This is a genomic window from Tardiphaga sp. 285_C5_N1_2, from assembly GCF_052076065.1.
Taxonomy (GTDB): domain Bacteria; phylum Pseudomonadota; class Alphaproteobacteria; order Rhizobiales; family Xanthobacteraceae; genus Tardiphaga; species Tardiphaga robiniae.
In genome coordinates, this window is the sequence record NZ_CP197241.1 from 2,550,811 (window position 1) to 2,666,153 (window position 115,343).

Here is a 115,343-nt window from a genome sequence, read left to right on the forward strand (position 1 = left end):
ATCGCGGCGAAGGCGGACGCGTGCTCCAGACGGTAGGTTCAAGTTGTTCCGGAAGCCCGCTGCCATCCCTATTCCGACGAGCCAACGACCGTCGCGGGTCTGTCCCGGCACCGGATTCCGCTTGTCCCAACCGAAGCGCGCTGCTCCATCGACCATGCAGCGTACGAGATTGCGCTGTGAGAATGGTCGGTCCGGTTTCTCAGGATCGACCTGTGTGTCGTTGCGGACGCGCAATTCGATCGGATCCATACCGAGGGTCTCGGCGAGTTCGTCCACTGCGATCTCCAGAGCCATTAGACCAGGAGCCTCGCCTGGAGCACGCATGGCGTTGCCCTCGGGGAGATCCAGTACTGCGAGCCGCATCGACATCAGACGGTTTGCGCCAGCGTAAAGCAGCCTCGTCTGATTGACGGCCGTCTCCGGGCCGCCGCCCGCCAGGTCGCCAGAGCCGCTCTCATGCGCGATTGCAACGATCGCCCCGTCCTTCATTGCTCCGATCCGGACACGCTGCCGCGTGGCAGGCCGGTGCGTGGTGTTGTTGGCGATGAAGGGACGGGGCAGGGCGACCTTGACGGGGCGCTTCGCAAACCTGGCGGCGAGCGCGGCCATCAAGGCGTCGGTCCTCAGGAAGAGCTTGCCGCCGAAGCCGCCGCCTACATAGGGCGACACCATGCGGACATTCTCCTTCTTAATCCCGAGCGTTGTCGCCAGATCTGTACGACCCCAGTCGATCATCTGGTTCGAGGTCCAGACGGTGAGTTTTTCCCCCTCCCAGGCTGCAATGGTTGCATGAGGCTCCATCGCGGAATGGCTCTGGTCGGGCGTCGTATACGACTTGTCCAGCTTCACTTCCGCACTAGCGAACGCTTGCTCGAAGTTGCCGACGCGGTCTTCAAGGGGGCCGTCCTTCGCGCCGTTCGGATCTTTCACAAGCTTTCCGGACTTCAATGCCGTATCGAGATCGAAGTTTCCGGGGGACGAGGTAGAGTAATCCACGCGCACCAGCGCGGCTGCGGAGCGGGCCTGCTCGAAGGTCTCGGCGACGACCACGGCGATTGCCTGGTGATAATGATCGACGTTGGGGCCGCCCAAAAGCTTGGCGGTATTGAACTTGCCCTTGCCAAGTTTTCCAGCCTCGGCCGCAGTCACGATCGTAATGACGCCCGGGGCACGACGGGCATCGGTGAGATGAATCCGTTCGATACGCCCCTTGGCGATCGACGCCCCGACGATATGGCCGTAGGCAGGATTGGTGACGACGTCATGTTCATAGGCGTAGGTAGCACGACCGGTCGTCTTCAGTGCGCCGTCGATGCGGGGCAGCGGTTGACCAACGACCAGCATGCGGTCGATCGGATTTGTTCCTGCGGGTTTCTCGAATTTCATTTCTGCCTCGCTTCGTTCATCACTGCTGCCATGGTTCTCTCGACGAGCGGGATTTTGAATGCGTTGTCGCCAGACGGTTTGGCGTCTGCGAGCAGACGGTCCGAGAAAGCCTTGGGGCCGCGCGGCAACTCGGCGTCAGCATCCTTCAGGCGCCACGGCTTCGGTGCCACGCCGCCGACGGCGACCTGTCCCGTGCCGTCAGGCTGAAGCACGGCAGCTACCGAGACGAGAGCGAAAGCATAGGAGGCCCGGTCGCGCACTTTCCGATAAATGTGTTTGCCTCCGATTGGCGGCGGCAGCGTCACCGCCGTGATCACTTCTCCCGGAGCCAGTGTCGTGTCGAGATGCGGGGTGTCCCCCGGTAGGCGATGGAAATTCGCAATGGGAATGCTTCTCGTCCGTCCGTCCGCATCCACGGTGGCGATCTTCGCGTCGAGCGCGCGCATGGCGACCGCCATGTCGGACGGATGGGTGGCGATACAGGCCTCGCTTACACCCACGAGGCCGAGCTGGCGGCTATATCCCCCGATCGCCGAACAACCGGAGCCAGGCGTCCGCTTATTGCAGGGCTGATTGGTGTCGTAAAAATACGGACAGCGGGTTCGCTGCAACAGATTGCCCGCAGTGGTCGCTTTGTTGCGGAGCTGCCCGGATGCGCCGGCGAGGAGAGCGCGGCTCAACACCCCGTAGTCCTTCCGGATTCGGATGTCCGCGGCGAGCGTCGTATTTCTGACAAGCGCACCGATCTGCACGCCACCGTCGGCAGTATTCTCAATTTTGTCGAGACCGACACCGTTTACGTCGATCAAATGTCGCGGGGCCTCGATCTCCAGTTTCATGAGGTCGAGTAGATTCGTGCCACCTGCGATAAATCTGGCTCCTGGGGTCTTTATCGCCTTGGCTGCGGCATCCTTCGCGGAGGTGGCGCGTTCATAGGTGAAAGCCTTCATGCCTTGATCCCTCCGACTTCGGACATTGCTTCGACTATGTTGGAATAGGCGCCGCAGCGGCAGATGTTGCCACTCATCCGCTCGCGGATCTCATCGACCGTGGCTTGCGGATCGGCCGAGATGTCACCGCTGATGTGGCTCGGAATGCCAGCTTTGATTTCGGCCAGAACTGCCACCGCCGAGCAAATTTGTCCGGGAGTGCAATAGCCGCATTGGAACGCATCGTGCTTGATAAAGGCCGCCTGCATGGGATGGAGGTCGGCGGGGGTGCCCAGTCCTTCGACGGTGGTGATGCGGTCTCCTTCGTGCATCACGGCGAGCGTGAGGCAGGAGTTGATGCGCACGCCGTCAACCATCACCGTACAGGCGCCGCACTGGCCGTGATCGCAGCCCTTTTTGGTACCGGTCAGATGGAGATGCTCGCGTAGCGCGTCTAACAGAGTGGTACGGGCATCAAGATCGAGATGTACGGTCTTACCGTTCACGTCGAAAGCAACGGGCATGGGTGCCGGTGCCGGACCTGAACCAGTTGTCTGCGCATTTGCGCCGGGGGTGATCGCCATCACCGCCGTCGCAGCGCTGCCAGCGAGGATTTCCCGCCGCGAAAGGTCGAATTGGGGGTTCTGCATATCATCTCCACCGTTCCTCGAATGCTTCTAAGTTAAGCCGCGAGATCGGTTTTGGTTACGTGTGGTTCGTTTAACGCCTTAGTGAATGCTGCTCATCCACCAACCGCTGTCAGGCCCCTTGGGGCCGAGCCGCCGCATCGCGAACTCCGACGAAAGCGACAATGGCAGCAATGACCAGCACGAAGCCGCTTCCGACAAAATCGACCACGGGACCTCTCGCGTCGAACACGATGCCACCCACCGCGGCGCCAATCGTGATCGCCAATTGGATTGTGCCGACCATGAGGCCGCCGCCGATTTCAGCGTCCTGCGGCAGTGTTCGCGACAACCAGGTGGACCAGACGACGGGAGCTGCCGTGCTGACGAGTCCCCATACGGCGAGCAGGAGTGCGGTCACTATGGAAGACTTGCCGAATACGCCGAGTGCGATCGCGGTTGCGGCCATGATGAGCGGGATGACGGCAAGAAGAGCACGAAGCCGATTGCCGATGACGCGGCCAATGAAGGAGGTTCCGATGAATCCCGCGATGCCCACGACGAGCAGCATTGCTGAGAGCATCGAGACAGTCGCACCCGTCACCTGCTCAAGGAATGGACGGAGATAGGTGAAGAGCGAGAATTGCCCAAGGAAGAGCATGGCAACGGCGAATAGGCCGAGCACGACGTTCCGGTCGCCGAGCACACGCAACGTGCCGCCGGTATCGACGCGATCAACGGCGGGCATCTTCGGGAGCGTGATGGCCTGCCAGACGACGGCGATGACCGCGAGTGGCACCACACTCAGGAATGTGAAGCGCCAACCGATGATGCCTCCCAGAAGGCTGCCAAGGGGAGCGGAAACCGCGGCTGCCAAAGCATTACCGCCATAAACAATAGCAAGACCGCGTGGTAGGGACGCCGTGGGGACAAGCCGCATGATCGTCGCGGTCGACATCGACCAGAAGCCGCCGATCGCGATGCCGAGCAGGGCGCGCCCGGCCATCAGAATTGCAAAGGTTGGAGCTGAGGCAACCATCACGCCGGAGACGATCAGAAGCGATGACAGCGCGAGCAAAACCCATTTGCGGTCGAACTTTCCGGCGATGGAAGCGATCGAGAAGCTGGTGATCACGGCGAGCACGCCGGAGATCGCGATGGCCTGACCGGCCTGACCTTCGGTCAATCCGAGATCGGCGGCAATCGGGCTCAACAAGCTCACTGGCATGAATTCAGAGGCAATCAGCACAGCGACGCAAACTGCCATCGCGTAAATGCCGCTCCAGGACGGATGTACCACCTGATCGGCCTCGGTAGAAAGCGGAACTGCCGTCAAGGATGCCATCTGTTCACTCTGTTGCTGTGGAACCGTGCGGAAGACCGCGACCGACCAGCAACTAAGAGGAAGAGGGGACTTCAACAATCGGCACCGAGTTGATGCCGCGATGAACTGAGCTCATCCACTATTCAGATTTTACCGAATAGCGTAGCCAAACGTTGCCGCCTTCCTTCAGCGTGCAACTCTGCAGCGTGATGGACCGGATCGGCGTAGGCGTCTCTTCCAATGCATCGGGTCCATCGAAAAGCGCCGGAACTCCCGAAGCGCCGTCGATTGCCGGGACCAGGATAAGACTGATTTCGTCAATCAATCCAGCGCGCAGAAATGCCCCGTTGATGTTTCCGCCACCTTCAAGAAGCAACCGCTCGATGCCGAGTTCGCTGTTCAAGACCTCAAGCGCAGTGGAAAGGTCGAGCTTCTCATTACCCGCGAAGACGTAGGAGATTCCCTCGCTCCGCAGACCGGCGAGATGGGCGTCCGGAACTGCTTCGCAGAGTACGACGACGATGTGGTCTCCGCCGATGTCGGAGCGGCCCCAAGTGATCTTGCCGCGCTCGTCCAGAACAACGGCATAGGCGTCCACATCGCGCGTCGCAATCCACGGCTCGCGGGGATAGCTGTTCGATGTTGTTGAGGGATAGCCGCCCTTACGCTTTGCGAATTCCTGGCCGGTGACCCGTCCGACGATCCACGCATCGCAATCGATCTCGGTATGCAGGCGGTCATAGAGATCGCCGATTTGGGCGTCCGTGGGGCGCCAGCGACTCGGAATGGTGCGGCCGTCGAGCGACGTTCCCATGTGGCAGATAACGTGGGGCTTCATGGAGGCTCTCAAGGTTGATCGTCCGGGCAAATTAGGGTGGCGGACATTTCGTCGCAACACCACGACGGCCCGAACAGGCGGAAACTACGATGAGCGGAGCTCATTGCGACGTCAAACGTCGGCTGACTCCACGACCTGATTCAAGGTCCGTATGTTCCACGATGAGGATTCGTGAGCGGTGTCCGAGGTCGTCGTCGGCCTCAGATCCGCCAGCCACGGTGCCCCGTCGCCGCAGGCTCCAAGTTCAAGTTCATCACGCGTAGATCCGCTTTTAAGACGGTCGCGCGCCGCAGCCGCAAAGTAACGATATGACCCACCATCCGCTCGCAGCCCCGGGGCGCGTCGCGTTAGTGTTTCTGGCCGCTCTGTCGCTCGCAGCTTGCGACGCCGGTGCGAAGAAGGTCGAGGATGCCAAGCCAAATGCACTGCGCGTCGTTGCTGCGAAGCCTACCATCAAAGCGGTCACCGAGTGGGACGAGTACACTGGCCGCTTCACTGCGGTCGAGAGCGTCCAGATTCGGGCGAGAGTGAGCGGATATCTGACTGCCATCCATTTTCAGGACGGTCAGATGGTAAAGCAGGGAGACCTTCTCTTTACGATCGATCGCCGCCCGTTTGCGATGGCCGCGGCGTCGGCTGAGGCTGACGCGAAGGTGGCGGATTCGACACTGGGCTTCGCACGCCAGGAATTGGCGCGCGCCGAAGTCCTTCGCAAATCCGATACAGTTCCGGAGCGCACGTTCGACGAGCGCACCACGACGGTACGTCAGGGGGAAGCACGCCTTGCAGCGGCAAATGCCGCGTTGGACCGCGCGAAATTGAACCTCGAATTCACGGAAGTGCGCGCGCCTGTTTCCGGACGGATCGACACGCACACCGTCAGCGTGGGGAATCTGATCAGCGGCGGCGATACCAATGCGACCCTTCTGACCAATATTGTGTCGCTTGATCCTATACGGCTGACCTTCGACGTCGATCAGGACGCCTATCTCAAATACGTACGCTCAATGCAGGACGGTTCCCGGCCAAGCCTGCGCGAAGGCATCAACACTGTTAGAATTGCGCTACCGGGTGATAAGGGATTTCCAAGGTCTGGCAAGCTGGACTTCGTCTCCAACCAGATCGATCGCGGCAGTGGCACGGTTCGCATGCGGTCCATCGTGGGTAACAAGGATCTTTCCTTGGCGCCGGGCCTGTTTGCCAAAGTTCAACTCGCTGGTACGGCCGCGCATGACGCCGTCATGATTCCGGACCAAGCGGTTTCTACCGATCAAGGGGCCCGCGTCGTCTTCGTCGTTGAGGACGGCAAGGCACGCCTCCGTAACGTCACGCTGGGGCCGCTCATCGACGGTCTGCGTCTGGTACGCGACGGGGTCGGCGCTGGCGACGTGGTGATATCGTCAGGATCTCAGAACATCCGGGCCGGGGAGGCCGTTGCGGTCGTGGACGGCCCGTCCGGCGCCCAGCGAAATGCTGACGCGCAAACCGGAGGCGTTATCCGATGAACATTGGTCGCTTCTTCATCGACAGACCTGTCTTCGCCATCGCCATGTCGATTGCCATGCTCATCATCGGCGTCGTCGCCGCAAGTCGCCTGCCGGTCTCCCAGTATCCGGAAGTGGTGCCGCCGACCGTGACGGTTCTTGCTCAGTATCCTGGCGCGAGCGCGCAGACCATTGCTGACACCGTAGCGACGCCGATCGAGCAAGAGGTGAACGGCGTGGACGACATGCTGTACATGCAGTCGCAAGCGACCCAAGACGGCCGTCTCAACCTCACCGTCACCTTCAAGATCGGAACCGATCTCGACAAGGCTCAGGTCCTCGTTCAGAACCGGGTGGCCTTGGCCGAGCCGCGGCTTCCCGAGGTCGTCCGGCGAGTCGGTGTGAATGTCCGGAAGAACTCGCCCGACTTTCTCCTCGTCGTGCAGTTGATCTCGCCGGACTCCAGTCGCAGCCAACTCTACATGTCGAACTATGCGGCCCAGCAGATCGTGCCGGTCCTCGAGCGCTTGCCCGGCGTCGGTGACGCCCAGATTATCGCGGAGCGCGAATACGCGATGCGCATCTGGCTCGATCCGGACAAGGTTTCGGAGATGGGTCTTTCCGCGGCCGACGTGGTGTCGGCTCTGAGCGCCCAGAACGTGCAAGTTGCGGGTGGCAATCTCGGCCGACCGCCCATCTCGGCGAAGCGTGCATTCCAGGAGCCTATCTCGGTGCAAGGGCGCTTCGTCGATCCCGCCCAGTTCGAGCAGATCATCGTCAAGCGGGGAGACGACGGGCGCATCGTTCGCCTGAAGGACGTCGGTCGGGCGGAGCTCGGTGCGCGTGACTACGGGACGAATGCGTACATCAACGACACGGCAGCCGTTGCGATCCTTGTCTTCCAGCGCCCCGGGACAAACGCGTTGCAGACCTCCGAAGACGTCCAGAACGTCATGAAGGGTTTCAAGCCGAAGTTGCCTTCGGGCGTCGATTATCTGATGACCTACAACCCAACCGAATTCTTCGTTCGAACGTCGATCGACGCGCTGCAGCACACGATCTACGAAGCGATCGGTCTTGTCGTTCTCGTCGTTGTCGTGTTCCTGCAAAGCTTCCGGACGACGATCATTCCGTTGCTCGCCATCCCGGTCTCGCTTGTGGGCACCTTCGCGGCGATGGCCGCGTTTGGCTACAGCATCAATACCCTGACATTGTTCGCCTTGGTGCTCGCGGTGGGCATCGTGGTGGACGATGCCATCGTCGTGGTGGAGAACGTCGAGCGGTATCTCCATGAAGGCCTGTCTGCGAAGGACGCTGCTCGCAAAACCATGGACGAAGTCGGCGGAGCGCTCGTCTCGATCGCATTGGTGCTGGTCGCGGTTTTCGTTCCGACCATGTTTCTCGATGGCATTACCGGACAGTTTTTCCGCCAGTTCGCCGTCGTGATTGCCGTGGCGACTGTCATCTCGGCGTTCAATTCTCTGACGCTCAGTCCCGCGCTCGCTGGCCTGTTGCTGAAACCTCACAACGCTGAACGCATTCGGAAGCGAAACATCATCTCGCGAGCGGCGAAGGTTCTGATCAACGGTTTCAACCGGCTTTTCGACGCATTGTCGGAAGCCTACGGCAAGCTGACTCGCAAGGTAGTCGGGGGCGCAGCCGGAATGTTGATCGTCTACGCGGTTCTCGTAGGCATGGCGCTCTGGATATTTTCGATAGTTCCGCGGGGTTTCGTTCCCGCCGCTGATCAAGGCTATCTCATAGCTACCGCCGAGCTGCCTCAGGGGTCCTCGCTTGAGAGAACCGACGCCGTGGTACAGGAGATGGGCAAGCGGGCTCGGCAGGTTCCGGGAGTTGAATGGTCGCACATTTTCGCGGGACAAAACTTCTCGACCGGAACGCTGAGCTCGAATACGGGCGTTGTCTTTACCCAATTGGAGCCCTTTGACGAACGGCACGATAAGTCTAAGTCGGTCGCCGCGATCCAGGCCGAATTGCAAAAGCGTTTCTCGGATATCACCGACGCCAGGATCGCCATCCTGACGCCGCCGACGATGCGGGGTATCGGTGCATCGGGCGGGTTCTCACTGCGTATCCAGGACATCAACAATCGCGGTTCCGCCCAGTTGGATGCGGTCACGCGCAAACTGCTCGATGCACTCAGGGCCGATCCGCGCATATCGTTTGTTTTCTCGCCGTTCAGCGCGACTTCCCCTGGTTACTTCCTCGATATCGATCGAACCAAGGCCGAGATGCTGGGCGTTCCCACGCAGCGTGTCCACGAAACGCTCGAAGCCTACCTCGGAAGCTCGTACGTGAACGACTTCAACCTTTCGGGGCGCACCTATCAGGTGATTGTCCAAGCGGAAGGTGTGAGCAGGCTCGACGTCGAGCAGATCGCGAAACTCAAGACGCGTAGTGATTCAGGCGACATGGTCCCGCTGGGTTCGCTCGCGACGTTCCGGACGATCAGCGCCCCGGACCGGGTGCCGCGGTATAACCTTTATCCAAGCGCGGAGGTCATCGGAAACTCGATCTCGACCGTAAGCTCCGGCGAGACCTTGACAATCGTAGAGGAGATCGCGGCCAACACATTGCCCGACGGGTATGCGACCGAATGGACTGAGCTTTCCTACCAGGAGAAGCTCGCAGCCGGGGGCGGGGCTTTGTTTGCGCTCAGCGTCGTCTTCGTGTTCCTCGTTCTGGCAGCACAGTATGAAAGCTGGTTCCTTCCGCTTTCCGTGATCCTGATCGTGCCGATGTGTCTTCTTTCGGCGATCGCCGGCGTCATGTGGATGGGGCAGGACAACAACATCCTGACGCAAATCGGGCTTGTCGTCCTCGTCGGCCTTGCTGCTAAGAACGCGATCTTGATCGTCGAATTTGCGCGTGATCTCGAAGCGCAAGGTGAGACCATCGTCGATGCTGTTGTACATGCCTGCCGGTTGCGGTTGCGGCCGATCCTGATGACGTCACTCGCCTTCATCCTCGGCGTAGTGCCCCTGATGATCGCCAAGGGGGCTGGCGCCGAGCTGCGGCACGCGATTGGCACGACGGTATTCTTCGGCATGCTCGGTGTGACGGTATTCGGATTGATCTTCACGCCAGTCTTCTACGTCGTCATCCGTCGGTTCGCGCAGCTCCTGCAGCGTCGGAATACGAACGATCACGTCTCGGGCGGGGACACAGCCGACGGTTATTCCAAACCATCCGAGCAGCATCCTTGACTTCACCGCGGAGTTAAAAATGAAGCGTCGCCGTCTGATCATCGCCTCTTTGATCGTTGCCAGCATGCTGGGGCTGAGCGTTATGAAGGCTGACAAGCAAGCACTTAATTCGTTGGATTTAGTCGTTCTTAGCTTTACGACCGCGTGAGCGCGGTTTAGCTGGTACGCTACTTCCATATGTGAGCCACCAAGCCGTTAGCGCCTCCATCGTCGGTCCAAGTCCGCGGGCCTTTAACGTGATCTCATAGTCGACTCGCAGAGGCACTTCCGCGAACACTGTGCGCGACACCAGACCGTCCGCTTCCAACTCGCGCAGTTGTGCCGTCAGCATGTGCTGGGTGATGCCGGGGATTGCCTTCCGCAGCTCCCCGAACCTGTAGACCCGCTCATTGAGCAGCCACATGATCTCCAGCTTCCATTTGCCGGAGAGCAGTGCAAATGCACGCCGCATTTCCTCGTGCATGTTGATCTCTTCGTCAGCCATAGTCTGGTTTTCCATACTTGCCGCAAGTATTTCATCCTACTTGATCGTATCGATCATAGTCGACATTTTCGATGAGTGCAGCAGACGCGCAAATAAAAGCGCCTCCAGTCCTACCAACAACATCGATGAAACGGACGTTGCGATAGCAACCGTGATCAGGAAGACCTTATGGCTGAAACTTATATCTATTGGATCAGCACGGCGCTCTTGTCGGCGCTGTATCTCTCGTCCGGAGTTCTATACCTGACAAAGAAGGACTTCGTCCGAAAGGCACAAGGCGATCTGGGCTATCACGCCGCCCACCTGGTGCCACTGATGATCGTGGTGAAGATCCTTGGACCGGCTGCAGTCCTGACGCGCGTCAGCGTGCCGCTTAGCGATCTCGCCTACGCAGGCATCTTCTATCACCTAATGCTGTCCGGCTTAGCGCATATCGGCGTCCGAAAGCCCGTGGGTGCGCTACCCGCGGTGATCGGTCTAGTGCTGCTGATCGTCTCTTTCATGACGCAGAACGCCGCGCGCGAAATCCCGTCGCCCTACGCGCGGGCCGCGGCTGAACACCAACTAAGTCTTAGCGAATGGAGATGAGCATGGGTCGACTCAAAGATAAAGTTGCCATCGTAACGGGCGGTGGTCGCGGCATCGGCCGTGCCACTGCGAAACTATTCGCGGCGGAGGGCGCGAAGGTGGCTGTTCTTTCGCTCACACCCGCCAATGTGGACGCCGTCGTCGCCGACATCGAGGCCGCCGGAGGCACAGCGCTCGGTATCGTCTGTGACATCAGCGATGCTAATCAAATCAAGGCCGCGGTTCACAAAGTGGTCGCCGCCTATGGCGGGATCGATATCCTCGTAAACAACGCTTTCGATCCCTCCGCGGTGTTCTCCTCGGTCATCGAGCTTTCGGTCGAAAAATTGCAACGCAATTTCGAGATGGGCCCAATCGGCTATCTGCGAACAATGCAAGCATGCTATCCGCACCTCAAAGCGAGCGGAGAGGGGCGCATCATTAACTTCGCCTCCCTGGCCGGTGTTCTCGGCATGGTCGAGTACGCCCCTTATGACATGGCGAAGGAAGCCGTTCGCGCCCTAACCCGTGTCGCCGCACGCGAATGGGGCGCCGACAAGATTACTGTAAATAACCTCCTCCCGATCGCAAACACCTGGGGTGCGGACGCTCCTCCGGCAGTCAACGCGCTTGGGCGGCACGGATCACCAGAGGAAGACATCGCGCCGGTGGTCCTGTTTCTCGCCAGCAAGGACGCACAGTTTATGACGGGGTATAGCCTCACCCCGGATGGGGGCATGATCATCGACAGCGCGCGCTGAGCGCGGCGACCAGACCTCGCGTACAGCGAGCGAGACGCTGTACTCACGGGGATTCCTTGGATAATAGCTGCGGCACAGCACCCGGATGGATCGCCTGCGTTCTGCGTCGATTCAGAACCCTACGCACCCGCGTCAGGTGTTCTGGATCTCCTTCTTAACAAGGTTTGCGAGGGTAGCTCGCCATACGCAGTACGATATGCGCGTGCAAAATGTCCCATACTTTGAAAACCACAGCGAATTGCAATCATCATGACTGTGTCGGATTCTTCAGCTGCCTCCAACATGCTGCGCGCTCTTTCTAATCTGAACTGTCGCATGAATTCATTGGGAGTCATGCCCCGAAGTGATTTGAAATAGCGAAAGATACTTCGGACGCTCATCCCGAACTCGTCGGCTATATCCTTAATGTCGATGTCCTTCTGCCAGTTTGCAGCAAGATAGCTCTCAACCCGACGCAACTGGTTCAACGAAGGTGATGATACGTGGCCTTTAAGTCTCGGACTAAATTGTATTGAGCAGCTCATTAGCAATCGGACGAGAAGCGCCTGGCCAAAAATCTCAGCGGCAAACGAATCGCCTTCCATCACGGAGTCCAGATCAGAAATAAATTGGGCGGCGGCGGCTCTCATGCTGTTTCCGAAACGATCGTTTGTCCACGGCTCGGCATTAAGTTGCTCGGCCGGAATATCCTCTCCGAGCATCGCGCTCACAACGGTCTTCAGTGCAGCAATCTCGATTCTCAGGGCGATAACTCCGTGCTCGCCTGACGCGATTCCCCGAAACGAAGAGCCCGCGGGAATTACGACTGAGGCATTCGACGCCGAAAGCTCATCCGATCGAGCTCTGTGGTTGAACGTTACGTGTGTTTTGGGATGGGCTTGCAGAAATTGCCGGACCACCGGCGCTGCATCATACGTTATGTCAGTTGACGTGCTGCAAAATGCACTCGTGATCCGGACATACTTGGTATCAACCCAATTTGCTTTGGCGACAAATGGTCTTTCTCGAAATTGACAGTCAAAATGAGTAACGTTGAAGTTGGCAAAAAGTATTTCTCGATTCACCTCCGGATTCTTCGTATGGAAGCCGGGAAAACGCTCAAGCATGGGTGTCATCCAAATGTTGCAATTTCTGCGCCCGTTCCCGTTCGTGTACGAATTTTTCTATCGTAGGGCGATACGGGACTCTACGCTTTTCGATATCCAAATGCTGCGATGCTATGCGGATCTCGCCTGTTGTTGATCGTCTGCACTATGAAAAGTTAAGGCCGCTGATGGCGATCAGTTTGCGATGTTGGTTCTCTGATGAGGCCAAGCCAGAGGAATTCTCGCGAATATAGGTCTACGTCCTGCAAGCGGACTAATCTTTCGCTGATAGTAATGCGATGGATTACAATGATACCCACTGGACCAGCACAGCAGAAATTGGCATGTCACTCCGAGAACTCGCCAGGCATTGTAGGGACTAACCGAATCGTAAACGCGTCTCTTTATACCTAGTCACGTATTTAAGTAGTCGGGTTCAGAGGAGCCCATGCGCCCGCGCCGCAATCATAAACTGGGTGCGACCGCAATGGACTCTAAAATTCAAGCCTGTGAAGCGCGAGTACATTTTCTTTGAATGCGATTGCAAGAATCGCTGGCGCGCGCCCGCAGTTCAAATTGAACGCGCTGCATTGCGAATAAGGGACTGCATAGAATGACGTTCTGGCGACAACATTCCAAATCCGATAGTGCAGCTGCCCAGTTGGCGGCAATCAACAGATCGCAAGCGGTCATCGAATTCGATATGAGCGGTGGGGTGATCACAGCCAATCAGAATTTCCTGACCGTGAGCGGATTTACGCTTACCGAAATCCAGGGCAAGCATCACAGCATGTTCGTCGAGCCGGAAATGCGCGATAGCTCGGCATACCGAGCGTTCTGGGCGAGCCTCAACCGCGGCGAGTTTCAGTCCGCCGAATACAAGCGGGTCGGCAAGGGTGGCAAGGAGATCTGGATTGAGGCGTCCTACAACCCGATCATGGATCGTGGTGGCAGGCCGATCAAGGTCATCAAGTTCGCGACCGACATCACCGCGAAGAAAATCCAGAGTATGGAAGAAACCAGCAAGATCGCGGCCATCGGGCGAGCGCAAGCCGTGATCGAATTCGATCTGGACGGAACGATCGTCACCGCGAATGAAAATTTTCTCGACGCGCTTGGCTATGAGTTGGCTGAAATCCAGGGCAAGCATCACAGCATGTTCGTCGAACCGGCGATGCGCAACAGCGAAGAATATCGAGAATTCTGGGCGCGATTGAACCGCGGCGAATACCAGGCCGCCGAGTACAAGCGGATTGGCAAGGGCGGCAAAGAGGTGTGGATTCTTGCCTCCTACAATCCGGTCCTCGACGAAAAAGGCAAGCCGTTCAAGGTGGTAAAATTCGCCACCAACGTTACCGAGCAAAAGCTCCAAACTGTGGACCTTGCCGGACAGATCGCTGCGATTGGAAAATCACAGGCTGTGATCGAATTCGGTATGGATGGCATCGTCTTGACGGCGAACGAGAACTTCCTGCAAGCGCTGGGATATTCGCTGGGAGAAATCAAGGGCAGGCATCACAGCGTCTTCGTCGATCCTTCGGAGCGTGATGGAGCTGCCTATCGCGAGTTCTGGGCAAGTCTGAACCGTGGTGAATACCAGGCCGCCGAGTATAAGCGGATCGGAAAGGGCGGCAAGGAAGTCTGGATTCAGGCGTCCTACAATCCCATCCTGGATCTTAACGGTAGGCCGTTTAAAGTCGTCAAATACGCTGCTGATACGACGGCTCAGGTAATTGCCCGCATGAAGAGCGAGCGGGTTCGTTCGATGATGGAGTCGGTCGCGGCAGGCGCCGAAGAACTAAACGCGTCAGTGCGCGAAATTTCCGAAGCGATGGTCAAGTCGAAGAATACTGCGATGTCGGCGGTGGGCAAAGTTGAATCCGCCGATGGACAGGCGCAACGCCTCAGTGCGGCAGCGCAGGCCATGAGCGGTATCGTCGAACTGATTGGAAACATTACAGGGCAGATCAATCTTCTTGCCCTGAATGCCACGATTGAATCCGCCCGCGCTGGCGAGGCAGGACGCGGCTTTGCAGTCGTCGCGTCCGAAGTTAAAAATCTTGCAAATCAGGCTAAGCAGGCCACTGACAAGATTACTCGCGAGATCGACAGTTTGAACGGCATATCGAGTGAAGTTGTCACCGCGCTTGAAGCAATTAAGCAGGAAATTCAGAATGTCAGCGAGTATGTTACCGCTACCGCGGCTGCGGTTGAAGAGCAAAGCACAGTGACCGGCGAAATGTCATCAAGCATGCAACGCGCGGCAGCGGAAGCTGCCAGTATCGGGCGCTGACTATGGTCTGGGTCGCAGTGTGATCCGTGTTAGCTCCGGCGGGCGTCCGAGCCGTAGCGCGAATCCCGGCCAAAGCCCGGTGCCGTTGTTCACGTAAAGCGTCATTCCGCCGACCTGGTAGCGGCCGGAGACATAGCCCGCGTTGGCGCGCGCGGCCAGCCTATCCAGCCCGACGATCAATCCACCATGCGTATGTCCGGAAAGCTGAAGCTTCACGCCGAGCGCTGCGGCGCGCTGAGCTTCGCTCGGCTGATGATCGAGTAGGATGACTGGAGCGCCGTCGGGGGAACCATCGACGGCGGCCTCGATGTCCGGTGCGGTGAAGCCGCCGCCGCGCGATGCGCGATCGGTGACGCCAGCGAGGACGAGCCGCCCGCCGCCACGATCGAGAACGACGTGCCTGTTCTCAAGTGTGACCATTCCCATCGAAGCGTAGTGCTGCATCCAGGCAGCGTAGCCGAAGTAGTATTCGTGGTTGCCGGGGATCACGTAAACGCCGTCGATCGCGCGCAGGTCCCGAAGCGGCTCGACGTCCGCGCGTCGGACGGCGAGCGTGCCGTCGATCAGATCTCCCGTGATCGCGATCAGATCCACATTAAGGATGTTCGAGCGCTCGATGACGGCACGCGCCCATGCGGCGGGAAACAGGCGGCTAATGTGAAGATCTGTCAGTTGCAGGATCGTGTAACCGTCGAATTGCCGCGGAAGCCCTTGGATGCGTACTTCTATGTCTTTCAGAGGCGGAATTCGTGTGGCTTGCATCACGCCGATCGCAGCCAGACAGGCGGCCAGACCCGCCATCGCGTACCGGAAGCCGTCGGGCACGCTGAAGCTACCACCAGGGATCAGCGCACCGACGAGCGTTGCTCCGTCCAGCAGCATTTGCAGTAGCGCGAGAAGAATGATGCCGCCGAAGGCCCAGTTGAAAAGGACGACGACCGGGCGTGGAAATTCGGGACAGAGCACCGAACCCGAAGAGAGCTTGCTCCAAAAATGGAATTGCGATGCCACCAGCAGAAGCAGCGCGACCGCAAATTTTGCAGCAAGTGGAAGATGAAGGGGCCAGAGGAAGCGGGTGACGACGAGCAGCCAGGGGAGGCCAAAAATGAGATGGAAAATCGGGCTTCTCCGGAATGGATCGACACGGTGAGCAGCACTTATGTATCCCGGTGCGATACCGCAATCGCGGGCGGCGAAGGCCGCGCGCTTATTTGACGTGAGCTAGATCGGAAGGAGCTGGCGGTGCGGTTGCCGCCGGGGCCAGGGGCGTCCAACTGCAGAATGCCAATGGCGTGGTCCTGCAGCTCAGCGGCCCAAAGGTCGGCGCTGAATTGTCGGCTGCAGTGGGAGGCGTAACGGTCCGTTTGAAATAGGTGTGATGCGATCAGGCTGCGCTGCGCGGCCTGATCTGCTCGGTCCAGTCGGGTAACGCAGTTATCCCGCTGTTGCGCTGAAGGTACTCGGTATTGAGCCGACCTTCGTGGGCGAGCCGGACTTTCTACAATGAGTATATCTGCACCTTACCAATAGTGGCCCAGCCACACGCAATCACGAAATGCGGGGATGACTTTCGGCAATCTGGATTTCGTCGCCTACGCGCATTCCTACGGTGCCCAGGGTCATCGCGTGGCCGAGGCGGGCGGGCCTGGCACCGAGACGGGAGAAGGCCTTCACGGCCGGTGGCCTCCACCTCGTGGTGGTACCGGTCGATGCAGCACTAAGGCGCTTTGCTCTTGGCGCTGCCCCATCATCTCCTAAAGCGTGGCTTGATAAATGCCGTCGGTCTGCGATGGTCCTGTGCAACAGTTATTTGTAACCTACCATCGAGTGTGGAAAGCCAGGGAGCAATCGTATGAAGTCTCCGGTAGCCAAGAGGTCCATTGTCATTGGCGGTCATAAGACGAGCGTCAGTTTGGAAGAAGCGTTTTGGAGCGGCATGAAGGAAATCGCCGGTGAGCGCAGTCTCACGTTGTCGGATCTAGTAAGCGAGATCGACCGCAATAGGGATCAGGGAAATCTGTCGTCGGCCATTCGGCTTCAGGTTCTCGCGCATTATCGCGATCAGACGACGCCGCCTAATCTGCCCGGTAGCCTTCCGGACGAATTCAGACAGTAACCTAAGACTTCATCGACGGAACGTCACGCGACGACTTGAGCGATCCTACGAGGGCGGGTGTGCCAGATAGAAGCGAGCTCTAGATAAAACGCGCATTCGCCGTTAGCGCTGTATCGCTTGCAGTTGCCCTGCCGAACCAATCAAGGTTGTGGGGCATTCGGGTTATCCACCATCTTCAGGTCGGCGACCTCTGACTGCGAGCGCTTCCACCGGGATGGAGCTTCTAGAAGCGCTGGTGTTGCGGACCACGGACCTGATCGTCAACGGCCCCGAGAAGCAGATCATCGTGGGCGGCAAGGACTCTTTCGATGCCCGTCCGATCGTCATCACCGAGAGCCTGGCCCACGTGCTCTACGAGTACGTGGTGTACTCGCGCCGCACCTATTCCGATGCCAAGCGCTCGCCGTACGTCTTCCTGGTCGACGGCGGCTCCCCGTTGGAGAAAGAGGCAGTTCTCGGGATGGCGGCCGACATCGGTCGCGTGATCGGGATACCGGATTTTTCCGTGGAGATGCTCAGCCTCGCCTGGGAGGAGCGGCTGTCCGCCGGCATGGACGAGACGGCGTTCCGGAGGCAGAGAGGGCTGCGCTGAGGCGCTACGCCCGCGGCTGGCGGCCTTGACGGAGATCATCAAGGAAAAGGTGGTCGAGGACGCCAAAATCAAGGCGATCCGGGAGAACACCAATGTCTCCCGGGTGACCGAGGAACTGCTGCTGGGGTGGCTTTCCGGCGACTATGAATTGAAGAAGTAACCATCGCCGTCCGAGCCTGATCAGCGCTCTTTCGTGTTACCGTCCGGCTGTTTATATTTCTAAGCGGGCCTAAACGAACGCTCGTATTGCCGAGAGTGAGGCGATCCCCGCCATGGGCGACGGACTGAACGAGGGCGTAGTAGGCGACACCGCGAAGCTGATGATGCATCGGCTGATCGCGCGGATGCTTCGTCACGACCCGTCGTTGGTGGAGAAGGCCAAGGTGGCGCATGAGCGCCAGGCGAGCCAGTTCGCCGACTGGCCCTTCGTGCGCGAATGGCAGGAGCTGCTTGCGCTACCGCCGAAGGAACTGGCTTCGAAGCTCATCAGTCGAGATCGCGAGATGGTTAGGCTGCGCAACACCTCGCCGTTTTATCTCGCCGAGGGCGTCGACTTTGGCGACTACCATGCCCGCGTCCGGCTGAGAAAGGCCGCGAGGAGGGTGGTCAAGCGCGGTTTGGATGCGCAACCCGAACTTTCCGTTCCTAGAGGCCCCTGATGGCCGAGGACCGCCGGCTGCGCACGCTGGAAGACCTACTCAGGGTCGTCCGGGCCTTGGCCTACGAATTCAGCGGAGCAGGGCCTGGGCAAGCTGCGCAGCGGCGGCCCGTCGAGGAGGACCAACCGCCTGCCGAACTATTGGGCCAGGACGTTGCTGATCGGCATGCTGCGCCGGAAGGCGGCGCTGGCCGGCATCAAGGTGGTCGAGGCCTGGGGTGGATACTCCACCACGATCGGCAATTTATGGTTCGACCTGCCCGACGCCTGCGCGTCGGCAGCCGAGATTGCGCGCCGCGGGCTTGCGACGCGCGCCAAGATCAAGGACCTTTTCCCGGTCTACGACGAAGGGTGGTGCGCACGCCGTTGGAAGGATGTGCCGCTGCCCGCCGAAGTCGTTGGCTTGATCGAGGTTCACCGGGGACTCAAAGCGGCGAAGACGTTTGGCTACCGCCGTCCGCATCCGCAGATGCTCTCTGTGGATCCCGGAGGCCGCGCGCCGTGCGGTCTGGCGGTTCGTCCCCGCGAATCTTTTCGAATCACTGCAGCTGAAGCGGATATTGGTTATTCGGTCTGATCCGCTGAACGATGGACATCGGCATTTCCTGGCTGAACACCGCAGGCTGATTTTTCGAGGCGACTAGGGCTCGCGCAGGCTGGGATTACGGCTGCATCGGTTTGGCGTAGGGCACGTCGAACCGCGCCATGGACTGCTCCACGTGCTCGTCGATCTTGGCGAACACGTCGCCCGGAATGAGCTCCGCTGCGGGTGAACGTTTCCATTCATCCCAAGTGCGGGTGGACGTCTCCTCGACGGCGGTCCAGACGGCTTCCGCGGGCAGCCTCGCTTTGTCGGCGAAACGCTTGGACCTTTCCCGGTCGACCGGGAAGAAGTCCTTCGAGCCGCCGAAATTCAGCGCGAGCTTGTCGCTCGGGATGTACGGAATCGTCGACAGGTAATCGTAGGCTGGCGCGAGTTTCGGGGTCTTGCCGTCGGGATAGACGAGGGACCAGTTCTTGAGGTGCATGTCGCCGTTGCCGATGATGGCGTTGAAGATCTGCCTGCGAACGAACTCCAGGCCGGCGTCGAAGCCCATCTGATCCGTGATCACGGCCGCGATGTTGGAGAAGTTGCGGTTCTTGTACTTCTGCTCCGGATACTGGTTGAATATCTGGGCGAAATCCTCCTGATGGACGCGGGCACCGTCGGACGGGCGGTCGTAGCGTCTCACGGCCAATGCCTTCCCCTTCAGCTGTCCGACGTCCTCCGGAAGGCCCTGGATCTCCGACGGATCCAGCAGCCTGCGGTCCGGCGTCTCGATGCCCAGCGCGGCGGCGATGCCGAGCATGACGAATTCGTTTTCGGAGACGCCTTCGTGGGTCATGGACGGCAGCTTCAGTATCCAGTCGCCGCCCAGGCCGTTCACCGGGACGGTCATGCCGCCCGTCGCCGAAGCCAAAGCCGAGAACTTCAGCTGCACGCCGGCCAAGGAGAACTTGAGCGGGGAGGTCTCGGCGCGCCGCACGTCCGCATCCTTGGCTTCGTCCTGCTGGGACATTCCCAACGCGCGGACCTTGATGGCGCCGGGGAGGTCCTTTCCCAGGGCCCACAGGAGCAGGAATTCCCGCTGAGGATGGATGTCCGCGGCCTCGGCCACGTAGTCGCGCAGCTTGCCTTCGGGGAGCAGGTTGGAGAAGTAGGGCGGCAGCCTGGCGTTCGTCGTAGGGACGTCGTCCACAAGACCTCCCGTGTCGGCAAGGAAGCCGAGGCTGAGGGTCGGCCGTTCGTCGTTGGCGCGGTATGCCGGATCGAACGCGAAGCTGTTCTTGTCGCCGGGCACGTTCGTGATCGTGCCCACGAGGGTGTCGTTCAGCGAAATCTCGAGGGTATGGGGTCTCTCGGGCATGGACGATGTCCTCTCAGGGGCGCGGCGCGGGTTCGTCTTCTTCGTCCTCGTCCATCTCGGTCGATCCGTAGAGCGGCTGCGACGGGCGTGCCGTGTTCGGCTCCGGCTTTGCCATCTCCTTCTTCAGGAACTGGACCGCCGGTACGACCTCTCTGGGCAGCAGAAGAAGTTCAAGGCCCAGAGCCCTCGTCCAGGCGATGAGCGTGGAGGCGCGCACGTCGACAGTTCCCGCCTCCATCGCTGAGACGTGGGTCTGCGGGATCCTCAGGCGATTGCCCAGGGCTTCCTGGGTCAGACCCTGCTTGCGTCGCGCGTCTCGAAGCGTCTGCGCCAAGGGAAAATCGGACATTTATACACTTCTACATATGTGAGGTGATGCCATATATGCCATGGCATGTGAGAAATGTCAAGCCATCATACGTCAAAGCATATAAAACAGGGTGCGCATATGCCAAAGCATATATTGCCTCTCATGCAGTTCCGACACCGCGCAACCTGCGCGCGCCGCTGCGCGCATGGCGCGCACAGGTCCCTCGCGGAGCGCGCTAACTTCACGGCAGCAACAACGGCGCGCGCGCAGTGCGCCGCTGCGCGCACTCAACGGCTGGTCATAAGGCTAGACGCCACGTCAGATGGCGCTTCTGTTGTCGTCATGACCTGACCGACGAGCCGACGCGCGGATCGACGAAGCCGCTCGCGATACCTCCGAGATGAACTGGCGGCACGGGGGATTGCCGCTCATGGATACTCAGACCGAAGAGAAACACTCCTCGCCGGTCTCGATGCCCTGCTTCTTCGTCGTTGCGGGTGCGAAGGCCTGTCCGTCGCTGGGCATCGATGCCGTGGTGGACGACGATTTGCGATCAATCTGGTACCGCAGCGCGGTTCCCTCGCAATTCTCTCGGGGACCGGTCCTCGGCCGACCAGCTGGAGCGCATCCAGTGGAGTGCTTTCATGCGGGGTCTGATGGTATTGGACGGCGCGCGCTGGATGAACCATCCGCCGACACATACAAGGCCGAGACGAAGCCTTACCAGCTGCTGATCGCGTACAGGTGCGGTTTCCTCGTGCCCGAGACGTTTTTGGCAACGACGTCGCCGCCGTGAAGGGAGGTTTTACGGATCAATTGGCACTCAAGTCAGTCGATACGGTCTATCTCCGCGAGGAAATGACGCTCTAGGCGTCCACGTCGTTCTCATGGTGCTCTCCGATTGCTCGTTGTAGCGCTCTCGATAATTCACGCGTTCTTCGAAGCCTTCCGGCGTCTCCATCGTTAGATCCTGTTCGTGCTATCTAGCTGTTTGCGGCGCATCGATACTAACAGATTGGCAAGCGGGAGGCCTTCCGAACACTTGCCGCTGCGGTACCGCACGATGTGCGCTTATTCCATTAGTCTCATATCGATGCGGATGGGACCTGGATATTTCGCACGATCCAGAAGGTCGTGTGCGAGCTGCTGACGCCTCACCTGATGTCGGCTGAGCTCGCCGAGAAATTCGGAAAGTCGCTGTTAAAGTTGTTCGTCCTAGCGTGCCATCCGATGGATCAGCAATTTCGCACCTTGTAACCTATCTGCAGCGCGATGAGGCCAAATGGCCGGAACGGGAGGAACTGGATCAGTAGTTCTGCAAGTTGGCCAGAATGCGCGAGAAGGCGGCAGCCCAGCTAATTGGTTTTGGTGGCCACGAGCTGCCGGGAGGAAGTCTTCTCGAGTCGAGGGAGGTTCACGTTACACCTCACGCAGTGTGCGATAACTCTGTAGAACAGTTAGCTTCCCAACGGAGCAGTTCTGGCTCGGTGGCCAAGTAGCAAAGTCACCCGCGTGACTCCAATACTGATGATCTTCTTTGCCGATGACAGAACGCTTCGCTTCGCAGTCCGTGCGGTCCAGCTGGGGGACCCCGAAATTGATTAGCCACGGAGGGAAGCTAAATCAACTTAGCTTCCCTCTTATGAGGACGAATCTCTGGGCGCCTTCCGAGGCGCCATTGGGGGCGTCCGGCGCCCTGGCTCCTGGATCACGATGATGCGGTCGCAGCGCCGGCGGCACTGGGAGCCGCGAATGTCCAGGAACAGTCGGCGGCGCCAACCTCCACGGCATCTCTGCATCAGCTGAGAGTCCTAGCACCGCGGACGGCAGCGACGACCGCGACGGCGGCAACTCGGACTGAAGCCGTTCGCTCATGCGATGATCGGCCCTCCGTAGGGCGATCGCGCCTTCGATGAAATACGAGGCACACGAGGTCGCGCCGAGGCGAGGGCCGGGACGCCGGAGCCGGCTGGGGCGATGTGAGGAACTTGCATTGCTGCAATGCAGCAATCTACCGTCGCAATGCAGCAAAAAAGTCTTAGCTGCCTCATTCAATCCTACGAGGAGATTAATAGTGAAGATGACTTCCTTATCGATCGCAGCCGCCGCCGCGATCTCGATTGCGGGTGGCGGTGCCGGCTTCGCTGCGGAGTTGCCGACCTATGAATCGGCGGGTTTGCCGATATCGGCGGTGCAGGTTCGAGTAATGGGAGCTGCGAATGTTCAGGAACAGTCGGCGGCGCCATCCTCCACGGCGTCTCTGCATCAGCTGAGAGTCCTAGCACCGCGGACGGTAGCGACGACCGCGACGGCCGCACCAACTCGGACCGAAACCGCTCGCTCAATTCGTTGACCGGCCCTCCGTCGTGCCTAACTGGCCGGATCAGCGAGGTAATATATTCCGCAGCCGCTGGGGAGCTACCAAATAGCTTGCTTGATGATACGCAGCCGCTCCGACTGTCTTCCATCGTGCGATAGCCGGTCTCTCGCAGACTTTAAGTATCGCTGGCCTCTGAACGAGCGAGCCGCGACATCGACCAGCAGCGCGAAGACTCCGTCGTGCGCCGTGATCCTCACAAAGGCCCCCGGATCGAGGTCGTTGTCTACGTATAGATCAACCGTAGTCTGCGTGATGCGTGGGTTGCGATCCCAGCTGGGCCAAAAGTAGGAGCGGTAGAGCCGATCATCGAGAAGTCGCCAGGCCTCATCGGGCAACGCTGACTGCTGGACAGAGGCGAATACGGTGTCGAAGGATAGTTGCACTAATTCGGCATGTTTTCGCGTTCGTCGCCCGAACGCTCGTGTGAGCAGGAAGCTCGCCAAATATTGTGTCAGGTCTGACGCTGCCATTCGTCGCAGAGCCAAGAGCCATGGATCGTCGCCAAGGGCGTTTGGAACGAAATCTGGCGTGATGACGTGCGCTAGGGCATCGAGCGTTGAAGCTCGTGTGACATTGATATTGCAGAGACAGCGCGCGACGGCTTCTGGGTCTAAAGAGGCTTCAGTAAGCCAAGACCTCGCGTTGGCTGGCGGAAGTGTTACGTCACCGTCGAGAGATTCGAGGAGTCGTCGCAAAACATTCTCGCGGCCAAACGCGCTGCAGGCTTCCCGGACCGACGGCCTCGCCGAATGAATCATCGCGGTGATCATAGCGGGGGCAAGCTCGTGATGCTCCGCCGCGTGCCGCAGGAAAGCGGCACTCCAAGTATCCGGAAGCGCCCAGAAGTCGGCAGCAGTGCCGAGATCCGGGCGTGCGTCAAAGAGCGCCACCCTATGCTGCGGTACTGCCGCTGCGCCTTGAATAAGCACGGGTAAGGGTAGAGTGGCGAGTGCGCGCGCGGCGATCTTCCGTCTGCTGGAATCTTCAGACAGCAGGTCCATGATTTTCCCTGGATCGCTTGTCCAAAGGGCCTTTCCGATGTTCTCGGCCAATGTGGCGGCTTGGCTTTCGTCGATCAGATCGAAGTGCTTTAGAACGAACTGAAGCCCGAGCGAGCTGAGGTTATGCGATGTCGATCCGGCCGCGTGTGTGATGAGGGTTCGAGCCGCCTGACCCTGAGAGTCAGGGATTGTCTCTTCCAGAATCGAGATCGCCTGCTCGATGCTATCCGGAGCAGTAGCAAACTGCTTTGAGAGCGCATACAGGCTTGCCAACGGAACGAAAGCTTCACGTCCGCTCACGTCGCTACCCGCTGTCCTCAGAAAACGCCGCAGATCGCCGGGCGGGCCGTCACGCAGGTCGGCGACGGCGTTATCGAGCCAGTCGGGAAACTCGACTTCAGATCGGTCGGCATCAAGCGCTGTCCGGAACTGCGCTCGCGGCACCCGGCCGGAGCTAGGCAGAAATTGTAGGTCAAAAACGTTGCCACCGGCGGAGCGGTCGGCGAAGGACAAGGTGCAGAAGCGGAAGGCGCGCTTAAGTCGCGGCCATTGCTGATCCCACATCGCGAGGACGAGTTCGTCCCGCTCTCGTTGTCCGAGGATCGACGATACGATTGGCCTGGATGGATTGTGGTAGATCGCCCATAGGATCTGTCTCGCTGCGACATGGTTAGGAGGCGACGCGCCGGCCGAACCTTCGGACAGCGTGAGCGCAATATCGTAGTCGCGATCATTTTTGTGCGGCCTACGGAATAGATCCAATAGCCCGCTCGCGCTTTGTAACGCCGGGATATCGCTGAACTCGATCAGTATTGTATGGGTCCAGACGCATCCAGGGCGCGGCATCTCCGGCGCCGGCCAAGTACGCGCGAAGGCGTAGTACCCGCTCTCGGAAAGCGGATAGGCCGTGAGATACCCATCGTCGCCGATGACGGCGGCGGGACCTGAAGCGTCACTCATCATCAACATCGTCTTGGCGTCGCGGCCGACAAGGTCGATTGATGAGGCCAGCAGGCGGTGTCCGTCGGAGTATCCGTGAAGCGCCTGCTGCAGCTTTGGCGAGCGCGTAGTGCTCATTCGGTGAGCCATGCGAGCGGCTCCGTGAGATCGGTCGACGGAGAAGGCGCAAACAACCGAATACGCGCGGAGGCTTCCTCGATCTCCCGGATCGCGTCTACCTTCGCCTTGAGATCCGGGTCTATCATCTCACCTTCGCGCAAGTTAGGTTCGTAATCGCTACCTTGCGCGCTGAGCCCGTATATACGAAACTCCCAATTGCCCTCGCCCTGACGCAGATATTGGTCTAGCAGAGGCAGTTCGCGTGCCAGGAAAGCTTCCGGATCAAGCCCTTCCTCCTCGACCTTGTCCCATGCCGACAGCATGATAGCGATCCGTCTGGCGGGCGAGCGCAGCGCGTTGCATCGGAGCATTTGGAGCATCTCGACGACTTGGACGGCCGTCGGCGCATCCTTCGGATGCCATTTTGCTGAGACGGTGGGCTCCGGGGGGCCCCCGCCCAACGCTGCGGCGTGTGCGGCGACCTCCGCCACCCCAATGGGGTGCTTCACCCCATTCGCATGCACGAACAACAGTACGCCTTCTCCAGAGCTGAGGAATTGTGCGAGTTGCGGATCGCATTCGCGGTCTTCCCACATCCGTTGATAGGACTCTCCTGAAAGGTCGGGGAATGTCATTCTGACCTTCCCACCGTTATTGTCCTTGAGTTTCATCGAAACGAGCTTCCCCGACGCTGTTTCGGTGTGGATCTGCTCCTTCGCCTGCTGCCATCGCCGAGTGATCGCGTTGAGGTGGGAGTGGTCGCCGTCTTTCAGGGAATCAAATTTCAACTTCGCGTTCGAATCCACGCGCTGGACTACGACATGCCAGAGCGCCGCCAGGAAAGTGGTCTTGCCTGACGCTGGCAGCCCGCAGATGATGATTGAATGGTCCTTCGGGTCGGTCATTCTTGCGTGCCGTGCAGGAGATGCATGAAGCGTGTCGAGCGGGATACGTAAGGTTCAGTGGCTATGACTGGTTCTGGGGATTTCATCTGCCAGAAGTTCAACAGTTCCGGAATGCCGTAGCCGAGTGACAGCGATGTATCGGCGGGACAGGCGGCGACCTCGAAGGATCGGATCTCTCCGAAGGCCTCACTGTATAAACTCCCGAATCGTGCCACGAGCTTTCGGAAATCGCGCATCGATCGTTCTGGGTCCACCAATTTCTTGATCTGATCGACCTTGGTGAGAATGATAGCGACGCGCGGACGTCCAACGAGCACTTCGCCATCGATGAGAGCCTGCGCGGTGGCCAGGACTTCAGACACGACCGAACTGCGGGTAGTAAGGTCCCCAAGTTGGTCTCCATCGACCAGAAACGAGATTGTATCAGCGCGCGCGATCTCAGCGAAGTCGCTCGCTGTCGATGGATCATCCGTGGACGCACGGTAATCCTCGCCGTTTCTGTCGGCTAACAGCATATCGACTAAGGGTGAACCATCCCTGCGCGTGGCCAAGTGATAGAAATGCACATCGGTCAGTAGCGTGCGTTCGGTTTTCGGCACGACGTTCTGCGAGATTGCGCGCGATGGATGGCAAGAGCGCTCGAAGGCGTAGAGCGTCCTTGAGCTTGAGAAGCGGTATGGCCCTACAGAACCTCGAAGCAATAGTTCGAATATGGAAGCGATGAGGGTGGTCTTTCCGACCTCCTTCGGCCCGACGATGGCTATCACCCGCGATTCGCCCCGGCGCAGAATCCCGCTGGCTTCCTCAACCGTCAGAAGGTCTCCCGAGGGCAGCAGCACGCCGTGCGTTTCATCTGCGGCAATCCCAATGACCGATTTCGGCTGCGGTGTCTTGCCGTAGTGCGGACACTTGTCGAGCGTCAGCCCTTCGACGCACTTGCCGTCCTGCCCAACTTTACAGTCTAAATTTCCGCATTGAACGATAGGGGCGGGCTCGACCAAGATCACTCTCCGCCAAGGAGGACGCCTAGGCGTTCGCGATAGAAGAGGTTGCCCAGCTCGATCGCTGGCAACGAAAAGGTGGCGTCGATGCCGCTGATGCTGGACCAGGCCGGAATCCATGACGCATCGTCGCCGGTCTCGAGCTTGCGCTTAATGGCGAAGTGTAACGGCTGCGTTATCTGCGACGGTTCCATACCGTCGATCAGCGAATTGAGGAGACTGGGGTCGCAGGCGTTTACGGCGGCGGGTACCGAGTACTTCTTTCGCTCCTTCAGACCCGCGCGCGAAAGGATAGGCTTGACTGAGTCAGGACCTGGCAGAAATTTCGTTATGTCGGCGAGTTCGGCGGCAAGAATGAATGTCTGTGCTTCGGGTGAGATCTCCGAAAATGGGCAATCCATTTTCTTGCTTCTGCCGCCGAACAACCACCAGAGCATCTGCAATTCTTCGTCTTGGATCTCTCCGAAGGTGTGTGCTTCTTTCAAAACAGCGTTGAGGTTCCGAGTGAGCCTTTGCATCGCGCTTTCCGTTTGCTTGCACAGGGCAGTGAAAGCAGCGGCCACTTGATCGGCGTTGAACGCCTGCTTGAGACTGGTATTCTCTTGTTCAACGCTGATCTTGAGCGGTGCCGCGACGACCATCTTCCCGAGCGCAGGGCGGGTTCGGCGATCATCTGAAATCCTGGCAAGGGCCGCGTTGGCCGTTCCGACAAGGTCTAAGGCAAAATCTGCAGTTCGCTGTCCGCCGCAGGATGCCGTTGTTGTGAAGAGAGCGGCCAGGGCTGAGGTATCTTCGTCGCCCTCGAACAACATCGCGAGCGCCGAACTGCAGAGGATCTCGAGTTCACGATCGTTTCCCGCCATATCAAATAGATCGTCAATATCCTTGAAGGTCTGTCGCATCGCGGCGACTTGGGTGGCTTGCGGCCGCGGTTTGGTCCGCAAGGCGATTGCAATCATCGTCACAATGCTCTCGCTATCGGCATTGTCGACGAGATCGATCACGCCCTTCCATCGAAGCTCGAGCTTCTCGCGGTTGTCGCCCATCTCGACTTGGCGATACCAACGCGGAAACTCATCCCTCATCGGCGCAACTTCCTGCTCGGTCATTTGCGCTTCTCCCTCTTTTCGATTTCGTTCGCCAGATCATCCAGCAGGTTTCTTTGACCGGCGCGCAGCAGCGCCCGGCCGTAACGCTCCGATTGCGGCAGGCCCATTTCGTCTGGTTCCAGCAGGTTCAATTTCTGCGAGATCTCCCGACGGTCGCTCATAGTCAAATCCCAAAACCGCAGCACGATGTTTCTGGCGCGTTCTTCGCCCATGGCGGCCTCCGCATCCACCGGTTGAGGCGATACGCCTGTCGGAACAGGCGTAATCGTCGGCTTCGCGGGTAGGCTAATGTTGCGCAGCCGTACCCGATGCTCGAAGACGTCACTGCCGTCGCTGTCCCGCATCGGCAAGAACATCTCCGGATTGGCTTGATACGCGAGCAGATGGGCCTCGACGTCCAGGTGATGGCCCTTCTCGGTGTTGCCGAGCGTCAGTCGAAAGATATTGTAGCCCGGAGACCATTCCTTTTCGTTTCGGTCGGGGTTCACTGCGCCGGCGCTGAACGAGACGTACGATGGATCGCGATCAATGCGCTGGCGATGTTTGTGTCCGAACGCGTGAATCGAAGCGCGCGCCTTGATGGTATCTGCGACCTTGTCGCCGTCGGAGAACCAGTCGGGCGGATGATGACACATGACCAGATTAATGACGTTGTCGACGGGGTTGAGCACCGTCTGCATCGGACTGAGGTAGAGCCCATTAGGCACGTCCTCCTTTCCTTCTGGAGCTCCTGCTCCCGACAGAATGGTGGAGGTCAAGCCGAAAATGCGCAACACGACCCCGGACTGATCGAGCGGAATGTCTTGGTGCCAGTAAAGTTTGTCCGGAGTGAAAACTTGACACGAGAATGGCGCCGCGAAGTCGTTGTAGGCCGTTAGAGGCGCGAGCAGTGAGGCGCCTGCCACGCTGTGTTCAAATTGCCGACGGAGTTCTTTTTCTTTGTCAGCCGCGTGAATAATCGCCCGCTGCGCGTTCTGAACCGGAATGTTTGCCTTGATAGTGTTCCAATCAACGTCGTGGTTGCCTGGGATGACATAAATCCGGGCCCTGCTGCATTTGCAGGCCTCAGCGAGTTCATGCAGCCAGTTACGAGCAGCTTCGTATTCTTCAGGTCTACCGCTGTAGGCAACGTCTCCGCCAACCAGTATCGCGTCGAGCGGCCCCAGCGCGGCGACGCGTGCCCTCGCATCCTGAAGAAGTCGCGTTCGATATGGCTTCTCTGGATCGGTATCGGGAGATGCGCAGGCCGGATACCTGAAATGGATGTCGGAGAGGTGAAGAATTAGCATGCATTCCAGCCCCAAGCTTGTTTCCCGTGCAGTTTCCACAACTCAACCGGGAAAAAGCATCTTTTGCTTCTTTTTGTAAATTCGACCGTAGTAACAGCACCATAGACGATTATTGATCCTTCCACGTCAATAGGCATGGAACTCAGCGTTACTCGAAAAGGGGCTAATGGGCCGGTCGAATCTCACACTACATTACCCCTGCGACAGCGTGTGATTGGTCCGTAGAAGATTTAGCCTCCCTAGGAGGTTCAACGCCGGAACGATTGGGCAAAATAGTTGGCTAAACTTCCGACGTTGCCCCCATCGCCGGGCGGGCTGTCGAGTACGCAGAGGTGCTTCCAAAAGAAACCCCACCTTCTCGGGTGGGGTTTCTTATTCTTCGAGTCGCTGGTTAGAAAATTCTTCTAATGGACATCCAAGCGTTGATTAAACGGACACGAAAATGCGCGGGATGGACGATTTAGTCTGATTTCCACATTTATTTCCGAATTTTAGCTGCAGCCCGTCGTGCTGCCGCACGTATCGCACTTCATGCAGGTCCCATTCCGCACCAGCGTGAAGTTCGAACACTCTCCGCACATGTCGCCTTCGTAGCCCTTGGCTTTCGCTTCGGCGCGGCGTTCGGCCTTGGAGGGCGCGGCGGCTGCGGCGCTGCCGGCTTTGCTCCAGGCTTGCGCCTCGAGTTTTTCGGTCGGCGAGAGCGCGTGCTCGGGCTCGGGCTCGGCGGTCTTGAGGGCCACCGCGGCATCTCCACTGCCGTGGCGGGCGGTGGCGCCCGACGCGTTCAGCGAGGTGACGTTGCCCGAAGCGCGGGCGTCGGTGTTCTCAGCCGGGGCCGGCGCGCGCATGACGACGAGGTTGTCGGTGCGCGAGCGGGTCAGGCCCTTGGAGACATACTTGTTCTGGTCGGCCGGCGCCTTGCCTTCATCCTCGCCCTTGCCAAGTGCATCGAAGCCCGACTCGGAGACGTCGACATGGCCGAGATCGAAGCGCGACATGTAGGAGACCGCGAGTTCGCGGAACACATAGTCGAGGATCGAGGTCGCGAACTTGATGCTGTCGTTGCCCTGCACCGGGCCCGCGGGTTCGAAGCGGGTGAAGGTGAAGGCGTCGACATACTCCTCCAGCGGCACGCCATACTGGAGGCCCAGCGAGACGGCGATGGCGAAGTTGTTGATGAAGGAGCGCAGCGCCGCGCCTTCCTTGTGCATGTCGATGAAGATCTCGCCGAGGCGGCCGTCATCATATTCGCCGGTGCGCAAGTACACTTTGTGACCGCCGACGACGGCCTTCTGGGTGTAGCCCTTGCGGCGATCCGGCATCTTCTCGCGGTCGCGCATCACCACGATGCGCTCGACCAGACGCTCGACCACCTTCTCGGAGATCGCGGCGGTGCGGGCCGCCATCGGCTTCTCCATCAGGTTCTCCAGCGCATCCTCGTCCTCGTCATCATCGCTGATGAGCTGCGAGTTGAGCGGCTGCGAGAGCTTGGAGCCGTCGCGATACAGCGCGTTGGCCTTCAGCGCGAGCTTCCAGGAGAGGAGGTAAGCGGACTTGCAGTCCTCCACCGTGGCGTCGTTCGGCATGTTGATGGTCTTGGAGATCGCACCCGAGATGAAGGGCTGCGACGCCGCCATCATGCGGATGTGGCTTTCCACCGAGAGATAGCGCTTGCCGATCTTGCCGCAGGGATTGGCGCAATCGAACACGCTGTAGTGCTCGGCTTTCAGATGCGGGGCACCTTCCACCGTCATCGCGCCGCAGATGTGCACGTTGGCGGCTTCGATCTCGCGCTTGGTGAAGCCGAGCGCGGCGAGCAGGTCGAAGCCCGGAGCGGCAATGGCTTCGGCTTCGATCTTGAGGGTGTCGCGCAGGAAGTCTTCGCCGAAGGTCCACTTGTTGAAGGCGAACTTGATGTCGAAGGCGGTCGGCAGGGCAGCCTCGACCTTCTTCAGCGCCTCATCGGTGAAGCCCTTGGCCTTCAGCGTCGAGGCATTGATGCCCGGCGCGTTGGACAGCGAGCCGTGACCGACGGCATAGGCCTCGATCTCGGCAATCTCGCTTTCGCGATAGCCGAGCACGCGGAGCGCTGCGGGGACGGCGCGGTTGATGATCTTCCAGTAGCCGCCACCGGCGAGCTTCTTGAATTTCACCAGCGCGAAGTCAGGCTCGATGCCGGTGGTGTCGCAATCCATGACCAGGCCGATGGTGCCGGTCGGCGCCACCACGGTGGTCTGGGCGTTGCGATAGCCATGGAGTTCGCCGAGTTCGAGGGCGAGATCCCAGGCGATCTTGGCGCGGGTGACGATGTCGGCCTGCGGGCAGGAGGCATGGTCGAGCGCCACAGGCGCCACGGCGAGGCCTTCATAGCCGCGGGTTTCGCCATGGGCCGCACGGCGATGGTTGCGGATGACGCGCAGCATATGGGCTGCGTTCTTCTTGTAGCCGGGGAACGGGCCGAGCTCCTTGGCCATCTCGGCCGAGGTCGCGTAGCTGACGCCGGTCATGACAGCGGTGAGGGCGCCGCACAGCGCGCGACCTTCCTTGGAGTCGTAGGACAGACCCATGGTCATCAAGAGACCGCCGATATTGGCATAGCCGAGGCCGAGGGTGCGGAACTCGTAGGAGAGTTCGGCGATCGGCTTCGACGGGAACTGCGCCATCATGACAGAAATTTCGAGCACCATGGTCCACAGACGGCAGAGATGCTCGTAAGCGTGGATGTCGAAGGTCGCCGAAGCGGTGTCGTAGAAGGTCAGCAGGTTGGCCGAGGCGAGGTTACACGCCGTGTCGTCCAGGAACATGTATTCCGAGCACGGATTCGACGCGCGGATATCGCCCGACGACTTGCAGGTGTGCCAGTCGTTCATGGTGGTGTTGAAGTGCAGGCCGGGATCGGCCGACGCCCAGGCGGCGTAGCCGATTTTTTCCCAGAGATCGCGGGCCTTGATGGTCTTCATGACCTTGCCGTCCTTGCGGGCGATCAGGTCCCAAGTGCCATCGGTCTCGACGGCGCGCAGGAAATCGTCCTTCAGCGAGACGGAGTTGTTGGAGTTCTGGCCGGCAACGGTCAGATAGGCTTCGGAATCCCAGTCGGTGTCGTAGATCGGGAAGTCGATGTCCTTGTAGCCCTGCTTGGCGTACTGGATGACGCGCTTGATGACGTTGTCATTGACCAGCGAGCGGCGGGCGAGCTTGATCTCGCGGCGCAGCGCCGGGTTCTTCTCGGGATCGAAGCAGTCGTCGCCGGAGCCTTCGCAATTGACGCAAGCCTTCAGGATCGCCTTGAGGTGCTTCTGGTTCATCTTCGAACCAGTGACCAAGGCCGCGACCTTCTGCTCTTCCTTCACCTTCCAGTCGATATAGGTCTCGATATCCGGATGGTCGGCATCGACCACCACCATCTTGGCCGCACGGCGCGTGGTGCCGCCCGACTTGATGGCGCCGGCGGCACGGTCGCCGATCTTCAGGAATGACATCAGGCCCGACGAGCGGCCGCCGCCCGACAGCTTCTCGCCTTCGCCGCGCAGCTTCGAGAAATTCGAGCCGGTGCCCGAGCCATATTTGAACAAACGGGCTTCACGCACCCACAGGTCCATGATGCCGCCTTCATTGACCAGATCGTCCTCGACGCCCTGGATGAAGCAGGCATGGGGCTGCGGATGTTCGTAAGCCGACTTCGACTTGGTCAGCTTGCCGGTCTTCCAGTCCACATAATAGTGGCCCTGGCCGGGACCATCGACGCCGTAGGCCCAGTGAAGACCCGTGTTGAACCACTGCGGCGAATTCGGCGCGACCATCTGCTTGGCGAGCATGAAGCGCAGCTCGTCATGGAAGGCGTGGGCGTCGGCTTCAGAGGTGAAGTAGCCACCCTTCCAGCCCCAATAGGTCCAGCAGCCGGCGAGGCGGTCGAACACCTGCTTGGACGAGAGTTCGCTGACGAAGCGCTCTTTCTCGGGCAGTGCGGCGAGGGCCTCGGTGTCCGGCACCGAGCGCCACAGCCACGACGGCACGGTCTCTTCCTCGACCTTCTTCAATTTCGCGGCGACGCCCGCTTTACGGAAATACTTCTGGGCCAGCACGTCGGAGGCGACCTGCGACCACGAGTCGGGCACTTCAACGCCTTCAAGCTTGAACACCACGGAGCCATCCGGATTGCGGATCTCGGACGTGGTGTGGCGGAAGTCGATCCCGGCATAGGGCGACTGTCCTTCGGTGGTGTAGCGGCGTTGAATCTGCATCGTGGTCGTGCCCCGTCTTAAGCCCGACACCCCATCTGGCGGCATCGGCGATTTCTGTTAGCGACGTCCGGGTTGCCCCAAATTCGCCGCAGCTTGGCCGGGTGAACCGGTCCTGTTTTCTCTGTGGAGCATGTGCTGGCCGTCATCTCGGCCACCCGGGACTGCCGGGGTCATGCTTCCTTGGATCGGGCTTCCTCGCTGTTGCGGGTCGACCTGATCCTAACGCCTCACCACGCTGTTTGAGCCGGTTTCCGGCCCGTTTTTTAGTGCTCCAAGCGCCGACTTTCCGGCCCGGATTCCAGGACGCAAATCCCCGATCCCGTAGCCTCGACTGGAGGACGGAGCGGTCAATCTGGAACCCGTTTGGGAGCGTCCGACGGGACAAAAAACGACCCGCGCCGAACAGTTCGAAAACTAGGCCAAACCGATCTCACCCGTCAAGGAGTAGTCGGGGTTCCTGAATCAAATACTAAATATGGTGGAAAGGGTGGATAACCAAGGGGGCAGAGCGCGCCTCGATTGAGGTCAAGTATCAGTGAGTCCTCATGGATTCGGAAGTCAAAAATATTTCTAAAACTGTCCGGAATCCGAGCTGCGCCCACTGTTCACAGCCCAACTTTATTTTGTCATCCAGGGATTGCGTTTGGGGGGACTCAGGCGCAGCGGTGGTTGCCGGGCAGGTTCCCTCCACCGGCAGTGGTCAGACCCTTCAACTGCGCGCATGGTCCCGCCGATTCCTCAGCCGGTTCCCTCCATGACAATGCCCAGTCCCCCCGTTTCGCGCGCGCGAATCGCTCCCTTCGGTCTCGTGTTGCTCGCCATCGCGTCGATCGCCTGGGGTCTGAACTGGCCGGTGTCGAAAGCGCTGCTGTCGGAATGGCCACCGCTATCGGCGCGCGGCAGCACCGGCATCGTCGGGGCATTGCTGCTGGCCGGGATCGCCGTCTGGCGCGGCGAGAGTCTTCGCGTACCGCATCATCAATGGTTGCATCTGGTCGTGCTGGCTGGCCTGAACGTGTTCGGCTGGATGGCTTTCGTCGGCTTGTCGCTACTGTGGCTGCCGGCCGGCGAGGCCGCGGTAATTGCGTTCACCATGCCGGTCTGGGCTGCCGGACTGGCCTGGCTGATCCTCGGCGAGCGCCTGTCGATGCAGCGGATCGTGGCCATGCTGATGGCCTTTGCCGGCATCGCCGCGTTGATGGGGGGCGGTGGTCTGGCCGCGAGCGCGGAGAAGCTCCCGGGAATCGCTCTGGCGCTGCTGGGCGGGTTCGGCTTTGCACTCGGCACGGTGCTGGCCAAGAAGTTCGGGCTCACGCTGCCACTGGTGACGTCATCCGCCTGGCAGATCGGGATCGGTTGCGTGCCGGTGCTGTTGCTGGGTCTGATCTTCGAAAGCCCGCATTTTGCAGCACTGACGCCACTGGGCTGGGGGCTGCTCGCCTATGTCGTGCTGGTGGGGTTCTGCATCGCTTACGTCTGCTGGTTCGCGGCGCTTAAGCAGTTGCCGGCCTCGGTGGCCGCAATCGGGACCATGGCGGTGCCCGTGATCGGCGTGGTCAGCTCGGCCATCGCCCTGCGGGAACCGCTCGGCGCCATGCAGATCGCGGCCCTGGTATTTACGCTGGCGGGCGTTGCGCTGGCGACAAGGGGCTAGGCACGGGCGCGTCGCCACCGGGCCACATCCGCTGCAGTTCGGGATGGCCGTCCCAGAACTGATGTTTCAGCGCGGCGGCGATGTGCAGGCCGACCAGTGCATAGAGCGCATAGGACAGCCACACGTGAATGCCGCCGAAGATGTCGTGCAGGCGTTCCTTGAAGGCCGGCTCGATCGACATGATCCAGCCGATGCGTGGCCACTGGAACAGGCCGAACAGGTACATTGGAATCTCGCCGGCCGCCTTCCAGGCGGAATCGTGCATCCAGCCGGACAGCGGCAGTCCGATCATCAGCACATAGAGCGCGAGATGCGCACCATGTGCGGCGGCCTTCTCGGCGGGCGGATAGGTCTCGGGCAGATCAGGCGGCCTGTTGGCCGCGCGCCACAACAGGCGCATCAGCACGAGGCCGAGCACGGTGATGCCGAATGACTTGTGCGCATCGATGACGAACCGGATGTTGTCCTCGGGAATGAGGTTCACGCTCCAGATCAGCGCGACATTGAGTGTGATCAGAACGGCAATCAGCCAATGCAGGATCATGGCGATGCGGCTGTAACGTTGAATCGGCATTTTCTGTGCGTGCATGGAATAAGTTTAAACAGGATTTGCCTTTTGAGGCATGACGACTTTGTGTGTTCGTCGTGACCGCAATCACGCGCTATTTGATCGCGGCTCCGCAACTCGATCACGATTCACGCGTAGCTCTCGCAGGATCGGTTTGCTCGAACGCGCGATTGAATTGACGGCATGACAATATCCCTTCAGGCGGCCTTCGCCGCCGCATCGCCGCGTATCACACCGCGCCGGATGCCGTTCATCAGCCTGATGATCTATCTCGCCGTGCTCGCGCTATGGGCGCTGCTGTTCGGCCGGGCGTTCTTTCTCACCAGCATCTGGGCTTGGTCAGCGGGCATGGTCTATATCGCCTATGACACGGTGCTGATGCTCTATGTGGTGTGGCAGACGCTGCCGCTGGCAGTGTTCGCGCGTGGTCCATCTGGAGCGGTTGCTGCGCAATCGCGTCCATCGGTGGGCATCCTGATAGCCGCGCATAACGAGGCACTTAATCTGCCGGAGGCGCTGGCCGCCATCGCACGCCAGTCCGATGCGCCGGATCTGATCCTGATCGCGGATGACGGCTCGCGCGATGCAACCGACACGCTCCTCCGTGACCGCTACGGTCTCGCCATTCCGGCCGTCGGCCAGAGCAGCATCGGCCAGTTTGGCAGATCGAGACTGCAATGGCTGCGCCTGCCGCATCAGGGCAAGGCGCGGGCGCTGAACACGGCGATCCTCAAGGCCGATACCGACATCGTCATCACGCTGGATGCCGATACGTTTCTGGCTGATGATGCCATCGCCGAAATGCGCGCGGCCTTTGCTGTAGATCCCGCGCTGGTCGCGGCCGGCGGCATTCTCGTGCCGGTCTGCGACGACAGCGCCGGCGGCCGCGTGATGCAGTGGTTCCAGACCTACGAATATATCCGCAACATCATCTCGCGCTTCGCCTGGATGCGCGGCAACAGCCTGCTGTTGATCTCCGGCGCCTTTGCCGGCTTCCGCAGGGAGGCGCTGGTGGCCGTCGGTGGCTTCGATGCGGAGTGTCTTGTTGAGGACTATGAGCTGACCCACCGCATGCATCGCTATGCCGTCGATCACGGCCTCGACTGGCAGCTTCGCATGATCGGCACGTCGCTGGCGCGCACGGAAGCGCCGTCTCACGTCATGACGTTCCTGCGGCAGCGCCGGCGCTGGTTCGCGGGCTTCCTGCAGACGCAATACTGGAATCGCGACATGACCGGCAATGCGCGTTACGGCCGGCTCGGCCTGCGCATGTTGCCGATCAAGGCGCTGGATACGCTGCAGCCGATCTACGGCCTCACGGCCTTCGCATTGCTGCTGGCTTTGCTCGTCACCGGCAAGACCGCGATCGCCGTGCCAGTGTTCGGTCTGATTACCGCGAAGATCGTCGCGGATTTCCTGGTCTATCTCTGGACCGTGCATCTCTATCAGCGCCTGACAGGCGGCCGCACGCGCACGAGTTTTGCCGCAGCGGTGTTCGCGGCGATCCTCGAACCGTTCAGTTTTCAGTTGCTGCGTCACGCCGGTGCGGCGTGGGGCTGGATCGCCTTCCTGCGCGGCAACAATGAATGGGGTTTTGCGCCCACTGCGCCATCAGCACGACAGGCGCCCAACGCGGGCGAGTAGTCGCTAGGCCGGTTTCGCCGCCAACGGCACTTTCACGGTGAAATGCGAACCATGGGTGAGGTCGGACTTCACCTCGATCACATGGCCGAGTGCTTCGGCCGTGCGCCGAACGATCGACAATCCGAGGCCAAGGCCCTCGCTGGCCGGATTGATCTGGTGGAAGGCATCGAAGATCGCGGTGAGCTGTTCGGCGGGAATGCCGGTGCCGGAGTCCAGCACCTCGATGGTCACCGCGTTTGCGTGCTTGCGACAGCCGACCAGCACGCGACCGCGCTCGGTATATTTGATGGCATTGCCGACGAGATTGCCAAGGATCGCGCGCAACATGCCGGGGTCGCTTACCACCTGCGCCTTGCTCGGCACAATGACGAGGTCGAGGCCCTTGGCTTCGGCATGCAGGCGCCAGTTGGCGCTGATCGACTCGAACACGTCAGAGATCGGGAACGATCGCAGGTTCGGAATCCCAAAGCCGGCATCCAGCACAGATGTCTCGGCGAGACGGTCGAGCTCTTCCGCCATCCGCATGCCGGCATCGATGGCATAGCCGAGCCGCTCACGATCCTTCTCGTCGGTCAGCTTGTTGCGGATGCGGTCGATCGCCATGATCATGACCTGCAATGGCTGCTTCAGGTCGTGGCCCGCCACCGCCATCAGGCGACTGATATTGCGCTGAAGCCGATCCGACAGATGCAGCGCCCGGCGGAATTCCATCTGCGCCATGACCTGGCGGGCGAGGGCGGCCAGCACCTCGCGCTGTTCGGTCGACAGCACGCGCGGCTTGTCATCGAGCACACAGACGGTGCCGAGCGGCAGGCCGTCCGGTGTGCGCAGCAGTGCGCCGGCATAGAAGCGCAAATGGGGCTCGCCGGTCACCAGCGGATTGCAGTCGAATCTTGGATCCTTGGTGACGTCCTCGACTTCGAGAAAACTGTGTTCGAGGATCGCATGAGCGCAGATCGACTGATCCATCGGCGTCTGCCGCACGCCAAGACCGATCTCCGACTTGAACCACTGCCGGCCGTCATCGACGAGGCTAATGATCGAGATCGGCGTCTGGCAGACATAGCTGGCGATCTTGGTGATGTCGTCGAAGGATGGCTCAATGGCGGTGTCGAGAATGCCGTAGGAGCGCAGCGCCTTGAGGCGTTCGGCTTCATTGGGATGGAGCCTGGCGATCTTCGGCTTGTCTGACGCGTCCACTGAACCTGCTCACACCCGACGTCGACCCATCGAACCGGTAGATAGGTCCACATGTCTACCAACACTACGCGCGAGTTCCCTGAATGTCCCCCGTACGCTGCACCCACGTTCTTAGACCTTGAGACAGCAGGCGCAAACCAGAAACGACAAAAGACGATGCCGCGAGGCACCGTCTTTTGCGTAACGCTTAGATCGTCGTGTTACGGGCAGGCGTGACGCAGGCCGTCATAACCGAGATAGGTGCCCGTGCGGACATTGTACGACTTGTAGGTGCGGATGCAGTAGTCAACGTCGCCGCCGCCGGTGTCAGGAGCGACTTCGACCACATCCGGCGCGTCGTCATAATAGCTGCTGCCGTAATACGGGCTGCCGCCATAATAGCCGTAGGAATTCCCGTAATAGCTGCTGGCGGCCAGACCGCTGCCAATAATGGCGCCGGCTGCGAAGCCCGGGCCGTAACCGCCGCCACGCCAGCCACCACCGCGCCAGCCGCCGCCGTGATTCCAGCCACCGCCGCCAGGGCGCTGGCCGCCATGCCAGCCGCCACCTCCGCCACCAAAGCGCTGACCGCCGCCAGAGAACGTGCCGATCGTGCGCGCACCGCCGGGGCCGACGCCCACGACCTTGGTGTTTTGTGCGTAGCTGGGGGTCACCGCGAAAGCGGGGATGGCCACAGCGACGGCTGCTGCGACACTCAAGATTTTCAAATTCGTCATCGTTTGCTCCTGTCTGGGATGCATCTTCAACCCCCTGAAGGGACTGCCGTTCCCTGCCGCCACGCGGTTATTGCGCAACGACAGAATGATCGTCCGGAACTGTATGCGGCATGAATGGATTGCGCCGTTTCTGCGACCGCCGGTACTTTGGAGGTAGGGTTCGGGGGAGGCCGATACGAGGCTTGTCACGATCAGTTGCAGGCGGCGATCGGTCGCGGCGGTAACTGGACATTTGGCAGCCCGGATGGCATCAACAACCCGACGAAAACCTTCGAACGGTTCAAAATATGAAACAGTTTTTGCTGAAATTCTTCACGTGGTGGAGCGGGACGACCTTCGGGACGAACCTGTGGACGTCGCGATTCGGCGAACTGGTCGGCACCGACGAGCAGGGCAACACATATTACCGCACCAAAGGCGGCAAGATCGACCCGACGCTGGGCTTCGAGCGCCGCTGGGTGATTTATAACGGCTATGCCGAAGCCACCAAGATCCCGCCGGACTGGCATGGCTGGATCCACCACACCGTGGACGTGCCGCCGACCGAAGAGAATTATACGCCGCGCGAATGGCAGAAGCCGCATCAGCCGAACCTGACCGGTTCGCCAGCGGCCTATCGTCCGTCTGGTTCGACTCTGGCCAGCGGCCGGCGTCCCAAGGCGACCGGCGACTACCAGGCCTGGACGCCGGGCTCGTAACAACTCACCCGTTCTGGACGACCGGTTGTGCGGGCCGCTCTGCGGCGCGCGCGGCCTTGCATTGTTTCCAGCCGCCAGCTCTTGCAGCGAGACCGGCAAGCACGTCCGGCGTGCGGCCTTGGATGAGCCCGCCTTGCAGGGTGGCGCCGGATTGTACTCGATCGACTGGGCTGGGGCGGATACGATATAGCCGTAACATGTGAGTTCGAGATGTTAGGTTTCGAAAGCTCACTGGGCATGATCGGGGACGGGGACGGCTGACGAGATCAATCGTCTGTTCACAGCGACAACTCAGGAAGATCCGACATGACCAACGACACGCGCAGTGAGCACGACCTGTTGGGCAATCGCGATGTTCCGGCCGACGCCTATTACGGCGTTCATACGCTGAGGGCCGTTGAAAATTTTCCGATCACCGGGATTCCGATTTCCATCTATCCCGAACTCATCAGTGCGCTTGCCGCGATCAAGCAGGCGGCGGCACTGTCGAATATGGAGCTGGGGCTGCTCGACAAGATACGCGGCGATGCGATCATCGCTGCCTGCGAGGAAATTCGCGCCGGTCGCCTGCATGACCAGTTCGTGGTGGACGTCATCCAGGGCGGCGCCGGGACCTCCACCAACATGAATGCGAATGAGGTGATCGCCAATCGTGCGCTGGAAATTCTCGGTCATGGCAAAGGCGACTACGGGTACCTGCACCCGAACGAACAGGTCAATATGAGCCAGAGCACCAACGACGTGTATCCCACGGCGTTGAAGATCGCGACCTATCACGGCGTGTTTCACCTGATCGATGCGATGGCCGTGTTGCGCCAGGGTTTCGAACGCAAGGCCGAAGAGTTCAAGGATGTCCTGAAAATGGGCCGCACCCAGTTGCAGGATGCGGTGCCCATGACGCTCGGTCAGGAGTTCAGCACTTACGGCGTCATGATCGGCGAAGACGAAGACCGGTTGCGCGAGGCAGCACTGCTGATTTGCGAGATCAACATGGGTGCGACAGCCATCGGCACCGGGATCACGTCCCATCCGGACTACGCGCGTCTGGTCTGCCTGCATCTCGTCGCCATCACCGGCATGCCGCTGGTCACCGCTGTAAACCTGATCGAGGCCACGCAGGACTGCGGTTCGTTCGTTCAGCTCTCAGGCGTGCTCAAGCGGGTGGCCGTCAAGATTTCCAAGATCTGCAATGACCTCCGGCTGCTGTCGAGCGGCCCGCGCGCCGGTTTCAATGAGATCAATCTGCCGGCGGTACAGGCAGGTTCCTCGATCATGCCGGGCAAGGTGAACCCCGTTATTCCCGAGGTCGTGAACCAGGTCGCCTTTGAAGTCATCGGTAACGATCTCACGGTGACCTTCGCGGCCGAGGCCGGCCAGCTTCAGCTCAACGCGTTCGAGCCGATCATCGCACACAGCCTGTTCAAGAGCGTCAGCCATATGCGCGAGGCTTGCCTGACACTGGAAAAACGTTGTGTCGCGGGTATCACCGCGAACCGCGAACGTCTCCGTGCCTATGTCGAGAATTCGATCGGCCTCGTCACTGCGCTCAATCCCTATATCGGTTACGCCAATGCCACCGCCGTCGCGGTCGAGGCCCATGCTACCGGCCGCAGCGTCTACGATCTGGTGCTGGAAAAAGGTCTGCTACCTGCAGCGACCCTTGCCGCCATTCTCCACCCCGACGTACTCACGAAGCCCCAGAGCATGTTGATCCGCGAATGAAGGCCGCATCGGCCCGGCGCGATCAACGCGTGGGCATCTGCGCGACCGCCAGCATCGCTGCGACATAGCCGTACGGTCCGAGACCGCAGATCACAGCGGTGGCAGCCTGCGAGAGCACCGAATGGCGATGATACTTGTCGCGCGCGTGGATGTTCGAAATGTGCAGCTCCACGATCGGTCCCTCGAACGCTTTCATCGCGTCGAGCATGGCGATCGAGGTGAACGAATAGCCCGCGGGATTGATGATGATGGCGTCGGCATCCTGACGGGCCGACTGGATGAGATCGACCAATACGCCTTCGTGGTTCGACTGGTGGAACGCCAGCGCCAGTTTGAGTTTGACCGCCTGTTGCTCGCAGCTGGCCTTGATCTGGTCGAGCGTGGTGGTTCCGTAGATATGCGGCTCCCGCACGCCGAGCAGGTTGAGGTTGGGACCGTTGAGGATCATCACGCGCTTCATCATCGAACTTCCTTCTAGCCGCCGAGCCACTTCGCCGGCACCATCACGAGCGACGGAAACAGCGTCAGCAGCGCCAGCACCACCAATTGTGCGATCATGAACGGCCAGACGCCGCGCATGATCTCGTCCATGCTCACCTTCGCCACGCCGCACACCACATTGAGCACTACGCCGACAGGCGGCGTGATCAGTCCGATCGCGTTGTTGATGATAAACAGCACGCCAAAATAGACCGGGTCGATGCCGGCCTCGCGGACGATTGGCATCAATACGGGCGTCAGGATCAGGATGGTCGGCGTCATGTCGAGCGCCGTGCCGACGATGACGACGATGATCATCAACACGATCATCAGCAGCGTCTGGTTGCCCATGAAGGGGCGGGCGAGTTCGACGATCTGGCCGGAAATTTCGGCCACCGTGATCAGCCAGGATGACACGAGTGCTGCCGCGACCAGGAACATCACCACGGCGGTGATCTGGGCTGAACTGATCAGGATGTTCATCAGCTGCGCCAGCGTCAGCTCGCGATAGACGAACGTTGCCACGATGAAGGAATAGACTGCGACGACGACGGCAGCTTCGGTCGGTGTGAAGATGCCGAAGCGGAGGCCGACGATGATGATCATCGGCAGCATCAAGGCCCAGAAGCCGTCGATCAGCACGCGAAAGATCTGCGCCAGGCTCTGGCGCGGCGGGCTCACCGAGCTCTCGTTGCGTGCAACCCACCACCAGGCGAAGCACAGACTGCCGCCGAGCATCAGGCCCGGTACCACGCCGGCGAGAAACAATTTTGAGATGGAAACGCCGGCGGCAACGCCGAAGATCACGAATCCGATCGAAGGAGGGATCACCGGCGCGATGATTCCGCCGGCGGCGACGAGGCCGGCTGCGGAGGCGCGGTTATGCCCGGCTGCGACCATCATCGGGACCAGCAATGCGCCGAGTGCGGCGGCGTCGGCGACGGCCGATCCGGACAGCGATGCCAGGATGCACGAGGTCAGGATCGCGACGTAGCCGAGACCGCCGCGCAGATGGCCGACAAGGGCGATGGCGAAGTTCAGGATGCGGCGGGCAAGGCCACCGGTGTTCATGATCTCGCCGGCCAGGATGAAAAACGGCACCGCCATCAGCGGGAAGGAATCGACGCCATTGATGACGTTCTGCGCGATGATCTGGGAATCGAAGATATCCAGATAGGTCATCAGCGCGACGCCGCAGATGATCAGGGCGAATGCGATCGGCATGCCGATGGCCATCGCGCCAAGCAGCGAGAACGTGAAGATGCTGATGGTCATCGGCGGTCGTTCCCGTTGGCGGGGGCGGGCGCAGCCGGGACATGCTCCTCGGATTCGCTGATGGCGATCAGCTCCGACGTGGCGAGTTGGCCGCTGAACAGGCGATAGAGGTCATGCAGCAGGATCGGGATCGAGGCGACGCCGAAGACGAGACCTGCGGCGTAGAACAGGCCGACGGAGAGACCGGAGGCGGGCGCTGTCGTGTCCCAGTTCAGCACCGTCTGTTTCCACGAGCCTTCGGTGAGCAATACAGAGGCGTAAAGCATCAGCGCATGGCTGAGCGCGTAGCAGACCTTGCGTCCCATCGGCGACAGCACCTTTACGAAACTGTCGACGCCGAGATGGGCGTGTTCGCGGAGGCCGACGATGGCGCCGAGAAACACCATCCAGACGAACAGCCAGCGCGACAGCTCCTCGGAAATGGCGATGCCCGAGTTGAAGACGTAACGTAGCACCACATTGCCGAATACCAGGACCACCATGGCGGCAAGCAACACCGCCATGACGATCTTGATTGATCGGTAATAGGCTTCGACGATCCTGCTTGTCGCAGTAGTTGATGAAGCGGACATGAATGCTTTCGCAGTGAGCTTGGGATCGTCGCGTAGTGACGGTTGGTGATGCGCGGCTCAGTCCTTGTGAACGCGCTCAAGTTCACTATTGAACAGCTTGACGATCTCCTGATCGTAGTCGGCGGAGAATTTTGCCGCGATCGGCTTGGTCTTGTCGCGCATCTTCGCAAGCTCGGCCGGAGCGATCTCGTTGACCTCCATGCCCTTGGCCTTCAGCTCGCCGATGGAAGCCGCTGCGGCATCGCGGCTGACCTTGCGCTGATAGTCGCGGGCCTCGTTGGCGGCATCCTGCAGGATCTTCTGCTCGTCCTTGGAGAGCTTGTCCCAGAACACCTTGCTGACCAGGATGATGTTGGTCGAATAGGTGTGGTTCGTGACGCTGAGATATTTCTGCACCTCGTAGAACTTGTTCGACAGGATCACCGAGAACGGATTTTCCTGGCCGTCCACCGTGCGTGTTTCCAGCGCGGTGTAGAGCTCGGAGAAGCTCATCGGCACCGGATTGGCGTTGAACGCCTTGAAGGTCTCGAGATAGACCGGGTTCGGGATCACGCGGATCTTGATGCCGTCGAGGTCTTCGCCCTTGGTGATCGGGCGGCGGCTGTTGGTGACGTTCCGGAAGCCGAGATCCCAGTAGCCCAGACCGATCAGACCCTTCTCCGGCAGCTTGGCCAGCAGGGCCGAGCCGAGCGGGCCGTCCAGCAGCGCATCGGCCTGTTTCGGCGTCGAGACGATGAACGGGAAATCGATCAGCCCGTAATCCTTGACGATGCCGACCAGCGACGTCGTGGCCGGCGACTGCATTTCCTGCGTGCCGGCGCGCAGCGCCGATTGCTGCTGCATCTCGGAGCCGAGCTGGTTAGCGGGATATTCGCGCACCTTCATCTTGCCGCCGCTCTTGGCCGCAACGAGTTCGGTGAACTTCTGCACGCCCTTGCTGACGGGATGATCGGTGTTGTTGAGATGACCCCAGCGGATCGTGCGCTCCTGCACCTGCGCGGATGCAGGGCCGCCGGCGATGGCGAGGGTGGCGGCGATGGCGGCAAGCCAGACGGCGGACTTCGGGTGTACGGACATGTTGAAGCTCCCTTGGATGGTATTTTTACTTCTTGGCGTCACCGTCATCTACGACAAAACAAAAATCAACCTATATTTTACATTATCTATGATGATTTGTGTCTTAGGCGCGGGGTGATGTATGGTGGCGCAGCGCGACCATTCCTCGTCACCAGGACCTTTCATGCTGGATACCCCCATTGCGGACCGCGCCGGAGAGACCGTCGGCGACAGCGCCTATCGGCGTATCCGCAACGACGTGATTTTCGGCACGCTTGAACCCGGCCAGAAGCTGAAGCTGGAGAAGATGAGCGTCGCCTATGGCACCAGTGTCTCGACGCTGCGCGAGACGCTGAACCGGCTGTGTTCGGAAGGCTTTGTCGTCGCCGAGGGCCAGCGCGGCTTCGAGGTCACCTCGATCTCGGCCACCGAATTCCAGCAGATCGCCGAATTGCGCGAACTGCTCGAGGGCCATGCCATCGAGCAGTCTTTCAAATCAGGCGATCTCGATTGGGAAGCGCTGGTGGTCTCGGCTCATCACAAGCTGTCCGCCATGGAAAAGGCCATGCTAGCCGGCGACAAGTCGAAGACCGAGGCCTGGAAACAGTGCGACTGGCAATTTCACCGCGCGCTGATCGCGGCCTGCGGCTCGCAGGTACTGCTCGATGCGCTGTCAGCGGCTTACGACAAGTATCTGCGCTACCAGATGCTCGCCGTCGTGTTTCGCGGCGAAGTCGCCGCGGTCGAGCATCGCGAGCTGATGAACGCCGCCCTGGCACGGGATTCCGCGAAGGCGCGAAAACTGCTGCACACCCACATCCATGACTGCGTGAAACATGCGCTTGGCAATTCGGATTGGCTGAGACCGGCTCCGTCGCGGCAGCAGACCATCCAGCAGCGCAGGAAACCGAAAACCTAGAACGGTTCGTCGTTTGGAGTCCGTTTCTTCTTTCTTCCCGGACGCTCCCAGACGACACCCGGAAAACCCTTGAGTGGGACCAGCGGCTCGCCAGTGTAGGTCCACTCCTGCAACTCCTCGATTCCGATATGATAAAGCGGCTGCCGGCCGGTGCGGCTTTCGAACAGCGCGCGGGGAATGTTGACCATGTGCGGCGAGCGGGCGCGCTCGTAAAATAGTGGCGTGCCGCATCGCGCGCAGAAGCTTCGCGCCGTTCCCGACGCCTTGTCTTCGAAGCGTGTGATCTCCGCTTCGCCTGTGGTGACGCGGAAACGCTTGCGCCAGCTGCCGACATAGGTGGCGTAGGCCGCGCCATGCGCCTGCCGTGTTGCGCGGGAATGATCGTGCCAGGCCCAGCGCGCCGGAAAATCGATTTCGAATTGAACCGTGCCGCATAGGCAACGGCCCCTGACCGGACCGCCGGGTGCGATCTTCTCCGGCTTTTTCATTGCGATTGCTCCCGGGGCGCCGCCAGCGCGCTAGCCCAACCCTTTCAGCCATTCCCCCATCTCATGGAGCGCGGTGTTCGCCTTGGGCAGGATCTTGCCCATGGTGATGAAGCCGTGGAATTGCCCGGGATAGGTTTTGTAGGCCACGGCGACGCCGGCGTCTGACAGGCGTCTGGCATATTCGTCGCCTTCGTCGCGCAACGGATCGGCGCCGGCGGTCAGCACATAGGCCGGCGGGAGGTCCTTCAGGTTCTCCACGCGGGCAGGTGACGCCCGCCAGTTGTCCACGTCGGCCTTGCTGGTGAGATAGTGGTCGGCGAACCAACGAATGACGTTGTGCGTCAACAGGCAACTCGTCTCCGGCTCGCTGTGAGAGGGATGGCTCATGCGGAAATCGGTGGCGGGATAGATCAGCAACTGGCCGGCGAGCTTTGGCCCGCCATTGTCCCGCGCATCGATGGCCACGATGGCCGCGAGATTGCCGCCAGCGCTGTCGCCGCCGACGCTGATCTGCTTCGCATCCACATTGAGTTGCACGGCATTGTCGGAAATCCAGCGCGTCGCGGCGATGGCGTCGTCGATGGCTGCCGGAAACTTGTTCTCCGGCGCGAGGCGATAGTCGACCGAGATGACGATCATCTCGCCTTCATGGGCGAGGATGCGACACACCACGTCGTGGCTGTCGAGATCGCCGATCACCCAGCCGCCGCCATGGAAGAACACCAGGCATGGCGACATGCCGTCCTTTTTCCGTAGGGTCTTCGGTGTGTAGAGGCGCACGGGAATAGTGCCGGCCGGGCCGGGCACCGTCATGGATGTCACCGACGCCAGTTCCGTCGGTTCGGGATTGGCGACCGGGCGCGCCTTCAAATACCACTCGCGCGCTTCCTGGGGCGAGATCGTCTCATAGGGCGGACGGCCGGCATCGCGGAAGACGTTGAGGACGGCGGCGGCATCGGGATCGAGAACAACGGGCATGTGATCTGCTCTTGGTTTTCTTGATGTTTAAGCGGAGGTGCGGCCGCCATCGACGGTGTAAGCGGAGCCGGTGACGTAGCTCGCATCATCGGAGGCTAGGAAGGCGACGATCGGCGCGACTTCCCGGGCGAGGCCGAGCCGGCGCTGCGGCACGCGATCGACGACCTTGTCCACAGGGGCAGGCGCGCCGCGGCCGACGCGTGCGTCCACAATCGCGCTCAGCATGCGGCTGTCGATCAGGCCGGGACACACGCAGTTCACGCGCACATTGGTGCCGGTGCATTCCTGCGCCGCGCTCTTGGTGAGGCCGATCACTGCGTGTTTGCTGGCGCTGTAGACCGCGACTTCGGCCGAGCCGATGACGCCGGCGATGGACGCGGTGTTGATGATCGAGCCCTTGTTGGCCTTCAGCATCACTGGCAGCACGTGCTTCATGCCGAGAAAGACGCCGACCACATTGACGTCGAGCACTCGCCGGAAGTCGGTGAGCGACATCTTCACGATGGGCGTGATCGTGCCCTCGATGCCGGCGTTGTTGTAGAAGATATCGATGGTGCCGAAGCGTTTCATCGTGGCGGCGACATAGCCGATGACGTCTTCCTCGCTCGTCACGTCGGCGGTGAGAGCGAGCGCTTCGGCGGAGGCGGGGAGTTCTGCGACGGCGCGTTTCAAGGCGGCGACATCGCGATCCACCGCGACGATTCTGGCGCCGCGCGCCGCCAGCAGCTTGATGGTCTCGGTGCCGATCACCCCGGCCGCGCCGGTAACGACGGCGATTCTGCCGTCCAGACGGATTCCGTCAGTCATCTTGAACGTTCTCCCCATGCTCCGGTTTGTTCCGGATTGATGGCTGGTCGCGTATCGCGCGCCTGCCTGATGTGGACTATTTCACGGGGAGAATGACCTGACCAGCCGGGCGGTATGGGGAGCAGGGTGCCCTTTCGCCGCCGCATTCGGCGTGTTAACCGGAGGCGATTACGCGGCCATTCTCCTACAATGTCGCGAGCCTGATTCTCGATTGAGCCGCGCCGCATGTTGCGAACCCTGACCATTGCCGGATTTGCGGCCCTTCTGGCCGCCACCTCACTGTCGCCTGCACCTGTGCAGGCGCAGTTCGGTCCGCTGTTCGGCGACACGCCGCCGCGCCCGCCGGGTGCCGTGCCGCGTGGCCAGCAAGCCCCGCCGCCCATGGACGACGAGGAAGAGGTGCCGGAACTGCCGCAGGGCCGTCTGTTGCCGACCCGTCCCGGCATGGGCGCACCGCCGCCCGGCGCCGTGCAGTCGCAGCCACTGGCACCACCGCCTGGCAGCAACACCACTATCGTTCCGCAGAACCCGCCGGGGCAGGGACAGGCCCAGCAGCCGGCCGTGCCAGGGCAGCAACAGCCCGGCGTCGCCAACGCGCCGCCTGCCGCCGCTCCCGGTGGCCGTCAGCCGCCGAAGGTGGCGCCGCCGACGCCCGCCACGCTGCAGCCCGGCGATGAAGTCGTCACCGAGCCGCCGGCGCAGAAGATCGTCAACAAGAAGGCCAGCTTCTCTGGTCTGGACAAGATTACCGGCCGCATCATCAATTTCGACGCCGATATCGGCGAGACCGTGCAATTCGGCGCGCTGCGCGTGAAGACGGACGCCTGCTACACGCGTCCGGCCACCGAAGCGGCCAATACCAATGCCTTCGTCGAGGTCGACGAAATCACGCTGCAGGGGGAGGTGAAGCGGATCTTCTCCGGTTGGATGTTCGCGGCCAGCCCGGGCCTGCACGGCGTCGAGCATCCGATCTACGATATCTGGCTGACCGATTGTAAGCAGCCGGAAGCCACGGTTGCGACGACACAGCCCGACGCGCCGCGTGCGCCGCCGCCGGCCCAGAAGCGTGCGCCGCCGAAACAGCAGCCGCGTGCCCAGCAGCAGCCCCTGCAGCCGCCGCCGGGCTTCCCCGCATTCCGGCAGTAAGCACTACGGCGCGTCTTAAGAGGCGCTATTCCGTCCCGCGATGATGTCCAGCACCGTCGCGCCCTTGAGCGGGAAATCCATCGGCAGTCTGTCGAACTCCGCAATGCCGTCGAGCGACGCGTCGAGCAGCTTGCGATAGCGGGCCCGCGGCACTTCCTGTGCGCCGAAGCTCAGCAGGTGATCGGTGACATATTGGGTGTCGAGCAGCTTGAAATCGCCGGCGATCAGCCGGGCGACCAGATGCACCAGCGCCACCTTCGAGGCGTCGCGCGCATGATGAAACATGCTCTCGCCGAAGAACGCGCGGCCGAGCGAGACGCCATAGAGCCCGCCGGCCAGCGTGTCGTCCTGCCAGACTTCGACGCTGTGGGCGTGGCCCATCTCATGCAGCTCGCCATAGAGGTCGCGGATGCGCGTGTTGATCCAGGTGTCCTCCCGGCCCGGCTTTGGCGCAGCACATTCGGCCATCACGCGCTTGAAGGCGGTGTTGACGGTCACGGTGAAAACATCGGAGCGCACCGTGCGGGCGAGGCGTGAACTGATGCGAAACCCATCCAGCGGAATGACGCCGCGCTGCTCGGGCTCCACCCAGAACAGGCCGGGATCGTCGGCGCTTTCCGACATCGGGAAGATGCCGCAGGCATAGGCGCGCAGCAGCAGTTCTGGCGTGACCTCGGAGGAGGCAGAGTCGCGTGAGCTCATGCGGCCAGCATAGCAGGCGGAGGCGGCGCGGGCGACGGTCTCGGCGCTCGACTGGCGCCGAGCGGATTGAGGGTGCCTCGGAGGATCGGAATCACGAACCAAGCAATGCTTATGCCCGGCATTTGGCTTACTTATTGGATCGGTCCTGGTCGCGCAGGGCACACTGACGCCAACGCGGGCTGATCAATCTGGAACCGCTCAACAACCGGCCTGGCGCGCCCGATTGTTGCTTGATTGTTCGGACGACGGGCATAGCTATCAGGATGCAGGCAGGGAGCCTGTTCACCATGACGAATATCGTGACAATCGACGGCAAGGCATCGATCAGAACGACAACGCCTCATCGGGTGGTCGTTGTCGGCGCCGGCTTCGGCGGGCTGGAGACCGTATATCGGCTGACCGGTTCCGATATCAGCATCACCATTGTCGATCGCCGCAATCATCATCTGTTTCAGCCGCTGCTGTATCAGGTCGCGACCGCATCGCTGGCGACGTCGGAGATCGCCTGGCCGATCCGTTATCTGTTGCGTGGACGCAAGGATGTGACGACACTGCTTGGCACCGTGACCGGCGTGGATGCGGCGGCGCGCCGGGTGCAGCTCGATGACGGGCAGACGCTGCCCTATGACACACTGGTGCTCGCCACGGGTGCCGGCCATGCTTACTTCGGCCATGATGAATGGGAGCCGTTCGCGCCGGGCCTCAAGACGCTGGAAGATGCGACCACGCTGCGCCGCCGTATTCTCACGGCCTTTGAGCGTGCCGAACGCGAGAGCGATCCCGTCAAGCGTGCGGCACTGCTCACCTTCGTGATCATCGGCGCCGGACCGACGGGTGTCGAACTCGCCGGCACCATCGCGGAGCTCGCGCGGGTGACGCTGCCGGAAGATTTTCGCAATATCGATACGCGCGAGACGCGCGTGGTGCTGATCGAGGCGGGGACACGCGTGCTCGCTGGATTTCCGGAGGACCTGTCGGCCTATGCGCAACGCTCGTTAGAGAAGCTCGGCGTTGAAGTCGCGCTCGGACATGCCGTGTCCGATTGCAACATCGATGGCGTTGTCTATGGCGACAAGGCACTCGGCGCCAGGACGATCATCTGGGCGGCAGGCGTGCGCGCGTCGCCGGCTGCCGAATGGTTGGGCGTTGCCGCTGATCGCGCCGGACGTCTGCAGGTCAACCCGGATCTTACAGTGCCGGGTCATCCCGAGATATTCGCTGTCGGTGATACCGTGACCATTGCCGCCCCTGACGGCAAGCCGGTGCCCGGCATCGCGCCGGCCGCAAAGCAGGAAGGGCGCTACGTCGCGTCAGCAATCAAGCAGCGTCTGCGCGGTGAGGCGCCCGTGCCGTTTCGCTATTCGCACGATGGCAGTCTCGCACAGATCGGCAAGAAGCTCGCCGTGATCGACTTCGGCCGCGTCAGGCTGCGCGGCGCGCTAGCGTGGTGGATCTGGGGCATCGCCCATATCTATTTTCTGATCGGGCTACGCAATCGTCTTGCCGTTGCGATCAACTGGCTCTGGATCCACACACTGGATCAGCGCGGCGCGCGGCTGATCACGCAGGGGCGTGCCGTGGTCGACAGCCAATCCGTGCCGTCGCATAGCGGCGAGGAAAAGCGCGTCAGTTCGGCGCGCTGATATCTCGGGACAGTTGCCAGGGCGGTTTGGCAAAAATAGACGCCATGGATGCCGCCAAGCGTGGGCGGCGGCTGATCCAGCCTGAGAGCGTTGCCTGACTGTGCGCCCACAGGCCGCGCACGCAATGTGCTGGTGATCGGCAGTGGCAGCTTCACTCATAATCAGTCGTCGGCTTGCTCCCCATGCGGTGAAGAAAACGATCCGATAGACGAGCATTTCCTGCCGCTCCATGTCGCGTTCGGAGCTGCCGGCGCAACGCCGCGCGTAACCGGCTGCATGACAGCGCGACCTTTGCTGCGGATGCGAAAGGAAAGAGAGGCGCGCTCTAAGATGGTGATACATGCGGCGCAGATCGCGTTGGCGGTTGCTCGCCGGGCAACAACTGGTGTTACGTTGCCGGACGTATTGTCGCAGGTACGGCGGCTCGGTTCGCCGGGGGAGAAGCTGTGTCGCTGAGCTGGAAGAAGATTGCACCTCTCGCTGTCTGGCTGGTGCTGTACGTCATCCCGATTCCGGCAGGGCTTGTCGCCAATCAGTGGCATTATTTTGCCGTTTTCGCTGCGGTGATTACCGGCCTGATCCTGGAATCCATGCCCGTAGGCGCGGTCGGTCTGATCGGTCTGACCTTTGCGGGCGTGATGGGATATGTCGAACACGATCCCAACAAGTCGCTGCGCTGGATGCTGAGCGGATTCTCCGAAAGCACGGTGTGGCTGATTGTCGGCGCCTTCGTATTCTCGATCGGCTATCGCAAGAGCGGTCTTGGCAGGCGTCTGGCCTTGCTGCTGGTTCGCGGCCTCGGGCGCAACACTGTGGGACTGGGTTACGCAGTTGCACTGTCCGATCTCGTTCTCGCGCCCGCGACGCCATCGAACACCGCGCGCAGCGGCGGCACGGTCTATCCGATTGTCAGCAACATCCCGAAGATCTACGGATCGGAGCCGGGTCCGACAGCCGGCAGGATCGGAACCTATGTGATGTGGACCGCATTCGCGGCGACTGCGGTCACGAGCTCGATGTTCCTCACCGCGCTTGCGCCCAATGCGGCTGCACTGAGCATCGCCAAGAAGATCGTGAGCGTGGACGTCGGCTGGTCACAGTGGTTCATCGGCTTCGCGCCGCTCGGCGTGCCGCTGATTTTGCTTCTGCCACTGCTGAGCTACGCAATTTGCCAACCGGAGGTGAAAGAAAGCCCGGAGATCGTGGCGTGGAGCGCGGGTGAACTCGCATCCATGGGCGCGTTGTCGCGTAGCGAATGGATCATGGCCGGACTGGTCGTGCTTGCGATGTTCCTATGGATCACCGGATCCAATCCCGACATCTCGCTGCCTGGCCTCGGTTCGAACTTCATCAATGCGACCATGGTGGTGTTCGTTGTGATCTCGCTGATGCTCGTCACCGGCGTCATCACGTTTTCCGACATCATTGCCGAGAAAGCGGCGTGGGAGGTGTTTTTCTACTTCACATCGCTGCTGACGTTGTCATCCGGCCTCAACGACATCGGCTTCATCAAATGGGCTGCCGCCGGCCTGGCGGCTCCACTCGCCACATTCAGCCCGACCATTGCGATGATCCTGCTGGTCTCGATCTTCTTCTGGATCCACTATTTTTTCTCGAGCATTACGGCGCACGCGGCGGCGATGCTGCCTGTCGTGCTGGCGGTGGGGTCGAGCATTCCCGGAATCCCGATGTCGACTCTGACATTGCTCTGCATCTATTCGCTTGGCCTGATGGGCGTGATCTCGCCCTATGCCACCGGACCGGCGCCGATGTATTTTGGCAGCGGCTATATCGGCAAGGCCGACTTCTGGAAGTTCGGCCTGATCTTCGGGTTGATCTATTTCGCCGGCTTGCTGCTGGTCGTAATGCCCTGGCTGCTGATGATCAACTGAGCCACAGTCCAAGGAAGCGTCGCGTGGTAGGAGGCGCCCGCGTGTCGGTGCATCTCTCTACCTGGTGCCGTAAGCACGATCACCGGCGTCACCGAGACCCGGCTCGATATAGGCGTGATCGTTCAGACGATCGTCGATCGCGGCTGTCCAGATCGGCACATCGGGGTGATAACCACGCAGGCGCTCGATACCTTCGGGGGCGGCGAGCAGGCAGACGAAGCGTATGTCCTTGGCGCCGCGTTCCTTGATGCGGTCGATGGCGGCGACGGCCGTGTTCGCTGTGGCCAGCATCGGATCGATCACGATCACCAGACGCTCGTCGAGATTGGTCGGCGCCTTGAAGAAGTACTCCACGGCGACAAATGTTTCGGGGTCGCGGTACAGGCCGATATGCGCGATACGCGCTGACGGGACGAGGCCGATCATGCCTTCGACGAAAGAGAGGCCTGCGCGAAGGATCGGTGCAAAGACCAGCTTCTTGCCGGCAATTTCCTTGCCGGTCATCTTCATAATCGGGGTTTCGATTTCGACATCGGTGAGCGGAAGGTCGCGCGTCACCTCGTAGCACAGCAGCATGCCGATTTCATTGAGGAGTTCGCGAAAGCCCTTGGTCGAGCGGTTCTTGTCGCGGATCAGCGTCAGCTTGTGCTGCACCAGTGGGTGATTAACGATCGTGACGCCGTCCATGAACCTCATCCGTTGCGAGAGTGTAAAACCGTCTTTGATCTAGAAAACCGTACCGTCGCTGATGACCTTCACCGGCGGCGAATGATCCTCGCGGCGCTCGCGCGCCAGGATGCGGCCGGCGGCCCATGTGCCACCTTCGAGCACCTTGGCCAACGGCAGCGACGTCGCGTCGAGCTTCAGTCTTTGTCGCAGGCCGCCGGCGACGCGGTCAAGTAGCGCCACGGTCAGCGCCCGCCATTCCACCACCAGCGGCGACGATACGTCGTGCTCACGCGTGGCGTCAGCGGGATCGCGGAATTTCAGGACACCACCATCAACGAAAAGGCCACCATTGCGATATTCGGCCAATCCCGTGAGGCCGTCGATATCAGTCACGTCGATGCCTGCGGTCTGCAGCGGTTCGATCAGCGAATAGGCCAGCCATTGCGACAGCTTGTGCAGGGGCACAAGGCCGCTCGTCGCATCCGAGGTCGTCATCGCCGGATGCTTCCAGCAATCGCCGAGCGCGATGCCGTCCAGCGTCAGCCGCGACGGCCAGATCGGACCAAGTTGCAGCAGCAGTTCCGAGAGGATGGTGGGAGCGGGCAGGCGGCCATTGTCAGCCAGCGACGCCAAGCGGTCGAACAACCCACCGGGCCGCGGCGTATCCTTCGTGCCGAACATATCGGGCTTCGACGCCACGTGTTCGCCAAGCCGGCGCAACAGATCGGCGCGGCCGTCGATGCCGACCATTGGATTGGTGTCGGAGACCTGCATGCCGCGCTTGAGATCGCTGACATCGAGCTCTGTGAGCTTGCTGGCATCGGCGCGCAGCGGCTGTGCGGGATCGGCAGAGAATGTGCCGCCGGCGAACATCGCGAGGCTCGCGAGACCGAGACCTTCGGAGCGGCCGATCGCCGCGCCGGTTTTGGGATCGGTATAGCGCCAGGTCGGACCGGCCCCGGCATCGAGAAACACGCTGGTGATGGCGAGATCGAATTCCGCGCGTCCGCGTGCCGCGCGATCAGGCCATGAAATGCCACCCGCGACATCGGCCCAGCGATCGTCGCCGGCATTGACGAAGTGACGCCAGCGCGAATGGAACGGGACATCGAGCGACGGATAGGAGGCGCGCGTCGTGTCCAGCACCAGGTTGATCACGTCGTCCATGCGCGTGAGATCGATACGGAAGTTCGGCAGTTTGTCGTCGAGGCCGAGGTTCAGCATACGTTGCGCACGGGTGCGCACGGCGTGAGCTGACAGTAACGAGAGGGCGGCAGAGGCTTCCGGGGTCTGGGGATTCACTGCTGATATCTCAATACTTCTCGAGCCCGCGACCGACGGAGTCGATCAGATCCTGTGGTGTCACCGGGTCCGGCGTGAAGTAGCCGGCCGCCTTCTTGGCGGCGATCTCCACATGCGCATCGGCCGGGATCATGTCGTCGGGGATCGGCACGCGCTCGACGATCTCGACGCCCTGACTGGTCAACGCATCATGCTTCATGTCGCTCATGGAAATGAAGCGATCGATGCGCTTGAGGCCGAGCCAGTGCACCACATCCGGCATCAACTGCTGGAAGCGCGCGTCCTGCACGCCGGCGACGCATTCGGTGCGTTCGAAATACTGCGCAGCGGCGTCGCCGCCCTCCTGGCGCTTGCGCGCATTGTAGACCAAAAATTTGGTAACCTCGCCGAGCGCACGGCCTTCCTTGCGGTTGTAGATGATGATGCCGAGACCGCCGGACTGGCCGGCGCGTGCGCATTCCTCGATGCCGTGAATGAGATAGGGACGGCAGGTGCAGATATCGGAGCCGAACACGTCGGAGCCGTTGCACTCGTCGTGAACGCGGCAGGTGATCTTGGTCGTGTGATCCGGCAGCTTGCTGACGTCGCCGAAAAGATAGGCGGTAGTCCCGCCGATCGGCGGCAAGAACACCTGCAGGTCAGGCCGCGTCACGAGTTCGGGAAACATGCCCGCGGTCTGTTCGAACAGCTGACGGCGCAGATTGTTCTCGCTGGTATCAAAGCGTTTGGCGAGACCGGGCAGATACCACACGGGATCGATGGCAATCTTGACGACGGAGACGCTGCCATTGGCATGCACAACGTCGCCGTCGTGTTTGAGGCGACCGCCAGCGATCGCGGCCTGCAGCTCGGGCAGATCGAGCCGCGCCTTGGTGATCGCAATGCTCGGGCGGATATCGATGCCTTCGGCGATCTCGGGCGCAAAGTTTTCGGCAACGAGATGACCCCAGGGATCGAGCGATACGATCTTCTCGGGATCGGTCCATTGTCCGAAAGGCCCGACGATAGCAGCGGGATGGGTATTTGTGAGATCGGGACGCTTCAGCGGATCAAGCGCGCCGGATGAAACGGCGAGCGCGCGATAGACCGAATAGGAGCCGCCATGGGTGCCAATGACGTTGCGGTCCTGCGGGCGGGATACGGTGCCAATGACCGGTCCACGTTCGCGTGCGGAGGCTGCGCCCCAATGGATCGGGAAGTGATGCTTGGCGCCCGGCGCAGGATGCGACGTCAGGCGAATATGATCGATCCGGTTGGAACGGCTCATCGCAAAGGCCCCCTAAAATGGCAACGGCCCGTCTGGAAGGACGGGCCTTATTGCTAAGGAAGCAACTAACTATAACTATCTCCCGAACAAATGCAACAGGGAGAAAGACGTGGTAGCCGGGGCGGGACGTCTCGCAAGCTCCGCCGCACCCAATATGCGCCGGTTGCCGACAATTTCGGCGCATTCGGGCCTTGTGTCACGCGATCGTCACGGCGAGCATACGCTTTATCAACCATGTTGGAGTGCCTGATATGCGCGCCGTTCTGGATCATTGCAGCGATGGCGTGAAGCACAGCGTTGCAGCGGGCGATACGATCATCCGGGAAGGACAGACCAGCGGGCATTTGTTCGTGCTGATCGAAGGGCAGCTCGATGTCGTCAAGGGCGACACGGTGGTTGCGAGTTTGACCGAACCCGGTGCTGTGGTCGGTGAAATGTCGGTGCTCCTCGAACAGCCGCATACCGCGACCGTGCGCGCCGCGATGGAGACGCAAGTCTATGAATTCGAGAATGCGACGGATTTCTTGCGGGATCACCCGACCGTCGCGCTGATGATCGCGCGGCTGCTGGCGCAGCGGCTCAATGTGGCGACGAGCTATCTTGCCGATATCAAGCAGCAATATGCCGGCCATGGTACGCATCTGTCGATGGTCGGCGAGCTCCTGGACAACATGGTCAACCTGTCGCCGACGAAGGTGTCACCAGGTTCGGATCGGGGCTCGGATCGACAAAACGATCCACGGATGTGAGCCATGCGGGCGCGACCTTGATCGGTAACGCCGGACGCTGCAGCGGAGCGTTCAGATCGATATGGTCAGCGCCTTCCGCCGATAGCCAGAATGCTGTGCCGTCATCAAGGTCGAGCACGATGTAAGTTGGCGGCCGACCGAACTGTCGGCCTGCATTGAACACCCAGGTCTCACCAATCCGGTCGTACCATGAGCCGTCTTTGACAAACGGAGACTCATGCACGTGGCCTGAGATCACCATCGCAGGCCGATGCGCCTCGATCCATTGCACCAGTTCGACGTCGCCGAAGTAACGCTTGCCGCTCCAGCTCGTCGGCGAGTTGGTCGGCGGTGCGTGATGGACCCAGATCCAGCGTTTTGCGCTTTGTGCGGATGCTTCGCTGAGTTGTTGCACGATACGCTGCTGAACCAGCGGACCGTCCCACCACGGGCAGACTGTAAATAACGTATCGCCGATGGTGAGGCTGTCGCCATCGCAGGCGATGCCGAGTTGCCTGACATCGCCAACCCATCGCGCGATCTTCTCGCCTTCATCGTTGCGTTCGTCGAGATCGTGATTGCCAGAGCACAGGATCACCTTGGTGCGTTGGGCAAGCAGGCCGAGATACTTTTTCACCACCAGGATCTGGGCACGGAAGTCCACGATCGACGCGATATCCAACGCGTCACCGGCAAAGATCACGAGGTCGAATTGCGGCGCGACGCTCAGCAGCCAGTCGAACTGGGGCAGAGAATAATGCAGGTCGGCCACGACAAGGCAGCGCATATGAAATCCGAGGTCCGGAAAGAAAGAGAAATATCAGCAGACTGAAAGGTGCAGTCTAGGCATGCGATGGAACCGCGCAAGGCGAACGGGCGCGGCATATTTGTGCAGGTTGGGAGTGTTTAAGGCGCGGCCGCAGCGCAGACGGGCCTAGCCCGCAGCGCTGACCGGCGGTTTGGCCACGGGCTTGGTGACGGCGCAGAACCGCAGCACGATACGCGTGCCAGCATGGTCGGGATCGCGCTCGACGGAGGCGTCGAGCTTGTTGGCCATGGCATTGACGATCCGCTGGCCCATGCCGGTGGAGCGCGGGTCGACTTTCACGTTGAGGCCGACGCCATCGTCAGTGATCGACAGTTCGAGCTGGTCGCCCTGCGCGGTGAGCACGACATGGATCGGGCCGGCTCCGTCGGGATAGGCATATTTGACGGCGTTCATCACCAGTTCGTTGACGATGATGCCGATGGCTACGGCGCGGTCCGGATCGATCTCGACAGATTCGGCCTTCAGCGTCAGGCGCGACATCCGGTTGCCCTCGGCCGAGCGACGTAGATCTTCCAGCAGGGCTTCCAGATACTGATTGAGCAGCACGCTGTTGAGGTCGTGCGAGGTGTACAGCCGGCGATGGACCTGCGCCACGGCGGCGACACGGCCCATGGCGTTGGTCAGCGCTACCTTGACGTGATCTTCACTGGTTGAATTCGCCTGCAGATGTAGCAGCGAAGCGATGATCTGCAATGAGTTGCCAACGCGGTGATTGACCTCGCGCAGCAATACCTCGCGCTCGGCTGCAAGGGCAGCGTAGCGATCACGCGATGCGTGGACTTCCGCTTCGGCGTCGTCGCGGGCCTTCGATATCAGGGCCTGCTTGATGGCAGTCGTACAGGCGACATGCAGCAGCGGCAGGAAGTCGCCCTGGGTGTCCTTCACCAGATAGTCAGCAGCGCCCGCTTTTAGTGCGGTAACGGCGATCTTGCTGTCCTGCGACGCCGTGACGAACACCACAGGGGGCGGCGAGGGCAGTTTCTGGATCTGCTCAAGCGTTTCCAACCCGTCGAGGCCCGGCATGTACTGATCGAGCGCGATGACGTCGATGCCACCCTGCTTGATCCGTTCGATACCGGCTTCGCCATTGTCGCAATGCTCGACGCCAAAGCCCTGCCGCGTCAGGCCGCGCGACACCAGCCGCGCAAGACCTGCGTCGTCATCGATATACAGCAGCGTAGGCGTCGTGGCAGATGTCATGTGGACGCTTGTGGAACCTGAATGACGGAGAAAAACAGACCGAGTTGGCGGATCGCGTTGGCGAAGCTCTCGTAGTTCACGGGCTTGGTGATGTAGACGTTACATCCGAGCTCGTAGCAGCGCTTGATTTCCTGCGCGTCGTCGGTGGTGGTGAGGACCACGACGGGCGCACATTTGAGAAATTCGTTCTCTTTGACTCGCTTCAGGATATCGATCCCGGTCATGTCGGGCAGGTTGAGGTCGAGCAGAATCAGCAGGGCTTCGCCCTTGTGATCGAGGCCAGTGCTATCCTTGCCGAACAGATAGTTGACGGCGTCTGTACCGTTGGTGAACGGGATGATCTCATTATTGACACCCGAGCGCCTGATATTGCGTTCGATCAGACGGGCGTGCCCCTCGTCGTCTTCGATCATAATGATGGTAACTGGCTTACTCATGTTTGTTTATCCCGGTTATGCCCCGTCCATCTGGCCGGCAGCGTGACGGTGAAGTTGCTGCCGTTGCCGAGTTCCGATGACACCGACATGGTGCCGCCCATTCGTCGCACCAAAGCGCGCACATGGGCCAATCCGATGCCCTGGCCGGGCTTGTCCTGTGTACCCGCACGGCGGAAAAGATCAAAGATGCGCTGATGATCCCGGGGATCGATGCCGCGGCCGTTGTCGATGATCTCGAAGATCGCAAAGCCCATCTTGGTGCGGCCCTTGACGAGAATGTCGCCAGGGACGCCGGGCTTCAGATATTTCAGCGCATTGTCGATCAGGTTGCCGAAGATCTGTTCCATTGCGAGACGATCGCTCTCGATGTCAGGCAATGGCTCGATGCGGATCTGGGTTTCGGTCTCGGCTGCCTGATGCGCTACGGTGGAAGCGATGCCTTCGATGAGTTCGCGGGTGTCGATCTTCACCGGCTTGAACTCCCGCCGGCCCTCGCGGGTCAGATTGAGAATAGCGCTGATCAAGCGGTCCATCTTCCCGATCGACGATTTGATGAAGCCGAGCGCTTCGGTGAAATCGGCGGAGAGTTGCTTGTCCTGTTCGGGCAGCGCCGGCTCCGGCAATTCGCCGTTCACATCGGGCACGACGGGGTCTGCATTGGCGAGCGTTGCGATGCGCCTGAAGATATCGCCGCGCAGCTCTTCGAGCTCGCTGGTGAAGCCCATGATGTTGACCAGCGGCGAGCGGAGGTCGTGGCTGACGATATAGGAGAAGCGCTGCAGCTCGTCGTTGGCTTCGCGCAAGTCGGCGGTGCGCTCCTCAACGGCGGCTTCGAGGTCGATGTTGCTGTCGCGCAACCTGGCCTCCGCCTCATCGCGGGCGTTTGACGAGCGGCGCACGAGGAAGATCGACAGCGCCGCCAGGAGCACCACCAGACCGGAGCCGGCCACGGTGACTAACGAGGCCCATTGCTGACTCTGGTCGGCCGTCCGGGTGCGTTCGACAAACAGGCGGCCTTCTTCGGCGCGCATCGCGCGGGTGATATCGGCGATGTCCTGAACGGCCTGATTGGCGCCGCCGCGACGAAGGATGTCGATGCTCGACTGGATGTCGTTGTTCTTGATGCGGTCGATCCCCCTGGCGAATTCCGCCAGTCGCTGCTCGACGGCTGCACGCAGTTTGACCGTGTTGGCGACCTGGGCCGGATTGTCGTTGGCGAGGGCCACCAGTCTGTCGACGGCCGGCAGGATCGCGGCCGCCGAGGTTTCGTATTCGGAAAGGAATTGTGGACCGCTGGACAGCAGATAGGCGCGGGTCGCGCTTTCGGTCCGGCGGATTTCCAGCAGCAGGTTCGATATCTGGTTCTGGACTTCGACGGTGTGGACCACCCACCTGGAATCGTCACGTGCCTGGTTCACCAGGATAACGGAGGCCGCGCTGATGGCGGCAAGCACCAGCAATCCCGCCAAGAGCACCAGGATTTGCCATAGCGCTCGCCTGCGGGCGGCGTCAGCGGTCACGTAGTACTCGCTTGGATTGCAGATTGGACTTCAATATGGCCCCCGCCGCCGGACGTCTCCCGGCAGCACAAAAAACGCGGATCGAGGCGATTGGTTCCAGACTGATCCCAAATGTTTCAGGTCTTGGGAGCCTTGCCGGCCAGATACTGTTCCAGCCAGTGGATGTGATAGTCGCCCTCGATAATATCGCTTTCCCGGGCCAGGGCCCGGAACAGCGGCAGGGTCGTCTCGACGCCGTCCACTACGATCTCGTCCAAGGCCCGTCGCAGTCGCATCAGGCATTCCGGCCGGTTCTTGCCGTGAACGATCAGCTTGCCCACCAGCGAGTCGTAATAAGGCGGGATCTTGTAACCCTGATAGACCGCGGAATCGATGCGGACGCCGAGGCCGCCGGGGGCGTGATACTGGGTGATCGTGCCGGGCGACGGCCGGAAGGTTTCCGGGTTCTCGGCATTGATGCGGCACTCAATGGAATGGCCGATGATGTTGACCTCTTCCTGAGTGCAGGGCAGGTCGCCGCCGGCGGCGATGCGGATCTGCTCCAGCACAAGATCGATGTCGGTAATCATCTCGGTGACGGGATGCTCGACCTGGATGCGGGTGTTCATTTCAATGAAATAGAACTCGCCGTCCTCGTAGAGGAATTCGATGGTGCCGACACCGAGATACTGCATGTCCTGCATCGCCTTGGCGCAGATGCCGCCGATCCTGGCGCGCGCTTCCGGTGACAGGATCGGCGAAGGACCTTCTTCCCAGACTTTCTGGTGACGGCGCTGCAGCGAGCAATCGCGCTCGCCGAGATGCAGCGCGCCGCCGCGGCCGTCGCCGAGCACCTGAATTTCGATGTGGCGCGGCTTCTGCAAGTACTTTTCGAGATAGACCGACGCGTCGCCGAACGCAGCCTTGGCCTCGTTCGAGGCAGTGGACAGCGCCATCAGCAGATCGGCTTCAGTCTGCGCGACCTTCATACCACGGCCGCCGCCGCCGGCGGCTGCCTTGACGAGGACCGGGAAGCCGATCTCGCGGGCGATCGCTATGGCATCGTCTTCGGGGCCGACGCCGCCGTCCGAGCCGGGCACCACGGGAATGCCAAGCCGCTTGGCGGTCTTCTTGGCTTCGATCTTGTCGCCCATCAGGCGGATGTGTTCGGCCTTGGGGCCAATGAACTTCAGATTATGGTCGGCGAGGATCTCCGCGAAGCGCGCATTTTCCGACAGGAAGCCATAACCGGGATGCACTGCATCGGCGCCGGTGATTTCACAGGCGGCGAGCAGCGATGGGATGTTGAGGTAGCTGTCTTTCGACGCCGGCGGGCCGATGCAAACGCTCTCGTCGGCGAGGCGCACATGCATGGCGTCGGCGTCCGCGGTTGAATGCACGGCCACGGTCGCGATGCCGAGCTCCTTGCAGGCCCGCAGGATGCGCAATGCGATCTCGCCGCGGTTGGCGATCAGGATTTTCTCGAACATGGCGTTCCGAAGTCAGAGGACGTTGTGGTGTTACTCGATGATGACCAGCGCTTCGCCGTATTCGACCGGCGAGCCGTCTTCGATCAGGATCTGCGTCACGGTACCGGCCCGCGGTGCAGGGATCTGGTTCATGGTCTTCATCGCCTCGATGATGACCAGCGTCTGTCCGGCAGCAACCTTGGCGCCGACTTCGATGAAGGCCGGCTTGCCGGGCTCCGGGGCGCGGTAGACGGTGCCGACCATCGGCGAGGGCACAGCGCCAGGATGCTTGGTCATGTCGGCGGCGGCCGGTGCGGCAGCAGCTGCGGCGACAGGCGCGGGTGCAGCAGCCGGTGCGGGCGCATAAGCTGGCACAGCGGCAGCAACGCTGATGTTACGCGCGACGCGCACGCGCAGACCGGCGCGCTCGACCTCGATCTCGGTGAGGTTGGTTTCATCCAGCAGCAGCGCCAGTTCGCGGATCATGCCGCTATCGTTGCTGGCTTTCGGCGTTGCGGTCTGTGTGTCGTCAGGCTTGCGGGCCATGGGCAATCCAATGTCTGAAGTGAAAGACGAATAATGAGCGAAGCGGGCGCGTCACGCGATGGCGTTGGCACCGATTTTTGCGGCGAGGCCGCTGATCGCAAGGCGATAGCCCTCGATGCCGAAGCCGCAGAGGCTGGCAAAGGCTGCCTTGGCGATGAAGGAATGGTGGCGGAAGCTTTCGCGGGTGTAGACGTTGCTGACATGCACTTCCACGGTGGGAATGCGCACACCGACGATGGCGTCATGCAGGGCGATCGAGGTGTGCGAATAAGCGCCGCCATTGATCACGATGCCGGCCACGTGTTTCTCGCGGGCCTGATGGATATAGCCGATGAGCTCGCTCTCGCTATTGGACTGCCGGCAATCTGCGGTCAGGCCATATTGCGCGGCCGTGGTCACGCACAACTTCTCGACATCGGCCAGAGTTGCATGCCCATAGGTGTCCGGCTCGCGGATTCCCAGCAGGTTGAGGTTGGGGCCGTTGAGCACGTAGATGGTGTTGGTCGTGGTATTGGCCATCGGACATCCCGGGCAATAGCAATGGGCGCGGGTGGGCGCCGTTCTGCCCGGGGTTATAGGTAACCAAACCGCGGAGGGGAAGCCTCTAGGCCCCCGGTTCCCCCAGCCAAATACCTCACCCAATTCATAAAAAGCCCACTGGAACCTATGGAAAATGCTTATTAACCAAGGTTAAAGCCACTGGCGCCATTTCCGGTGATCTGCCGGATCACGACAGGGGCGGAGCGTCCCGGATAGCAAACGGGCGGACCCTTTCGAGCCCGCCCGGGTGTCACATCAGATGCGCCGCCTTAGGCGTCGATGACTGCGACGATCTCGAGTGTTCGCGGGTTCACGACGATGATCTCGTTGCGAACCAGGAAGAACTCATAGCCGCGCCAGTCCGGATAGACGGTGATGATCTCAGCCGGAAGCGGGTGGAAGCGGACCTCGCGCGGCACACGGGTGCCGACCGAGATCGAGAAGTTCACATTGGTCACCGGCTGGATATTTTGCTGCTTGATGACCGTGGTGACCTTGGTGCGCTGCTCGGTGGTCAGCTTGGCGCCCGCGCCGGCCTGACCGGTGGTTGTGGTCGACTTGGTCTCCGTCGATGTCGACTTGGTGTCGGCACCTGACTTGGAGTCGGTCGACTTGGAATCGGCCTTCATGTCCTTGCCGGCTTTTCCGCTGTCACGAGTCGAGTCGGTCGTACGCTTGTCGTCACGCTGCATCTTGTCGTCGGACTGCGTCGACTTCACCGCCGGCTTCTGCTCGGACTTGTTGGTGGTGTCGGTCGCTTCGTCCTTGTTGACTGGTGCGTTGCGTTCGGCCGGCGCAGCACGATCAGCAGCCGCGCCGCCTGCGGGCGCGCTCGTTGCGCCGCTACGTGCAGCACCGCCCGCCGGCGCCTCACGTGTCATTCCGGCACCTCCGGCGCCACCACCCGACGTTGCAGCTCCTGCGCCGCCGGGATTTTGCGCGCTAGCCAAACCCGAACCTGCAATCAGTGCAGCGGTGGCGACGCTCATCAATAAACGGTTGTTCATCTTGGTTCTCCTCGCGATGCATTGCCCGCCGTACAACGGCATTGGCGGAAGGATGTTCCTGAGAAAGTGTAGTTCCATTGCTTTTGTTATGCTTGAGTATACGTCACGCCGCGTCAGGGCTTGATCTTCGTCTTGTAGACTTCATCGCCGTTGTCATCGATGACGACGACCTTCCGGTCACAGTCGCCTGCGATATCAACTGCGATTTGATGAGCAATATTCTTGGCGACATCCCTGGCTTGCGTGTCGTCGCTACAATCCAGACCTACGGGGTCCTCAAGCCGGAAACCATCGACAATCTCGAAATGATATTTTGGCATTGCTCTTTCTCCTCCTCCGTAAAGGGCAATCCACCACCGTTGGGGATGTTCCTAAGTCGAAAATGGAAGGACGACGGTCTCAGCCGGAACCAAATGGCAGCACGTGCATTGCACCATCGAATAAGGAAAATGCGATGCCAGCCTTTGTGGAGATGATCGTTCAGAAGATAGCGGAAGCGGCGCCAATCGAGAATTCGGTGTCCGATTTTGTCGCCGGCGTCCTGGAAAATACGGCAAACAAGCTATCGCGCTTTGAGCAGCGCTCGGATGACTGCGAGACGACAGTCGAGGACATCGCGTAACCATCGCTATAATATTTATCGAGTTTCAAAGAGGCCGGCTGTTACGCAGCCGGCCTCTTTACTATGCGTTCGACATGGACAGGGCAGGCTCAACGACTAACATCAGGTCGTATCGGTCGGGATCTGCGGAGCTGTGCTTCGATGAGGAATTGGATTGGAGGAATCCTGGCGCTCGTAGTCCTGTCGGTAGCACCTGCTCTTGGATGGGAGCATTGGGGTAGCGACCGTGGTGGCTCTCGCTTTGCGCCGCTTGACCAGATCACCTCCGACAATGTCGGCCGCCTGATCGAGGCTTGGCGCTTCCAGACTGGCGATCTCCTGCGTCGCACACCTGCGCAGATGGCGCGCACCAAGTTCGAAGCGACGCCGCTCCTGGTTGAAGACAGCCTCGTCTTCTGTACGCCATTCAACGAGGTGATTGCACTCGATCCCGCCAGCGGTCGGCAGAAGTGGCGTTTTGATGCGCGGGTCGCAGCGGATGTGCGTCCGGCCAATCGATGGGTGTGCCGCGGCGTCGCCTATTGGCGTGACGATCGCGCAGCATCTGGCGCGACCTGTCGCAGCCGCATCTTCATGGGTACCAACGATGCCCGTGTCATTGCGCTGGATGCCGCGACCGGACTGCCATGTGCCGACTTCGGCGCGCAGGGTGAGGTCAAGCTCGACCCGGGAATGCCGCTTGATGGCCCCGGTGAATTTCAGATCACATCGCCGCCGGTGGTGGGGCGCGACGTCGTCGTGGTCGGTTCTGCACTCGCCGACAATCGGCGTGTGAGCGCGCCCAAGGGGACCGTCCGCGCGTTCGATGTGCGAAGCGGTGCGCCGCGATGGTCGTGGGATCCGCTAGTCCATGACGGTATCGAAGCCGGCCACGCCAATGTCTGGGCGCCGATGTCGGTGGATGACGAACGCGGATTGCTGTTCTTGCCGACGTCGTCACCCAGTCCGGATTTCTGGGGCGGCAAGCGGCCCGGTAACAATGCGCACGCCAATTCGGTCGTTGCGCTGAAGATCGACACGGGTGAACTGGTCTGGTCGTTCCAGACCGTGCATCACGATGTCTGGGACTACGACGTGCCGGCGCAGCCGACGCTGGCCCGCATCGATCTGGCAAGCGGTCCGCGCGACGTCGTGATCCAGGCGACCAAGCAGGGCTTTCTGTTCGTGCTGGATCGCACCAGCGGCGCGCCGATCTGGCCGGTGGAGGAGAGGGCCGTTCCGCAAGGTGGCGTCGAGGGTGAAGCGCTGTCGCCGACGCAGCCGTTTCCAACGCATCTTCCGACACTGGTGCCGCAGCGGGTAATGCCGGATGAGGCGTTCGGCGTGACATTCTGGGATCGCGGCAAGTGTCGGGATGAACTGGCCAATGGACGCAACGAAGGGCTCTACACGCCACCTGCGACCGTTGCGGGCACCTTGCTGTTTCCGATGACCGGTGGCGGCGTCAACTGGGGCGGCGTTGCCTTCGATCCCGTCAGTCAGGTGCTCTATGCCAATACGAGCCGCGCCGTACACCGGGTCACCCTGATCCCGCGCGCCGAGGCGCAGAACTACAAGCCGCCGGCAGGTACGGATTTTGGCGCGCAGTGCGGCGCGCCCTTTGCCATGACGCGGGCGCTTGTAACGTCGCCGCTCGGCATGCCCTGCAACAAGCCGCCATGGGGCGCGATGGTTGCGGTGGACCTCAAGGCGGGCAAAGTGCTGTGGGAGTCGAAAGTCGGCACCAGCGAGGACACCGCGCCATTGGGGCTCGCACTGGCCACCGGCATGCCGCTGGTCAATGGTCTGCTGCCGACGCGCGGCGGCGTGATCTTCACCGGCGCGATGGATGCCTACCTGCGTGCGTATGATGCGAAGACTGGCGCCGAACTCTGGCAGGGGCGACTGCCAGTGCCGGGCGTCGCCAATCCCATGACTTACGTCATCGGCGGAGAGCAGTATGTGGTCATCGCCGCCGGCGGGCATTCGGAAGTCGGCACTTCGATCGGCGACAGCGTCGTGGCGTTTCGTCTTGCGCACGACGGAGAGGCGCCATCGCTGCGCTCGCTATACATCGATCGTCCCGGCGGCCGGCTTCGCGCCGGCGCGATCGTGCTGGGCGTGGTGCTCGTCCTGTCTCTTGCCTTTGTTCTAGCCTGGCGTGTTCGGCACAAAGCGCGGGGGTGACTTACACCCAGCGCTTGTCGGCGGTGAAGTCCACTGTCAGCCAATAGCCGGGGCTGAGGCCGCCCATGGCCAAAGCAATCTCCGCGCGTATGGCGTCGAGTTCGGCGAAGGTCTTGCTGATCTCGCCGGACGGTGCCACCAGCCCGATCTCGATGAATTGCTGACGGCCGGAGCGCATCACATGCGAGCTGCAGTCGCTGAAGCCATGCTTGTGCGCGATCGATTGCGCGAGCTCGCGAACCTCCTCGTCGAGATCGCTCGGTGCGACCTGCAGGATGTCGCGCCCGGCATTCCAGATCGTCGAGAGCGGAAACGGCAGCAGGCAGATCGCAACCACCAGCAGGATCAGCGGATCGACCAGCGGTGCATAGGCCGCTGCTGGAGTCTTCGCCATCACCGCTCCGAGCAGGAAGCTGATGCAGACCGCCAGACTGAGTACGCCGCCCATCAGCCATGCACGGGCATCGATGTCGAGCAGTTGCGAGCCGTGTTCGCCGGCCGAGCGGCGGATATAGATGCTCATGCCGAAGCTGATCGCACCCGCCACCGCGGCGAAGATAGCGCCGGGGCCGAATTCGATGGCGCGACCGCCGGTGATCAGCCCGTTAAGGCCGTCGATGAAGGCATAGGCGCAAGCGAAGCTGAGCACCGTGCCGTTGATCAGCGCGAGGATCGGTTCAAGGTGCCAGTAGCCATACTGGAAGCGGTCGTCTTCGCCTCTGCTGATCAGTCGTGCGGTCAGCAGTGCAACGCCGGTCATGGCTGCGTCGATCAACGTGTAAAAACCGTCGAAGGCGATGGCGCGCGAACTGATGGCGAGCCCGAAAGCGATGCTGGCGAATGAAATGAGAAGCGTGACGTAAATCGAAATCTTCAGGAGCCGCTGCTCCTGTTTGGTATCGGTCAACATTGGGAACTTAGGCGGGGTGTCCGCTGCATCCTTTTACCGTTGGGGATAGGTTGCCCTATCACAGATGGCGTTCAGCCGCTTTGACCGCTACCGCAAGATAAATAAAAAACCGGCTGCGATGCAGCCGGTTTGTCATATTTCCGAGATGTTCGTGTCGGTGCAGGCGACGGTATGAATCACCCTGCCGGTGTCTGGGTTTACGAACAGAGCGCCTTGCCACAGCGGGCCTGATTGATCTTCTCCTTCAGCGCGTCTGCCCCGACGGCACCGATGATCACCTGCTTGCCGATGACGTAGCTCGGCGTGCCGTTCATGCCCATGGATTCCGCGAGCTTAAAGTTCTCTTCGATGGTCGCGCGCACTTCCGGGCTGGCCATGTCCTTTTCCAGTCTGGCGACGTCGAGACCTGCTTCCTTGGCCGCTGCCAAGGCGCGGGCCTTGTCGGCCTGGCCGCGGCCGCTCAGCAGCTTCTGGTGGAAGTCGAGATACTTCTTGCCGGTCGGGTCCTGCATGCGCACGGCAACAGCAACCTGGGCGGCTTCAACCGAGCCGGGCCCGAGCACCGGGAATTCCTTCAGCACGACCTTGAGCTTCGGATCGTTCTTCATGATGCCGACCATGTCGTCCATGGCGCGCTTGCAGTAGCCGCAATTGTAATCGAAGAACTCGACGAAGGTGACGTCGCCATCCTTGTTGCCGACGATGACGCCGCGCGGCGAGTTGAAGATGGTGTTTGCGTTCGCGGCGATCGCAGCCTGGTGCTTCTCGGCTTCAGCCTGCGCCTGACGCTTGGTCAGCTCGGCCGAGACCTCTTCGAGGATTTCCGGATGGGTGATCAGGTAGTCCTTGATGATCTTCTGGATCTCGCCGCGCTGGGCGTCATTGAACGTCTGCGCCGATGCGACCGCGGGCGCGCCACACAGCGCGAGGGCCAAAGCCAGGGCCGGGCCGGCGGAGGCGAGAAAACGGAACGAAGGCATGGGCAAATTATCCTTTGGAAAAGGCCGAGTCAGAAAGCCAAGTGTCATTCGGGAAGCTGCTTAGCATTTTGAGGGCGAAATACGCGTTATTTGTGAAGGCGGTCACGCGCAATTCATCATGGCGCCGCAGGTCTCAGAAGCCGGAATGGTGGTGATCCGGCCCGGTCATTGCAGTGAGGGCATGCGGTGCCGGCAACGGAGCGCTTCCGATCTCGTCATCGAAGATCGGTGCCAGCGGTGGTGCGGGCTCATAGAGCACGACCCGGTTCTTGCCGCTGTGTTTGGCCTGATACAGGGCGTGATCGGCAGCCGCCATCAATCGCTCTGGGGAGGCGATGAGGTCGGGGGACCACTGCGCGACGCCGATGGAGGCGGATAGAGTCCTCACTGTGTGTCCGGCATTGCCAAATTGTCGCGGGCAGGCGGCCAGCACGCGCCGCGCGATCTCGCCGGCCTGCTGCAGGTCGGTGTCGGGCAACACGATGCAGAACTCGTCGCCGCCGCATCGGGCCAGCGTATCGCCGGGGCGCAACTGATCTTGCGCCGCTTGGGCGAATTGCTTCAGGCAGTCATCGCCGGCGCTGTGACCGAAGCCATCATTGACCGCCTTGAAGCCGTCGAGGTCGATCGCCAGCAGTGCGTATGGGCGTGCGGTCCGCCGCGCCATCGCACATTCCTCGTCCATTCGCTGCAACAGGCGGCGGCGATTGCCGGCGCCGGTCAGATCGTCGATCAGCGCCAGTTCGGCTGCGTCGCCACGCAGGCGGTCGATCGCCATCATCAGCAGTCCGTAATTCCATGTCATGGCGAGGAATGCCGCCACCAGCATGAAGCCGGCCTGTACCGCATCGACCGTCACCATGGTCGTCTCGCTGCCGCCCAGATGAAGCAGCGCGGCAATCGCGCGGCAGGCAAAAGCAACAAGCAAGAGAATCGAGAGGTAGCCGGCCATCCGTGCGCCGTGATTGCTGCGCCGATGATCACGCGACAGTAGCAGTGGTAGCGTCAGCGCCACGGGAACGCCCTGGCTCAGCGAGTAGACGACAACGCGCATCGCATATTCGTCGAGGACCAGTCTGAAGAACAGGAAGCTGGCCAGGCTCGCGGAAATCACCAGGGCGGTGGCGATCCAGGATGTAGGCCTGTCGTAAAAGCGACGGATACCGACCTCTGACAGACAGTAAGCGAGAACTGTCATCTGCGCGGCGAACAGCAGGCCGACGGGATTGGGAAACAGCAGGCCGAGAGCAGGGCCGATCGACGCGCTCAGTGAAGCGGCGCTCCAGTAGCGGGCCGGGACGAAGTTCGGATAGCAGCGTGCGACATAGGCCCAGACGAGACCTGATGACAGGAAGTTGGCGAGCGTGAACCAGAAGATGGTCGTTGTGCTCATCGCCGCCGGTCCCACGTGCGTGTGACGCCGCTGTGTGCGGTTTCGTGATCCGATGGCTGCATTGGTCTCCCCGTCGGACGCGATGAGCGCATCCATTTTCACTAAATGCAGCGAGTTCCGTTAACGGAACCTGAGCGCTGCCGGCGAGAAGCTTGGGGTGGTTGTAAAAGGATGAAGATCATATCGGCGTGCACGGCAGGCCCGGTGAGGCCGCCGCAGGCGGGCAACCTTTGCCATCGGCCCGTGTCAGCCCTCCCTCGGACGATCTGATATACCCCTCCCGTCGGCTGTGCCGATGGGAGGGACCATGAACGCCAGGTTTGAACGGAAACTGAGGGTCCTCACGACGATTATCGCCGCTGGCGGCGCTGCCGGTGTCGCGTTCAGTGCCACTCATGATCTGCCCATTCTGCCCGGGCTCGTCATCGGATTGGTGATCAGCACAGTTCTGGGCGGCTTCGAAATCATGGTGGCCGATGGTCCGATCCGGAGCTGGCTGAGCGGTCGCTCGTTCACCGCCAACCTGCTGATCAAGAGCGCGTTCTACGCCGTCGTGATTTTGGCCGTGCAATGGTTTCGGCTTGCGGATGTGCTGATCGGGCGGACGCTCGAGATCGCGGAGGATACGTTCTGGTCGAGCCTAGTCTATTCGGTCGTCGTCTCCATCGTCGTCAATCTGGCTTTGGCAATCACCAATCTCGTCGGCGGACGCGCGTTGTTGAACTTCTTCACCGGGCGCTATCACACGCCGGTCGAGGAAGAGCGTTTCGTCCTGTTCGTGGATATCGCGGGCTCGACCAGCCTGGCCGAGCAACTTGGTGGCGTCGGTATCCACCGTTTCCTCGATCGGACCTTTCGCCTGCTATCGCTCTCGGTCGTCGATTATCGTGGCGAGGTGCTCGCCTATGTCGGCGACGAGATGATCGTGACCTGGACGAAGCGGGACGGTGCGGTCGATTGCCGTCCGTTGCGCTGCTTCATGGCCATGCGCGACGAATTGGCGCGCAAAGCGGGGCAGTTTGAGCGCGAGTTTGGCACGGCGCCCCGCATTCGCGGCAGCCTGCATTTTGGGCCGGTGATCATCGGCGAAATCGGCGACGTCAAACGCGCGATCGTCTTCAATGGCGACGTCATGAACACCGCCTCGCGGCTGGAAGAGCTCAGTCGTGGTGTAGAGGGCGGTTTTGTCGCATCGAAGGCGGCGATGGATTGCTTTGCCTCGACTCCGCCATTCACGATCAGCGCACTCGGTCATCTTCCCATTCGTGGACGCGTGGATGGAATTGTCGCATTCGGTTTGCAGCCGCCGCACGAAACATAATGAAATAAACGCGCAAACAAATGGCAAATCAACCGTGCAAGAGTTTCCGGACATGGAAACCCGCATGGCCCAGTATTCAAGATTCACTTTGATCATTACAGAGCTCGCGTGATGCCTCGCGCGACGCTTTCCATTATTTGCACAGCGCTGCTGCTGTCGGCCTGTGCGTCGCTGCCGCGCGCGCCGCTGATCGCAAGCGCGCGCGCGACGATCCCGCAGATTCCGTTGGCCAGGATATCGCACGACGAAGGCTATCGCATCTTCGCGGGATCGCGGCGCGGTGCCGCACCGCTTACCATCCTTGCCTTGTCCGGCGGCGGCGCTGACGGCTCCTATGGCGCAGGATTCCTGAAAGGCTGGTCAGACTCCGGGCTGCGCCCCGAGTTCGATATCGTCACCGGCTCCAGCGTCGGCGCCCTGATTGCGCCATTCGCGTTTCTCGGCCCGGGCTATGACGGCCGTCTCGAAGCGATCTTCACCAGCGGCGCGACTGAAAATCTGATGCGTATCGCGGGGGTCAACGCCGTTGTTGGATCGGGCGTCTTCAAGGCGGGGCCGATGAAAGACCTCATCTCGAAATATGCCGATGATCGGATCATCGATGCGGTCGGCGCACGGTATCGCAGGGGCAAGATGCTCATCGTGGCCACCACGAACCTCGACACCCAAGGGACGACGCTCTGGAATATGGGGGAGATCGCGAGCAGCGATAGTCCTGGCCGCTATGAATTGTTCCGGAATGTTCTTGCTGCGTCGGCCGCTATCCCCGGGATTTTCCCGCCGGCCTTGATCGCCGTCGAGTCCGGCGCAAACATGTATTCCGAGATGCATGTCGATGGCGGCGTGACATCGAATATTCTGGCTGTGCCGGAAAGCGTGTTGACGGCCCACGCGGGATCGCTGGCTACGAAGTCTCGGGTCTTCGTGATCGTTAACGGCAAGCTGTCGCCCGACGCCTCCTATACGTCGGATCTGACGCTTCCGATCGTGGCGCGCTCGTTTCAGACCTCGGTGAAGGCCAATACGCGCAATGCGATGATCGCGACATACGATTTCTGCAAACGCAACAACTGGGATTTCAAAGCAACGGCCATCGACGCGGGCAAGCTCACCACGAGCGATCCAACCAATTTCGATACTGATTATATGAAAGAGCTCTACGCCTACGGTCGTGCCAAGGGCGGTTCGGCCAATGGATTTCAATCCAACCTGGAAGGGTTGAGGGGGCAGGGTAGCTAGATGTGTCGCATCGCTCCAACAGCGTCTTTGGAACGCTCCCGAATACGGATATCCGTTCGGCGCCTCTGGTCTCGTACAAAAGACATCGCGTTCCTGAGCGTGGAGGTTGCGTATTATCCGTTGCTCGTCTTCGGGATCGCGATGATCTTGTGGTCGGGCTGAACAGGGGCTGCTTGCCAAGGATTGTTCGCCAGCGATCGTCTGCAGCGGCGACCGTGTGGTCGCATGGCGAGCGCGTCGTTCAGGCTGCGACCGATGATACGTTCGCGATATCGATCTCAATGGAAAGCGTCTGCCTTAACCCGTGAGGTTGCCGGTTCTCGATCTCGAGCGTGCCTCCCTGTCGTTCGACAATTTCCTTGGCGATGGCCAGGCCGAGCCCGGCGCCGGGGATTGACTGGCGGCGGGCCGGATCGGCGCGAAAGAACGGTTCGAAGGCACTTGCCAGGAATTGTTCGGGAATGCCGGGACCGTTGTCATCGATCAGGACGACAGCGCGGCGATCGTGAACGCGCAGGCTTACGATGGCGCCGCCGCCATGGGTCGCAGCATTGATGATGAGATTGCGTAGGGCGCGCTTGAGTGCGAGCGGTGAGATCTTGACGCTGCTGTGATCGAGTCCGGCAATTGTCACCCGCATCTTGATCAGGGTGAGTTCGGCACAAACGTCCCCGACGAGTTCGTCTAGTCTGACGTGTTCGGTGCCTTTTCCGACGGTCTCTTCCCGAACGAGCTGGATGGCGCTGTCGGCAATGTGATCCATTTCATCGAGGTCATGCAGCCACTCCTCACGCTCTCGTTCGTTGAGAAATTCGGCGCGCAGACGCATGCGTGTCATGGGGGTCCGCAAATCGTGTCCCGCGGCAGCCACAAGTCTGATCTTGCTGTCCATCGCTTTTTTGAGACTTGCGCCCATCATGTTCAGTGCCTGAGCGGTGGCCTTGATTTCGATAGACCCTTCTTCTTTGAGCACGGGCAGCACGCCGTCCTTGCCAACGGACATCGCCATGCTCTGCAGCAATTTAAGCTGGTTTGTCGTCTGATGGGCGACCGTAAGAGCAACCCCGATGACGCCAACCGTGATCAGTACCATCCAGCCGGCGAGGCCCCACCACACTTCAGGAGGCGGCGCGTGCTCGCGTATGGGCCAGCTCAGCCAGCCGGGGCCCATCTTGATGGACGCCCATCGTTGGCCGTCCGGCGTTTGCTTGACGAAAATGTCGAAATTGGCTTGCGATTTTTGAAATGCTTCCTGCAGAAGCTTGGTCGGCGCTTCCAGAAGCTTTCCCTCGATGGGCGCCGGCTGAAGATGAAAGACTGCATCGTTTCCGCGAAAGGTGATGCTGTTGGAAAATGCAGCGACGCGAGACGTCAATCCGTCACGAAAATCCTTTTCGACCAGCCCGAGTATCATTTGCGACATCACGGCGCTGGCCAGGATCACCACACAAAGGACCGAGCCCACGAGCATCAAGGAAAATCGAATGCGTATGGAGTTCATGTGTCTGCGCCAATGGTTTCAACGCGTGCCGAGAAAATGTAGCCGCCGTTACGCACGGTTTTGATCAACTGGAAATCATCATTGTCGCCAAGCTTCTTGCGCAACCGGCTCATCAACACGTCGATCGAGCGATCGAACACGTCGTCGGAGCTGCGGTTCGTCAGTTCGATCAGTTGATCACGCGAGAGTAGGCGACCCGGCCGTCTGACGAGCACGAGCAACAGTTCGAATTCAGCTGTCGTGAGATCGAACGGCTGCCCGTTTTCGTCCAGCAACTGCCGCGCGCCGGGATGGAGTTTAAATCTGCCGAAGTGATGTTCGAGCACCTGAGAGAGGTGGATATCCTGCGTCACCTTGCGACGAAGAACCGCGCGGATGCGGGCGAGCAATTCGCGCGGATTGAACGGCTTGCCGAGATAGTCGTCCGCGCCGATTTCGAGGCCGATGATCCGGTCGACATCCTCCTTCAGCGCCGTCAGCAGGATGACGGGTATCTCGGAGCCCTCCCGCCGAAGATCGCGGCAGATATCGAGGCCCGACCCATCGGGGAGCAGGACATCGAGAACGATCAGGCTGACCTCGTTGGTCTGCAGCGCTTCCTTCATCGTTCGCTGGTCGGAGGCGATGGATACGCGGTAGCCTTGTTCGGTCAGATAGCGTCCCAGCAGTTTTCGTATTGCAAGATCGTCATCGACGATGAGGATGTGAGACATGGTCTGCATTGGGCGGCATCCGGCTCCAGGCGGTTGTTCGTTCAACGTGACTGCTAATGTCGTAGCATAGCTGTCTTGGGCGGAGGGACGGTAATCACTGTCATGCATGTCCGGTCATTCCGCCACCGGCATCGCGTCGTCATTCCACTCGGGAGGTGCTCCCATTTTCCCGCCGATGAAGGCGGAAACGCCGGTGCGCCCGAAAGCATCACAGGCGGCGTATTTGGGCTTCCCCCCAAAGGCCGAATTCACGCGCTGTAGACTGGGCGTGGACAGCTTCTTGTCGAACGGATTTTCACCGGTAATGAGGAGCTTGCTGAAATCTGCGCCGAACTCGCCCGCCAGATCGTAGGCGTCGCCGGATGCCGCAACGCGCGGTGTGCTCGTCAACATGTCGGCATCGCGGGCCCAGACGAATGCCGCTTTCTGCTGGCCTTGTACGTCGCGGGCTTCCGCCTCGACCGACAGGCCGCCCATGCCGTACGGGATTCTGGGCACGACGATGGGAAAGCCTGCACTGATGAACATAGGTGCGGCGGAGGCAACTTTGGCGGCCCCAGCGACATTCGGATCGGTGACGGTCACACGCGTCACGGTGACATGCACCGTGAGGTCGGCGGGTTGCCCGGATGGGACCACATTGAAGCGGTCGCTCAGTCCGATACAGACGGAACGGTCGACAGCATTCGCGATGACGCGACGTTGCTTGTCGGTGAGGGCGGCTCGAGATGCGGCATGAGAGAATGACGTGGGTATGATGCTGACACTCCTGGCCGCCAGGACACCGGCCTTGTCGACGCGCATCTTGGATTTGGTAGTGATGCCGTCGGCCGGCGCGAGGTCGTTATACGAGGTGAGAGACCCTGATGTCTCCAGCTGCGCCGTGGCGCATCCAGCGACAGTTGCTGTCAGAGCGTGCAGGCATATCAGTTTCAACACGTGGTTGATGGCGTTCGCGCGCATAGAGATGTCCCCCAATAGTCAGGGACACTGCGTACGGAGACAAATTGTCAGCCACATTGCGAAAGATTACGGATCAGCCGCCATTTGTTTCAGAACATTGCAGAGGGAGTCGCGCTAGTTCTTGCCCGGCATTTTCGCGGCGATGATGTCATCGGCCTTGACCCAGCCGGGCGTGCCCACCGCGAAGCGTGCCTTCGCACGTGACGCCAGATCACGGGCGGTCTTGTTGTCGCCGCGCAGGAAGGCGGCCTGGGCCGAGGCCAGGTCGGCCTCTGCGAGTTCGCCCTTGCGGCCATAGGCCATGGCGAGCTGCATGTAGCCGACGGGCGCTTCACTCTCGCGCGCCACAGCAGTGCGCAGGATGCGGATTGCCTCGTCGGTATAGGCCTTGTTGTCGGAGGCGACGAGTGCTTGGCCGAGCATCATCTCGATCAGTGGCGCGTTGTTGGAGAGCTGCACCGCGCGGCGCAGCGGCGCGATCGCCTCATTGGGCTTGCCGCCTTCCAGCAAGGCCTGGCCGCGCAGCTCGTAGAAATACGGATTGTTCGGTTGCGCCTTGATCAGCGCATCGATCTGCTCGACAGCCACGCGCAGATCGCCATGGCGATAGGTGGCGATGGCGCGGGCATATTGCGCGGGCAGGCTGGTGTCGGACGGCGGATAGCGCCGCAATACCGTGTCGCGCTGCTCCATGAAGCCGGCGGTCTTGGCGCGCATCAGCTCGTGGCGCAGCATCAGCGCCGGATCGTCCTTCTTGTCCCAATAGGGACTCGACTTCGCAAGCTCCTCGAGGGCGGCAACGCGCTCTCGGGGCATAGGATGCGACATCATATACGGGTCGCTTCCGCGTGCTGCGAACAGGCTGTCGGTGCCGAAGCGCTGGAACGTCTCGTACATGCCTTTGGACGACTGGCCGGTCTGGTTCAGGAATTTGACACCGGCGCGGTCGGCATTCTCTTCCTGCTGCCGCTGATAGGACAGCATCGTATTCATCATCATCGCTTGCGGCGCGGCGACCGCTGCGGCGCCGATATTGCCGGCAGCACCATTGGAGTTGCCGCCGCGCGCTCCGGCCGCCATGGCGCCGACGCCGAGCAGCATCGCCACGATCATCTGGGTCTGCGCCTGCGCCATGCGCTCGCGCAGCTTTGACAGATGGCCGCCGGCGAGATGGCCGGTTTCGTGGGCGAGCACGCCGATCAGCTGGTTCGGCGTCTGTGACTGCATCAGCGCGCCGTGATTGACGAAGATGCGGCGACCGTCAGCGACAAAGGCATTGAAGCTGGCGTTGTTGATGATGACGACCTGGATGTTTTGCTTTTCGAGGCCTGCGGCGCGCAGGATCGGGCGCGTATAGTCACGCAGCAGCTGTTCGATCTCGGCGTCGCGCAGCAGGCGCGGAGCGTCGCCTTGCTGCGCATGGGCGGCCATTGGCGTCAGCGTCAGCGCCGCCGCGGTCAGCAGCGTGGTCAGCTTCGAGAACAATCGAGATGCAGCCCTTTTAGGCTGCAGCTGCAGGTCTTTCATCATTGGCCGAGGTTCGGATTCGATATAAGCCCTAACAAGTCAAATATTGCGGCGGGAGCGCGGCGTTGCTCCCATGCCGTAACGTGCATAACGCCGCGCAGATAGCAGATTTCCATGCCAGATACGATCCTCAAAGCCCGGGCACACAGCCTTCTTGCGGCGTCCGGCCGCAGCAACGTTCCCCCGTTCATGGTGATGGATGTGATGGCCGCCGCGGCGCGGATCGAGGCCGCTGGCGGGCACGTGATTCACATGGAAGTCGGGCAGCCGGCAGCGCCCGCGCCCAAGGTGGCCATCGAGGCTGCACAGGCTGCACTGGCGCACGGGCGGATTGAATATACCGCTGCGCTTGGCACCCCGTCGCTGCGCGCGCGGATCTCCAAGCATTATCGCGACGTCTATGGCTGTACGGTCGATCCGGAGCAGATCGTGGTGACCACCGGCTCCTCCGGCGCGTTCATCCTGTCCTTCCTGGCCCTGTTCGAGCCCGGCGACCGCGTCGCCGTCACCGTGCCCGGCTATCCGCCGTATCGGCACATCCTCACCGCGCTGGGCTGCGAGCCGGTGCTGATCGAGACCCATGCCGACAAGCGGCACGCTCTGACTGCCGAGGATCTGCTCGCCGCGCATCGCGAAAAACCGCTGAAGGGCGTGCTGGTCGCGAGTCCGGCCAATCCCACGGGCACCATGATGTCGCGCGAAGCGCTGACCAGCCTGATCCACGCGGCAGATGATGCGGGCATTCGCTTCATCTCGGATGAGATCTATCATGGGCTCGATTATGCATTTCCGGCCGTGACCGCGGCCGAGCTGTCGCCGAACGCGCTGGTGATCAATTCCTTCTCGAAATACTTTTGCATGACTGGCTGGCGCGTCGGCTGGATGGTCGTGCCCAAGCCGCTGGTGCGGTCCATGGAACGGCTGCAGCAGAACCTGTCGATCTCGGTGCCGACGCTGTCGCAGATTGCGGCAGAAGCTGCGTTCGACGGTCATGCACAGATGGAAGACATCAAGCATGGCTATCAGGAGAACCGCCGCATCCTGACCGCAGGATTGCCGCAAGCCGGCCTCACGGACTTCCTGCCGGCCGATGGCGCCTTCTATCTCTATGCAGACGTGTCGAAATTCACCACTGACAGCTTCGATTTCGCCAAGCAGATGCTGGAACAGGCACATGTGGCCACAACGCCCGGCAGCGACTTCGATCCGATCCATGGCAAGTCCTATATTCGCTTTTCGTATGCGAGCTCGACCGAGGACATGCATGAGGCGGTCGCGCGGATCAGCAAATGGCTCGGGCAGGGCGGCCCGAAGTGAGGGAGCCTGTCTTGTCGATGGATTCATCCGTCTCGAATTTGCCCCACGTCTCGATCGCCAGTGTGTGGTGGCCAAGCCGCGGTGAAGGCTTCGCCGTCGTACGGCGCGCCATAGTGCTGGCGGCGTTCGGAGTCGCGTTGTTGGCGGTTTCGGCGAAGATCAATCTGCCATTGCCATATGTGCCGATGACCCTGCAGACGCTGGTCGTTTTGATGATCGGCGCCGTCTATGGCTGGCGCCTCGGCACGTTGACGATCATCGCCTATCTCGCCGTCGGTGCATTGGGATTGCCGGTGTTCGCCGGGCCCGTTGGCGGTCTCAAACCGCTCACGGGGGCCACGGCCGGCTTCCTGTCGGGCTTTGTCGTTGCTGCGTTCATCACGGGCTGGTTCAGCGAACGCGGATGGGATCGCTCGATGGTCCGCCTGTTCGTTGTCATGGCCATCGGCCACATCGTGATCATGGCCATGGGCTTTGCGTGGCTGGCTTACGGTATGAAGCTCGGCGCCGAGAAGGCCTGGTTGGTCGGCGTGATGCCGTTCCTGGCGGGGGCATTAGTGAAGAACACATTGGGCGCGATCCTGGTACCCGTCCTGCGCGGAATGGTTGATCGCCGGTATCGCTGAACGCTCGGCGCGATATTTGTTCGTTAATCGCCCAAGTAATTCCGCGTGGCGGCTTGCAAGAGGCCGCCCATGTGACTAATGACCGCGGCAGTAAAAATGCTCAGGGAGTTGAAGCGGAATGTCTGCGGTAACGGCAACGGCGGGTCCGGGAGCGGCCGCTCCGGTCAAAAAGCCCTGGTACAAGGTTCTCTATATTCAGGTGCTGATCGCCATCGTGATCGGTGTGCTGGTCGGGTGGCTGGAGCCTCAGTTCGCCACCAATGAATGGATCAAGGCGCTCGGCGACGGCTTCATCAAGCTGATCAAGATGGTGATCGCGCCGATCATCTTCTGTACCGTGGTGTCTGGCATTGCCCATATCCAGGACGCCAAGAAGGTCGGCCGCGTCGGCATCAAGGCGCTGGTCTATTTCGAGATCGTCTCAACCTTTGCGCTGATCCTTGGTCTTGTGATGGGCAACCTGTTCCAGGTCGGCCATGGCTTGGTGACCAAGACCGAAGGCAGCGCGGGCGCTGTCGCCAATTACGTCAAACAGGCTGAAGCGACGAAGTCGGTCGATTTCGTGCTCAACATCATCCCCGACAGCGTCGTCGGCGCTTTTGCCAAGGGCGACATCTTGCAGGTGCTGTTGTTCGCGATCCTGTTCGGTTTCGCGCTGATGGCGCTGGGCGAGCGTGGCCACAGGTTACGCGACATGATTGATGAGACGTCGCATGCCGTGTTCGGCGTGATCGCCATCGTCATGAAGGCGGCCCCTCTCGGCGCATTCGGCGCGATGGCCTACACCATTGGCAAGTTCGGCCCGGCGGCGCTCACCAACCTGTTGAGCCTGATCGTGCTGTTCTACGCGACTGCAGCACTGTTCGTGGTGGTCGTGCTCGGCATCATTGCCCGCATCGTCGGCTTCAACATCTTCAAGTTCATCGTCTACATCAAGGATGAGCTTTTGATCGTGCTCGGCACTTCTTCGTCGGAAAGCGCGTTGCCGCAGCTGATGGAGAAGCTGCAGCGTCTGGGCTGTTCGAAGTCGGTCGTCGGCCTCGTGGTGCCGACCGGCTATTCGTTCAACCTCGACGGCACCAACATCTACATGACCCTGGCGACGCTCTTCATCGCCCAGGCGCTCGGTGTGGATCTGTCGTTCGGCCAGCAGGTGACTATCCTGATCGTGGCGATGCTGACCTCCAAGGGCGCTTCGGGCGTCACCGGTGCCGGCTTCATCACGCTGGCAGCCACGCTGTCGGTGGTTGATCCGCGTCTGGTGCCCGGCATGGCGATCGTGTTCTCGATCGACAAATTCATGAGCGAGGTGCGCGCGCTTACCAACATCACGGGCAACGGCATTGCTACGGTGTTCGTGTCGTGGTGGGAAGGCGAGCTTGATCACGACACGATGCACGCCAATCTCAACAAGACCATCGATCCATCGGATGTCGAAACGGCAATCACCACGGACTGATCCGCAGTAGATCGCAGCACTAAAAAAGCCGCCCGGTTTTGCCGGGCGGCTTTTCGTTGTTGCGTTGGAAGGCGCTTAGTCGCTGCCGAGGACGCGTGACCACCAGCCGGCTTTGCGCGGCTGGGCTTCGACCGCAGGGGCCGGTGCAGCGGCTGGAGCAGGTGCCGGCTCCGGGGCTGTAGCGACAGGCGCTGCCGCGGGCTGTGGCTCCGGAGACGTCGAACCGAAGTTGACCTTCTCGCGCACCGTCGAGCGACGACGTGCTGCAGCTTTGTCATCTTCCTGCGGTGCCGCGGCTTCCTGCACGGGGGTAGGTGCTGCGACGGGAGCAGGAGCGACCGGCGTCGGCTCGGGCACGGCTGGAGCGAACATCGGCACGGCGTTGTGACGGCTCTGTTCGGCCTCTGGCTGTGGCGCTGCATAGGACGCCACGGTGTCCGAAGCTGCGTACTGGTGCGGCTGTGCGTCGTGGCGCGTGTCCTGACCTTCGAGATCGGCCACGGCGTCGCTGGCTTCCGAGGTCTGCGTGGGTCCGAGTTCATCGGAGATCGATCCGGCCAGACCTTCATCGTTGCCACCACGCCGGCGTCGTCCACCACGACGGCCACGGCGACGCGGGCGACGCTCGCCATCGGCCGGCTGGTCGGCACGGGCCTCACGAGGCTGATCGTCGGCCTCGTCGTCTTCACCTTCGCTGTCGTCGCCAACGGTTTCGACGTTACCTTCGACCGTGCCTTCAGCGGCGTTCTGGAGATCGCCGCCCTCGCGACCGGGAGCGCCGCCTTCGCGTGCCTCACCAGAGCGACCACGACGGCGCCGACGGCGCTTGCGCTTGCGCCCATCGCTGTCTGTATCACCGGTGGCGCTTTCACCCGAGGTCTCGTCGTCGGTGAGACCTTCGGTCTCCTCGGTTTCGATTTCGGCTTCCGTCTCGAACAGGTCTTCGTCGTCGAAGGGTTCTTCTTCCAGCGGCGGCGGGAAGGCTGCGACCTGAGCCGCGAGAAGTGCCTTGGCGGCTTCCAGCGTGTGGACCTGTTCGCCGCGGTCGATCACGAAGGACTGCTGACCGCTGACATTCGGATCGGCGATGACGGCGAGCGTCACCTTGAAGCTGTTTTCGAGATCGCGCAGATGGCCACGCTTGTGGTTCAGCACATAGAGCGCGACATCGGTGCGGGTGCGCACGATCAGGTTATGCGTGGCGCCCTTCATCAGGGTCTCTTCGAGGCCGCGCAGCAACTGCAGGGCCACCGACGACACCGAACGAACGTGACCGCTGCCGCCGCAATGCGGGCAGATATCCGTGGAGCTTTCCAGCACGCTGGCGCGGATGCGCTGGCGCGACATTTCTAGCAGGCCGAAATGCGAGATGCGGCCGACCTGAATGCGCGCGCGATCCTGGCGCAGGCAGTCGCTCATCTTGCGTTCGACAGCGCGGTTATTGCGCTTCTCGTCCATGTCGATGAAGTCGATCACGATCAGACCGGCGAGATCGCGCAGGCGGAGCTGACGCGCGACTTCCTCGGCGGCTTCGAGATTGGTCTTCAGCGCGGTGTCTTCGATGTGGTGTTCGCGGGTCGAACGGCCCGAGTTCACGTCGATCGAGACCAGAGCTTCGGTCTGGTTGATGACGATATAGCCACCGGAGCGCAGTTGCACGGTCGGCGAGAACATTGCGTCCAACTGGCTCTCGACGCCCATGCGCGAGAACAGGGGCTGGCCGTCGCGATACTGCTTCACCGCGCGCACATTGCTCGGCATCAGCATGTGCATGAAGTCGCGCGCTTCCTGATAGCCGGCTTCACCCGCAACCTGGATTTCGTCGATTTCCTTGTTGTAGAGGTCGCGCAGCGAGCGCTTGATCAGCGAGCCTTCCTCATAGACGAGGGTCGGGGCCTGCGACTTCAGCGTCATGTCGCGGACGGTTTCCCACATCCGGATTAGGTATTCGAAGTCGCGCTTGATTTCCGGCTTGGTGCGCGAGGCACCGGCGGTGCGCAGGATGATCCCCATGCCTTCCGGCACGTCGAGGTCCGACACCACTTCCTTGAGACGCGAACGATCCTGTGCCGAAGTGATCTTGCGCGAGATGCCGCCGCCACGGGCGGTGTTCGGCATCAGCACGGCGTAACGGCCGGCAAGCGACAGGTAGGTGGTCAGTGCAGCGCCCTTGTTGCCGCGCTCTTCCTTGACGACCTGCACCAGCATGACCTGGCGACGCTTGATGACTTCCTGGATCTTGTACTGGCGACGCGGACGGAAGGCGCGCTCGGGCACTTCCTCGAGAACGTCGTCACCGCCGACGGACTCGACCTGATCCTCTTCGGCTTCTTCCTCGCCGTCTTCTTCGTCTTCCTCGTCGTCGTGTTCGTCGCTGTCAGCGGCAGCGGTGTGCTCATCCTCGGCACGCTCTTCGTGGTGAACGTCCTCGGCATGCGCCGCGTTCTCTTCGGCGTGAGCGGCCTGAAGCTGATCGTCGTGCGCATGATCGTCGTGCGTTTCGGCGGCTACCGGTGCCGGCGTCTCCGCAACGGCTTCGACCGGCGCAGGCGAGAAGCCTGCCGAAACAGGCTGTTCGGTCACAGGCTCGGATGCAACGACCTCGGACACGACGACCTCGGGAGCCACAGCTTCGGCAGCGACGCTCTCGGACGCGACCGGTGCGGGGGCATGATCGTGATGTTCATGGTCGTGCGCATGATCGCCTTCGGCGTGCTCATGCGCGTGGGTGTGCTCGTGACCGTCATGGTCATGATGGTCGTGATCGGCAGCGTGGTGCCCGTCATCATGGGTATGGCTGTGGACCTCGAAGGCCGGATCGCGCGGCTGTTCGGCCTGCGACGGATCGATCGCTGTCGCATCGACGACATCGCTCTGCACCCGCTCGCCACGGTCGCGGCGACGGGAGTTGCGATGACGCGAGCGCTTACGGTTGGAGCGGTTTTCGGTCTCTTCCTCAGCTTCGCGATGGGCCCGTTCATCCGCCTCGATCAGCGCCTGACGGTCGGCGACCGGGATCTGGTAATAGTCCGGATGGATTTCGCTGAAAGCGAGAAAGCCGTGGCGGTTGCCACCGTATTCGATGAAGGCGGCCTGCAGCGACGGTTCGACGCGCGTGACTTTGGCGAGGTAGATATTGCCGCGGAGCTGCTTGCGCTGCGCAGTCTCGAAATCAAACTCTTCGACGCGATTGCCGCGAACCACGACGACCCGGGTCTCTTCCGGGTGGGTCGCATCGATCAACATTTTGTTTGGCATTTGGAAGCTCATGGAGGCGGACGGCATGCGTGGCGGCAAGCGCGTGTCGCGCGGCCGGGTGACGCAACGGTCCACCTGATTCGGGGGTGAGGGGAAGGCCGATACACAGCCCTGAACGCCGTGCCGATCGCGAGGTCAGTGCGGGGCGACGCGCGAGGCTTGGGCCTCGCATCGGCATAGTTCCCACCTGGGTCTCGGTCGGCATCACAGTCTGGCGCATCAAGCGTCGGCCCGTCTGAACATCTTGGCGGCAAAGGCGCCGCCTTTTGCTGACGTCCGGCGCGCCGCAGAACGCGGTCACCGGCTGTCGCATACTCCGCCCGTAAGGCCGGAATAATCGGTCATGAAGTGTCTAAAGCCGCCCCGGGAGCGAGAAAGGACCTGGGACCGGACACCGCCTGGGCTAAGACCGCCTCTCTGGGCAACCGCGCGCTGCGCTGGTTGTAGAGAGGAGGCCGGAAAACGCTGGATCCACCGATAGATGATCGGGGGAACGAGCGTTGCACCGGGAGGCTGAACGCGACACAACCGGGAGTTAAACCGTCAGCTCTTCGTACATACGAGGAATGGGGGGCGCATGCAAGGGAAGCGTCACAAGGCTGCAACACTCAGGCTTATTCGATACGGCCGACTTAAGCCCCGGTTAACCCTGCAATCCTATTGGGTTAATGAGGGGCTGCTTCGGAGGCAGTGGATTCGTTGACGAGCCGCGCAAACCACATCGTCAGGCTGGCCACGGTGCTCTTCAGTGCCGGTTTTGGGCTGTTTTGGTGCCCGAACTCCGCCCAGGCCGCCGGCGAGACGCCGCGCGCGGAAGTGGAGGGCGTTTTCCCGATCGCCTCCGACGTGCGGATCGCCGGCGACGAGAAACAGACCCGTTTCATTCTCGATCTCGACAGGAAGATCCCGCTGCGTGCCTTTACGCTGGCTGACCCATATCGGGTGGTCATCGATCTTCCCCAGGTCAATTTCCATCTCGATCCCGGCGCCGGGACGGTCTCCCGCGGCCTGATCAAGGCGTTCCGCTACGGTTTGGTAATGCCGGGCGGGTCGCGCATGGTGTTTGACCTGACCGGACCGGCCAAGATCAAGAATTCCTACGCGCTCGATCCCGCCAACGGGCAGCCGGCGCGGATGGTGATCGAACTCGAATCGGTCGATCGCACCACATTCGTACAGGCGCTGGCGGTTGAGAATCGCCCGGATCTGCGACCGGCCGTCGGAACGACTGCTGCGGCGTCTCCGGTTGCCACCAAGGTGGTCGCCAGCGCCGTGCCCGATGCCGCGCCGGACGCCCGTCCAGTCATCGTGATCGATCCCGGTCATGGCGGCATCGACAACGGCACCCAGGCCGGCGGCGAGAGCGAGAAGGGGATCGTGCTGGGTTTCGGTTTGGCCCTGCGTGATCGTCTGGAGAAGCTCGGCAAATACCGCATCGTGATGACCCGCGCCGACGATACGTTCATTCCCCTGGATGAACGGGTGAAGGTGGCGCGCAACCAGTCGGCTGCCTTGTTTGTCTCCATCCATGCCGACGCATTGCCGCGCGGCGAGGGGGATGCGCAGGGCGCCACCGTTTACACACTGTCTGACAAGGCCTCCGACGCGGAGGCGGAGCGGCTGGCAGACTCGGAAAACAAGGCCGACGCCATCGCCGGCGTCAATCTGACGGAAGAGCCAACCGACGTTGCCGACATTCTGATCGACTTGGCGCAGCGCGAAACCCGGACCTTCTCAAACCGCTTTGCCCGGCTTGTGGTGGGCGAGATGAAGACCACGGCGCGGATGCACAAGCATCCCCTGAAATCGGCAGGTTTCCGCGTGCTCAAGGCCCCGGACGTCCCCTCGGTGCTGATCGAACTGGGTTACGTGTCTAACAAAGACGATCTCCAGCAACTGATGTCCGAGAACTGGCGCTCCAAGACTGTCGGGGCGGTCGCCAAGGCGATCGACGGGTTCTTCTCCAAGCGGATGGTCTCTGCCGGCCCGGGAAACTGACGACCGGAACTGAAAATGACAAATCTTTCAGTACGAAAGCCCCGGCCTTCAGTATGAAAGCCCTAGTTTGGCCACAGCCGGAGCTCTATAAAAATTTCCGTGTGGCTGTCAGAATCGGTCAAGACTGACGGCCATTTCGGGTTGTCTCCTTGCTGATTTTTGCCGCGGGACTTGTTGCTGACTTCGCGCCCATGGGGGCCGCCGTATGGTATATTGCGGCACAGCGATTGAAACGGATCGTCGATAATGCGTCTGCTGGTGCGGTTTCTGGGTTTCTTGTTCGCTGCAGGAACCGTGGTGTTCCTGGTGGGCGTCGCCGCCGCAGCCGGGCTGATCTGGCATTATTCCAAGGACTTACCAGACTATTCGCAGCTTCAGGATTATGAGCCGCCGGTCATGACGCGAGTCCATGCGGCGGACGGTGCACTGCTTGGCGAATACTCCAAGGAGCGCCGGCTCTATCTGCCGATTCAGGCCGTGCCGAAGCTGGTGATCAACGCGTTCCTCGCGGCCGAAGACAAGAATTTCTACGAGCATGGTGGCCTCGATTATTCGGGCATGGCGCGCGCGATGGTGCTTTACGCGCAGAACCTTGGCTCCAACCGCAGGCCGCAGGGCGCGTCGACGATCACGCAGCAGGTTGCGAAGAACTTCCTTCTGACCAACGAGGTCTCCTTTACCCGCAAGATCAAGGAAGCCTTGCTGGCGATGCGCATCGAGCGCACCTATTCGAAGGACAAGATTCTCGAATTGTATCTCAACGAAATCTATCTCGGCCTCGGTGCCTATGGCATCGCCGCCGCCTCGCTGGTCTATTTTGACAAGTCGGTGAACGAACTGACCGTGTCGGAAGCGGCGTATCTCGCAGCTTTGCCGAAGGCGCCGTCGTCGCTGCATCCGATCAAGAACCGCGACCGTGCCATCGAGCGCCGCAACTATGTCGTTGATCGTCTGCTGGAGAACGGCTGGATCAAGCAGGCCGATGCCGACAAGGCGCGCAAGGAGACGCTGAGCGTCACCGGCCGCAACAGTTCGGGTCACATCTTTGCCGGCGAGTATTTTGCCGAGGAAGTGCGCCGCGACATCCTGGAACGCTACGGCGAAAAGAAGCTCTATGAGGGCGGCCTGTCGGTCCGTACCACATTGGATCCCAAGCTGCAGGTCATGGCGCGCAAGACCATGACCAACGGCCTGATCAATTTCGACGAGGTGCGTGGCTGGCGCGGGGCGACCAACAAGATCGATATTTCCGGTGACTGGGGCGTGAAGCTCGCCGAGGTCAAAGCGCTGTCCGACATCGCGCCGTGGAAGCTCGCTGTCGTGCTGGATGTCAGTGATCAGTCGGCGCGGATCGGCTTTCAGCCGGGCCGTGAACTCGGCGGTGCCGTGCTCAAGGATCGCCAGACCGGCATCCTCACGTTGGATGGCGTGCGCTGGGCCAAACCCGCCGCCGGCCCGACAAAGGGCAAAACACCGACGGCCGTGTCGCAGGTTTTGGCCGCGGGCGACGTCATCTATGTCGATCCGCTCACAAACAAGGACGGCTCGGTCGTCGAAGGCCAGTTCCGGCTGCGGCAGTATCCGGAAGTGTCCGGCGCCATGGTTGCGATGGATCCTTTGACCGGACGTGTGCTCGCCATGGTCGGCGGCTTCTCGTTCGACCAGAGCCAGTTCAACCGCGCCACGCAGGCCTATCGTCAGCCCGGCTCATCCTTCAAGCCGCTGGTCTATTCGGCAGCGATGGACAATGGCTACACGCCGTCCACCGTCGTAGTCGACGCGCCGATCGAGATCGATCAAGGGCAGGGCGCCGGGGTGTGGCGTCCGGAAAACTATTCGACCGGCAAGTATTACGGCCCGGTGACGCTGCGTAATGCATTGATGCGCTCGCTGAACACCGTGACAGTGCGACTGGCGCAGGACGTCGGCATGCCGCTGATCGGCGAATATGCCAAGCGATTCGGCGTCTATGATGAATTGCCGAACTATCTCTCCTATGCGCTCGGCGCCGGTGAAACGACCGTCATGCGGATGGTGACGGCCTACTCGATGTTCGCCAATGGCGGTCGCCGCGTGAAGTCGACGCTGATCGACCGTATTCAGGACCGCTACGGGCATACGATTTTCAAGCATGACCAGCGCGAATGCCGCGGCTGCGACGCGCCGGAGGGTTGGAAGAACCAGGCCGAGCCGCAGCTCGTCGATCGCCGCGAGCAGGTGCTCGACGCCATGACCGCCTACCAGATCACCTCGATGATGGAAGGCGTCGTGCAGGGCGGCACGGCGACTGTGCTCCGCGAAGTCGGCAAGCCGATCGCCGGCAAGACCGGCACGACCAATGACGAGAAGGATGCCTGGTTCATCGGCTTCTCGCCTGACGTCGTGGTCGGTATCTATGTCGGTTACGACAAGCCCCGGAATCTCGGCAACAAGGCCACCGGCGGTGCGCTGGCTGCGCCGATTGCGAAGGACTTCATGAAGCTTGCGCTCGCCGACAAGCCGGCCGTGCCGTTCCGCGTGCCTGCCGGCATCAAGCTGATCCGCGTCGACGCCAAGTCGGGCATGCGCGCCGGACCGGGCGATGGCGGCCGCACCATCCTCGAGGCCTTCAAGCCGGGCACCGCACCGCCGGACAACTATTCTGTGATCGGTGTCGCCGATGCGGACGGTCGTTCACTCTCGGTGTCGCCGGAAACCGACCGCAGTTTCATGCGACCGGGAACGGGCGGCCTGTATTGAGGCTCATCTGACCCACAGCAGATCCTTGCGGATTGCACTTTGCCGCGCACGCCGCTACATCCCGATCACCATTCGTATTGCGGCTGATGCCGCCAGATCAGAGTTTCCATGCGCGCTGAAATCGAACGCCTCGTAGAAGAGATCAAGCAGTCAGTCGGGCTGCTGAGGAGGCATCTTTGACGTCGATGCATCCACGGCACGACTGGCTGAGCTGAACGCTCTCGCCGAAGACCCCAATCTCTGGAACGACCCCCAAAAGGCCCAGCGCCTGATGCAGGAGCGCACCTCGCTTGAGGACTCGCTTCAAGGCATCGGCAAGGTCACGCGTGAACTCGACGACAACGTCGAGATGATCGAACTCGGCGAGGCCGAGGGCGACCAGAGCGTCGTGACCGAAGCCGAGAATGCGCTCAAGGCGCTGAAGAAAGAGGTCGCGCGCCGCGAGCTGGAGGCGCTGCTGTCCGGTGAAGCGGATCGCTTCGATACCTATCTGGAAGTCCATGCCGGCGCCGGCGGCACCGAGAGCCAGGACTGGGCCTCGATGCTGCTGCGCATGTATACGCGCTGGGCTGAAAAGCACGGTTTCAAGATCGAGTATCTCGAAGAGACGCAGGGTGAAGAAGCCGGCATCAAATCGGCGACCATCCAGATCTCCGGCCACAATGCCTATGGCTGGCTGAAGACCGAAGGCGGCGTGCATCGTCTGGTGCGTATCTCGCCTTACGACTCAAATGCCCGTCGTCACACCTCGTTCTCGAGCGTCGCGATCTTCCCGGTCGTGGACGACAGCATCAAGATCGACATCAACGAGTCCGATGTCCGCGTCGATACGATGCGTTCAGGTGGCGCCGGCGGTCAGCACGTCAACAAGACGGAGTCGGCGGTGCGTCTGACGCATATTCCGAGCGGCGTGGCCGTGGTCTGTCAGGCCGGCCGTTCGCAGCACAAGAACAAGGCCCAGGCCTGGGACATGCTGCGCGCGCGTCTTTACGAGATCGAGCTGAAGAAGCGCGAAGAGAAGGCTGCAGCCGATCAGGCCGCCAAGACCGATATCGGCTGGGGTCACCAGATCCGCTCTTACGTGCTGCAGCCCTATCAGATGGTGAAGGACCTGCGCACTGGCGTGCAGACGTCGGACACCTCAGGCGTGCTCGACGGCGACCTTGACGAGTTCATGGCGGCGACACTGGCGCAGCGCGCCTTCGGCACATCGCCAGGCGCCATCGACGACGTGGACTGAGCCATGCCCCATGTTGCGTTCATCGGTTTGGGACGCATGGGGCACGGCATGGCCGGCTGCTATCTCGAAGCCGGCTTCAGCGTTGCCGTCTGGAATCGCAGCAGGGCGAAAGCAGAAGATCTGATCGCACGTGGCGCACGCTGGGCAGCTTCGCCGGCGGATGCAGCCGAAGGCGCCGATGCCGTCGTCACGATGGTCGCCGATGACGAGGCTTCACAGACTGTGTGGCTCGGCATTGATGGTGCCGGGCGAACCGCGAAGGCGGGCGCGCTGGCGATCGAATGTTCGACAGTGTCGCACCAGCACGCGCTCGACCTTGCCAAGGCGCTGCAGGATCGCGGCCTGATCTATATCGATAGTCCGGTCACCGGTCTGCCGGATGCGGCTGCGAGCGGCAAACTCACGCTGCTGGTCGGCGCGGATACTGCGGACCTCGACAAGGCCCGGCCGTTCCTGGCGCCGATCGGATCGACGATCCGGCATTTCGGCCCCGTCGGATCGGGTACAGTTTACAAGCTGATCAACAACCTGATGGGCGCGATCCATATAGCTGGGCTCGCCGAAGGTCTGGCCATTGCAGAACATGCCGGGCTGGACATGAAGCTGGTGTTGGAGTCCATCGCGAGCGGCGTCGCGGCAAGCCCACAGGTGCTGCGACATGCGCCGCGAATGGTGGCGCGCGATTATTCAGGCGCATCCTTCACCGCTGCACTGCGCCATAAGGATGCGGCCTATGCGGTGAGATTGGCGGAGCAGCTTTTGCAGGCGAGGCCCCTGGTCGGCGCAGCGGCTGTTGAAGCCTATGAAAAGGCGAAGGCTTTCGCGCCAGACGATGACGAAGCCAAAATGATCGAGCTCATCTCGCAACCGAGAGACGGCTGAGCAAGCTAACCGCCCGCCAAAGTCTGCGGCGTCTTGAAACAGTCGCGTCGCTGCGCGGCCGCTTCCGTTCTTCTTGTCACCCGATATCATCCGCATGCCGGAACTCAACATCCGGCGCTGGCTTATCCTGACGCCGCATGTCGCGGTGTCACGAATTCAACGGGGTGTGGGGCATGAACAAGATCATTCCAATTCTTGCTGTTGGCGTTGCATTGATGCTGGGCGGCTGCGGCCGCGATCCCGGACCAGCAGGTCCGAAGGGCGAAACCGGCGCGCAGGGGCCGGCCGGTCCGCAGGGTGCGCAAGGCGTTCAGGGCATTCCCGGCGCGCAGGGGCAGGCGGGTGCACAGGGACCTCAAGGTCCGCAGGGCACGCCCGGCGCCAAGGGTGACAAGGGCGATGCGGCACCAGTGAGCTTCCGCGCGGTGCAGGCAGATGGCGCGATTAGCTGCGAGGCGACGGAGACGCTGGTGTCCGTTGTCTGCCCGAGTGGCGGTGCACCTGATGGCACCAAGTGCACCACGACGCCAACCGTTGGTCTCTGCCTGAAGAAGTAATCGTGTGGCAGATTGAAATCGGCTGCTAGCCAACAGGTCCCTCGCTCGCAGGAGAGCGGGGGCCTTCAAACTTGCGGACGCGTGCTAGGCCTTGCCGTCGCTGCGTCGTCCGTAACTCGGAGGCACCGAAATCACGAGGTAGTATTCACACCGGCGCGCGGTCTTGTTCTCGAACCAGTGCTCGACATCGACTTCGAAATACAGCGAGTCACCCTCATCCAGAACCGTCTCGGTATCCTTGGTGCGCACGGTGACGCGTCCGTGCGTGGCAAGGACGTGTTTGGATGTGCCCTGCGGGTAGGCGGGCAATTTGCCGGTCGAGGTTTTCGGGGGCAGGTGATGCAGGACGACTTCCACTGCCATGCCGGCCATGACGGGCGACAGCAGGAAGCGCTCGAAGCCCGTCTTTGAATCGCGAAAGATCTGGCGTTGATCCTTGCGCACCACAGCGAAGGCCCGGCGCGGCGCGTCGTCGTCGCCCATCAGCGTCGAGAACGATGTTTCCAGAGCCAGCGCGATACGTCGCGCGACCCCGATCGTCGGGCTCTTCTCGCCGCGCTCGACTTTCGACAGCATCGCCCGACTGACACCGGACTGCTTGGAGAACTGCTCCAGGGTCAGGTTGGCCTGTTCACGCAATATGCGAACCCGATCGCCGAATGCGCGACTGACGGAGTCTTCACGAACGACCTTCCGCGTCGCCGGTTTCGCCATATCGGGTGCTGCTCCAATGTCATTCGCGGATGTATCCGCCGGTGATTCCATCTTAGGCGCCGTTGCCCGCCATGTCACATCCTGCTGCGGCAGATGACCGCGTGCGTCTTCTAAAGAATAAATAGCCGGGATGATCAGCTTGCCAAAATCTTCTATCGAAGATAGGTGTATCTTTAGAAGATGCTGGCGATCCGTTCGCCGGACAAGCAGACATATCAGGAGGAAGAATGCACCTTGTTACTTTCCTGCATCAGGGCCGGGCCACGGTTGGCATTGCAGATCAGGCGCTCACTCAGGTCTCGCCGCTGCCGCGCGACGTTGCCCCCGATATGATCGCGCTAATTGCCAATTTCGATAGCCTGAAGGGTACGCTTACCGCTTCAGCGGGCGCGCCCCTTCCTATCGCCAGCGTTGAGCTTCTTGCGCCAATCCCGCGCCCGGCACGCAACGTGTTTTGCGTTGGCAAGAACTACCATGAGCACGCGAAGGAATTCGCGGGCAGCGGTTTCGACTCCTCGGCAAAGGAAGTCGTGCCGGAAGCGCCAGTCATCTTCACGAAGCCGTCGAGCACGGTGATCGGTTCCGGCAAGTCGATTCCGAATTATCTCGATCCGACCGACAGCACCGACTACGAAGGCGAGCTGACGGTCGTCATCGGGCGTGGCGGCCGCGGCATCAAGAAGCAAGACGCGCTGGCGCATGTGTTCGGTTACACGATCATCAATGACGTCACGGCACGCACGCTGCAGCACAAGCATCGTCAGTGGTTCATCGGCAAGGGCATCGACGGTTTCTGCCCGATGGGTCCGGCGATCCTGACCGCTGACGAGATGCCCGACCCGACGAAAATGCGACTGACGACATCCGTCAACGGCGAAAAGCGCCAGGATGCGTCGGTGACCGATCTCATCTTCGACATTCCGACGCTGATCGAGACGCTCTCGGCAGGGATCACGCTGGAGCCGGGCGATCTGATCGCGACCGGAACGCCGGCTGGCGTCGGCCTCGGCTTCACGCCGCCGCGCTTCCTGAAGAAGGGCGACGTGGTTACGATCGAGGTCAGCGGCATCGGCAAACTCGAAAACCCGGTTGGCTGATTAAGCCTACACAGGTTGCGGTTTTGATGAAGAGGCGCGGGGCATCATCTGCCCCACGCTCAATTCTGCGAGCTTCAGCAACTTAGAGCTTTGAAAGAGCTCCAAGGCGCGCAGGCGCTGTCTCCCGAGATGGTGCGTCGTCCCCTGGATGCGACTGAAACCAATGCGTTGCTCAAAAACAAAACGGGAGACAAATATGAAACGTCGTGACTTCATTGCCGGCCTCGGGGGCTTGTCGACGCTCGCTTTGACCGGTCAGGGTGTACGCGCGCAGGAAGCCTGGCCGAGCCGCAACATCACCATGGTCGTGCCATTTCCGGCCGGCGGGCAGGCCGACATCGCCGCGCGTCCGGTCGCGAGCTATATGCAGAAGGTCCTCGGCAAACCGGTTATCATCGACAATCGCAGCGGCGCCGGTGGTTCGCTCGGCAACGCGACCGCTGCCCGCGCCCAGCCTGACGGGCATACGCTGCTGATGACGCTGTCGTCGCTTGCGGTTCTGCCCGAGTCGGATCGCATCTATGACCGGCCAGTCGCCTATGAGGTCGACCAACTGCAGCCGGTCGCGCGCGTGCTCGCGGATCCAACCTTGTTCGCCGTGCCGGCCAGCGCGCCCTGGAAGACAATTCAGGAATTCGTCGCCGACGCCAAGGCGCGTCCCGGAGCGATATCATACGGATCGTCGGGCCCGTTCGGTACACTGCACGTCTCGATGGAGATGTTCGCGATTGCGGCAGGTATCAAGCTGCTACATGTGCCGTATCGTGGTGCGACCCCTGCGATCAGCGATCTCCTGGGCGGCCAAATCCAGGCGCTAGCCTCGGCGCCGGGCACGCTCAAGCAGCATGTCGATGCCGGGACACTGCGTGTTCTCGCAAACTTCGGCGGTGAACGCCTCGCTGCCTTCCCGAATCTGCCGACGTTCAAGGAACTGGGCTATCCCGATGTCGAGTTCTACATCTGGGCCGGCCTGTTCGCGCCGAAGGGAATGCCCGCACCGGTCGTGACGAAGTTGCGCGAGACCATGAAGCAGGCGATGAGCGATCCGGAAGTCACGAAGACGTTCGAGGCTGCCGGCAACATGCCCGCCTATCAGGACTCGGAAGAGTTCGCGGCGTTCGTGGCCAAGGACAGTGCGCGTCTGGTTGCCGTCGCAAGGAAGATCGGCAAGGTCTAACTGCGGCTGCGTGTCCACTCCGACAGCCAGGCCGTGAAGCGGCCGCTGTCGCGGGTGCCGCCATGCCAGGCGGCAGTCACCTGACCGTCGCTCGCAACCATCAGCACCACGTCGAGACCCGCCGAACGGCGCAGGGTCTCGACGGCCTGCTGCGGCGTCTGCGCGATCGGGCCGGCGACGTTGAACGAGGTATTCACCGACAGCTCGACGCCGATATGGCGACCGAGCGCCTTGAGATAGGCATAGGTCAGGGGATCGTCCTCGGCGCGGACGATCTGGATACGGCCGGTGCCATCGGCATGAATAACGGCCGGAATTCTCTCCCGTGCATGCGGCTTCGATTGCGCCGTCAGCACCATGTAATTGTAGGCGTTGTAGTTCGCGTCAGACGCGCCCTCCAGCAAATCGAAATACTCGTGCGCCGCGTCAAGCGTCGCCATCGGCGCCAACGGGCGGATCGCCTCGCGATATTTCACGCGTTCATTGAGCCGTTCGCGCGTACCGGCGTCGCAGGGATTGGCGAGGATCGAGCGATGGCCGAGCGCACGTGGCCCAGTCTCCGCCGCGCCCTGATAAAGCGCGATGATGCCGCTCTGAGCGACCATGAAGGCCATCAGGTCGGCAATTGCATCGCAGCCCTCAGGCGTTGAGATATTGCCGATTGTCTGTGTCTTGATGTCGTCAGCCTGCAGTGCCGCGGTGATGTCGCTCTGTGTCGGCGCATCGCCGCAATAGAACGCGTGCGTCATAGCGGCGCCGCGTGGTGCGCCGGCAAGATGCGCGAACATCCAGGCCGCGCCGATGGTCACGCCGGGGTCGCCGGGGGTCGGTGGAATCCACAGATGCAGTCGTTTTGCACGCCCCTGAGTCTGCTTGAACCAGTTCTCGTCGAAATGCTGTAGCAGCCGCATATTGCCGAGTGCGTTCAGCGCCACGCCACCGGTGAGCACCAGCCGATGCGCGCCGGTGGTGCGCAGCAGATGATCGACGACGTGCTTCATCGCGTCCTCGAACACAAGCTGCGTCGCTGCCGCTTTATCGAGACGGTCCTGCGTATCCGGCCGGTGCTGGATATCTTCGACGCGCAGCACGGCGTCCGGATTCCAGAGCTGATCTGGTTTGAGCGGCTCGCCGAGAATCTTGATCAATGCGGACTTATAAGCCGCCTCGAACGGGTCGCAATACCAGTTGCCCATGGCGCGGTTGAGTTGGATCTCACCATTCGCACCGAAATGCAGCACCTCGCGCAACCGTGCGTAATACGGATTGCTGGCGCGATCCATGTCGCCCCAGGCAGCAGCGCCCATATAGCGGCCTTCGCTCGACAGCCATGTCCAGCCGCCCTGTGTCGACGAGATGACGCTGTAGAACGCACCCAAGGAGTCGAAGACGCTGTTATTGCAATAGAGCCGCTGCATCTCGCCATGCTTGGCGACATATAGGGAGATCGAGCCCAGATCCCCTGTACCATCCAGCACGGCGATCGCGACCGGTTCGTCATCGGGGAAGGGCGATGCGGCAAAGGAGAACCAGGCGTGGTTGTCGTGATGGGGCACCATCAGCAGCGGGACACGCGCGGGCAGGCCGAATTGCTTGCGGAGCAGCTTCGGGGTCCGCGTCATCTGCTCGAGGCGCCGTGCGTCGAAGCTGACGGAGTTCTTGGTGCGCAGCAGCTTCAATCCGTCGGGAAGTTCTTCGACGATGCTTCGCACCAGCGTGCCGAGCAGATCAGGATAGTCCCAGGTCGTCAGCCAAGCATCGATATCGGGGACGTCACGGCCCATCGCCTGCAGCGTGACGCGCATCGCATCGAGTGCTGCGCGCGGATATTGCGTGGTGTGCTTGTCGCCCGAGAAGCGTTCTTCTTCGTTGTTGACGATGAGGCGCGGGCCGTGAGCCCGCGTGACTTCGACCAGCGCCACGCCCGAATTGTGCGTGCCGGGCAGTCCGAGGCCGGCGAGCAGAACCGTTTCGCCGCGCGCCAGCTTGGCGCGGAGCTCCGAGATGCGACGGACCGTAAAGTGGGAGTCGTTGGCATAAAATCCTGCCAGCGTCATCGCCCAGGTCGCGACCCGACGTGTGGCGCGGAAACAGAACCGGCCGAGACGGGGGAAACGGGGACCAATGCGTCGGGGGGATTTCAACGGGGTGCCTCGGATTGACGGAGACCCGCTTCAATCACATCAGGGGCAGGGCAACAATGCCCCACATCCAGTTCAGCCTGCGTTGAGGCGAACGCCGGCGCGGAGAAACTTCTGCGGATCGACAGCTTCGCCATCGATACGGGTTTCATAGTGCAGATGCGGGCCGGTGGAGCGGCCGGTCGAACCGACCAGGCCGATCACCTGGCCGATCTTGATGATATCGCCGACCTTGACGTTGATCGCGGACATATGGCCGTAGCGGGTCGACAATCCGTTGCCATGGTCGATCTCGACCATGCGGCCGTAGCCACCGGCGTAGGCCGCGGAGACGACGCGGCCATTGGCGGTGGCACGGATCGGATCCCCGGTAGCACCGCGGAAATCGAGGCCGGTATGCATCGCAGGACGGCCGAGGAACGGATCGCTGCGCACGCCAAAGCCTGAGGTGAATTCAACTTCGCCGACGACCGGCTTGCGGTAGGGCACCAGCGCCATCGTCCGGTTAAGCTTGTCCATCTGCGCGCGGGTCACGTGGATGCGGTAGAGTTGGCGTTCGAACGGATCCGCGCTCGATGACAATTTGACCGGCACAAACGGGCCGCCCATGGGTGCGCGCGGTGTGGCGGATTCGAGTTTCGCCATATTGAGCCCGAGGTCCGAGATCGCGCCGCGCATGCGACGAACCTTCGAGTCCATGGATTCTTCAGCCGCGGCGAGTGTCGCAATCTGGCGGCTCTCGACCTGATCGAGCGAGGCCTGCAGGCGACCAATCACATTGTCGACGCCGCCGAGTTTGGCGAACTGGTTGGGTTGCTGGGCGGTGAGCGCAGGCGTGCGGGACTCAAGCCGCGCTTCGCGATCCGGCGGCGCCACGAAGGTCACCGTGTCGCTGATCGGCGACGGCTTGGGGATCGATGTCGTAGGCTCGATCGCGGCGCCACGGGCCGGCGGCTTGCCGATCGAACCTGTAACAGACAGATCGGGCATGGTGCCGAGCGCCGTGGCGCGCGATTCCAGTGTGGTTTGCCGGCGCATGACCTGATCGAGCTTCTGGTCGAACTGCTCCTGGTCCAGCATCTGGCGGCTGGTGGTCCGGTCGATCTTGGCGCGGAGTTCAGCGATGCGATCTTCATAGGCATATTGCATGTCCGCCTGGCGCGCGATGAGCTTGGTCAGCACGTCGTCGCGAAAGGCGAAGTAAGTGGCTGTGGCCGCAGACCACGCGCCCAGCACGGTCACCGTGCCGACGACGATCCAGAACACCACAGGCCCGATGCGGACCTGCTTGCCGCCATGAGCAATCGTATAGTCGCTTTGATTGGCTTTCGGGGGCGGCGCCTTGACCGGCCCGACGCGGCGCGCCTGTGGCCGTCCATGGTCGTGTGCGTGGTGCTGAGGGTACTCGGCATATTGGGTAGGGCGGTTCGACATCAGCACTCCTGATGCCAGCCGGAGACTCGTCGGCTGGCTCAACGGAGGCGATTTGAGCCCTTCATGGTTAATTTTGAGCAAATGACATTGATCAAATCCGACGTGCCTCTTCGAGCACCGCGTCTGCGTGTCCGTCCACTTTGACGCCGCGCCAGATCTTCGCGACATTGCCTTTCGCATCGATCAAAACCGTGGTGCGAAGAACGCCTTCGAAGGTTTTGCCGTACATCGATTTCTCGCCCCAGGCGCCATAGGCTTTCAGCATCGATTGCGTCGCGTCCGACAGCAGCGGAACTCCCAGCGCGAACTTGTCACGGAACGACTCCTGAGCCTTTAGCGGGTCGGCCGAGACGCCAAGCACGGCGGCGTTGGCTGCCTGAAAGTCGGCGGACAGGCGGGTGAAGTCGATGGCTTCCTTGGTGCAGCCCGGCGTGCTGGCGCGGGGGTAGAAGAAGATCACCAGCTTCTGGCCAGCATAGTCCGACAGCGAGACCGTAGCGCCGCCGTCACGGGGCAACTGGAAGGCCGGAGCCTTGGCCCCCTCGGTTGCGACACTAGGCGCCGGTGCGATTTTCTCGCGAGTTGCTTTCGGTGCCGCCACGGAGGGCGGCGCAGGCTTCGCAACTGCTTTGGGCGACGCCTTCGCGGCGATCGTCTTAGTCGCTGGAGCCTTTTTGGCGACAGGAGCCTTCGCGACTTTGGCGGCTGGCTTGGCTAGCGCCTTGGACACGGCTTTCGCCACAGGCTTGGCTTGCTTGGCGGCAGCCTTTTTGGCTGGGGACTTTGTCGCAGCCTTGGCAGGCTTCTTCGCCTTCGAGGGAGAAGCAGTCTTGGCCGTTTTCTTGGCGGCGGCCTTGGCGGGTTTCTTGCTGGCTTTCTTGGCCATGGATGTTCCTTTCTTCGCGTTCAGCGGTTCAATTGCGCGGCGCGCCCGACGAGGCGCTTGGCCGCAGTTTCCAGCGTCAATCCGGCTTTCGCGCCCGATGCGTTTTCTGCCACTGTACAGATGGCTCGTTTCGAGGGATTCTTGCGCGATTTCTTGGACATACGCCTTCCTTTCGTCGCTTTCAGCGGCTCAGTGTGATGACATTGCAAAGCACCAGCGATCGGGTGGCGGCACGTTGCAGTGCAAATGCGCTGGCCCAAATATGCTGGTCTCGGAGTATGGTTACAAAGGATTCGACGCAACACACGTTCCGTGCGCCATAGGGGCGCCGCAACGACCGCACGACGAGTTATAATTCAAACCGAGGATTGGCAGCGATGCCGGCAGAAAAGCGCTCGTCGGTTGTCGATGCGCGAAGGGCCGGTGACGATCATTCTCATAGTCAGCGCCAGCACCGAGAGGCAATGGCCAGAAATAAGCCGCCACAAGCGTATCGATCGCGCGCCGATGACGAGTCCTTGCAATGGGATGATGCCGATTGGGATCATCAGCATGACGAGGCCGGGCATCACCGTGCACGCCGCTTGTTGTCCAAGAAAGATAGTGGCTGGCACCGTTTCGGCGATCGGCTGGTTGCGGTTCGCGATTGGCTGTCCGGCGGTCGATGGGTCAAGCGGATCGCGGCTGTTCTCGGCATCCTTCTGATTGTTTTTGGCGTTTGCTTTGGCGCCTTGTGGGTCCGGCTGGGCGCAGGCCCGATCAATTTCGACATGGCCACACCGTGGCTGGTCGAGGCGATCCAGGACAATATCGGGCAGGGTAATACGGTCGAAGTTGGTGGCACGCAGATCGAACGCGCCGGGCGGGTCCGGATGGCTGTGCGTATCCGCGACATCGTCGTCCGCGACCGTGATCACGCCGTCGTGGCCAGTGCTCCGAAGGCCGAAGTCCGACTCTCCGCTGCTGCCATGATGATGGGCCGCTTGCGCGCCGAAAGCCTCAACCTGGTCGATGTCGTGCTGGCTGTGCGCATTACGCCGGATGGGCAGGTGACCGTGTCGACCGGCGAGAATGCTCGCCCGATTGCGACGGGTGTCGCATCGCCCCGCACACCAGGGTCGTGGCTCGGTCCGGGCCGACAACCGGAACTCACTTTCCCGCGGCAGCCGCAGCCGCCGGTGGTCCAGATTCCGCAGCCCCCTGCTGACAAGCGCGAGGCATCCACCGGCTTGCTTGCGGGTCTCGATTGGCTCGACAGCCTGACCCTGTCGGGCCTCGACGGACAGAACCTCAACGAGATCGGCCTGAAGAACGGCAAGCTGGTGGTTGATGACCAGCAGCGCGGCAATACGTGGGACTTCAACAATATCAGCCTGACCCTGCGCCGACCGAGCGGCGGCGGCGTCATGATGACAGTGGGCGAAGGCGGCAAGGCCCCATGGACACTCGGCGTCACAGTCGGTGCGCCAGCCAATGGCGTGCGTGCGGTCAGTCTGCGGGCCGACAAGGTCTCGACCCGGAATATCCTGCTTGCACTGCGCATGAAGGATCTGACTTACAGCGCCGATCTGCCGCTGACCGGTGAGTTGAGGGGCGAAATCGGGCGCGACGGCCTCCCGACCTATTTCCGCGGCAAGCTCACTGCAGGCGCCGGCAACATCGTCGATAACGACACGCCGGATTATCCGATGCCGATCGATCAGGCGGAGCTGAGCGTCGAGTGGGATGCCGGCCGCCGTGTGCTGCTTGCGCCGTTCAAGTTCGTGTCCGGTGAGAACCGCGTCACTTCGCTTGCCCATGTCGAGCCACCCAACGGCGCGACCGACTCGTGGCAGGCAGGGATCAGCGGCGGCACCATCGTATTGGGTGGAGGTCCGGGTGAAGCGCCGCTGATCTTCAACAGCATCGACATCGGCTTGCGTTTCGATTCCGACAACCGCCGGGTTTTGCTGACGCGGGCGAATATCAGCAACGGCGAGATCGGGGTCGCCGGCACAGGCAGCATTGACTACGCCGGCGAGCCGCGCATGACCCTCGGCTTTGCGGGAACGCCGATGTCTGCCTCGGCGCTCAAGCGCATGTGGCCGATCCTGATCGTGCCTGAAGTACGCGAATGGGTCACCGAACGCATCGAGGGCGGGCAGCTTCAGAGCATCGAGATCGGGGTCAATTCGCCGACCAAGAACCTGACACGGCGTGGGCCGCCAATCCCCGATGAGGGGCTGTCGGTGAAGATCCTCGCCAATGGCGTGGCGCTACGTCCGGTGGATGGCATGCCGGTGATCCGCGACGGCGATCTGCGCGCGCGCGTCACAGGACGGACCGCGACCGTGACCATCGGTCAGGCGAACTCCGAGACCGCGGGCGGACGGAAGCTCAATCTCAGCGATATCGTGTTCGAAGTTCCGGATATGGCGCCGAAGCCATCGCCAGCTCGCGTGCGTTTCAAACTGGAGGGACCGGTGGCGGCCGTGGCCGATGTCCTCAACTCCAACCGTCTGAGCGAAGTCACCGGCAACATGCTCGACCCGGCGACCACCAAGGGCAATGTGACCGCGCAGGTCGCCATGGGCATGCCTATCCAGCACGAACTGACCAAGGCCGATACGACCTACAACATCACCGCGGATCTGACGGCATTTTCCGCGGACAAGCTGGTGATGAACCAGAAGCTCGAAGCCAATTCGCTGAAGGTCACAGCGAATAATCAGGGTTATCAGGTCAAGGGTGACGTCAAGATCAACGGGCAGGCGGCATCGCTCGACTATCGCAAGCCAACCGATGGCGATGCCGATGTGCGTCTCAACGCGACGCTTGACGATGCAAGCCGCGCGCGGCTCGGTGTGGACCTCGGACCGGCGGTGGTCGGCAATCTCCCGATCAAGGTTGTCGGCAAGATTGGCTCCGGGGACCGTGACAGCAAGCTCGGGGTCGACGCCGATCTGACGCCGTTGAAGCTCGACAATATCCTGCCGGGCTGGATGAAGCTGCCCGGCAAGAGCGCTCGCGCTGTCTTTAACGTCGTGAAGAAGGGCGACACAACCCGTCTGGAAGATATTGTCGTCGATGGCGGTGGGGCTTCGATCAAGGGCTCCGTCGAAGTCGATCAGAACGGTGACCTCGTCGGTGTGAACTTCCCGACTTATTCGCCGTCCGAAGGCGACAAGACGTCGTTGAAGGCAGACCGTGGTCCGGATGGCGTATTAAAAGTCACGATGCGTGGCGACGTGTTCGACGGCCGCGGCTTCCTGAAATCGGCGATTTCAGGCAAGGATGGGGATCCCAAGAGCAAAACCAAATCGGTCGACTTCGATATTGACGTGAAGCTCGGCGCCGTTGCCGGTTACTACGGCGAGGCGGTTCGCAGCGTCGATGCCAAGATTTCGCGGCGCAACGGCACGATCCAGAAATTCTCCCTGAGCGGAAAGCTCGGACGCGACACACCGCTGACGGGCGACATGCGCGGGCGCTCCCAGGGGGCCGGCCGTGACGTCATCTATATCGAGACCAACGATGCCGGCGCCTTCCTGCGCGCGACCGACACCTATTCCAAGATGTCGGGGGGCCAGCTCGCATTGGCAATGGATCCGCCCTCATCGGACACCCGGGCCAAGGAAGGACTGATCAATATCCGCGACTTCAACGTCAAGGGTGAGGCGCAGCTGGCCAGTGTTGCCGGAGGCGGGCAGAACGCGGCGCAGAGCAGCGTCGCGTTCTCGCGGTTGCGTGCCGAGTTCACGCGGCAGAACGGCCAGCTCACCATTCGGGATGGCGTCGTCAAAGGCCCGACCGTCGGCGCGACCATCGAAGGCAGCATCGATTACCCGCTCAACCAGGTTCGGATGAGCGGCACCTTTGTGCCGATGTATGGACTGAACAACATGTTCGGCCAGATTCCGATTGTCGGACTGTTTCTCGGCGGCGGCAGCAATGAAGGCCTGATCGGCGTCACTTACGAAGTCGTCGGTACGCCCGGTGCGCCGGTGCTGCGCGTCAATCCGATCTCGGCCATGGCACCGGGCGTGTTCCGCAAGATCTTCGAATTCGGCACCGGCAAGCAGAACAATTCGGTCGAATTCCCGAACCAGAACAACAACAGCAACTAACGACGTCTGTGGCTCAAGCGCAGCGCTCGCCGCATTGTGCGGGGCTTAGCTTGACGCGAGTTCGGATGCGAATCTCTGTATCAGCTTCTGGATGATGGCTGCCGTTTCGGGACGCCGTGTCAGGCAGCGCGACGTCGGACCGGCAACCACGAGCGACAACCGGCGATGTTGCACCGGCAAGGGCACGGCGACGCCCGCGAGGTCGGCGATATATTCCGATGAACTTTGCTGATAACCGCGCTCGGCCGCCTCTCTGAGTTCGGCCTCGATCGCCTCTGCCGTTGTCGGTGTCGTGTGGGAGAAGGCTTCGAACTTGATCTTGCGATAGATCGCCTTGCGTTCCTCGGGCGAATGCTGCTCGAGAATGGCGCGGCCCACCGAACTTGCATGGACCGGAACGCGGTCGCCTATCTGCGCGAAGTAGCGCACCGAATGCGTGGACTCGACGACATCCAGGAAGATTGCTGACGTTCCGGCGAGGGCGGCGACGCCGGTCGTTTCGCCGGTCTGGTCGGCGATTTCGGTCACCAGCGCATGGGCCGCGTCCGGGAGCGGCTCGGCATCTGCGACAGCGCGGGCAAGCATTAACCAGCGGGGGCTGGGATAGTAGCCGTTGCGCGCACGGGGCTCATAGAGCCAGCCCTTGTCGGCGATGGTGCCGACGAGATTGAACGTACTGGAGCGCGGCCAGCCGAGGTCATCCGAAATTTCGGCCAGCGTCGCGGGGCGTTTGCGCCGGGCGAAATATTCCATCAGTTCCAGGACGTTGGCAGCTTGTCTGACCAGCATTGGAATTCTCATTCTTCCTTGTTGGCACGTCACGCGTCGCGACACGCTTGCGATTCTGCGCGCTCTGTTTGGCCCCTGTATCGCTGAAACGTCCTTGAAGCCATCCAGATCGGCGGCGGTGGTCTTGACTTACAATTCACGTATAGGTCTTATAAATTCATAAACAAGAATTATTCACGTGATTGCCGGGCTGGCGCCTTGCCAGGGTGAATCACGGAATTTGTCAGGGGAGGAATAGATGACCATTCGCAATACTGTTGCCGTGTCAGCCGTGGCGCTGTCGCTCGGATTGCTGTCCGCGCAGATGGCGTCGGCACAGACGCCGGTGAAGCTTGGCGTTCTCGCCGATATGTCCGGCATCTTCTCGGATATCGGCGGCATGGGCTCGTTCGATGCCACCAAGATGGCTGTCGAGGACTTCAACAAGCTCTCGGGCGCGGACAAGTTCAAAGTCGAAGTGATCCAGGGCGATCCGCAGAACAAGCCGGACATCGCGCGTAACATTGCTCGCAAGTGGTACGAGACCGAAGGGGTCGATGTTCTCGTGGACATTCCGACCAGCGCTACGTCGCTGGCCGTCGCGCCGCTGACGGCCGAGCTCAACAAGGTCGCACTGTTCACGGCGTCGGGCACCTCGGACCTGACCGGCAAGGCTTGCACCCCGAACTCGGTGCACTGGACCTACGATACCTGGGCGCTGGCGCACGGCACCGCCGATGCAATGACCAAGGCCGGCGGCAAAAGCTGGTTCTTCCTGACTGTCGACTTCGCGCTGGGCGCTTCGCTAGAGCGTGATGCTACAGCCGTCATCAATGCCAATGGAGGCAAGGTGCTCGGCAGCATCAAGCACCCGACCGATTCGAACGATTTCGCGTCCTATCTGCTGCAGGCGCAGGCCTCCAAGGCCGAGGTCATCGCACTGGCGAATGCCGGCGGCGATACCATCAAGGCGATCAAACAGGCCTCGGAGTTCGGCATCGTGCAGGCAGGCCAGAAGCTCGCCGGCATGCTGATGTTCATTTCGGATATCCATTCGCTCGGTCTCAACACGGCGCAGGGCCTGCAGCTCACTGAGGGCTTTTATTGGGATCTAAACGAGCAGACTCGCACCTTTGGCGAGCGCTTCGCCAAGCGCAACAACGGCCGTTATCCCAGTATGAACCAGGCCGGCGCTTATTCGGCGTCGCTCACCTATCTGAAGGCGGTCGCCAAGGTAGGCTCGCCGAAGGATGGCGCGGCGGTCGTCAAGGCGATCCGCGAGATGGGCACGTTCGACGATCCGCTGTTCGGCAAGACCACGCTACGTGAGGATGGCCGCGTGCTGCACGACATGTATCTGCTGCAGGTCAAGCAGCCCGCTGAGTCGAAGATGCCGTACGATTATTACAATGTTCTGGCGACGATCCCGGCCGATACCGCATTCCGTCCGCTCAAGGACGGCGGCTGCCCGCTGATCAAGTAACGGCGCAACAACGAACGACGAGAACGCGTAGATGTCGGTGACCCCGCACTGCGCGTTTTTCATTGTCTGAACTGCAATTTTAAAACACCACAAGGACAACAGAATGCGTCTCGCCAATAAACTCGCCGCCGTCACCGCTGCTGCATCGGGCATGGGACGCGCCGGCGTCGAACTGTTCCTCAAGGAAGGCGCCAAGGTCGCCGCCATTGACGTAAATGCGGACGCGCTCGCGCAGCTCAAATCCGACATGAAGAAGCTGGGTTATGAGCTCACCACCATCCAGGCCGATCTGTCGAAAACCGAACAGATGAAGAGTTCAATCAACGATGCGGCTGCCGCGCTTGGCGGTATCGATATCCTCTGGGCTCATGCCGGCACGCCGGGTCCGGCCGGCGTCGAGAATCTCGACCTCACGGCCTATGAATTTGCGATGGCGCTCAACGTCACCTCGGCGACGCTGGCGGCCGGCGAAGTGATCAAGCACATGCGCAAGCGTGGCGGCGGCTCGGTGATCTTCACCTCGTCGGTGTCGGGCATTGTCGGCTCCATGATGAGCCCGATCTATTCGGCTGCTAAGTTCGCTGTGGTCGGCCTCACCAAGTCGCTGGCACAGGCATTCGCTTCCGATCAAGTCCGCGTCAACGTGATCTGCCCGGGTCTTGCGGATACGCCGATGAAGCTCGGTTTCACCGGCCGCTCGGGCGTCGCAGCGGAAGCTGCGGCCAACGAGGCCAAGCTTTTGGCGGCGGTGCCCATGGGCCGTCTCTGCAAGGCCGAGGATGTGGCCCATGCCGCGCTGTGGCTCGGTTCGGACGATGCCTCCTTTATCACGGGCGTTGCGCTGCCGGTGGACGGCGGCTTCACCGCGCGTTGATCGGCAGTTACTCCTAAAATAGCGAAGGGCGCAGTCATTGCTGACCGCGCCCTTCGTGCTTGAGGGATATCTGCGTCAGGCGGCGCGAACGCCGGCGAGGAAGGTTTTGACTTCGCCGGACAGTTGCTCGGCCTGTTTCGACAGGCCGGTTGCCGCACTCAGCACCATGCCCGCAGCGTTGCCGGTCTCGTGCGCTGCCGAGCTGACACCGCCGATATTGGTGGTGACGTTCTGGGTCGCCTGCGCTGTCTGCGTCACGTTGCGAGCAATTTCGGCAGTCGCCGCGCCTTGCTCCTCAATGGCCGAGCCGATCGTCGTGGCGATGGCGCTGACTTCCTCGATGGTGGCCGTGATGCCCTGGATGGCATCGACGGCTTCCTTGGTCGCGCTCTGGATTTGCGCGATGCGCGTGCTGATCTCCTTGGTGGCATCGGCGGTCTGCCCGGCGAGGCTCTTCACTTCGGTGGCGACCACCGCGAAGCCGCGGCCGGCATCGCCAGCGCGCGCAGCTTCGATGGTGGCGTTCAGAGCGAGGAGGTTGGTCTGGGCAGCGATGGTTTGGATCAGCTCGACGACATGTTCGATCTGCTGTGCGCCATCCGCCAGCGCCCGCACGATGGTATCGGTGCGGCGTGCACTATCCACCGCGTGCGACGTGATCTTGGCGGACTGGGCCATCTGACGTGCGATCTCGGTGATCGACGAGGATAGCTCCTCGGCGGCAGATGCGACCGTCTGCACGCGCGTGCTGGCTTCGGTCGCAGCCGAGCTGACCATCGTGGCCTGCTGGTTGGTCCGATCGGCCGTGCCCGTCATGGATTGCGCGGTGGCTTCGAGCTCGGTCGAACCCGACGCCATCAGTCCGACCAGCTGGCCGACGGATGCGTCGAAGCGATTGGCGAGAGCGATCAGCGCATCGCGCTTTTCGGCTTCGCTGAGGCTTTTCATTTTGGTCTGCTCGGCCTCGAGGGAGCGCGCCGTCAGCGATGTCTGGCGCAGCATCTCCAGCGTTTCCGCCATGCGGCCGATTTCGTCGCGGCGATCAGTCTCCTCAACCTTGGCGTCGAGCGCGCCATTGGCGATGTCATGCATGCGTGACTGCAACCGGCGCAGTGCGCCCAGAATGTCGCTGGAAATCAGCCAGGACAGCAGCGCCATAAGTGCGAGCACGCCGGCACCAATAGAGCCGAGCCGCATCAGCAGGGCGTTCATGTCGGCATCGAGGTCGTCCACATAGACGCCAATGCTAATGACGACGTTCCACGGCGCGAATTTACGGGCGAACACGACTTTCGGTCGGGGCTCATCCTGTCCAGGACGTGGATACAGATAGGTCGCGGTCGCACCTTCAGGCTTGCTGTTGGCGGCGGCGATGACGGCGGAGGCGATCAGGACGCCATTGGAATCCTTGCCGTTGGTGATGGTGCCTTCGAGCTTCGGCAGCGTGCCGTGGACCATCACGGTGGAGTCGGCGCGATAGGCGAGCACGTAGCCCTGTCCCTTGTCGAACAACATGCGCCGGCTGCGCAGGCGAAGCTGATCTTCGGCTTCGGGCAACTTCATTTTGCCCGCTTCAACTTCGTCCTGGAGCGATTGCGCGAGGCCAGTGACAAGATCGACGGCGGTGCGGAGCTGCAAAATCCGATCCTCCATCATCCGCTTCTGACTAAGCGAAGCGGCGACCGCGATGACGGCGCAGACCGCAATGGCAGAGACCGCGACCATGCTGACGAGCTTGGTGCGGATCGTGAAGTTACTGAGCAGACTCATCTGGACCTCGGCGTGAGAGTGGCCAGACAATGATACCGTCAATCTGCTTACCAATAGTAAATCACGGGTTGCAATGCATCCCTTTCAGCATGTGCCGCTTCGTCAGGTCCTGAAATGAAAAAGGCGCAGTCATTGCTGACTGCGCCTTTCATTCAATGGGGTTTAGTTCGTCATGCTTAGGCAGCCCGCACGCCGGCGAGGAACGTCGTGACTTCGCCAGACAATTGCTCGGCCTGCTTCGATAGGCCGGAAGCGGCGTTGAGCACCATGCCGGCAGCGTCGCCGGTCTCATGCGCGGCAGCGCTGACGCCGCCAATATTGGTAGTGACGTCCTGCGTAGCCTGCGCCGTCTGCGTCACGTTGCGGGCGATCTCCGCGGTCGCGGCACCTTGCTCCTCAATGGCGGAGCCGATCGTGGTGGCGATGGCGCTGACTTCCTCGATGGTGGCGGTGATGCCCTGGATCGCGTCGACAGCTTCCTTGGTCGCACTCTGGATCTGCGCGATGCGGGTGCTGATTTCCTTGGTCGCGTCGGCGGTCTGACCGGCAAGGCTCTTCACTTCGGTCGCCACGACGGCGAAGCCGCGGCCTGCATCACCGGCGCGGGCGGCTTCGATCGTGGCATTTAGCGCCAGCAAGTTGGTCTGGCCGGCAATCGTCGAGATCAGTTCTACGACATGCTCGATCTGCTGCGCGCCGTCAGCGAGGGCGCGAACGATGGTGTCGGTGCGGCGGGCGCTATCGACGGCGTGGGTGGTGATCTTGGCCGACTGCGCCATCTGACGCGCGATCTCGGCGATAGACGATGACAGTTCCTCGGCGGCGGCGGCGACCGTCTGCACGCGGGTGCTGGCTTGCAAGGCGGCAGTGTTGACGATGCCGGCCTGGTCATTGGTGCGGGCGGCGGTGCCGCTCATCGACTGCGCGGTGGCTTCGAGCTCGGTCGAACCGGATGCCATCAGGCCGACCAACTGGCCGACCGAAGAGTCGAAACGATCGGCGAGGGCAATCAGCGCATCGCGCTTCTCGGCTTCACTCATCTGTTTCAACTTGGCCTGCTCGGCTTCGAGGGAGCGGGCGGTTAGCGAGGTCTGGCGCAGCATTTCCAGCGTTTCGGCCATGCGGCCGATTTCGTCGCCGCGGTCGGTTTCGCCGACATTCTCATCGAGCGCGCCATTGGCAATCGCGTGCATACGTGCCTGCAGCCGGCGGAGTGCGCTCAGGATGTCGCTGGCCATCAGAAAGGACAGCAGTGCCATAACAGCGAGGACGCCGGCGCCGAGCGAGCCGAGGCGGACGAGGAGAGCATTCACGTCGGCGTCGAGGTCGTCGATATAAAGGCCGGTGCTGAAGGTGATATCCCATGGGGCATAGTAACGAGCAAAGACCATTTTGGCGGTCGGCTCAGTCTGGCCGGGACGCGGATAGAGATAGTAAGTGCTGCCGCCATTGGCGGTCTGGCGTGCGGCGTCGATGATTGCTCTGGAAATCAGGATGCCATTGGAATCCTTGGCGCCCGTGTTCTTGTCTTCCAACTTCGGATTACCGGCATTTACCAACAGGACGCCGTCGGGCCTGTAGGCCACGAGATAGCCCTGCTTGTTGCCGAAGGTCATGTTGCGGGCGAGCTGGCGATAGCGCATCTGGGCGTCAGCCAAGGTGATCTTTCCGGCCGCAATTTCTTCCTGCATGCTGTCGGCCATGCCGACCATCAGATCGACCGCAGTGTGGAGCTGTTCCATCCGATCCTGCTGCATGCGCTTCTGGCTCAGCGAAGCAGCCACCGCAATGATGGCGCAGATAGACGCAGCAGAGACCAGCACCATGCTGGTGAGCTTGGTGCGGATGGTGAAACGGCTAAGCAAACTCATGTCGACCTCTGATCGGAGCATTACTGGCAAAAAGATACCAGCGAGTCGCTTACCAATCGTGAAAGCTGACAAACTCAATGAGTTCGCTGTGCGAACGCGCGTGTAGCGATTTAGCGGCGCAAGGCAGGGACGACGAGAAACGGGATCATGCCGATCACGACGCTGATCAAGGCAAAGGCGAGCAGCGCGTTATAGCTCTGGGTCCAGTCATGCAGCAGGCCGCCGGTCCATGAGCCAAGTGCCGCTCCGAGCCCGCTGCCGAAGGTGATCGTCCCATAAATGGTGCCCATCCGTTTGCCGCGAAAGATCTTCATGGCGGTCGCTGACAGCAGCGGGCCGCGCGATCCGATCATGCTGCCGAAGCAGACGACGAAGCCGGTGAGCAGCGCGTAGTTCGGATACCATTGCAGCAGCCACAGCATCACGATGCCGAGGATCGACATTGAATAACTGAACAGGATCGACGGCCGTCGACCGATCACGCCGTCGAGCCAGCTGACGCCGATCATGCCGAACAGCAGCACTATGCCGCTGAAACCCCAAGCCGTCGCTGCTTGCAGAGGCGGGAAGCCGACATCGACGAGATAGGCGACCACTTGCGGCGTGATTGCAAACATGCCGATGGCAGTGAAGAAGAATGTGCCGAATAGCGCCCAGAATGCGTGATGGCGCATGGCGCCGACCAGTGTCCATCCTTCGTCGATGATGTCGTCGTGCTTCTCCGATTTATCGAGATGCGGCGACCCCGCGCTGATCTTACGCCAAGGTAGCAGTATGGTGGGTACCAGCAGGGCCAGCGCGATCATGCCGAAGGTGCGGTAGGCGCCACGCCACTCGATGTGATCGATCAGAAGCTGTGCAAGCGGCAGCATCACCAGGACGCCTGCGCCGGTGGCGGAATAGAAAACCGACATTGCTAGCGGCAGTCGCTTGCCGAACCAGCGTCCCAGCAGCAGCGCATTCGGGACGTTGCCGATGCAGGCGACGGCAAAGCCGAAACAGGCACCGAGGGCGAGCTGAAACTGCCACAGGTGCTGGGCATAGGCGGCGGCCAGCAACGAAAGTCCAAGGACCGAAAGGCCGACGACGAATACCGTGCGCGGCCCCGAGCGATCGAACAGCCGGCCGATCAATGGAGATGACAGGCCGACGCACAGCGCCGTCAACGAATAGATCGAAACGACTTCGCTACGGTCCCAGCCGAATGATTGTGAAATCGGCAGCAGGAAGACCGAGAAACTCTCCTGCAGTCCCCGGCCGAACAGCGCAAAGGTGAAGCTGAGGCCGAGGACCGATAGTCCGATGCGTTGCGACGACTTCAAATCCATCTGGCTCTTCTTCACGGCGTTTGCGACAGCTGCGCCATGGAGCGCGTTTCACCGTGCATGAACAAGTGCGCTGGATGAATGTGGCTATGCAGGCTTGAGCAGGATGTGCCGCTTCTTCCCGAGCGAGAGCTTGATGACGCCTTCCGTCAGCAGCGCGGGAGTCAGCATCATCTTTTCGTCGGTGACCGCAACATCGTTGACGCGCAAGCCACCGCCCTTGATCTGCCGCCGCGCTTCGCCGTTCGACGCGACGAAACCGGCATTGACGAAGGCCGCGAGGACACCGATGCCTGCTTCAAGTTCAGCTTGCGGAATATTGACGGTCGGCAAGCTGTCGGCGAGCGCGCCTTCCTCGAAGGTCTTGCGTGCCGTCTCCGCAGCGGCATTTGCTGCATCGCGACCGTGCACCACGGCCGTCGCTTCGGTGGCGAGAATCTTCTTCGCCTCGTTGATCTCCGAACCGCTCAAGGCGGCGAGCTTGGCGATTTCGTCGAGAGGCAGGCGTGTGAAGACCTTGAGGAAACGGCCGACGTCTGCATCTTCGGTGTTGCGGAAGTACTGCCAGAAGTCGTAGGGGCTGAAGAGGTCACCGTTGAGCCAGACGGCGCCGGAGGCCGACTTGCCCATCTTCTCGCCAGATGACTTGGTGAGCAGCGGCGTTGTCAGCGCGTAGAGCTGCGGGCCGCCCATGCGGTGGCTGAGATCGACGCCATTGATGATGTTGCCCCACTGGTCGGAGCCGCCCATCTGCAGCAGCGTGCCGTAGCGGCGGTTGAGCTCGACGAAGTCGTAGCCCTGCATGATCATGTAGTTGAATTCGAGGAAGGACAGCGACTGGTCGCGGTCGAGGCGCAGCTTCACGCTGTCGAAGGACAACATACGATTGACCGAGAAGTGGCGGCCGACGTCGCGCAGGAATTCGACATAGTTCAGCTTCAGCAGCCAGTCCGCATTGTTGACCATCAGTGCGTCGGTCGGGCCGTCGCCATAGGTCAGCATCTTGCCGAAGATTTTCTTGATGCCTTCGATGTTCTCCGCGATCTTCTCGACCGTCAGCAGTTGCCGCTGGTCGTCCCGGAACGACGGGTCGCCGACCATCGAGGTACCGCCGCCCATCAGCGTGATCGGGCGGTGGCCGGTCTGCTGAAACCAGTACAACATGGTCACCGAGATCAGATTGCCGATATGCAGACTGGTCGCCGTGGCGTCATAGCCCACATAAGCCGTGACCGGTCCTTTGCAGCAGGCGGCGTCCAGCGCCTCGGCATCCGAGACCTGATGGATCAGGCCGCGGCTCTGGAGGACGTTGAGAAAATCGGACTTGTAGCTGGTCATCGGTTTACGGCTCGGTTCGGATAATTTTACGCTGTCTCAATGGAGTGGCGGCAAGGTGGGGGCGTGCTGGCTGCCCCAAAGTGCCTGTGGCATTATAAGATTGGACGCTTCGACACAAGTTTTGACCGGAAATGAGGGCTTTGCCGTGTGCCTGATATGCTGACCGCGATCGGACTAATGAGCGGAACCTCGCTGGACGGGGTCGATGTCGCCCTGATCGAGACCGATGGCGAACGGGTCGGGTCGTTCGGTCCGTCGGGGTATCGGCCATATAGCGAGGCTGAGCGTGCCGTGTTGCGCCAGGCGCTGGCTGAGGCCGTGCAACTGAGCCGGCGCGATATTAGGCCGGGCAGTCTGGCCGAGGCGGAGCGGGTGGTGACATCGGCCCATGCCGAGGCCGTCGAGGCGTTTCTGACTGATCATGGCATCGCACGAGACAGCATCGACATTGTCGGCTTTCACGGCCAGACCGTGCTGCATCGTCCCGCCGATCGACTTACCGTGCAGATTGGCGACGGGGCGAGCCTTGCCGGGATGGTCGGCCTGCCGGTAATCCACGACCTGCGAGCGGCTGATGTGGCTGCGGGCGGGCAGGGAGCGCCGCTGGTGCCGGTCTATCACCGTGCGTTGGCGCAGGGACTGCATCGTGACGGGCCCATTGCCGTGGTCAATATCGGCGGCGTGTCCAATGTGACTTACATTGATGGCGACATCGCGTTGATTGCCTGCGACACCGGTCCGGGCAATGCACTGCTCGATGATTTCGTGTTGCGTGCAACGGGGCAGCCGTTCGATGCGGATGGCGCATTGGCGGCGCAGGGCCGCGTCGATGATGCGTGGGTCGCAAAGGGGTTGCAGAATCCGTTCTTTGCGGCAGCGCCGCCGAAGTCGCTTGATCGCAATCACTTCGTTGCATTGCAACTGAGCGATACGAGTCCGGCTGATGGTGCAGCGACACTGACGGCGTTCACCGCGGCGACCATCGCCAGCATTGCGCCGCTGTTACCGAAGCCGCCGCGCAGCTGGATCATCGCCGGCGGCGGCGCACGCAATCCGACGATGCTGCGCATGCTGCGGGAGCGATTGCCGGCCGCTAGCGTCGAGAGTGCGAATGACCTGGGCTGGTCGGCCGATGCGATGGAAGCGCAGGCCTTCGCGTTCCTGGCGGCGCGCTCGCTTGCGGGCTTGCCGTTGAGCTATCCGGCAACGACTGGTGTGCCGGAGCCGATGACGGGCGGTGTGAGAGCGGACTACCTCGCGAGCTAGTGCGAAGTTCGCCATAGCTAAGGCGATTCGACTCACTCAACGAATCAGGTTGATCGCGAATAACGGCGTCGATGCCTGTGGTAGTCGGCAAGCTGCCGCGGACACGAATGCGTGAGGGCATAACCAAATCTCGTGATGAATTTGGTACGGAAATGCCGCGGTTTGCCTAATATGTTGCCGAAAGCACACAGCCGGAAAATGATGCTGCGACAATCGACCGCGCGCATTGTTTCGCAACATGATCTTCCACAACTCTGCCTCATGAATGGCACGCCCGGGGCAATCGCGCGTGCCGATACGATCGGTCTGGAGGCAACATGACCACGATGAAGCAAATGATACTTGGTTCCGCTGCAGCGTTGCTGGCAGCGAGCACTGCTCAGGCGGCGGACCTTCCGGTGAAGGCCAAGGCTGTCGAATATGTGAAGATCTGCTCGATCTACGGTGCCGGCTTCTA

At 61.3% G+C, this 115,343-nt stretch carries 97 protein-coding genes (2 of these 97 only partly in view); 39 read left to right on the top strand and 58 right to left on the bottom strand.

What is annotated here, in order from left to right; genetic code table 11:
* The 5 genes from paoC to AB7951_RS12210 form a co-directional block, all read right to left on the bottom strand.
* Window positions 1-1,386: the 5' portion of an aldehyde oxidoreductase molybdenum-binding subunit PaoC gene (paoC, locus tag AB7951_RS12190; protein ID WP_441255809.1), read on the bottom strand. 831 nt of this gene lie to the left of the window's left edge; the window shows 1,386 of its 2,217 coding nt (coding positions 1-1,386); its start codon is at window positions 1,384-1,386; the stop codon falls past the left edge of the window.
* On the bottom strand, window positions 1,383-2,336 hold the full coding sequence (locus AB7951_RS12195) for an FAD binding domain-containing protein (protein WP_441255810.1): 954 nt from the start codon (window positions 2,334-2,336) through the stop codon (window positions 1,383-1,385). The genes paoC and AB7951_RS12195 overlap by 4 nt, the downstream gene beginning before the upstream one ends.
* Window positions 2,333-2,965, bottom strand: coding sequence for an aldehyde dehydrogenase iron-sulfur subunit PaoA (paoA, locus tag AB7951_RS12200; RefSeq protein WP_441255811.1), 633 nt, complete (start codon window positions 2,963-2,965; stop codon window positions 2,333-2,335). The genes AB7951_RS12195 and paoA overlap by 4 nt, the downstream gene beginning before the upstream one ends.
* A 109-nt stretch (window positions 2,966-3,074) precedes the next feature.
* A complete protein-coding gene (locus tag AB7951_RS12205) occupies window positions 3,075-4,286 on the bottom strand; it encodes an MFS transporter (RefSeq protein WP_441255812.1) in 1,212 nt (403 codons plus the stop codon).
* A 118-nt stretch (window positions 4,287-4,404) separates the two neighbouring features.
* Window positions 4,405-5,103 carry a dihydrofolate reductase family protein gene (locus AB7951_RS12210; RefSeq protein ID WP_441255813.1) on the bottom strand — a complete coding sequence of 233 codons (699 nt, stop codon included), beginning with the start codon at window positions 5,101-5,103 and terminating at the stop codon, window positions 4,405-4,407.
* Between the two features lie 308 nt (window positions 5,104-5,411).
* Between AB7951_RS12210 and AB7951_RS12215 the strand changes: the two genes are divergently transcribed.
* The gene (locus tag AB7951_RS12215) at window positions 5,412-6,608 is read left to right on the top strand and encodes an efflux RND transporter periplasmic adaptor subunit (protein WP_441255814.1); all 1,197 of its coding nucleotides are present in this window, start codon (window positions 5,412-5,414) and stop codon (window positions 6,606-6,608) included.
* On the top strand, window positions 6,605-9,814 hold the full coding sequence (locus AB7951_RS12220) for a multidrug efflux RND transporter permease subunit (protein ID WP_441255815.1): 3,210 nt from the start codon (window positions 6,605-6,607) through the stop codon (window positions 9,812-9,814). Before AB7951_RS12215 ends, AB7951_RS12220 begins: the two co-directional genes overlap by 4 nt.
* A gap of 118 nt (window positions 9,815-9,932) precedes the next feature.
* Here AB7951_RS12220 and AB7951_RS12225 read toward each other — a convergent pair whose 3' ends face one another.
* Window positions 9,933-10,313, bottom strand: coding sequence for a winged helix-turn-helix transcriptional regulator (locus tag AB7951_RS12225; protein WP_439066489.1), 381 nt, complete (start codon window positions 10,311-10,313; stop codon window positions 9,933-9,935).
* A gap of 153 nt (window positions 10,314-10,466) precedes the next feature.
* On the opposite strand from AB7951_RS12225, the gene AB7951_RS12230 reads away from it, so the two are divergent.
* Both AB7951_RS12230 and AB7951_RS12235 read left to right on the top strand, forming a co-directional pair.
* Entirely contained in the window at window positions 10,467-10,886 is a 420-nt protein-coding gene (locus tag AB7951_RS12230; protein WP_439066488.1) for a DoxX family protein, read from the top strand.
* A gap of 2 nt (window positions 10,887-10,888) precedes the next feature.
* A complete protein-coding gene (locus tag AB7951_RS12235; protein WP_441255816.1) occupies window positions 10,889-11,626 on the top strand; it encodes an SDR family oxidoreductase in 738 nt (245 codons plus the stop codon).
* A gap of 119 nt (window positions 11,627-11,745) precedes the next feature.
* Here the strand turns inward: AB7951_RS12235 and AB7951_RS12240 are convergent, their stop codons facing one another.
* The gene (locus AB7951_RS12240) at window positions 11,746-12,732 is read right to left on the bottom strand and encodes a helix-turn-helix domain-containing protein (protein ID WP_441255817.1); all 987 of its coding nucleotides are present in this window, start codon (window positions 12,730-12,732) and stop codon (window positions 11,746-11,748) included.
* A gap of 592 nt (window positions 12,733-13,324) precedes the next feature.
* On the opposite strand from AB7951_RS12240, the gene AB7951_RS12245 reads away from it, so the two are divergent.
* Window positions 13,325-15,004, top strand: coding sequence for a PAS domain-containing protein (locus AB7951_RS12245; protein WP_441255818.1), 1,680 nt, complete (start codon window positions 13,325-13,327; stop codon window positions 15,002-15,004).
* Here the strand turns inward: AB7951_RS12245 and AB7951_RS12250 are convergent, their stop codons facing one another.
* Window positions 15,005-16,123: a metallophosphoesterase gene (locus tag AB7951_RS12250; RefSeq protein ID WP_439066621.1), complete on the bottom strand. Its 1,119-nt coding sequence runs from the start codon at window positions 16,121-16,123 to the stop codon at window positions 15,005-15,007.
* Between the two features lie 733 nt (window positions 16,124-16,856).
* Here AB7951_RS12250 and AB7951_RS12255 point away from each other — a divergent pair.
* The 5 genes from AB7951_RS12255 to AB7951_RS12275 all read left to right on the top strand — a co-directional run bounded on the left by AB7951_RS12255 (window position 16,857) and on the right by AB7951_RS12275 (window position 18,947).
* Window positions 16,857-17,120: a ribbon-helix-helix domain-containing protein gene (locus AB7951_RS12255; RefSeq protein WP_439066484.1), complete on the top strand. Its 264-nt coding sequence runs from the start codon at window positions 16,857-16,859 to the stop codon at window positions 17,118-17,120.
* 214 nt (window positions 17,121-17,334) lie between these two features.
* Entirely contained in the window at window positions 17,335-17,712 is a 378-nt protein-coding gene (locus AB7951_RS12260; protein ID WP_439066483.1) for a hypothetical protein, read from the top strand.
* Window positions 17,713-17,737: 25 nt separating this feature from the next.
* A complete protein-coding gene (locus tag AB7951_RS12265) occupies window positions 17,738-17,872 on the top strand; it encodes a hypothetical protein (RefSeq protein WP_439066482.1) in 135 nt (44 codons plus the stop codon).
* Window positions 17,873-17,984: 112 nt separating this feature from the next.
* Entirely contained in the window at window positions 17,985-18,371 is a 387-nt protein-coding gene (locus AB7951_RS12270) for a hypothetical protein (RefSeq protein ID WP_439066481.1), read from the top strand.
* A 153-nt stretch (window positions 18,372-18,524) separates the two neighbouring features.
* Entirely contained in the window at window positions 18,525-18,947 is a 423-nt protein-coding gene (locus tag AB7951_RS12275) for a hypothetical protein (RefSeq protein ID WP_441255819.1), read from the top strand.
* Between the two features lie 85 nt (window positions 18,948-19,032).
* On the opposite strand, the gene AB7951_RS12280 is transcribed toward AB7951_RS12275, so the two are convergent.
* Both AB7951_RS12280 and AB7951_RS12285 read right to left on the bottom strand, forming a co-directional pair.
* The gene (locus AB7951_RS12280; protein ID WP_441255820.1) at window positions 19,033-20,277 is read right to left on the bottom strand and encodes a HipA domain-containing protein; all 1,245 of its coding nucleotides are present in this window, start codon (window positions 20,275-20,277) and stop codon (window positions 19,033-19,035) included.
* Between the two features lie 13 nt (window positions 20,278-20,290).
* Window positions 20,291-20,626, bottom strand: a complete 336-nt coding sequence (locus tag AB7951_RS12285; RefSeq protein ID WP_439066478.1) for a helix-turn-helix domain-containing protein — start codon at window positions 20,624-20,626, stop codon at window positions 20,291-20,293.
* 391 nt (window positions 20,627-21,017) lie between these two features.
* Here AB7951_RS12285 and AB7951_RS12290 point away from each other — a divergent pair, with 391 nt between their 5' ends.
* Complete coding sequence (locus tag AB7951_RS12290) at window positions 21,018-21,383, top strand: hypothetical protein (RefSeq protein WP_441255821.1); 366 nt, start codon at window positions 21,018-21,020, stop codon at window positions 21,381-21,383.
* Between the two features lie 1,622 nt (window positions 21,384-23,005).
* Here the strand turns inward: AB7951_RS12290 and AB7951_RS12295 are convergent.
* The 6 genes from AB7951_RS12295 to AB7951_RS12320 all read right to left on the bottom strand — a co-directional run bounded on the left by AB7951_RS12295 (window position 23,006) and on the right by AB7951_RS12320 (window position 33,572).
* A complete protein-coding gene (locus tag AB7951_RS12295; RefSeq protein WP_441255822.1) occupies window positions 23,006-25,045 on the bottom strand; it encodes a GAP1-N1 domain-containing protein in 2,040 nt (679 codons plus the stop codon).
* The gene (locus AB7951_RS12300) at window positions 25,042-25,932 is read right to left on the bottom strand and encodes a TRAFAC clade GTPase domain-containing protein (RefSeq protein WP_441255823.1); all 891 of its coding nucleotides are present in this window, start codon (window positions 25,930-25,932) and stop codon (window positions 25,042-25,044) included. The genes AB7951_RS12295 and AB7951_RS12300 overlap by 4 nt, the downstream gene beginning before the upstream one ends.
* Window positions 25,929-26,933 (bottom strand): TRAFAC clade GTPase domain-containing protein, encoded by a 1,005-nt coding sequence (locus AB7951_RS12305; RefSeq protein WP_441255824.1) that lies wholly within the window; start codon window positions 26,931-26,933, stop codon window positions 25,929-25,931. The genes AB7951_RS12300 and AB7951_RS12305 overlap by 4 nt, the downstream gene beginning before the upstream one ends.
* A gap of 2 nt (window positions 26,934-26,935) precedes the next feature.
* Entirely contained in the window at window positions 26,936-28,042 is a 1,107-nt protein-coding gene (locus tag AB7951_RS12310) for a GTPase-associated system all-helical protein GASH (RefSeq protein WP_441255825.1), read from the bottom strand.
* Window positions 28,039-29,331 (bottom strand): metallophosphoesterase, encoded by a 1,293-nt coding sequence (locus tag AB7951_RS12315; protein ID WP_441255826.1) that lies wholly within the window; start codon window positions 29,329-29,331, stop codon window positions 28,039-28,041. Before AB7951_RS12315 ends, AB7951_RS12310 begins: the two co-directional genes overlap by 4 nt.
* Before the next feature lie 491 nt (window positions 29,332-29,822).
* A complete protein-coding gene (locus tag AB7951_RS12320; protein WP_439068458.1) occupies window positions 29,823-33,572 on the bottom strand; it encodes a vitamin B12-dependent ribonucleotide reductase in 3,750 nt (1,249 codons plus the stop codon).
* 754 nt (window positions 33,573-34,326) lie between these two features.
* On the opposite strand from AB7951_RS12320, the gene AB7951_RS12325 reads away from it, so the two are divergent.
* A complete protein-coding gene (locus AB7951_RS12325) occupies window positions 34,327-35,226 on the top strand; it encodes a DMT family transporter (RefSeq protein ID WP_068736749.1) in 900 nt (299 codons plus the stop codon).
* Here the strand turns inward: AB7951_RS12325 and AB7951_RS12330 are convergent.
* Complete coding sequence (locus AB7951_RS12330) at window positions 35,189-35,800, bottom strand: cytochrome b (RefSeq protein ID WP_120290278.1); 612 nt, start codon at window positions 35,798-35,800, stop codon at window positions 35,189-35,191. The genes AB7951_RS12325 and AB7951_RS12330 overlap by 38 nt on opposite strands.
* A gap of 177 nt (window positions 35,801-35,977) precedes the next feature.
* Between AB7951_RS12330 and AB7951_RS12335 the strand changes: the two genes are divergently transcribed.
* Window positions 35,978-37,438: a glycosyltransferase family 2 protein gene (locus AB7951_RS12335; protein ID WP_120289326.1), complete on the top strand. Its 1,461-nt coding sequence runs from the start codon at window positions 35,978-35,980 to the stop codon at window positions 37,436-37,438.
* Between the two features lie 3 nt (window positions 37,439-37,441).
* Here the strand turns inward: AB7951_RS12335 and AB7951_RS12340 are convergent, their stop codons facing one another.
* Entirely contained in the window at window positions 37,442-38,638 is a 1,197-nt protein-coding gene (locus AB7951_RS12340; RefSeq protein ID WP_093758377.1) for a GAF domain-containing sensor histidine kinase, read from the bottom strand.
* Window positions 38,639-38,838: 200 nt separating this feature from the next.
* Window positions 38,839-39,354, bottom strand: coding sequence for a BA14K family protein (locus AB7951_RS12345; protein WP_093758378.1), 516 nt, complete (start codon window positions 39,352-39,354; stop codon window positions 38,839-38,841).
* Between the two features lie 287 nt (window positions 39,355-39,641).
* On the opposite strand from AB7951_RS12345, the gene AB7951_RS12350 reads away from it, so the two are divergent.
* Together AB7951_RS12350 and aspA are read left to right on the top strand one after the other, a co-directional pair.
* A complete protein-coding gene (locus AB7951_RS12350; protein WP_120289328.1) occupies window positions 39,642-40,052 on the top strand; it encodes an NADH:ubiquinone oxidoreductase subunit NDUFA12 in 411 nt (136 codons plus the stop codon).
* 306 nt (window positions 40,053-40,358) lie between these two features.
* On the top strand, window positions 40,359-41,774 hold the full coding sequence (gene aspA / locus AB7951_RS12355) for an aspartate ammonia-lyase (RefSeq protein ID WP_120289330.1): 1,416 nt from the start codon (window positions 40,359-40,361) through the stop codon (window positions 41,772-41,774).
* A gap of 22 nt (window positions 41,775-41,796) precedes the next feature.
* On the opposite strand, the gene aroQ (AB7951_RS12360) is transcribed toward aspA, so the two are convergent.
* Genes aroQ (AB7951_RS12360) through AB7951_RS12375 form a run of 4 tightly spaced genes read right to left on the bottom strand, consistent with a single transcriptional unit; the run spans window position 41,797 to window position 45,178 of the window.
* A complete protein-coding gene (gene aroQ / locus AB7951_RS12360; protein ID WP_199712059.1) occupies window positions 41,797-42,237 on the bottom strand; it encodes a type II 3-dehydroquinate dehydratase in 441 nt (146 codons plus the stop codon).
* Between the two features lie 11 nt (window positions 42,238-42,248).
* Window positions 42,249-43,529, bottom strand: coding sequence for a TRAP transporter large permease subunit (locus AB7951_RS12365; RefSeq protein WP_120289332.1), 1,281 nt, complete (start codon window positions 43,527-43,529; stop codon window positions 42,249-42,251).
* Window positions 43,526-44,101 (bottom strand): TRAP transporter small permease, encoded by a 576-nt coding sequence (locus AB7951_RS12370; RefSeq protein WP_120289334.1) that lies wholly within the window; start codon window positions 44,099-44,101, stop codon window positions 43,526-43,528. Before AB7951_RS12370 ends, AB7951_RS12365 begins: the two co-directional genes overlap by 4 nt.
* Window positions 44,102-44,158: 57 nt before the next feature.
* The gene (locus AB7951_RS12375; protein WP_120289336.1) at window positions 44,159-45,178 is read right to left on the bottom strand and encodes a TRAP transporter substrate-binding protein; all 1,020 of its coding nucleotides are present in this window, start codon (window positions 45,176-45,178) and stop codon (window positions 44,159-44,161) included.
* 163 nt (window positions 45,179-45,341) lie between these two features.
* On the opposite strand from AB7951_RS12375, the gene AB7951_RS12380 reads away from it, so the two are divergent.
* The gene (locus AB7951_RS12380) at window positions 45,342-46,076 is read left to right on the top strand and encodes a GntR family transcriptional regulator (RefSeq protein ID WP_068736727.1); all 735 of its coding nucleotides are present in this window, start codon (window positions 45,342-45,344) and stop codon (window positions 46,074-46,076) included.
* Here the strand turns inward: AB7951_RS12380 and AB7951_RS12385 are convergent.
* Genes AB7951_RS12385 through AB7951_RS12395 form a run of 3 tightly spaced genes read right to left on the bottom strand, consistent with a single transcriptional unit; the run spans window position 46,073 to window position 48,349 of the window.
* A complete protein-coding gene (locus AB7951_RS12385) occupies window positions 46,073-46,564 on the bottom strand; it encodes a GFA family protein (protein WP_120289338.1) in 492 nt (163 codons plus the stop codon). The two genes, AB7951_RS12380 and AB7951_RS12385, sit on opposite strands and share 4 nt — an antisense overlap.
* A gap of 30 nt (window positions 46,565-46,594) precedes the next feature.
* The gene (locus tag AB7951_RS12390; protein ID WP_120289340.1) at window positions 46,595-47,542 is read right to left on the bottom strand and encodes an alpha/beta hydrolase; all 948 of its coding nucleotides are present in this window, start codon (window positions 47,540-47,542) and stop codon (window positions 46,595-46,597) included.
* A 27-nt stretch (window positions 47,543-47,569) separates the two neighbouring features.
* Window positions 47,570-48,349 (bottom strand): SDR family oxidoreductase, encoded by a 780-nt coding sequence (locus AB7951_RS12395; RefSeq protein ID WP_120289342.1) that lies wholly within the window; start codon window positions 48,347-48,349, stop codon window positions 47,570-47,572.
* Window positions 48,350-48,574: 225 nt separating this feature from the next.
* Between AB7951_RS12395 and AB7951_RS12400 the strand changes: the two genes are divergently transcribed.
* Window positions 48,575-49,495: a DUF2155 domain-containing protein gene (locus AB7951_RS12400; protein ID WP_120289344.1), complete on the top strand. Its 921-nt coding sequence runs from the start codon at window positions 48,575-48,577 to the stop codon at window positions 49,493-49,495.
* 15 nt (window positions 49,496-49,510) lie between these two features.
* Here AB7951_RS12400 and aat read toward each other — a convergent pair whose 3' ends face one another.
* Window positions 49,511-50,197 (bottom strand): leucyl/phenylalanyl-tRNA--protein transferase, encoded by a 687-nt coding sequence (gene aat / locus AB7951_RS12405; protein ID WP_089264667.1) that lies wholly within the window; start codon window positions 50,195-50,197, stop codon window positions 49,511-49,513.
* Between the two features lie 287 nt (window positions 50,198-50,484).
* Here aat and AB7951_RS12410 point away from each other — a divergent pair, with 287 nt between their 5' ends.
* Together AB7951_RS12410 and AB7951_RS12415 are read left to right on the top strand one after the other, a co-directional pair.
* Window positions 50,485-51,840, top strand: coding sequence for an NAD(P)/FAD-dependent oxidoreductase (locus tag AB7951_RS12410; protein ID WP_120290282.1), 1,356 nt, complete (start codon window positions 50,485-50,487; stop codon window positions 51,838-51,840).
* Between the two features lie 446 nt (window positions 51,841-52,286).
* Window positions 52,287-53,732 (top strand): DASS family sodium-coupled anion symporter, encoded by a 1,446-nt coding sequence (locus AB7951_RS12415; protein WP_120289346.1) that lies wholly within the window; start codon window positions 52,287-52,289, stop codon window positions 53,730-53,732.
* 57 nt (window positions 53,733-53,789) lie between these two features.
* On the opposite strand, the gene upp is transcribed toward AB7951_RS12415, so the two are convergent.
* Genes upp through AB7951_RS12430 form a run of 3 tightly spaced genes read right to left on the bottom strand, consistent with a single transcriptional unit; the run spans window position 53,790 to window position 56,970 of the window.
* On the bottom strand, window positions 53,790-54,419 hold the full coding sequence (gene upp, locus AB7951_RS12420) for a uracil phosphoribosyltransferase (RefSeq protein WP_068736713.1): 630 nt from the start codon (window positions 54,417-54,419) through the stop codon (window positions 53,790-53,792).
* A gap of 39 nt (window positions 54,420-54,458) precedes the next feature.
* Window positions 54,459-55,703, bottom strand: coding sequence for a URC4/urg3 family protein (locus tag AB7951_RS12425; protein WP_439061660.1), 1,245 nt, complete (start codon window positions 55,701-55,703; stop codon window positions 54,459-54,461).
* Window positions 55,704-55,713: 10 nt separating this feature from the next.
* Complete coding sequence (locus AB7951_RS12430) at window positions 55,714-56,970, bottom strand: GTP cyclohydrolase II (protein WP_120289350.1); 1,257 nt, start codon at window positions 56,968-56,970, stop codon at window positions 55,714-55,716.
* A gap of 251 nt (window positions 56,971-57,221) precedes the next feature.
* On the opposite strand from AB7951_RS12430, the gene AB7951_RS12435 reads away from it, so the two are divergent.
* On the top strand, window positions 57,222-57,719 hold the full coding sequence (locus AB7951_RS12435) for a cyclic nucleotide-binding domain-containing protein (protein ID WP_120289352.1): 498 nt from the start codon (window positions 57,222-57,224) through the stop codon (window positions 57,717-57,719).
* Here AB7951_RS12435 and AB7951_RS12440 read toward each other — a convergent pair.
* The 9 genes from AB7951_RS12440 to AB7951_RS12480 form a co-directional block, all read right to left on the bottom strand.
* Window positions 57,646-58,485, bottom strand: a complete 840-nt coding sequence (locus tag AB7951_RS12440; protein ID WP_439058523.1) for a metallophosphoesterase family protein — start codon at window positions 58,483-58,485, stop codon at window positions 57,646-57,648. The genes AB7951_RS12435 and AB7951_RS12440 overlap by 74 nt on opposite strands.
* 147 nt (window positions 58,486-58,632) lie before the next feature.
* On the bottom strand, window positions 58,633-59,727 hold the full coding sequence (locus tag AB7951_RS12445) for a response regulator (RefSeq protein ID WP_120289356.1): 1,095 nt from the start codon (window positions 59,725-59,727) through the stop codon (window positions 58,633-58,635).
* Complete coding sequence (locus AB7951_RS12450; protein WP_089264105.1) at window positions 59,724-60,164, bottom strand: response regulator; 441 nt, start codon at window positions 60,162-60,164, stop codon at window positions 59,724-59,726. The genes AB7951_RS12445 and AB7951_RS12450 overlap by 4 nt, the downstream gene beginning before the upstream one ends.
* Window positions 60,161-61,684 (bottom strand): sensor histidine kinase, encoded by a 1,524-nt coding sequence (locus tag AB7951_RS12455; protein WP_120289358.1) that lies wholly within the window; start codon window positions 61,682-61,684, stop codon window positions 60,161-60,163. Before AB7951_RS12455 ends, AB7951_RS12450 begins: the two co-directional genes overlap by 4 nt.
* Window positions 61,685-61,800: 116 nt before the next feature.
* Window positions 61,801-63,153, bottom strand: coding sequence for an acetyl-CoA carboxylase biotin carboxylase subunit (accC, locus tag AB7951_RS12460; RefSeq protein ID WP_120289360.1), 1,353 nt, complete (start codon window positions 63,151-63,153; stop codon window positions 61,801-61,803).
* A 30-nt stretch (window positions 63,154-63,183) separates the two neighbouring features.
* The gene (gene accB, locus AB7951_RS12465; RefSeq protein ID WP_089264108.1) at window positions 63,184-63,678 is read right to left on the bottom strand and encodes an acetyl-CoA carboxylase biotin carboxyl carrier protein; all 495 of its coding nucleotides are present in this window, start codon (window positions 63,676-63,678) and stop codon (window positions 63,184-63,186) included.
* A 51-nt stretch (window positions 63,679-63,729) separates the two neighbouring features.
* On the bottom strand, window positions 63,730-64,197 hold the full coding sequence (gene aroQ, locus AB7951_RS12470) for a type II 3-dehydroquinate dehydratase (protein ID WP_093758393.1): 468 nt from the start codon (window positions 64,195-64,197) through the stop codon (window positions 63,730-63,732).
* A 290-nt stretch (window positions 64,198-64,487) separates the two neighbouring features.
* Window positions 64,488-65,225 carry a DUF1236 domain-containing protein gene (locus tag AB7951_RS12475; protein ID WP_441255827.1) on the bottom strand — a complete coding sequence of 246 codons (738 nt, stop codon included), beginning with the start codon at window positions 65,223-65,225 and terminating at the stop codon, window positions 64,488-64,490.
* A gap of 113 nt (window positions 65,226-65,338) precedes the next feature.
* Window positions 65,339-65,545 carry a DUF6894 family protein gene (locus AB7951_RS12480; protein WP_089264111.1) on the bottom strand — a complete coding sequence of 69 codons (207 nt, stop codon included), beginning with the start codon at window positions 65,543-65,545 and terminating at the stop codon, window positions 65,339-65,341.
* Window positions 65,546-65,679: 134 nt separating this feature from the next.
* Here AB7951_RS12480 and AB7951_RS12485 point away from each other — a divergent pair, with 134 nt between their 5' ends.
* A complete protein-coding gene (locus tag AB7951_RS12485) occupies window positions 65,680-65,847 on the top strand; it encodes a hypothetical protein (RefSeq protein ID WP_210210678.1) in 168 nt (55 codons plus the stop codon).
* A gap of 141 nt (window positions 65,848-65,988) precedes the next feature.
* Entirely contained in the window at window positions 65,989-68,013 is a 2,025-nt protein-coding gene (locus tag AB7951_RS12490; protein WP_441255828.1) for an outer membrane protein assembly factor BamB family protein, read from the top strand.
* 1 nt (window position 68,014) lies between these two features.
* On the opposite strand, the gene AB7951_RS12495 is transcribed toward AB7951_RS12490, so the two are convergent.
* From AB7951_RS12495 to AB7951_RS12505, 3 genes are all read right to left on the bottom strand, one after another.
* The gene (locus tag AB7951_RS12495) at window positions 68,015-68,923 is read right to left on the bottom strand and encodes a cation diffusion facilitator family transporter (RefSeq protein ID WP_089264113.1); all 909 of its coding nucleotides are present in this window, start codon (window positions 68,921-68,923) and stop codon (window positions 68,015-68,017) included.
* 197 nt (window positions 68,924-69,120) lie between these two features.
* On the bottom strand, window positions 69,121-69,903 hold the full coding sequence (locus AB7951_RS12500) for a DsbA family protein (RefSeq protein ID WP_120289366.1): 783 nt from the start codon (window positions 69,901-69,903) through the stop codon (window positions 69,121-69,123).
* A 133-nt stretch (window positions 69,904-70,036) separates the two neighbouring features.
* Window positions 70,037-71,296: a GGDEF domain-containing protein gene (locus tag AB7951_RS12505; RefSeq protein WP_439061659.1), complete on the bottom strand. Its 1,260-nt coding sequence runs from the start codon at window positions 71,294-71,296 to the stop codon at window positions 70,037-70,039.
* Window positions 71,297-71,603: 307 nt separating this feature from the next.
* On the opposite strand from AB7951_RS12505, the gene AB7951_RS12510 reads away from it, so the two are divergent.
* Window positions 71,604-72,617 carry an adenylate/guanylate cyclase domain-containing protein gene (locus AB7951_RS12510; protein ID WP_120290286.1) on the top strand — a complete coding sequence of 338 codons (1,014 nt, stop codon included), beginning with the start codon at window positions 71,604-71,606 and terminating at the stop codon, window positions 72,615-72,617.
* Between the two features lie 111 nt (window positions 72,618-72,728).
* Complete coding sequence (locus tag AB7951_RS12515; protein WP_120289368.1) at window positions 72,729-73,856, top strand: patatin-like phospholipase family protein; 1,128 nt, start codon at window positions 72,729-72,731, stop codon at window positions 73,854-73,856.
* Between the two features lie 241 nt (window positions 73,857-74,097).
* Here AB7951_RS12515 and AB7951_RS12520 read toward each other — a convergent pair whose 3' ends face one another.
* The 4 genes from AB7951_RS12520 to AB7951_RS12535 form a co-directional block, all read right to left on the bottom strand.
* Complete coding sequence (locus tag AB7951_RS12520) at window positions 74,098-75,327, bottom strand: ATP-binding protein (RefSeq protein WP_158596790.1); 1,230 nt, start codon at window positions 75,325-75,327, stop codon at window positions 74,098-74,100.
* A 26-nt stretch (window positions 75,328-75,353) separates the two neighbouring features.
* Window positions 75,354-76,079, bottom strand: a complete 726-nt coding sequence (locus AB7951_RS12525) for a response regulator (protein WP_120289372.1) — start codon at window positions 76,077-76,079, stop codon at window positions 75,354-75,356.
* A gap of 105 nt (window positions 76,080-76,184) precedes the next feature.
* On the bottom strand, window positions 76,185-77,033 hold the full coding sequence (locus tag AB7951_RS12530; RefSeq protein ID WP_120289374.1) for a DUF3313 domain-containing protein: 849 nt from the start codon (window positions 77,031-77,033) through the stop codon (window positions 76,185-76,187).
* 114 nt (window positions 77,034-77,147) lie between these two features.
* On the bottom strand, window positions 77,148-78,563 hold the full coding sequence (locus AB7951_RS12535; protein ID WP_093758401.1) for a M48 family metalloprotease: 1,416 nt from the start codon (window positions 78,561-78,563) through the stop codon (window positions 77,148-77,150).
* Between the two features lie 111 nt (window positions 78,564-78,674).
* Between AB7951_RS12535 and AB7951_RS12540 the strand changes: the two genes are divergently transcribed.
* The 3 genes from AB7951_RS12540 (at window position 78,675) to AB7951_RS12550 (ending at window position 81,962) form a co-directional block, all read left to right on the top strand.
* Window positions 78,675-79,877 carry an aminotransferase class I/II-fold pyridoxal phosphate-dependent enzyme gene (locus AB7951_RS12540; protein WP_120289376.1) on the top strand — a complete coding sequence of 401 codons (1,203 nt, stop codon included), beginning with the start codon at window positions 78,675-78,677 and terminating at the stop codon, window positions 79,875-79,877.
* Window positions 79,878-79,894: 17 nt separating this feature from the next.
* Window positions 79,895-80,503 carry a biotin transporter BioY gene (locus tag AB7951_RS12545; RefSeq protein WP_120289378.1) on the top strand — a complete coding sequence of 203 codons (609 nt, stop codon included), beginning with the start codon at window positions 79,895-79,897 and terminating at the stop codon, window positions 80,501-80,503.
* Window positions 80,504-80,621: 118 nt separating this feature from the next.
* Entirely contained in the window at window positions 80,622-81,962 is a 1,341-nt protein-coding gene (locus tag AB7951_RS12550) for a dicarboxylate/amino acid:cation symporter (protein WP_120289380.1), read from the top strand.
* Between the two features lie 75 nt (window positions 81,963-82,037).
* On the opposite strand, the gene AB7951_RS12555 is transcribed toward AB7951_RS12550, so the two are convergent.
* Window positions 82,038-85,220 (bottom strand): Rne/Rng family ribonuclease, encoded by a 3,183-nt coding sequence (locus tag AB7951_RS12555; protein WP_439066451.1) that lies wholly within the window; start codon window positions 85,218-85,220, stop codon window positions 82,038-82,040.
* 699 nt (window positions 85,221-85,919) lie between these two features.
* On the opposite strand from AB7951_RS12555, the gene AB7951_RS12560 reads away from it, so the two are divergent.
* From AB7951_RS12560 to AB7951_RS12580, 5 genes are all read left to right on the top strand, one after another.
* Entirely contained in the window at window positions 85,920-87,218 is a 1,299-nt protein-coding gene (locus tag AB7951_RS12560; RefSeq protein ID WP_120290288.1) for an N-acetylmuramoyl-L-alanine amidase, read from the top strand.
* A 246-nt stretch (window positions 87,219-87,464) separates the two neighbouring features.
* Window positions 87,465-89,957 carry a penicillin-binding protein 1A gene (locus AB7951_RS12565; protein WP_093758405.1) on the top strand — a complete coding sequence of 831 codons (2,493 nt, stop codon included), beginning with the start codon at window positions 87,465-87,467 and terminating at the stop codon, window positions 89,955-89,957.
* A 108-nt stretch (window positions 89,958-90,065) separates the two neighbouring features.
* A protein-coding gene (prfB, locus tag AB7951_RS12570) for a peptide chain release factor 2 (protein ID WP_120289384.1) occupies window positions 90,066-91,197 on the top strand; the annotation gives its coding sequence in 2 pieces (ribosomal slippage) (window positions 90,066-90,134 and window positions 90,136-91,197; 1,131 coding nt in all).
* 3 nt (window positions 91,198-91,200) lie between these two features.
* Window positions 91,201-92,079, top strand: a complete 879-nt coding sequence (locus AB7951_RS12575; RefSeq protein ID WP_120289386.1) for an NAD(P)-dependent oxidoreductase — start codon at window positions 91,201-91,203, stop codon at window positions 92,077-92,079.
* A gap of 173 nt (window positions 92,080-92,252) precedes the next feature.
* Window positions 92,253-92,636, top strand: a complete 384-nt coding sequence (locus AB7951_RS12580; protein WP_068736651.1) for a hypothetical protein — start codon at window positions 92,253-92,255, stop codon at window positions 92,634-92,636.
* An 84-nt stretch (window positions 92,637-92,720) separates the two neighbouring features.
* On the opposite strand, the gene AB7951_RS12585 is transcribed toward AB7951_RS12580, so the two are convergent.
* Window positions 92,721-93,350: an XRE family transcriptional regulator gene (locus tag AB7951_RS12585; RefSeq protein ID WP_120289388.1), complete on the bottom strand. Its 630-nt coding sequence runs from the start codon at window positions 93,348-93,350 to the stop codon at window positions 92,721-92,723.
* 227 nt (window positions 93,351-93,577) lie between these two features.
* On the opposite strand from AB7951_RS12585, the gene AB7951_RS12590 reads away from it, so the two are divergent.
* Together AB7951_RS12590 and AB7951_RS12595 are read left to right on the top strand one after the other, a co-directional pair.
* On the top strand, window positions 93,578-94,447 hold the full coding sequence (locus tag AB7951_RS12590; protein WP_120289390.1) for a fumarylacetoacetate hydrolase family protein: 870 nt from the start codon (window positions 93,578-93,580) through the stop codon (window positions 94,445-94,447).
* 196 nt (window positions 94,448-94,643) lie between these two features.
* A complete protein-coding gene (locus AB7951_RS12595) occupies window positions 94,644-95,624 on the top strand; it encodes a tripartite tricarboxylate transporter substrate binding protein (protein ID WP_120289392.1) in 981 nt (326 codons plus the stop codon).
* On the opposite strand, the gene AB7951_RS12600 is transcribed toward AB7951_RS12595, so the two are convergent.
* From AB7951_RS12600 to AB7951_RS12620, 5 genes are all read right to left on the bottom strand, one after another.
* Window positions 95,621-97,681: a carbamoyltransferase C-terminal domain-containing protein gene (locus tag AB7951_RS12600; RefSeq protein ID WP_120289394.1), complete on the bottom strand. Its 2,061-nt coding sequence runs from the start codon at window positions 97,679-97,681 to the stop codon at window positions 95,621-95,623. The two genes, AB7951_RS12595 and AB7951_RS12600, sit on opposite strands and share 4 nt — an antisense overlap.
* Window positions 97,682-97,840: 159 nt before the next feature.
* On the bottom strand, window positions 97,841-99,199 hold the full coding sequence (locus AB7951_RS12605; protein ID WP_120290290.1) for a M23 family metallopeptidase: 1,359 nt from the start codon (window positions 99,197-99,199) through the stop codon (window positions 97,841-97,843).
* A gap of 91 nt (window positions 99,200-99,290) precedes the next feature.
* Window positions 99,291-100,085: a redoxin domain-containing protein gene (locus tag AB7951_RS12610; RefSeq protein ID WP_120289396.1), complete on the bottom strand. Its 795-nt coding sequence runs from the start codon at window positions 100,083-100,085 to the stop codon at window positions 99,291-99,293.
* A gap of 20 nt (window positions 100,086-100,105) precedes the next feature.
* The gene (locus AB7951_RS12615; RefSeq protein WP_158005733.1) at window positions 100,106-100,246 is read right to left on the bottom strand and encodes a hypothetical protein; all 141 of its coding nucleotides are present in this window, start codon (window positions 100,244-100,246) and stop codon (window positions 100,106-100,108) included.
* A 195-nt stretch (window positions 100,247-100,441) separates the two neighbouring features.
* Window positions 100,442-101,002: a hypothetical protein gene (locus AB7951_RS12620; RefSeq protein WP_439061656.1), complete on the bottom strand. Its 561-nt coding sequence runs from the start codon at window positions 101,000-101,002 to the stop codon at window positions 100,442-100,444.
* Between AB7951_RS12620 and AB7951_RS12625 the strand changes: the two genes are divergently transcribed.
* Entirely contained in the window at window positions 100,958-104,191 is a 3,234-nt protein-coding gene (locus AB7951_RS12625; RefSeq protein WP_439061655.1) for a YhdP family protein, read from the top strand. The two genes, AB7951_RS12620 and AB7951_RS12625, sit on opposite strands and share 45 nt — an antisense overlap.
* Window positions 104,192-104,236: 45 nt before the next feature.
* Here AB7951_RS12625 and AB7951_RS12630 read toward each other — a convergent pair whose 3' ends face one another.
* On the bottom strand, window positions 104,237-104,980 hold the full coding sequence (locus AB7951_RS12630; RefSeq protein WP_120289400.1) for an IclR family transcriptional regulator: 744 nt from the start codon (window positions 104,978-104,980) through the stop codon (window positions 104,237-104,239).
* Between the two features lie 238 nt (window positions 104,981-105,218).
* Between AB7951_RS12630 and AB7951_RS12635 the strand changes: the two genes are divergently transcribed.
* Window positions 105,219-106,442, top strand: a complete 1,224-nt coding sequence (locus AB7951_RS12635) for an ABC transporter substrate-binding protein (protein ID WP_120289402.1) — start codon at window positions 105,219-105,221, stop codon at window positions 106,440-106,442.
* A 103-nt stretch (window positions 106,443-106,545) separates the two neighbouring features.
* Window positions 106,546-107,316, top strand: coding sequence for an SDR family NAD(P)-dependent oxidoreductase (locus AB7951_RS12640; protein ID WP_120289404.1), 771 nt, complete (start codon window positions 106,546-106,548; stop codon window positions 107,314-107,316).
* Window positions 107,317-107,391: 75 nt separating this feature from the next.
* Here AB7951_RS12640 and AB7951_RS12645 read toward each other — a convergent pair whose 3' ends face one another.
* The 4 genes from AB7951_RS12645 to tyrS all read right to left on the bottom strand — a co-directional run bounded on the left by AB7951_RS12645 (window position 107,392) and on the right by tyrS (window position 113,620).
* On the bottom strand, window positions 107,392-109,086 hold the full coding sequence (locus AB7951_RS12645; protein ID WP_120289406.1) for a methyl-accepting chemotaxis protein: 1,695 nt from the start codon (window positions 109,084-109,086) through the stop codon (window positions 107,392-107,394).
* Window positions 109,087-109,262: 176 nt separating this feature from the next.
* Window positions 109,263-110,957 carry a methyl-accepting chemotaxis protein gene (locus AB7951_RS12650; RefSeq protein WP_120290292.1) on the bottom strand — a complete coding sequence of 565 codons (1,695 nt, stop codon included), beginning with the start codon at window positions 110,955-110,957 and terminating at the stop codon, window positions 109,263-109,265.
* Between the two features lie 110 nt (window positions 110,958-111,067).
* The gene (locus tag AB7951_RS12655) at window positions 111,068-112,285 is read right to left on the bottom strand and encodes an MFS transporter (RefSeq protein WP_120290294.1); all 1,218 of its coding nucleotides are present in this window, start codon (window positions 112,283-112,285) and stop codon (window positions 111,068-111,070) included.
* Window positions 112,286-112,369: 84 nt separating this feature from the next.
* Window positions 112,370-113,620, bottom strand: coding sequence for a tyrosine--tRNA ligase (gene tyrS / locus AB7951_RS12660; protein WP_120289408.1), 1,251 nt, complete (start codon window positions 113,618-113,620; stop codon window positions 112,370-112,372).
* A 156-nt stretch (window positions 113,621-113,776) separates the two neighbouring features.
* On the opposite strand from tyrS, the gene AB7951_RS12665 reads away from it, so the two are divergent.
* Together AB7951_RS12665 and AB7951_RS12670 are read left to right on the top strand one after the other, a co-directional pair.
* Window positions 113,777-114,886, top strand: coding sequence for an anhydro-N-acetylmuramic acid kinase (locus AB7951_RS12665; RefSeq protein WP_120289410.1), 1,110 nt, complete (start codon window positions 113,777-113,779; stop codon window positions 114,884-114,886).
* Window positions 114,887-115,203: 317 nt separating this feature from the next.
* Window positions 115,204-115,343: the 5' portion of a porin gene (locus AB7951_RS12670; RefSeq protein ID WP_120289412.1), read on the top strand. 1,384 nt of this gene lie beyond the right edge of the window; 140 of the gene's 1,524 nt are visible here — the first part of the coding sequence; the start codon lies at window positions 115,204-115,206; its stop codon lies off the right edge, out of view.

Coding starts and splice junctions, on each gene's coding strand:
- AB7951_RS12195 (WP_441255810.1), bottom strand. CDS start 2,336: ATGAAGGCTTTCACCTATGAACGCGCCACCTCCGCGAAGGATGCCGCA.
- paoA (WP_441255811.1), bottom strand. CDS start 2,965: ATGCAGAACCCCCAATTCGACCTTTCGCGGCGGGAAATCCTCGCTGGC.
- AB7951_RS12205 (WP_441255812.1), bottom strand. CDS start 4,286: ATGGCATCCTTGACGGCAGTTCCGCTTTCTACCGAGGCCGATCAGGTG.
- AB7951_RS12210 (WP_441255813.1), bottom strand. CDS start 5,103: ATGAAGCCCCACGTTATCTGCCACATGGGAACGTCGCTCGACGGCCGC.
- AB7951_RS12215 (WP_441255814.1), top strand. CDS start 5,412: ATGACCCACCATCCGCTCGCAGCCCCGGGGCGCGTCGCGTTAGTGTTT.
- AB7951_RS12220 (WP_441255815.1), top strand. CDS start 6,605: ATGAACATTGGTCGCTTCTTCATCGACAGACCTGTCTTCGCCATCGCC.
- AB7951_RS12225 (WP_439066489.1), bottom strand. CDS start 10,313: ATGGAAAACCAGACTATGGCTGACGAAGAGATCAACATGCACGAGGAA.
- AB7951_RS12230 (WP_439066488.1), top strand. CDS start 10,467: ATGGCTGAAACTTATATCTATTGGATCAGCACGGCGCTCTTGTCGGCG.
- AB7951_RS12235 (WP_441255816.1), top strand. CDS start 10,889: ATGGGTCGACTCAAAGATAAAGTTGCCATCGTAACGGGCGGTGGTCGC.
- AB7951_RS12240 (WP_441255817.1), bottom strand. CDS start 12,732: ATGCTTGAGCGTTTTCCCGGCTTCCATACGAAGAATCCGGAGGTGAAT.
- AB7951_RS12245 (WP_441255818.1), top strand. CDS start 13,325: ATGACGTTCTGGCGACAACATTCCAAATCCGATAGTGCAGCTGCCCAG.
- AB7951_RS12255 (WP_439066484.1), top strand. CDS start 16,857: ATGAAGTCTCCGGTAGCCAAGAGGTCCATTGTCATTGGCGGTCATAAG.
- AB7951_RS12260 (WP_439066483.1), top strand. CDS start 17,335: ATGGAGCTTCTAGAAGCGCTGGTGTTGCGGACCACGGACCTGATCGTC.
- AB7951_RS12270 (WP_439066481.1), top strand. CDS start 17,985: ATGGGCGACGGACTGAACGAGGGCGTAGTAGGCGACACCGCGAAGCTG.
- AB7951_RS12280 (WP_441255820.1), bottom strand. CDS start 20,277: ATGCCCGAGAGACCCCATACCCTCGAGATTTCGCTGAACGACACCCTC.
- AB7951_RS12285 (WP_439066478.1), bottom strand. CDS start 20,626: ATGTCCGATTTTCCCTTGGCGCAGACGCTTCGAGACGCGCGACGCAAG.
- AB7951_RS12290 (WP_441255821.1), top strand. CDS start 21,018: ATGGATACTCAGACCGAAGAGAAACACTCCTCGCCGGTCTCGATGCCC.
- AB7951_RS12295 (WP_441255822.1), bottom strand. CDS start 25,045: ATGAGCACTACGCGCTCGCCAAAGCTGCAGCAGGCGCTTCACGGATAC.
- AB7951_RS12300 (WP_441255823.1), bottom strand. CDS start 25,932: ATGACCGACCCGAAGGACCATTCAATCATCATCTGCGGGCTGCCAGCG.
- AB7951_RS12310 (WP_441255825.1), bottom strand. CDS start 28,042: ATGACCGAGCAGGAAGTTGCGCCGATGAGGGATGAGTTTCCGCGTTGG.
- AB7951_RS12315 (WP_441255826.1), bottom strand. CDS start 29,331: ATGCTAATTCTTCACCTCTCCGACATCCATTTCAGGTATCCGGCCTGC.
- AB7951_RS12320 (WP_439068458.1), bottom strand. CDS start 33,572: ATGCAGATTCAACGCCGCTACACCACCGAAGGACAGTCGCCCTATGCC.
- AB7951_RS12325 (WP_068736749.1), top strand. CDS start 34,327: ATGACAATGCCCAGTCCCCCCGTTTCGCGCGCGCGAATCGCTCCCTTC.
- AB7951_RS12330 (WP_120290278.1), bottom strand. CDS start 35,800: ATGCCGATTCAACGTTACAGCCGCATCGCCATGATCCTGCATTGGCTG.
- AB7951_RS12335 (WP_120289326.1), top strand. CDS start 35,978: ATGACAATATCCCTTCAGGCGGCCTTCGCCGCCGCATCGCCGCGTATC.
- AB7951_RS12345 (WP_093758378.1), bottom strand. CDS start 39,354: ATGACGAATTTGAAAATCTTGAGTGTCGCAGCAGCCGTCGCTGTGGCC.
- AB7951_RS12350 (WP_120289328.1), top strand. CDS start 39,642: ATGAAACAGTTTTTGCTGAAATTCTTCACGTGGTGGAGCGGGACGACC.
- aspA (WP_120289330.1), top strand. CDS start 40,359: ATGACCAACGACACGCGCAGTGAGCACGACCTGTTGGGCAATCGCGAT.
- aroQ (WP_199712059.1), bottom strand. CDS start 42,237: ATGATGAAGCGCGTGATGATCCTCAACGGTCCCAACCTCAACCTGCTC.
- AB7951_RS12365 (WP_120289332.1), bottom strand. CDS start 43,529: ATGACCATCAGCATCTTCACGTTCTCGCTGCTTGGCGCGATGGCCATC.
- AB7951_RS12370 (WP_120289334.1), bottom strand. CDS start 44,101: ATGTCCGCTTCATCAACTACTGCGACAAGCAGGATCGTCGAAGCCTAT.
- AB7951_RS12375 (WP_120289336.1), bottom strand. CDS start 45,178: ATGTCCGTACACCCGAAGTCCGCCGTCTGGCTTGCCGCCATCGCCGCC.
- AB7951_RS12380 (WP_068736727.1), top strand. CDS start 45,342: ATGCTGGATACCCCCATTGCGGACCGCGCCGGAGAGACCGTCGGCGAC.
- AB7951_RS12385 (WP_120289338.1), bottom strand. CDS start 46,564: ATGAAAAAGCCGGAGAAGATCGCACCCGGCGGTCCGGTCAGGGGCCGT.
- AB7951_RS12390 (WP_120289340.1), bottom strand. CDS start 47,542: ATGCCCGTTGTTCTCGATCCCGATGCCGCCGCCGTCCTCAACGTCTTC.
- AB7951_RS12395 (WP_120289342.1), bottom strand. CDS start 48,349: ATGACTGACGGAATCCGTCTGGACGGCAGAATCGCCGTCGTTACCGGC.
- AB7951_RS12400 (WP_120289344.1), top strand. CDS start 48,575: ATGTTGCGAACCCTGACCATTGCCGGATTTGCGGCCCTTCTGGCCGCC.
- aat (WP_089264667.1), bottom strand. CDS start 50,197: ATGAGCTCACGCGACTCTGCCTCCTCCGAGGTCACGCCAGAACTGCTG.
- AB7951_RS12410 (WP_120290282.1), top strand. CDS start 50,485: ATGACGAATATCGTGACAATCGACGGCAAGGCATCGATCAGAACGACA.
- upp (WP_068736713.1), bottom strand. CDS start 54,419: ATGGACGGCGTCACGATCGTTAATCACCCACTGGTGCAGCACAAGCTG.
- AB7951_RS12430 (WP_120289350.1), bottom strand. CDS start 56,970: ATGAGCCGTTCCAACCGGATCGATCATATTCGCCTGACGTCGCATCCT.
- AB7951_RS12435 (WP_120289352.1), top strand. CDS start 57,222: ATGCGCGCCGTTCTGGATCATTGCAGCGATGGCGTGAAGCACAGCGTT.
- AB7951_RS12440 (WP_439058523.1), bottom strand. CDS start 58,485: ATGCGCTGCCTTGTCGTGGCCGACCTGCATTATTCTCTGCCCCAGTTC.
- AB7951_RS12445 (WP_120289356.1), bottom strand. CDS start 59,727: ATGACATCTGCCACGACGCCTACGCTGCTGTATATCGATGACGACGCA.
- AB7951_RS12450 (WP_089264105.1), bottom strand. CDS start 60,164: ATGAGTAAGCCAGTTACCATCATTATGATCGAAGACGACGAGGGGCAC.
- accC (WP_120289360.1), bottom strand. CDS start 63,153: ATGTTCGAGAAAATCCTGATCGCCAACCGCGGCGAGATCGCATTGCGC.
- accB (WP_089264108.1), bottom strand. CDS start 63,678: ATGGCCCGCAAGCCTGACGACACACAGACCGCAACGCCGAAAGCCAGC.
- aroQ (WP_093758393.1), bottom strand. CDS start 64,197: ATGGCCAATACCACGACCAACACCATCTACGTGCTCAACGGCCCCAAC.
- AB7951_RS12475 (WP_441255827.1), bottom strand. CDS start 65,225: ATGAACAACCGTTTATTGATGAGCGTCGCCACCGCTGCACTGATTGCA.
- AB7951_RS12480 (WP_089264111.1), bottom strand. CDS start 65,545: ATGCCAAAATATCATTTCGAGATTGTCGATGGTTTCCGGCTTGAGGAC.
- AB7951_RS12485 (WP_210210678.1), top strand. CDS start 65,680: ATGCCAGCCTTTGTGGAGATGATCGTTCAGAAGATAGCGGAAGCGGCG.
- AB7951_RS12490 (WP_441255828.1), top strand. CDS start 65,989: ATGAGGAATTGGATTGGAGGAATCCTGGCGCTCGTAGTCCTGTCGGTA.
- AB7951_RS12495 (WP_089264113.1), bottom strand. CDS start 68,923: ATGTTGACCGATACCAAACAGGAGCAGCGGCTCCTGAAGATTTCGATT.
- AB7951_RS12500 (WP_120289366.1), bottom strand. CDS start 69,903: ATGCCTTCGTTCCGTTTTCTCGCCTCCGCCGGCCCGGCCCTGGCTTTG.
- AB7951_RS12505 (WP_439061659.1), bottom strand. CDS start 71,296: ATGAGCACAACGACCATCTTCTGGTTCACGCTCGCCAACTTCCTGTCA.
- AB7951_RS12510 (WP_120290286.1), top strand. CDS start 71,604: ATGAACGCCAGGTTTGAACGGAAACTGAGGGTCCTCACGACGATTATC.
- AB7951_RS12515 (WP_120289368.1), top strand. CDS start 72,729: ATGCCTCGCGCGACGCTTTCCATTATTTGCACAGCGCTGCTGCTGTCG.
- AB7951_RS12520 (WP_158596790.1), bottom strand. CDS start 75,327: ATGCTCGTGGGCTCGGTCCTTTGTGTGGTGATCCTGGCCAGCGCCGTG.
- AB7951_RS12525 (WP_120289372.1), bottom strand. CDS start 76,079: ATGCAGACCATGTCTCACATCCTCATCGTCGATGACGATCTTGCAATA.
- AB7951_RS12530 (WP_120289374.1), bottom strand. CDS start 77,033: ATGCGCGCGAACGCCATCAACCACGTGTTGAAACTGATATGCCTGCAC.
- AB7951_RS12535 (WP_093758401.1), bottom strand. CDS start 78,563: ATGATGAAAGACCTGCAGCTGCAGCCTAAAAGGGCTGCATCTCGATTG.
- AB7951_RS12540 (WP_120289376.1), top strand. CDS start 78,675: ATGCCAGATACGATCCTCAAAGCCCGGGCACACAGCCTTCTTGCGGCG.
- AB7951_RS12545 (WP_120289378.1), top strand. CDS start 79,895: ATGGATTCATCCGTCTCGAATTTGCCCCACGTCTCGATCGCCAGTGTG.
- AB7951_RS12550 (WP_120289380.1), top strand. CDS start 80,622: ATGTCTGCGGTAACGGCAACGGCGGGTCCGGGAGCGGCCGCTCCGGTC.
- AB7951_RS12555 (WP_439066451.1), bottom strand. CDS start 85,220: ATGCCAAACAAAATGTTGATCGATGCGACCCACCCGGAAGAGACCCGG.
- AB7951_RS12565 (WP_093758405.1), top strand. CDS start 87,465: ATGCGTCTGCTGGTGCGGTTTCTGGGTTTCTTGTTCGCTGCAGGAACC.
- AB7951_RS12575 (WP_120289386.1), top strand. CDS start 91,201: ATGCCCCATGTTGCGTTCATCGGTTTGGGACGCATGGGGCACGGCATG.
- AB7951_RS12580 (WP_068736651.1), top strand. CDS start 92,253: ATGAACAAGATCATTCCAATTCTTGCTGTTGGCGTTGCATTGATGCTG.
- AB7951_RS12585 (WP_120289388.1), bottom strand. CDS start 93,350: ATGGCGAAACCGGCGACGCGGAAGGTCGTTCGTGAAGACTCCGTCAGT.
- AB7951_RS12590 (WP_120289390.1), top strand. CDS start 93,578: ATGCACCTTGTTACTTTCCTGCATCAGGGCCGGGCCACGGTTGGCATT.
- AB7951_RS12595 (WP_120289392.1), top strand. CDS start 94,644: ATGAAACGTCGTGACTTCATTGCCGGCCTCGGGGGCTTGTCGACGCTC.
- AB7951_RS12600 (WP_120289394.1), bottom strand. CDS start 97,681: ATGACGCTGGCAGGATTTTATGCCAACGACTCCCACTTTACGGTCCGT.
- AB7951_RS12605 (WP_120290290.1), bottom strand. CDS start 99,199: ATGTCGAACCGCCCTACCCAATATGCCGAGTACCCTCAGCACCACGCA.
- AB7951_RS12610 (WP_120289396.1), bottom strand. CDS start 100,085: ATGGCCAAGAAAGCCAGCAAGAAACCCGCCAAGGCCGCCGCCAAGAAA.
- AB7951_RS12615 (WP_158005733.1), bottom strand. CDS start 100,246: ATGTCCAAGAAATCGCGCAAGAATCCCTCGAAACGAGCCATCTGTACA.
- AB7951_RS12625 (WP_439061655.1), top strand. CDS start 100,958: ATGGCTGTGCGTATCCGCGACATCGTCGTCCGCGACCGTGATCACGCC.
- AB7951_RS12630 (WP_120289400.1), bottom strand. CDS start 104,980: ATGCTGGTCAGACAAGCTGCCAACGTCCTGGAACTGATGGAATATTTC.
- AB7951_RS12635 (WP_120289402.1), top strand. CDS start 105,219: ATGACCATTCGCAATACTGTTGCCGTGTCAGCCGTGGCGCTGTCGCTC.
- AB7951_RS12640 (WP_120289404.1), top strand. CDS start 106,546: ATGCGTCTCGCCAATAAACTCGCCGCCGTCACCGCTGCTGCATCGGGC.
- AB7951_RS12645 (WP_120289406.1), bottom strand. CDS start 109,086: ATGAGTCTGCTCAGTAACTTCACGATCCGCACCAAGCTCGTCAGCATG.
- AB7951_RS12650 (WP_120290292.1), bottom strand. CDS start 110,957: ATGAGTTTGCTTAGCCGTTTCACCATCCGCACCAAGCTCACCAGCATG.
- AB7951_RS12655 (WP_120290294.1), bottom strand. CDS start 112,285: ATGGATTTGAAGTCGTCGCAACGCATCGGACTATCGGTCCTCGGCCTC.
- tyrS (WP_120289408.1), bottom strand. CDS start 113,620: ATGACCAGCTACAAGTCCGATTTTCTCAACGTCCTCCAGAGCCGCGGC.
- AB7951_RS12665 (WP_120289410.1), top strand. CDS start 113,777: ATGCTGACCGCGATCGGACTAATGAGCGGAACCTCGCTGGACGGGGTC.